Below are 114,087 nucleotides of genomic sequence, written 5' to 3'. Positions count from 1 at the left end.
GTCGAGGTCGGTGGTGTAGTCGTCGATGCCGTGCTTCGCTGCGAGCTCGGCGAGCTTCTCGGCGTTGCGGCCGACGAGGATCGGCTTGACGGTCACCTTCTGGCCGTCGGCCAGCTCGATGCCTCCCTGGTCGCGGATCGCGAGGATCGAGCGCACCAGGTGCTGCCGGTAGCCCATGCGTCCGGAGACGCCGTTCATGATGATGCCGATCTCGCGCACGTTCGCCATTGGTGTTTCCGTTCTGCTTGAAGTCCGTCACGTCTGCCCGCGGCACGGGTAAACGCTTTCCCACAGTGAATCAGGTTACGTCACGGAGCGCAAGCACCCACATGGCGCCGGTTCGGAAGCACGCGGGCGATCAGGAGGTCCCGCATCGGGTCATTCCAGCAGGGTCGCGCCACCCGCCGAGGCATCGATCGCCACTTCTGCGGCACCGATCAGTGCGGCATCGTCGAGTTCGGCCGCCACGAGTTCCGGAACGAAAGGGATGCGGCCGTTCAGACGGCGTCCGATCGCAGGTAGCATCAGCTCGGCGGCGGCGCGGCCGGACTCGCCGCCGAGCACGACCAGTTCGGGGTTGAGCAGCGCACTCGCGTTGGCGATCGAAAGCGCGAGATCGTCGACCAGCCCGTCGAAGACGGCTCGAGCCACCGGATCGCCGCCGCGCACCCGAGCGAGCAAGGATTCGGCGTCCGGCTCCGTCACCGAGGTGTACCCGTGCCTGCGGAGCACTCCTGCGGCGCCGATCCGCGACTCGAGGTCGCCGAACCCGGGCCACGGGCTGTCCAGCGAGCTGCGGCTCATCATCGTGTACCCGAACTCGCCCGCTGCACCCACGGCACCCCGGTACAGGCGGCCGTCCAGGATCAGAGCCGCGCCCACGCCGGTGCCGAGCAGGACGGTCAGCACGTCGGACCTTCCTCGAGCAGCGCCATGCCGCAATTCGGCGACAGCCGCGAGGTTGACATCGTTCTCCACGCGAACCGCAACACCCAGACGCTCTTCCAGCAAGGGCACGAGCGGGAAGTCGAACCACTGCACGGCCGGCGCGAACTCGACGAGTCCGCGGCGATGGCGCACGACGCCGGGCACGCCCACGCAGACTGTTCGCACCTCGATCCGCTGCGTCGCCGCCTTCTCGATCAGCCCGGACGCGAGCACGGCGACGGCCTCGAAGACATCCCTGCCCGCTCCACGCACCTGCGAGTCGACCAGGCACGCGTCCCGTAGCAGCACCTGCGCGTCGAGGTCGGTGACCGCCGCCGAGATCCGGTGACCGCCGAGCTCGACGGCCAGCACCGCGTGGGCGGACGCATTGAAGCGGACGAGCCTGGCGGGGCGACCTCCCGTCGACGAGGTCTGGCCGATCTCCTCCACCTCGCGATCCTGGATCATCCTGTCAATCAGACGATTCACCGTCGCGATGCTCAGCCCGGTGACTTGGGCGAGCGCAGCACGGGACAATGCCCCTCCTCCCCGCAGCGCATCCAGAAGGAGGGTGCTGTTCACTCGAGACGCGGTGCGGTTCGACGCCTTCATCGGCAACGGCTTCCGGTTCCGCGCTGGCTGAGCCATGAATGTGCACCTGCTTCAACGTGGTATGAACAGAACCGGCGATGCGATGGTCATCCGATTCAGCAACGGATTCCGATTCAGCATCCCACACCTCTCCAGCGCTGCGTATGTCTATTGGGTCAACTTTTGATTGAGTTGATATAAAGGAGCTATGGCGGATCGGACGGCACTGCAGAATGCTCGCATCGTCGGGGTTGACGTGGGTGGCACCAAGGTGCGCGCGCTCGTCGCCGATGCCGCCGGCCGCATCATCGACGACCTCCGTGAGCCGACCGAGCCCGATGTCGTCGCGCAGATCGCACGCATCGTGCGCACCCAGACCGGTCCCCCCATCGTCGGCCTCGGCGTCGGCGTACCCGGCGCCGTCGATCCGCAGACAGGATGCGTGTCCCGCATTCCGAATGCTCCTCTGCTGGACGGCGTTCCTCTCGCCGCACTGCTGTCGACGACCCTGCACATCCCCGTCGCGGTGGAGAACGATCTGGCGGCGGCCGCACTCGCCGAGGCCCGCTCTGCCACAAGCGCGTCTGTCCTCGCCGTCATCGCAGCCGGCACCGGAATCGGTCTCGGCATCGTGCACGACGGCGTGCTCTTGCAAGGCGCAACCGGCGCAGCCGGGGAGATCGGCGACATCCCGCTTCCCACCGGGGGCACTCTCGAGGACACCGTGTCCATCGAGGGGATCCGCCGTGCGCACGTCGCGAACGGCGGGGTGGACGCCGAGCTGTCCACGATCCTTGCTCTCGCGGCGAACGACGATGCCGCCGCCCTCGCCGCCATCGATCACTACGCGGAGGGCCTCGCGTTCGCCGTGCAGGTCGCGCGCGCGGTGCTCGACCCCGATCGGCTTGTGCTGACCGGTGGCCTGGCGGGGTCGGATGTCGTGCTCGATGCGCTCCGACGGCAACTCGGCGACGCGATGTCGGGTCTGACTGTCAGCGAACACGGAACGGATGCCCCTGCGCACGGAGCGCTGCTGCTCGGCACGCAGGCGGCTGCCCGCTCATGCGGCGCTGACTCTTCGTCCGCCTAGCGTGCGGGCAGGTCGAGACCGGGGAGGTCGTCCACGTGGCGCGATCGCTGCGGCGCCCGCGGAATGGGCTCCGTCTCGACAGGGTCGCCGATGGCGACGAGGCGGTCGTGCAGCACTCCCGCCAGCTTGTTCCGCACGTCGGCGTAGGCGTCCTGTCCGGCCACGTCGTGGAGCTCGTGCGGATCGGCCCGACGGTCGTAGAGCTCCTCCCGCGGCCGGGGTGCGAGATGCCGGTCACCGAGTCCTCGGCGTGTGCGGCTCGCTTCGAGATCAGCGGGGAGTTCGAGACTCGGACCCTCGGCGTAGTTGCGGATGTAGACGTAGTCGGAGGTGCGAACGGCCCGCTTGGGGTCATAGGAGTCGTGATAGGTCTTGCTGGTGAAGACCATCCGCTCCGGCGCCGGCTCTTCCTCCGGCGTGTTCCGGATCAGCGGCAGGATGCTCCGGCCCTCGAGCTCGGCGTCGTGCGGGCCTGCATCGCCGGCGATCTCGAGCAGCGTCGGCAGCAGATCCTGATGGATGACGAGCTCCGACACCCGATGCGGGGCGACCTGCCAACCGGTCGGAGGGCGCACCATGAGCGCGACTCCGGTGCCCGCCTCGTAGAGGGTGCTCTTCGCGCGGGGGAAGGCGGCGCCATGATCCGTGGTGAAGACGATCATGGTGTTCTCATCGCCGATGGTCGACGAGATCACGTCCAGGAGGGTTGCGAAGCCGGCATCGAGCTGCGCGATCGCCCCGTAGAAGTCCGCGATGTCGGCTCGAGTGTCGTCGTTGTCGGGGAGGAAACCGGGGACGTCCACCTCCGCAGGGTCGGCGGAGACGTAGTCGGACCTCGGCCAAGGCCTGTGCACCTCCCACACGCCGACCGTGAGGAAGATCGGCTTCCGCTCCTCCCGGGGCGCCAGGCCCGACAGCCAGGCGGACGTGGCATCGACGACCTGATGCGTGCGCGGAAGGAACCCCTGTCCAGGGCACTCCGCGAAGCCCAGCACGGTGGGATCCACGTTCTCGTGCTGAAGCCCGATCAGCGCCGTGTGATATCCGAGCGACTCAAGACGCTCAGGAAGAGTGGAGACACCGGCACGATAGCGCCAGCCATCGTGCGCCAGGCCTTGGATGCCGTTGCGGTACGGAGGCATCCCCGTGAACAGGGCTCCGCGGGAGGGGGAGCACAGCGGCGCCGCGGCGTGGGCGTCGTCGAAGACGACGGAACGATCGGCGAATGCCGCGATCTGCGGTGCCGGCACCGACGGCATCCCGTAGGTCGGCAGCCACCGTCCCAGGTCGTGGCAGTGGAAGAGGATGATGTCCGGTGTCATGTCACGAGTCCTTAACTACTGATCAGTGGGAGCGCCATGCCAGCTGCGGCGCCATCGTGCCCGGGTCCTGCGGCACGGCTTCACCGCGGGACCCGAGCACGGCGACTACTTCTGGGGCAGATCCAGCTTGGCGACCATGGCTTCCAGCGCGGCCTGCATCTGCTTCATGCCCTCCTCGGGCGAGACGGTTCCCGCGGCGATGCTCTCCAGGCCCGGCTCCGTGATGTTGAGCATGTCCGTGGCGAACGGATACCAGATCGAGGTCGATGCCCCGGGCAGCTTGGCGGCGGTCTCGCTGTACGCCTCGAGCGCCTGCTTCTGCGACGCCGACATCCCGTCGGTGTCATAGTCATCGCGGATCGGGATGCCGCCGTTCTGTGCGAACAGCGTCTGCGCCTTCTTCGACGTCATCCACGTGATGTACTCCAGCGCGGCCTTCGCGCGCTCCTTGGGGAGGCCGGCGGGGACGCCGAGGAACCAGATGCCCGTACCGGGCGCAGCGCTGCCATCGGGGGCGAGAGGCAGCGGAGCGTAACCGAATTTCCCTGCCTCGTTGGAGTTCGCTTCGTTCTCCAGCTGTGCGGCGGCTGCCGCCACGAGGAAGCTCTGCGCGCCGTTGCCGTTCTGCAGCTCGGCGATCACCTGTGCTTGGCCGATGGTGGAAACCGCCTCAGGGCCGAACTTCGCCAGATCACGCATCCACGTCGCGGCCTGGATGCCCTCAGGCGTGTCGGCCATGGGCGTCCAGTCGGTGCCGGGGCTGGCGTACCATCCACCGCCCGCCGCGCCGAGGATCGCCTGGAAATCGAAGGTGTTCGCGGATGCCCCCGGGATGCCCTGGGTGCGGAAGACCATCGGGTACTTCGCGGCCTTGGCCTCCGCGATCTTCTCGCTGTTCGCGATCACCTCCGGCCACGTCGTGGGAACCTTCAGCCCGAGCTCCTCGTAGATGTCCTTGCGGTAAACGAAGATGTCCAGATTGCCGGAGAACGGCAGATCGACGAGCTCACCCGACTCAGAGAAGCTCTTGGTCGCCGAGTCCCAGAGCGAGAGGTTTCCGAAGCTGTAGATGTGCGAGTCGACTTCGTAGGACGGGTCGATCTCGTTGAGCGGCTGCAGCAGTCCCCCCTCATTGAACTGACCGAGGTCCGAACCGTTGACCTGGAACACGTCGAACGTGTGCTTCTGACTCTGGATGTCGTTGAGCTGCTGCGTCTTGACGTCAGGGTTGGGGAACGGCCGCAGTTCGACCTTGTTGCCGGTCTCCTTCTGGTATTCCTGCACGAGCTTGGCGTAGGCCGGGTTCCAGGGCGCCTGGCTGGTGGGAACGACGAGCGTCACCGGCCCCGACCCTGCGTCGGACCCGCCGCCGCCCAGCGAACCCTTGTTGCCTGCGCTGCACCCGGCCATCCCCAGCACCAGAGCGCTCACGGCCACGGTTGCGGTGAGCGGACGCAGTCCGCGTGTAATCCACCGACGATTCATTCCAGTCATATTCTCTTCCTTGTGAATACCGGCTGAGCGGGTGCTCAGCCCTTGACGGCGCCGGCGGTGAGGCCGGCGATGATCTGTTTGTTCGCGAAGACCGCCAGGACGATCAGCGGCACGGCGGCGACGGCGCCGGCCGCAGCAAGTTCACCCCAGGTCACGGCGAACTCCTGCACGAAGCCGGCGATGCCGACGGTGAGCGGAGCCGTCGGCCCGCCTGACGTGAGCGTCAGCCCCATCAGGAACTCGTTCCAGGCCATGATTCCGACGAAGATGCTCGTGGCCGCGAGGCCCGGGCGCACCAGCGGAAGCATGATCCGCACGAACACTCCTGCCTCGGTCGCGCCGTCGACGAGTGCTGCCTCTCGCAGCTGCATCGGCACGCCCGAGAAGTACGACATCATCAGCAGCGTCGCGAACGGGAGGTTGAACAGGCTGTTCACGAGGATCAGACCGCTCACCGATCCGAGCAGCCCGATGTCGTTCAGTAGCTCGTACAGGCCGGGGACCAGGGTCGCCGGCGGAACCAGCGGAACGATCGCGGCCAGCGCCAAGGTAGGAATGGTGGCCCATTTCGGCGGCGAGAGCCGAGCGAGCGCGTATCCGCTGATGCTGCCGATGACGATGCACACGGCGACCGTGCCCAGCACGATCCCGACGCTGTTGAGCATCTGGACAGCGAACGTTCCGTCGTCGAAGATCGCCCGGAAGTTGCCCAGCCAGAACGGGAAGATCCAGTCGCGGCTGACGATCGCCCGGTTGGGAAGGAAGGACAGCAGCACCAGCCATACGATCGGCAGCACGACGATGATCACGACGATCAGCAGCGCGATCTCGACGACGAGTGAAGACCGCCGTTTCGCACGAATACGCCCGGTCATCTTCTCGCTCCTCGCAGAATCAGCGCCACCGTGAACACGAGGATCACGGCCAGAATGATGAGAAGGCCGAAGGCCGCGGCCTCTCCGTAGCTGAGGTCGCGGAAGAACCAGAGCTGGATGCGCTGGGACACCAGCGTGGTCGCTCCCTGAGGTCCTCCGGCGGTCAGCACGTACATCTCGTCGAAGACCTTGACGCTCATCACCATGCGAATCAGTGCGACGGCCGCGATCGCGGGCATCACGAGCGGCAGGACGATGCGAAGCACGATCGAAGACTCGGACGCGCCGTCCATCCGGGCGGCCTCGAGGATCTCCGGGTCGACCGCCTTGAGAGCCGCGTAGACGAACAGGAAGACTATAGGCGTCCAGTGCCACACGTCGACCACGACGACGCTGGCCATCGCCGCAGGACCCGAGTTGAGCCACGTCTGCGCGGGCAGACCGAATGTCTCGAGCAGCTTGTTGAGTCCGCCTGCCGTCGGGCTCAGGATGAGCAGCCAGATCACGCTCACCACCACCGGCGTGACGATCGCGGGCCAGATGATGACGTTCCGGGCAAGCGGGAGAAGCGCAACGGCGCGATCCACGAGCACGGCCACGACAATGCCGCAGACGAGGCTCCCCGCCACGGCGAAGATCGTGAACACCACGGTGTTGATCACGGCCTGAGCCGCCGCCTGGTCTGCGAAGACGGCGAGCAGGTTCCGGAAGCCGGTCCACTCGAACTGGAAGCCCACCGCAGTGACGGTGACCTCCGAGAACGCCATCCGCACGACGTGAGCGAAGGGGAAGGCGGCCATCGCCAGGCAGAACAGCACGAACGGCGCAAGAGCGAACGCGGGGACCAGGGAGCGTCGGCCACGCCGACGACGCGGTCTGACCGCGTCAGCGCGGATCAGGTGTGGGCTGGACGTCATTGTTCCTCCGTGAGTCACTTCTTCGACAACCACGAGTGGCGGGGTGGCTGCTGTACCGATGGTAGATCGATATAGCACCGGACATCAGTATCAGTCATGGGCATCCCGAATGCAAGCGCAGGGCGTTCCCCGGATGCAAGCGCGGGGCGCTCCGCCGTCGCAGACCGCGAGAGACGGCGCCTACGCAGTGCCCGGAATCGGGCGTCCGTCCGGTGCCGTGCACCCGCATGACTCGCGGACGTCCAGGAACGGAGTGAGCGGGAGCGGCGGATCGGTCGTAGCGTCGTCGACAGCGCGGATCAGCCACTCGGCCGCCAGTCTCCCCAGATCAGCGGTGCCGACCGAGACCGACGTGATGCTCGGGATGAACACCTCCGATGCGGCAAGGCTGTCGAATCCGATCACTCCGATGCGGCCGAGGCCGAGTCCCGCATCGTGCAGCGCACGCAGAACTCCGTAGGCGATCACATCGCTGTGGCAGATAACCGCGTCGAACTCCGACCCCGACTGCAGCAGCTCTTCGGCGAGTCTCGCACCCCCGTCGATGCTCGTCTGGCCGTGCACGACCGCGGCGAGCGCGGCATCCGGGTATCGCGCCAGAACCGCGCGCACACCGGCGATGCGCTCCCGCGTGGGAAGTGCGGGCGCCGCGCCGCCGAGGTAGGCGATCCGACGAAATCCATGCACTCCCGCGAGATGCTCCGCCGCCATGGCACCTGCCGCGTGCGCATCGCTGCTGAGCGCCGGCCTCTCTCCGGCCGCCGGCCGCGTCAGTGCCAGCGTCGGGATCGGCAGGTCCACGGATGCCGCGCCCAGCGCGGGCACGTAGGCGAGTCCGGCGACGGGCGACTCCAGCATCGTCGTGACCAGAGCGTCCTGGTGTTCCGGCTCGTCGAACGTGTTCGAGATGAGGGTCATATATCCGGCCGACGACGCCGCCTTCTCGAATGCGAGTGCGATCGCAGAGAAGTACGGGTTGGAGAAGTCCGTGACGATGAATCCGAGAGTCCAGCTCCGGTTGCTGCGCAGGGAGGCTGCGTTGCGGTTGTAGATGTAGCCCAGCTTCTCCATCGACTGACGGACCCGTTCCCGGGTCTGATCACTGAGGCGTCCGGTGCCGCGGACGACCATCGAGGCAGCAGCTCGCGAGACTCCGGCGTCAGCGGCGACGTCCTGCAGTGTCACGCGGCGCATGGGCCGAGTATATCCGGCGATGCTCACCGTGATGTGGTGTGCTAGATCGATCTATCGTATAGTGACCCATCGAGGCCTCCCGGGGCCGCTCAGGCGAAGGAGCCCCCAGACATGTCCTTGTTCCGACCCAGCACCGATCTCGACGGCTATTCCGGTCTGACCGCTTACGCCGGAGACCTGCACAATCACTGCGGGATCAGCTACGGCCACGGCTCGATCGAGACCGCCTTCGCCAATGCGAAGCAGCAGCTCGACTTCGCGAGCGTCACAGGACACGCGGCCTGGCACGACATTCCCGCGGAGCCACGCGAAGTGCACGATTACCACATCGAGGGCTTCGCCCGGCTGGCAGCGCAGTGGGACCGAGTGCAGTCCGTCACCGCCGCCGCCCATGAGGACGACGCTTTCGTGAGCTTCCTCTCCCTGGAATGGCACAGCCTCACCTACGGCGATCACTGCGTGTACTTCCGATCCGACCACGGTCCTCTCGAGATCGCGCAGTCGCAGTCCCTCGAGGAGCTGAGGGGGCGCCTTCGCGCCATCGCCGCCGGCGGTGTGCCCACGATGGTGCTCCCGCACCACATCGGCTACAGGTCCGGCCACCGCGGCATCAACTGGTCGACGTACACGGAGGAGCTCTCCCCGGTGGTCGAGCTGGTGTCCATGCACGGCTCGGGTGAGGTCGAGCCCGGCCTGCGCCAGTATCTGCACACGATGGGCCCTCGTGACGGTGCGAGCACCGCCCAGCACGGTCTGGCACTGGGGCACCGCTTCGGCTTCATCGGCTCCACGGATCACCACAGTGCTCACCCGGGCAGCTACGGCTACGGCAAGGCGATGGTCTGGGCCGACTCCCTGACGCGTGACGGCATCTGGGACGCCATCCAGGCCCGCCGCACGTACGCGGTGACCGGAGATCGGATCATGCTGGCCACAGCAGTGAACGGCATGCCCATGGGCTCGGAACTGGTCGCGGCCGGTCCGCGGCGCGTTGAGGTCGACGTCCTCGGCGGCGACAGCGTCGACTTCGTCGAGGTTCTGCGGAACAACCAGGTCATCGCCGTTGGCCGCCCGGAAGCCGCCTCGTCCTCCTCCGATTTCGACGGTGTGCTCGGGGTCAGCGTCGGCTGGGGCGAGTACGGCGCCGAGGTGGACTGGGACGTCTCGATCCGCGTGCGAGGCGGGCGGATCCTCGCCGTTGACCCGAGGCTGCACGGTGAGGACATCGTCGATCCGCTGCGCAAGGGATCGGACTCCGAAAGCCCCACGACGCGCTGGACGCAGGAGGACGAGCGCACGGTCACCATGGTCACGAAGACGCGCGGGAACCCCACGGTGCTCACCGACGCCACCCAGCAGCTGGGCCTGCAGGTCATCGGCGACGGCGACACGGTGGTCGAGGTGACCGCCAACGGCCGCGAGGTGCGGGCGAGCGTCGCCGAGCTACGACAGGGCTCGCGCTCGGCGTACACCGGCGGGTTCGTGAGCCCGGCGATCCTGCTGCATCGCGCGGTGGATCGATCGGCTCGCTCCGTGCGGATGGACTTCGAGGACGCCGGCACGGGTATGGGTGCCGACTGGTATTACACCCGGGTCCGCCAGGCGAACGACCAGTACGCGTGGAGTTCCCCGACCTGGGTCGGCACAGGCGCCTGAATCCGAACGCTGAGACACCCGGGAGCACGCCGATGACGAAGCCGAACATCATCTTCATCCTTGCGGATGACCACGCCCCGCACGCGATCTCCGCCTACGGGAGCCGCGTGAACCGGACTCCGCACATCGACCGGATCGCTCACGAGGGGGCGCTCCTGAAGTCGCTGTTCTGCACGAACTCGATATGCACCCCGTCTCGTGCGTCGATCCTCACCGGCACCTACACGCACGTGAACGGGACGCCGGGCATCTTCGCGGAATTCGACTACCGGGTGCCCACCTTCGTCGCAGGGCTCCGCGAGCACGGCTACACCACCGCGCTCTACGGCAAGTGGCACCTCGGCGAATCGGCTTCGGCGCGGCCCCGGGACTTCGACGACTGGCTGGTCTTCCCCGGACAGGGCGCGTACGTCGATCCCGACATGATCGGGCCTGATGGCAAGCGTGCGATGCGCGGCTACGCCACGGACATCGTCACGGACCTGGCTCTGGACTGGATGGCGCAGCGCGACACCGCGCAGCCGTTCGCCCTGTTCATCCACCACAAGGCGCCCCACGCGCCCTGGATCCCCGATGACAGGCACCTCGATCTCTATCCGGTGGGGAGCATCCCCGAGCCCGAGACTCTGCACGACGACCACCGCACGCTCGGCTCGTGGTCCGATCGCACCACGATGAGCATCGCCGACGATCTGCACGAGCGTCACGTGAAGGAGCCGCTGCCACCTGAGCTCGAAGGCCCCGACCGCCGTGAGGAGCGCGCGAGCTGGAAGTACCAGCGATACATGAGCGATTACCTGCAGGTCATCCAGGCGATCGACGACAACGTCGGTCGCGTCCTGGACAGGCTGGACACCACGGGAGATGCGCAGAACACCATCGTCGTGTACATGTCGGACCAGGGATTCTTCCTCGGAGACCACGGCTGGTACGACAAGCGGCTGATGTTCGAGCAGTCGCTGCAGATGCCCGCGCTGATCCGCTGGCCCGCGGAAATCGCCCCCGGAGGTGTCGTGTCCGACATTCTCACGAACGTGGACATCGCCGGGACGCTGCTCGAGCTGTGCGGCATCGACGTGGCGTCGAGCCTGCCCGTGTCACAGGGGCGCAGCTTCGCCGCCCAGCTGCGCGGTGAAACCGTGCCGGACTGGCCGGATGCGATGTACTACCGGTATTGGGAGCACGACGACCCGAATCATCATGTGCCGGCGCACTACGGCATCCGCACGAGGACCCACAAGCTGATCTGCTACTACAACGATCCGCTCGGCGTTCCCGGCTCCTCCGATCGACGGTTCCCCGTTGAATGGGAGCTCTACGATCTGGAGGAGGACCCGCAGGAGCTGCGCAACGTGATCAGCGATCCGAACCGGGCCGATATTGTCGCGCACCTGCGTCACCGGCTGGCGCGACTACAGGAGCATTATGGGGACACGCCGTACAGCGGCCCGGATACGACGCATCCCGACTGGGGAGCCGGAATCCAGGAGTTCAGCCAGTCCCCCCGCTGAGCGAAGCCCGACGCAAGACGGCGCGTCAGCGGCCGAGGGAGTCCAGCAGCTCGGCGAAGTGCGTCAGATCGTCGGCCGACCAGGCGCGCAGCCGTTCGCCGAGGCGGCCGTGGTATGCAGCGCGTGCGGTGGCGACGCGCTGCTGGGCGAGCTCGGTGGCCACCAGCACGCGCGCACGGCGGTCGGCGGGATCGGGGATGCTGGTCACCAGACCCAGCTCCTCCAGCTGTCGCACCTGGCGGCTCACGGTGGACTTGTCGGTCTGCAGCCGCTCGATGATCGCTCCGGCCGAGGTGGCCTTGCCGCTCTCGATCGCGACCAGCACCTGGTAGCCGAATGCGGGGAGGTCGGGATGCACCGTCGCGGCCGCCTCACGCCAGCCGACCCGGATGCGGGCGAACAGCCGCCCGAGCCCCTGCTCCACCTGGATGACCGCGTCATCCAGTGAGGGGTCGGACGGATGCTCGCTCATGCTCGTCAGCTTACGACGACGCTGCGCCGGGCTCAGACCTCGGACAGCAGGCGGAACACCTTGGATGCCGCCTGCACCTCGTCCGAGGTGAGCTCGGCCAGCACCGACCGCATCCGCTCCGCCGTCTCGGAGCGCAGCTGCGCGAGCGCCTGCGCGGCTTCGGGCCGCGCGGTCAGCACGCGCTGGCGCCCGTCGCGCTCATCGGGCCGGGATTCGATCAGGCCGAAGTCCTCCAGCATGCGGAGCTGCCTGCTGACCACCGACTTGTCCATCTCGAACAGCTCGGCGAGCCGGTGGGCGCTGGCGTCTCCGGTGCGGGCGATGTACGCCAGCAGCTTGTATCCGGCCGGCTGAAGATCGGGATGGATCCGCGCGGCGGACTCCTTCCACAGCGTCCGGGCCCTCGCGAAGATCAGGTTCAGATGAGCCTGGAAATCCGCGAGGGTCTCGTCGGCGGCCTGAGCGATCATCTCAGCGTCCCGGCTCGTCTTCCTCGCGCTCCAGCACCATCACCGAGCCGGTGGTCGCGGCCGACGTGCCCTCGACCACGCGGATGCTGCCGGTGGCCGCACCCACCTCGGCTCCGGCGACCTCGATCGCGGACTCCTCGGCGTTCTCGCGCAGCTGCTCGGCGGAGTTCTTCGTCGACAGCGACTTGTTGCGGATGAAGGCGATCGCCACGATGCCGATCACGGCCAGCGGGATGGCGATGAAGAAGGCGTCCGCGATGCCGTGGCCGTAGGCCGACTCGACGATGTTGCGGATCGATTCGGGCAGATCCGACACCTTCGGGACGTTGCCGGAGTCCAGCGCCTTCAGCGCCTCGAGGTCGGAGGGCGAGCTGGGGGTGAAGCCCTTGAAGCCGTCGACGATGTACTCCTTGACGTTCGTCGCCAGGATCGAGCCCATGATCGTGACACCGATCGTGCCGGCGATCGTGCGGAAGAAGTTCACGCCCGACGAGGCCGCGCCCAGCTGCTGCGGCGGCGTGTCGTTCTGCACGATCAGCGTGAGGTTCTGCATGACCATGCCCAGGCCCGCGCCGAGCACGAACATGAAGATCGCCACGAAGATGAACGGGGTGTCGTAGCGGAGCGTGGCCATCAGGCTGACGCCGACCAGCGCGAGGCTGGAGCCCAGCAGCATCCAGCCCTTCCACTTGCCGAAGCGGCTGACCAGCTGGCCGATGATGATCGACGCACCCATCTGGCCGATGATCATCGGGATGGTCATCAGACCCGACTCGGTCGGCGTGGCGCCACGGGCGAGCTGGAAGTACTGCGCCAGGAACACCGAGGTGGCGAACATCGACACGCCGATCGCGATCGAGGCGAGCACCGACAGCGTGAACGTGCGGTTGCGGAACAGCGACAGCGGGATCAGCGGCTCCTTGACGAACAGCTCGACCAGCACGAAGCCGACCAGGACCACGCCGGAGCCGATCGCGAGGGTGTAGCTGGTGGCCGAGTCCCAGTCGAACTGGTTGCCGCCCATGGACACCCAGATCAGCAGAGCCGAGACGCCCACTGCGAGCAGCACGATGCCGAAGTAGTCCACGGACACCTTCGCGTTCTGCGGCTTGGGCAGATGCAGGGTCACCTGCAGCAGGATGATCGCGATGACGGCGAACGGGACGCCGACGAAGAAGTTGGCACGCCAGCCCAGCACGTCGGTGATGAAGCCGCCCAGGAGCGGTCCGCCGATGGTGGCCAGCGCCATGATGCCGCCGACGACGCCCATGTACTTGCCGCGCTCGCGCGGCGAGATGATCAGCGCCACGGCGACCATGACCAGCGACATCAGACCGCCGACACCCAGACCCTGCAGCACCCGCATGGCGATGAGCATGTTGATGTCCTGCGAGAAGCCGGCTGCGACCGTGCCCGCGGTGAAGAGCACCAGCGACAGCTGCACGAGGATCTTGCGGTCCAGCAGGTCGGCCAGCTTGCCCCAGATCGGGGTGGTCACGGCGGTGGCCAGCAGGCTGGCGGTGATGACCCAGGTGTACTGGGCCTGCGTGCCGCCGAGGTCGGCGACGATGACGGGAAGGGAGGTCGAGACGACCGTGCCCGAGAGCACGGCGACGAACATGCCGACGATGAGGCCGGAGATCGCGGTGAAGACCTCGCGCGCCGAGCGCACGGTCTCGGCCGATTGGTGTGTGGTGGAGTTCAAAAGGGGCTTCTCCTGCAGAATTGGTTGATCTTCGTCAACGATACCTCATTAGTTGAGAATCATCAACCATTGCCCTGGGTCAACCATTCCCGGACCGCCCCTCACACCGAGACGGTCGACTCCCGCGCGTGCAGCGTCGGCACGACCTGCACCCGCTCTACCGGACGGTCCGCCCCCTCGGTGAGGCGTGCGAGCATCACCTCGACCGCACGCCGCCCGACGTGCTGCTTGGGCGGGCGCAGCGCGGTGATCGGCGGCGCTCCGTTCTCGGCCACCTCGTCGTCGTACGCGATGATCGACAGGTCCTGCGGCAGCTCCCAGCCGCGATCGAGGGCGTTCTGCTGCACCAGCAGCGCCTGCGGGTCGGAGTGGATGAGCATCGCCGAGGTGCCGGTCTCCCGGATGCGATCCAGCAGAGAGCCCACGAAGTCGGCGCGCTCGGCGCCCTCCAGTGAGTCCAGCGATGCGTTCAGATCGACGGTCGGCTCCAGCCCCAGCCCGTCGACCGCCTGCGCCCAGCCGCGACGCAGCTGTCCGGAGGTGGGCGACTGCGCCGAGGTGAGGATGCCGACCCGCCGATGCCCGAGCGAGGCGAGATGCGCGGCCGCCAGGTGCCCGCCGAAGACGTGGTCTGTGGTCACCCACTCCAGCTTCGTCACGGCGAGGGACGACGAGACCCGCCGCTCGACCAGCACGACGGGAATCGGCAGCTGCTCCAGCCAGCTCAGCAGCGCGTGACCGTCCGGGCCCTGGTTCTCGGGTGCCACGATCAGGCCGTGGAAGCCGCCCGACTCCACGAGCGAGCTGATCTGCCGCCGCTGGTCGGCGGGGTCGTAGCTGGCGCCGCGCAGCACCAGCTGCACGCCGAGCTCGGTGGCCGCCGCTCGCGCCCCGATCACGACCTGCGGCCAGTAGTAGCTCAGCGAGGGCACCACCATGCCCACCCGGTACCGCGGACCGCCCGCCGACGCGCGCGGCGCCACCGTGGTGTCCAGCCGGCTGCGCAGGGTCGCCCCGCCGTGCACTCGCGTCACGAGGCCGCGGTCGGCGAGCTCGCCGATGTCGCGGCGGATGGTCAGCTCGGACACCCCGAACTCGCGCGCCAGGTCCGCCACGCGCACGGCCCCCGCCGTGCGCAGCTGGTCCATGATCCGCTCGCGTCGGGCGATCCCGAACACCGGGGGCGTCTCCGCATCGGTCATCGCACCACTCCTCTCAGCTCCCAGCACGACGCGGGCTGCGGCGCGAACAGCATCCGCGTCACCCGGTCGCCCCACGATCGTCGCAGATACCGGTCGTCCACCACGACGGTCTCGAACTCGACCTCGGCCGGGTCGAAGCTCAGCCGCAGGCCGCGGGAGCCGTGCCGGCCGGCGATCAGCACGTCGTCGCCGTCGCGCTCGGGCACGCCGGTGCACAGCACCGCGATCCGGGTCGCGGGGTCGGCCAGCGCCGCACTCTCGTCGCGCACGACGAGCCCGGCATCCGTCACGCGCACGATGCGCGTCCAACGCTCCCCCGCCGGATACGCGTTGGTCAGATCGAGCGCCCAGCCCTCGTCCACGGCATCCATCCGCGCCCGCCACTGCTCCTCTGGCAGTTGCACGGCGCCACGCGGAAGGGGCGCGGAGTGCCAGTCGCTGCGGATGTTCCACAGCTCGTACCGCTGATCCGAGAACGTCTCGGAGCGGTACTCCGCCCGCCCGAGATCCGGCAGCAGCGGCACCCCGTCCACGGCGACCGCGATCGACCCGAGGTCGTTGTGGTTGTGGTTCTCGCCGTTGTGCCCGCCCTTGACGACAACGGTCAGCCCCGCGCGCTCGCGGATCCCCACACCGATCGAGGACAGCAGCACGTCGGGTCGGGGCTCGTCCGGTCGGGTCTCGGCGGCGTCGCGACCCGGGGCGGATGCCGGATGCCGCGCGGCATCCAGCGCACCGGAGCGCAGGTCGGCGAGCTCGGCCAGCATCCGCCCGAGCCCGGCGTGCACGCCGTCGTCGAGACCGCACAGCGGCCGGTCGCCGCGCTCCCGCAGCGCGAACGCGGCCGTCTCCGGCTCTCGGCAGAGCGTCGCGGCGCGGAACAGCACATGCCAGGGCGTGCCGTCGTCCGCCCTGGCCTCGGCGTCGGCGAAGCTCGCGAACCAGCCCGGCCCCACCTGCATCCGCTGCGGGAACCGGGCGAGTTCGCCCAGGCCCGCCAGCGCACCGTCGACGAGCCGCGCGGCGATCGCGCCGCCGGTCAGCGCGTCCAGCAGCCGCAGCGCGTCGAAGGCGCGCCCGGCTCCCTGCCACCAGTACGCGAAGCCCTCGTCGATCGCGCCGTCGGCCGGCAGCTGCGCCAGGTAGCGGTCCAGGCCGTCCACGCAGCGATCGAGCACGCGTTTCCGCAGCTCCGCGTCGGCGAACGCGACCGCGGCGACCAGCAGGTTGCCGTGGATCCAGGGCGCCCAGTTGTGCACGTCTTCCTCGGTGCCCTCCCAGTGCCATTCCCGCGCGAGGAACGGCTCGAGCACTCGCGCACGCGCCTCGGAGCCGAGCCGCGCCACCAGGCCGGGCACGTGCTGCTCCAGGCCGTCGCGCAGCAGCAGCGCGGCCCAGGCGACCAGCGCCGCGTCCTCCCCCGCGCCGAGATCCACGAAGGGCCGCGCCGGGTCGGGCACCCGCAGGCCGCGGCTGACCACGTCGTCATGCGCGGGCCAGCACCACGTGGCCTGCTCGATCTTGTGCCACAGGCCGTCGGCCGCCTCGAGCACACGCTGCTCGGTGGGCTCCAGCGCCGCGGCGAGCACGGCCAGACGCGTGCGCCGGTTGCGCAGGAAGAGCGCGCGCTCGTACGCCGAGCGGTCTCCGGTGCGCGCGTAGGCCGACCACTCCGACAGCTGCGGCTGCGGCCACGGCTCGTCGCGCAGGCGATCGGCCTCGCGGAGGATCGCCTCGCGGATGCGCGGGTCGACCCCGTCCCAGAAGTCGCGATCGGATGCCGCGGGCACCGGCAGTGCACCCTGCGCGTCGGCATGCGCGGACCAGATCTCGCGCAGCGCGCCCCTTCGGATCAGCATCGTGCTCCCCTTCTTCGATGAACGTCTGTGTTCGAGTTCGCTTTTTTCGCTTCGAGTTAGTTGCATTTGTTTGGGTGATCAGTCTTCACTGGATACGCCGCGTCACGCAAGCAGTCCGGCCCTGACTCTGATGGAGACACAGATGCCCTCATCCCGGCCCCGCGCGCACGCGGCGATGTCGACCGAGGCGTTCGAGCTGCTGTTCGACGACAGCCGGCGGCGGCGGTTCGCCGAGCTGGCCGACGTGCGCACGCCGATGCACCTCCCCGACCTCACCGCGCCGGGCCTGGACGAGCTGCTCGCCGACGTCGAGGTGCTGATCACCTCGTGGGGAGCGCCTCGCTTCGATGCTGCGCTGCTGGACCGGATGCCGCGGCTGCGCGCCGTGCTCCACGCGGCCGGCAGCATCCGCCACCACGTCTCGGAGGAGTTCTGGGAGCGCGGCATCCGCATCACGACGGCGGCGGACGCCAACGCCGTGCCGGTCGCCGAGTTCACCCTCGCGATGATCCTGCTGGCGGGCAAGCGCGTGCTGCCGCACGTGCGCGCACCCCGGATCGGCGCCGCCGACTGGAACGACAACCTGCTCGAGCTGAGCATCGGCAACCTCGATCGCACGGTCGGCCTGGTGGGGTTCTCCCGCATCGGCCGCCGCGTCGCCGAGCTGCTGCGCCCGTTCGCCGGCCTGCGGGTGCTCGTGGCCGACCCGTTCGCCGACCCGGGCGAGGTGGCGGCGCTGGGCGCGGAGCTCGTTCCGCTGGAGCGGATGCTTCCGCAGGCGAACGTGCTCTCGCTGCACGCGCCCGCGCTGCCGTCGACGCACCGCATGATCTCGGTGCGCGAGCTCGCCGCGCTGCCCGACGCGGCGACGGTGATCAACACCGCGCGCGGCTCGCTGCTCGACCACGACGCCCTCGCCGACGAGTGCCGCACGGGCCGCATCGACGCCGTGCTCGACGTCACCGATCCCGAGCCGCTGCCGGCGGACTCGCCGCTGTTCCGCCTGCCGAACGTGACCATCACGCCGCACCGGGCGGGGTCGCTGGGCACCGAGACGCGGCGCCTGGCAGACTCCGCGCTCGACGAGCTGGCCGCGTACGCCTCCGGCGCTCCGCTGCTGCACCCGATGGACGCGGTGTCACTGGTGCGCAGCGCCTGAGCGACAGCATCCGTCACCGGCTACCCCGCAGGGGCGTCGGCGACGGCGAGCACGGGGCGCAGCACGAAGCGCGCGTTGGCCCACGCCACGTACAGCGCGGGCGCGGCCGTCAGGCCGATCGCCACGGCGGGCATGGTGGTGAACACCGCCGCCTGCACGCCGAGCACCGCGAACGAGAGCAGCTGCACGTACCAGCGCCGCGCCCCCAGGTACAGGCTCGAGCGCAGGTTGTCCCGCAGTCGGGCCGCCGGCGCCTCGGCGAGCGCGACTGCCGCCAGCAGCGCCGTGGAGGCGGTCAGCGCGATCAGGAGCAGCAGCACCGGCACCACCAGCACCGAGGCGGCCGTGTCGGCCAGCATCCGTACGTCGACCAGCAGCACGACGGCCGTTCCCGCCGCCAGCCCGCCCAGCGCGAGAGCCTTGCGCCAGGTCGCGCGCAGCGCGCGCAGGAAGGCGCGCACCACCTGGTTCTCGCCCTGCTCGTGCGCACGATAGGTGCCGAACGCTGCGGCGAGCGCGGGGAGGGCGAGCGCCGCGGCGAGCGCCAGCAGCGGCCAGGAGCGCAGCGGATCGGTCGTGATCAGCAGCACCACCAGCGGGGATGCCGTCACCAGCACCAGCAGGTTGACCATCAGCCCCAGGTGCAGCACCCCCAGGATCGAGGCCCAGGTGTCGTGCGAGACGCGCTTCACCGATCAGCCCTTCATCCCGCTGGTGGCGATGCCCTCGACGAAGTACTTCTGCCCCGCCATGAAGATGATCGCGATCGGCACCACCGAGATGCACAGCCCCGCGAACAGCAGCGCGTAGTTCGTGTCGTAGAGGTTGGAGACGAAGCTCTTCAGCCCGAGCTGGATGGTCCACAGGTCGGGATTGCGCAGGTAGATGAGCGGGCCCAGGTAGTCGTTCCAGGTGTTCACGAAGGTGAGCAGCGTGAGGCTGGCGATGGCCGGCACCGACAGCGGCACCATGATGCGGCGCCAGATGCCGTACTCGCTCAGCCCGTCCAGCCGCGCTGCTTCGCTGAGCTCCTCGGGGACGGTCTCGTAGTACTGCTTCATCAGGAACACGCCGAACGCGCCGAACGCCTGGATGAGGATGATCGCCCACAGGGTGTTGGACACCTTCAGGTTCGACAGCAGGATGAACTGCGGGATCATGTAGGACTGCCAGGGCACCGCGATCGTGCCGATGTAGGCCAGGAACAGCACGTCGCGCCCGGGGAAGCGGATGCGGGAGAAGCCGTACGCGGCGAACGAGCCGGTCAGCACCTGCAGGAAGGTGACGACCACCGCCAGCAGCAGGGTGTTGCGGATCCAGGTCAGCATGTTCGCCTTGGCCCAGATGTCGATGTAGTTCTGCCAGACGAAGATGTCGGGCCACCACACCACCGGCACCGAGAACACCTCGTTGGCGGACTTCACCGAGCTCAGCAGCATCCACGCGAAGGGGGCGAGCAGGCCGATCGCGAACAGCACCAGCGCGCCGTAGCCGAGGATGCGGCCCAGCCGGCGCCCCGCGCCGGACTCGCCCACGCGTCGCTCGGGTGCGGAGAGGCGGCGCAGGGTGGCGTCGCCGGTGACCATCAGCTGCGTGTCGGTCATCATGCGCTCCGCTTCTTGTTCCAGAGGAACTGGCCGATTGTCACGAGGATGCAGATGAAGAACAGCGCCACCGACGCCGCCGACGCGTGTGGATGTCAGGGTTCGGAGATGCGTCCGAGGGTGCTGGTGGTGCGCACGCCGTCTGGCCAGGCGATGGTGGCGTCATCTCCGGCGAGTTCGAGGGAGGGAGCGGATGCCGCCGGGTCGGCACCACGGGCGAGCAGCACCGCCACGGCCACCGGCGCTCCCGGTTCGGTGTCGCCCGTCACGGTCGGCACGGCGGCGTCGGGGCCCAGCGGGCTGGCATCCGTCCTGCGCTCGATACCGGGCGTGAGCCCGGCGGTCAGCGGCACGACGACGCTGTGCAGGTCGCCGAATCTCACGACGGATGCCGCAGCGGATGCCGTGGCGTCGACTTCGCCGATCGGCCCGGCCAGTGCCCAGCCGCCGATGCGCAGGTGCGCCCGGGTGCCGGGATCCGTCAGCTCGTCAAGACGGACGATCCGCACCTCCCAGGCGCCTCGGACGACCGACCAGGTGGTGATCCGCCCGGCCACATCCACCTCGCCGGTGATGCCTGCGCCGTGACGCACCTGCACCGGCGCGGGGTCGATCCAGTGCATGCGGCTGGCGGATCCCGCCACGCCCGTGCCGCCGTCGGCGCGCACGTCGAGCAAGGTCAGGCCGGCGCGGTGCGTGGCGCGGCCGGCGTCGTCGACGAGCGCGACGGACTGCTCCAGCGGCTCGGCCCAGGCGTCGCCGTTCAGCAGCGGGGAGGCGGCCGTGGAGTAGCCCATCCGCGCGTACAGCGGCGAGTCGCCGACCTGGTCGCCCGGAAGCGCGTGGTCGGTGCCGTGGTTGACGACCCGCACGATGCCGTCGGACGCCGTGCCGGAGACGATCCAGCCGGCGGCGTGCACGGCGCGCAGGTCGTCGACGGCGGGTGCGGGATCGGGTGAGGCCCACACCGGATGCTCGGCGGGCAGCGCCACGCCGAGCAGGCCCTTGGCCGCCCAGTAGGGCGAGGACGGGCCGGAGTAGCCCTGCGCCAGGCGCCGCCATTCGCGGTGCCAGCCCATGGTCAGCAGATCCCGCTCGTCGGGTGCCCCGTGCTCGTCGAAGTGCGACAGGATGCCCATTGCGGCGTGCCGCAGCGTGCCGAGCTCCGTCGAGGGCACTCCGGCGAGGGCGCCGACCCAGAACGGCGCGGCGGCGGCGAACCGGTAGATCAGGCTGCGTCCCTCGATGAGCGGTGCGCCGTCGCCGCCGACCAGGTGCACGGCGTCCGTCAGATAGTCGTCCAGCGCCGCGACGTCGGCGGCGAAGCGCTCAGGCGCGATCTCGTCCGCGCCGCGCATGCGCGACCAGAGCACGGGGTACAGGTGCAGCGCCCAGCCGACGTAGTGGTCGTAGTTGCGGTCGTCGCCGTCGGAGAACCAGCCGGCCCCGCGGGCGAAGGAGTCGTGGCGGGCCAGGTCGGAGGCGATGTCGGATGCCGACCACGGGCCGCCGACCGAGCGCAGGAAGGTCTGCACGACGATGCGGAACCACACCCAGTTGTTCGGCGGGTAGGTGTCATCGCCGACGGCGGGCGACAGGTAATCGATCACGCGCTGCTGCGTACGGGCGTCGAGACGGTCCCAGATCCACGGCCGGGTGAGGTCGAGGATGAGCGCGATCGAGGCGGCCTCGACCTTGGCCTGCGGATGCTCGTCCAGCCGCACCCAGCGCTCATCGGAATCGGGGTCGACGCCGGCGGCGATGCCGCGGGAGTAGTCGTGAATGAGCTGATCGACACCCTCGCCGCGCGCGCCCGCGATGCGGAAGCCGGCGAGCAGGAAGGTGCGGGCGAAGCCCTCCAGCCCGTCGACCGCGGTGCCGTACCCTCCCGGCGCGCCTGGCGGGGTGATCCGCGCGAAGCCCGGGGACGCCCAGGCGGCCGCGCCGGAGAGCAGACGGTCCGCGAACGCGACCAGTGCGTCCCGCGATCCGTCGCGCATCGGGCTGCGCGGCGCGTGGCGCGATGTCGAGGTCACGGGTTCTCCTTTGAGCAGTGATCGGCACCCTCGAAACGGGTGACTGTTTCAGGAGATTAGCAACGCAATGTGATCGTCTCAAGAAGGTTTGCGTTCTACTGTGATCGTCTGTGTTCGTTTATCGAACCGTTGTCCTCACGGGCCGGTAAACGCTTCCCGGACTGGCGTCCCCGGACGCGGCGATAGACTCTACTGAGGCGCTGCGAGGACGCCGGGGAAGGGCGGATGCCGTGGCCGAGGAGTGCTCCTGCGGATGCGGAACACCGTCGCGCGCGGCGTTCGGCACGGTGCCGATCCGATTCGGCGCACCGGCGACCGGCGGCGGATCCCTGCACGCGATCGAGCAGGCGCTGATCCCGGCCGGCACGTTCGTGATGGGCGACGCCTCAGGCGATCGCAACCCCGCCGACGGTGAGGTGCCGCAGCATCCGGTGACGCTTGCAGCGTTCTCGATCGACGCGACGAGCGTGACGAACGACGACTTCGCCCGCTTCGTCGACGCGACCGGCTATCGCACCGAGGCCGAGGCATACGGCTACTCGGCCGTGTTCCACCTCGCGCTGGCCGCCGACGACGACGACGTGATCGGCCGACCGCCCGGCACCCCGTGGTGGCTCGGCGTGCGCGGCGCCGACTGGCGGCATCCGGGCGGAGCGCACTCCGACCTGACCGGTCTCGGCGACCATCCGGTCGTGCACGTGAGCTGGAACGACGCCCAGGCGTACTGCACCTGGGCCGGGCGCCGCCTGCCCACCGAGGCCGAGTGGGAGTACGCCGCCCGCGGGGGCCTGGACCAGAGGAAGTACCCGTGGGGCGACGAGGAGGTGGATGCCGGCGGCTGGCGCACCAACATCTGGCAGGGCGATTTCCCCCGCCGGAACACCCTCGACGACGGCTGGCTGACCACCGCACCCGTGCGCTCGTTCCGGCCGAACGGCTACGGACTGTGGCAGATGGTCGGGAACGTGTGGGAATGGGCATCCGACTGGTTCTCGCCGCACTACTACCGGCACTCCCCCGCAGCAGACCCGGCCGGCCCCGAGAGCGGGCAGGCGCGCGTGCTGCGCGGCGGGAGCTACCTGTGCCACATCTCGTACTGCAACCGCTACCGCAACTCGGCGCGCTCGCAGAACACCCCCGACTCGTCGATGGGCAACGCCGGGTTCAGGACCGTCGCGCTCTGAGCGGTGCGCCTGCCGGACGCGGTGCCGCTCAGGAGAACTGCTGGTAGCCGTCGGCCCATTCCGGATGCGGCGTGCCCGGTCCCTCATAGGGGCGGTCGCCGTAGCGTTCCTGCAGCCGTGCCAGCTCCGTCTTGAGCTCGGCGATGATCGGCGCGTTGGCGGGGTCGTCGATCACGTTGCGCAGCTCGGCCGGATCGGCGACCAGATCGAACAGCTCCCACTCGACCGGGTACGTGTTCCCTGATGAACCGGGCACGCCCAGCCCGTCGTTGTAGTAGCAGATCAGCTTGTGGGTCTTCGTGCGCACTCCGTAGTGCGCAGGCACGTGGTGGTTCGGATCGTCGTGCTCCCAGTAGCGGTAGTACATCGACTCGGCCCACTCGTCGGGCTGCTCACCGCCCAGCAGCCCGGCGAAGCTGGTGCCCTGCGAGCTCGGCAGCGCCTGGTCGGGCAGGAAGCCGCACAGCTCCAGCAGGGTGGCGGCGAAGTCGACGTTGGTGACCATCTGCGGCACGCGCGTGCCGGGCCGGATGGCGGACGGGTACCGGAACAGCACCGGCATCTGCAGCGACTGCTCGAACATCAGCCGCTTGTCGAACCAGCCGTGATCGCCCAGGAAGAAGCCCTGGTCGGAGGCGTACACGACGATCGTGTCCTGCGCGCGGCCGGTCTCGTCCAGGCGGTCCAGGATGCGGGCGACGTTCTCGTCGATCGAGTGGATGCACTGCAGATAGTCGCGCATGTATCGCTGGTACTTCCAGCTGGCGCGCTGCTCGCGCCGGTCCTCGCCCTCCAGCTCCGCCGGCAGGGGCTCCTTGAGGTGATGCTCGGTGAGGTCGTCGGCGATCGACATCGTGGTGCGCGACGCCCACTCGCCCAGAGACTCGTGCTGGTCGTGCAGCGTGACCGGCTCGGGGATGCTGCCGGCCGGGTAGAGGTGCGCGTGCTTCGGATCGGGCACCCAGGGGCTGTGCGGCGCCTTGTGGTGCACGAACAGCGCGAACGGCTCCTCGGCGTCCTGCCGCTCCAGCCAGTCCAGCGAGAGGTCGGTGACGATGTCGGTCGCGTACCCCGGCACCGTCACCTCGCCCTCCGGTCCGATCATCACCGGATCCACGTACTCCCCCTGACCGGGGAAGACGAGCCACTCGTCGAAGCCGCGCGGGTGCGAACGCTGCGACTCGCCCAGATGCCACTTGCCGAACAGCGCCGTCGCGTACCCCGCGTCGTGCAGCACGTCCACGAAGGTCGGCACCCGGTAGTCCATCTCCGAGAAGATCGACGGCACGCCGTTCACGTGACTGTAGGTGCCGGTCAGGATCGACGCCCGCGAGGGCGTGCAGATCGAGTTGGTGCAGAACATCGCCTCCAGCAGCGCGCCCTCGTCGGCGATGCGATCGATGTGCGGGGTGGTGTTGACCACGCTCCCGTACGCCGAGATGGCGTGCGGGGCGTGGTCGTCCACCAGGATGAAAACGATGTTCGGCCTGGTCATGCGTGGCTTATGCCTTTCGGTACTGCTCGATGAGGATGTAGTCGGCGGGGTCGACCTCGTCGGCGACCTTGTCCATCTGGATGAACTGCTTGTTGAGGTTGGTGAACCACGCCTTCGCATCGCCCGAGTCCCACTTGGCGAGCAGGTCGTCGGGGGCGAGCAGGTCGACGTACTCGAACTCGCTGGCGACGCTGTCCTTCGGCGCCTTCAGGAAGTCGGCCAGCAGCGCCGGCAGCTCGTCCTTGTGCGCGGCGGCCCAGGTGTAGGCCTCCTTCGCCGCGGCCTGGTAGCGCTGCAGCATCTCGGCGTCGTCCGTGATGTCGGTGCCGGCGACCAGGGTGGCGGGGAAGGCGAGGTCGGGGAAGTCGGCGGACTTGACGACCTCGACCATGCCGGGCACGTTCTTGTGGATCTGATCCACGAAGGGGTACCAGATGGCCGCGGCATCCACCTGCTTCGACGTGAACGCCGAGATCACCGTGGGCGGATCCATGGCGACCTTCTCGACGTCGTCGATCGACATCCCGGCCTTCTCCAGCGCAAGGTTCAGCAGCATGTCGCCGCTGGTGCCCTCGGGGACGCCCACCGTCTTGCCCTTGAGGTCCTCGATCTTCTCGATGCCCTCCTGCGCGATGACGCGGTCGGCGGTGCCCAGGCCCTGCACGGCGACGATCTTGGCCTTGCCGCTCATCGGCAGCCACAGCGCACCGGGCCCGATGTAGCCGAAGTCGAGGTCGCCGGTGCCCAGCGCCTGGATCTGCAGCGGACCGTTCGTGAACGGCGTGGCATCCACTTCGAGTCCGTGCTTCTTCCAGATGCCCTGCTTCTGCGCGACCGCCTGGAGCAGCGCGCCGTTGCCGTCACTGGTGTAGCCGGCGGTGACGTGGATGGTCTTCTCGCCATCCACCTTGGTGTCGGTGGCGGGGCCGGAGCAGGCGGTGAGCGCGGCGAGCGCGACGGCGGCGACCGTGCCGCCGACGAGTGCCCGTCGGGTGATCGAGGTCATTGTGACGATCCCTTCGTTGTTGCTGGTTGCTGGTGGTAGACCGCGTTCCACACCTCGTTGCGCAGTTCGGCGAACCGCGTCGAGAGGCGCACGTCCTCGGTCCTCGGGTAGGGCAGGTCGATGTCGATGATGCGGTGGATGCGTCCGGGATGCGCGGCCATCACGATCACGCGGTTGGCGAGGTAGACGGCCTCGTCGACGTCGTGGGTGATGAACATGACGGTGCGCTTCTCCTGCGCCCAGGTGTCGAGCAGCTGCTCCTGCATGCGCACCCTGGTCAGCGCGTCCAGCGCGCCGAACGGCTCGTCCATGAGCAGGATCGACGGGTTCACCGCGTAGGCGCGGGCGATCGCGCAGCGCTGCTTCATGCCGCCGGAGAGGTTCTTCGGCAGGGCATCCGCGAATCCGGTGAGCCCCGCGAGCTCGATCATGCGGTCGCTGATCTCACGGCGCTCCGGCTTGCGCATGCGCTGCAGCTCGAGTCCGAACTCGATGTTCTCGCGCACGGTCAGCCAGGGGAACAGCGCGTACTGCTGGAAGATCACGCCTCGCTCCGGGCCCGGCCCGGTGACCGTCTCGCCGTCGACGTGCACGGCGCCGGAGGTGGGGGCGAGCAGGCCGGCCGCCGCGTTCATGGCGGTCGACTTTCCGCATCCGCTCGGGCCGACCACCGTCACGAACTCGTTCGCGCCGATCGTGAGATCGAAGTCGTCGAGGGCGACGAACGGCTCACCCTTCAGGTCGAAGACCGCGCGGACGTGGTCGAAGTGGATCTTCGGCTTCTGGTCGTCGTGCATGCTCATCGGCGCTCCTGCCAGCTCGTGAGGTGCTTGTCGGCCCAGAGCAGGATGCGGTCCATGATCAGGCCGATCACCCCGATCGAGACCAGGCCGACGAAGATCGTGGGCAGGTCGTAGTAGATCTGCGCCTGCTGCATCCGGTAGCCGATGCCCGCCTGCGCGGCGATCAGCTCGGCTGCCACCAGGGTCGCCCAGGCGGCGCCCAGGCCCTGCCGCATGCCCACCATGATGAACGGCAGGGATGCCGGTACCACGATGCGGCGGAAGATCGTCACGTCGCTGGCGCCCAGCACCCGCCCGGCGTTGATGAGGGTGCGGTCCACGTTCAGCACGCCCTGGAAGGTGGCGACGATCGAGACGAGGAACGCGGCGAGGGTGATGACGAACACCTTGGGCACCTCGCCGATGCCCATCAGCACGATGGCCAGCGGGATGATCGCCAGCGGCGGGATCATGCGGAAGAACTGCGTCCACGGCTCGAGCACGGCCCGCACCGGGCGGTACCAGCCCATCAGGAAGCCGAGCGGGATGGCCAGGCCTGTGCCGATCGCGAAGCCCATCAGCACCCGCGACAGGCTCGCGCCGAGATCGGGCAGCAGCGTGCCGACGGCGATGAGCTCGCCGAAGCGCACGAGCACCGCCAGGGGACTCGGCAGGGAGCCGGCGGGGTTGACGATCGAAAGCCCCCACCAGATGAGGATGCCCGCGACGATCGACAGGATCCCCAACAAGGTGTATCCGTTGACCGCCGCGGGCACCCGGGGCGCGGCGATGGCAGCCGTGCGGGTTCCGGCGTTCTCTGCGGCGGTGGCAGTGCCGGTCATGATGCGCTCCCCTCGACACGTGCGGCGTCGAGCAGCGAGTACTGCCCCGAGGCGATGATCGAGCTCAGCTCTGCGGCGAGCGTCTCCAGCCATCCGATGTACCACGACGTGGACTGCCAGCCGCGGCTGTGCGTGAAGAAGGTCACGCGCTCCAGCCAGCGGACATCGATCTCGGGGATCGGACTCACCATGCCCAGCCGATACGGGCCCGCCTCTTCCGCACGCTGCAGCAGTCGGTAATCGAGCTCGGTGCGCACCAGCGCCAGTGCCACATCCGGGCCGAGCTGACCGGCGAAGTTGAGCCGGACGATGAAGTCGGGATCCATCGGCCGCGGGGACGGCGTGTACGGGCTGCGCGCCCAGTCCTGCAGAGCGATGCGTCCTGCTGCGGTGAGGGCGTACACCTTGGCATCCGGCGCCGTCTCGCTCGCGACAGTGGTCGCCTGGACCCAGCCGCGATCGGCCAGATCGGCCAGCGCCCGGTAGATCGGGGTCATGCTCGGCTTGCGTCCGAGGAACTGGCCGTCGGTCTCGAGCCACTTCGCCAGGCCGTAGCCGCTCATCGGCTGCCGTGCCAGTACTCCCAGCAGCGGGTAGTCCGCCTTCATCTCGCCTCCTTGCGATCTATCACCAGTTAGTTATAACCAGATGGCAATAAGGATGTCAAGGCGCGGGCGCAGACAGCCGGTGTTTGCGCGCTCTATGCCGCGTGGGTGTTACCAGATGGTTATAGGGTCGCGAGAACGGCGGTGAGCCCCAGCGCGCCCGTCACCGCGACGCCGGCAGCGACCGCGGCCAGCGCGCCGGCGCCGTTCGCGCGGGGGTGCTCACCGCGCGCGACGTCGGCCATGAACGCATCGTGACGCCGTCGGGACACGGTCCACAGGGCGGCCGCGGCGACGAGGCCGCTCATGCCGGGCACCACCCAGACCGGCCCGCCCAGCCACAGCGGCAGCACGCGCAGCGACAGCAGCGAGCCGACCGCGAGCGACAGCGCCGTGCGTCGCCACGACAGCGAGGTGCGCTCCAGCTGCAGCCCCGCGTCGAACGGCCCGCCCCACGCGTCCCCGGGGCGCCTCATCGCTCCCGCTCCCGGGCGCTCGTCATCTCAGCACGGCCAGCAGCACGAGCACGCCGGCCGTGACGACGGCGACCGCGAGCACGACCCCGGTCGGCGGATGCGGCAGCGGATGCCCCTGGCGCATGCGCCGCTCGACACTCGCCCATTCGAACCAGGCGATCACCGGCAGCACGATGCCGGTGACGATCAGCACCAGCGAAGCCGCCAGGCGCAGCGGCGGGTACATGTCCAGCGCCAGGGCCTCCAGCGCCACACCTCCGGCGATCAGGGCCAGCGCGGTGCGCGTCCACGCCAGGAAGGTGCGCTCGTTCGCCAGCGAGAACCGCACATCCGGCTCCGCGCCGCGGCCGAACACCGAGCGGGGGAATCGGCGATCGCGCGAGGATGTCACCGGGCCAGCCTAACCGTGGATCAGGCGCTGCGCCGCCGCACCAATCGCGGCTCGATCAGCACGCCGCCGGCGGCCGGCGACGCCGAGGAGTCCCCGCCCTGCTCGATGCGCGCGATCAGCGCCGCCACGGCCCGCTCGCCCAGCGCGTCGAAGTCCTGCTGCAGCGTGGTCAGCGGCGGCTGGTACTGCGCGGCGTCGGCGACGTCGTCGAAGCCGACGACCGCGACGTCCTCCGGCACCCGGCGCCCCGAATCCGCCAGCGCTCGCAGCGCGCCGAGGGCCATCTGATCGTTGGCGGCGAAGATCGCCGTGGGTGAGACCGTGCGCAGCATCCGCTCCAGAGCCCGGTACCCGGATTCCGATCCCCAGTCACCGCGCGCCGGCTCGTCCGGCGCCACGCCCGCCGCGGCCAGCGCCTCGCGCCAGCCGCGCTCCCGCTCCGCCGCCGCGAACGAGTCCACCGGCCCGGCGAGGTGGTGCACGGTGCGGTGGCCGGCGGCCAGCAGGTGCACGGTGGCCGCGCGCGCCCCCGCGGCGTGGTCGGTGCCGATCACGGTGAACCGATCGTCGGGCGGGGAGTCGATCACCACCAGGCGGAGTCCGGCGGATGCCGCGTCGCGCGCGAGCGCGGTGGCCTCGTTCAGCACGATGGCGCCGTCCACGCCCTGGTCGCGCAGCCTGTCGAAGGCCTGGTCGATGGCCGCCTCGGCGCCCAGGGTGACGACCGTGAGCGCGTAGCCGCGAGATGCCGCCGACTCCGCCACGGACTGCAGCATGCGGGAGTTGCCGACGGTGGCGAGCGTCTGCGCCACCAGTCCGAGGGTCTGCGAGCGGCCGGTGCGCAGGGCGCGGGCGGCCCGGTTGGGGCGGTAGCCGAGTTCGGCCATCGCCTGCTCCACGCGGGCCCTGGTGGCCGGATCGACCTTCGGACTGTCGTTGGCGACGCGGGAGACGGTCTGGCCCGACACGCCCGCGCGCTCGGCGACCATCGCCATGGAGACGCGCCTCTGCGACATCCGCTCCCCTTCTCGTTCGGCCGGATCCGGCCGTCACAACTCCGGATTGTTGACGTTACCACGGCCGGCGCGCTACCGTGTTGACGTGAACATCCCAGAATCTCCGGAGTTGCGGATCACCGAGCTCGGCGCCGGCGTCGTCAAGCGCGCCACCGTGCTCGCCGACGGGCGCGAACTGTTCTACTACGACGATCCGGGCAGCGCGCTCGGGCCCGAGCGCGCCGTCGACGCCCGGCAGTTGGACGAGCGACCCGAGACCGCGACCATGCGCCAGGACATCCTCACCGGCGACTGGATCACGTTCGCCACCAAGCGGCAGAACCGCGTGATGATGCCGAGCGCCGACGCCGACCCGCTCGCGCCGCAGACCCCGACGAACCCCTCCGAGGTGCCCTCGCTCTACGACGTGGCGGTGTTCGAGAACCGCTCGCCGTCGTTCGGGCCTGCGCTGAACACGGCTGTCGGCGGTGCGCCCGCCGCGAGCGATCCCACGCGCGGGCTCGACGACCTGGCAGAGCTCGGGATCGGACGCACTCGCAGCAGCGTGGGCCGCTGCGAGGTGGTCTGCTTCAGTCCCGACACCGCCGGTTCGTTCGGCACCCAGTCGGTCACCCGCGCGCGCACGGTGATCGAGGCGTGGGCGGATCGCACCGCCGCCCTCTCGGAGCTGCCCGGCATCGAGCAGGTGTTCCCGTTCGAGAACCGCGGCGAGGCCATCGGCGTCACGCTGCCGCATCCGCACGGCCAGCTCTACGCGTACCCGTACGTCACGCCGCGCACGCAGCGGCTGCTGGACAGCATTCACCGTACCGCGCCCGATCTGATGACGCGTGTGCTCGAGTCGGAACGCGACTCGGAGCGGGTCGTGCTGCAGGGCGAGCACTGGACCGCGTTCGTGCCGTTCGCGGCGCGCTGGCCGCTGGAGGTGCAGCTGATGCCGCACCGGCACGTGCCCGACTTCGCCGCGCTGACCGATGCCGAGCGCGACGAGCTCGCTCCGCTCTACCTGCGCCTGCTGCGCGGAGTGGACGCCCTGTACCCCACGCCCACGCCCTACATCGCCGCGTGGCATCAGGCGCCCGTGCGCGTCGGCCGCGACACCGTGCGGATGCGGCTGGAGCTGACCAGCCCGCGGCGTGCCGCGGACAAGCTGAAGTTCCTGGCCGGCTCCGAGGCCGCGATGTCGGCCTGGACGGCCGAGATCCTCCCCGAGGACGCCGCCGCCCGCCTGCGCGACGCGATCGCGAGCGTTCCCGAGCTCCGAGGCTCTGCGACGAGAACCACGGGAGAGACCGCATGAGCGCCGCACCCGCAGCCCGTGAACTGTTCGCCTCGTCGTTCGGGCGCGAGCCCGACGGGATCTGGTCGGCGCCGGGGCGCGTGAACCTGATCGGCGAGCACACCGATTACAACGAGGGCTTCGTGCTGCCCTTCGCGATCCCGCACCGCACGTACGCCGCCGTGGCGCTGCGCACCGACAATCGGATCCGGGTGGCGTCGAGCTTCGCTCGGCTGACCGTCGAGTGCGCGCTGGAGGACCTGGCGCACCTGTTCCCGGTCGAGCATCAGGGTGCCGACCGCGACGTGCCGGAGTGGTCGGCGTACGTGCTCGGCGTCGCGTGGGCGCTGGGCGCTTCGACCGGCTCAGCGGGCGAGGCGGGCTCAGCGACCCGGTTCAGAGGCGTCGACATCGCGATCGCCTCCGACGTCCCGGTCGGCGCAGGGCTGTCGTCGTCCGCAGCGATCGAGGGAGCCGTGGCATCCGCCCTGAACGACCTGTGGGAGCTGGGGCTCGACCCGGTGACGCTCGCTCAGGTCGGCCGCAGGGCCGAGAACGAGGCCGTGGGCGCCCCGACCGGGATCATGGATCAGATGGCGTCGATGCTCGGCCAGGAGGATGCCGCCACCTTCATCGACTGCCGCAGCCTGGAGACCCGCTCGGTGCCGACCGGCTTCCGCGACGCGGGCCTCGAGGTGCTCGTGATCGACACGCAGGTCACGCACGCGCACTCCACCGGCGGTTACCGCGAGCGTCGGGAGTCGTGCGAGCGGGGGGCGCAGCTGCTCGGCATCCGCTCGCTGCGCGACGCGAGCGTCGCCGATCTGCCGCGCGCGGCCGAGATCATGGACGACGTGACGCTGCGCCGGGTGCGGCACATCGTGACCGAGAACCAGCGCGTGCTCGACACCGTCGCCGCGGTGACCGAGCAGGGTCCGCGGGCGATCGGCGAGCTGCTGGTCGCCTCGCACGCGTCGATGCGCGACGACTTCGAGATCTCGACGCCCGAGCTGGATGCGGCGGTCGAGACCGCGCTGGCGAACGGCGCGATCGGCGCGCGCATGACCGGCGGCGGCTTCGGCGGATCGGCGATCGCGCTGGTCGCGCACGCGTCGGTGGATGCCGTGACGGATGCCGTGCAGCAGGCTTTCGCGGCTGCCGGCTTCACCGCCCCGCACCTGTTCACCGTCTCGCCGTCGGACGGCCCGCGGCGCGATGTGTGACAGCGCCTGACACAATGAACACTGCGCACGAGCGCACCGGAAGGAGTTCCATGTCCTGGCTTGTCACCGGCGGCGCCGGCTACATCGGAGCGCACGTGGTGCGCGCACTGGCGGCGGCGGGTCTCACCCCTGTCGTGCTGGACGATCTCTCCAGCGGCCGCGCGTCGTTCGTGCCCGAGGATGTGGCGCTGGTCGAGGGCAGCATCCTGGACCGGGAACTGGTCGAGCGTGCGCTGCACGAGCACGACGTGGAGGGCGTGATCCACGTCGCCGGCTTCAAGTACGCCGGCGTCTCGGTGCAGCGCCCGCTGCACACCTACGCGCAGAACGTCGAGGGCACGCGCGTGATCCTCGAGGCGATGGATGCCGCGGGGGTCACCAACATCGTGTTCTCCTCCAGCGCGGCCGTCTTCGGCACCCCTGACGTGGAGCTGGTCACGGAGGACACCGCAAAGCGCCCGGCGAGCCCGTACGGCGAGTCCAAGCTCATCGGCGAGTGGCTGCTGCGCGATCAGGGCGTCGCGACCGCGGCATCCGCCACGCCCCTGCGGCACACCTCGCTGCGCTACTTCAACGTGGTCGGCTCCGCCGACCCGACCGTCTACGACGTCAGCCCGCACAACCTGTTCCCGATCGTGTTCGAGGCACTGCTGGCCGGCCGCACCCCCGCGATCTTCGGCGACGACTACGACACCCCCGACGGGACCAACGTGCGCGACTACGTGCATGTCGGCGACATCGCCGCAGCGCACGTCGTGGCCGCGCAGCGCCTGGCGAGCGGCCAGCCGATCGAGCCCGCGTACAACCTCGGCTCGGGCGACGGGCTGAGCGTGAAGCAGATCATGGATGCCATGGTGCGCGTGACGGGCATCGACTTCGAGCCGACGGTCGCAGCGCGCCGCCCCGGCGACCCCGACCGCATCGTCGCCGCCGGAGACCTCGCCGCGCGCGACCTGGACTGGACCATGCGCCACACGGTCGACGAGATGGTGCGCTCGGGCTGGGAGGCCCGGCGCAGCGCCGGCTGACCCGATGAGCCTGCTGCTGCGGCCGGCCGAGGTCGGCGACGCCGACGGCATCGCCGAGGTGCACGTGCGCTCGTGGCAGCAGGCCTATCGCGGGCTGATGCCGCAGCGGGTGCTCGACGGGCTGTCCGTGCCCGAGCGCGCGGCGAGCTGGGCGCGCATCCTGGACTCGACGCCGCGCGGCTCGCAGACACTGGTCGTGCTGGACGGCGAGCAGATCGTGGGGTGGGCGAGCTTCGGTGCGGCACGGGATGCGGATGCCGCGGGCGTCGCCGCGGGTTCCGGCGAGCTGTGGGGCATCTACGCGCACCCGGATGCCTGGTCCACCGGCGTCGGTCATCTGCTGCTCACCGCCGTGGAGCGGGCGCTGGCGGATGCCGGGCACGCGAGCGCCTACCTGTGGGTGCTGGAGGGCAACTCCCGGGCATCCGCCTTCTACGAGCGGCACGGCTGGCACGCAGACGGCGGCCGCAAGGTCGACGAGCGTCCCGGCATGGTGCTGCAGGAGCTGCGCCACGTGAAGCGCCTCGTCTGAGGGCGGGCCGGACCGCAGCGCGCGACTGCCAGATGGAAAGTGCTGGCCCCACCGCATCCCCACCGACGTTATCCATCCGGCTCAGAACTGCCGGATGGAAAGGGTCGCCCCCGGGGCGTCCCCACCGACGTTATCCATCCGGCCGGCAGCGCGGGGCCGGGGTCGACGGCTTGATGCTGCGGCCCTTTCCGGCCCGATTCACCTGAGATACGCGGCGATCTCGTCGCGTTTCTTGATGCTCGTCGACAGCCACGCGGAGTTCTTCGCTCCGTTCATCGCCTTGCTGAAGCCGCTGTCCCCCAGAGCGATGAGCGTGATCGCACGCTGGGCCCCCTCATCGGAGACGTAGATCTGCACCGCCCATTGCCCGGTCATGAAGGTCTGCCCTTCGGCAACGATCTGGATGTCCGCCCGCTCCTCATATGCGGCGAGCGCACCGATCCCGCCGGTGATCTCCTCGACGGACTGCGCCTTCACACGAGGGAGCACCTCCTGCAATGCGCGGCCGATGTCAGCCACCGAAGCGGAGGAGGTGAGGGAGATATCGGATGTCTTCAAACCCACGGCGGAGTCCCTTCGTCGAATGTCGCTCACACGCTAGCGACGGACGGACGGACGGACGTCCTGCTCAGAGGGCCGGTCTTTCCGTTCGGAATTCCCGGAACTCCCGGGTCCGAACCGCGCTCTGCGTCAGACGACGAAAGTTCCGGAAGACAGTGGTAGAAATTGGAGTACCCGCACAGCACAGGGGCTGACCCGGCCCCGGATACCCAACCGCAGGAACCCGCAATGACTGCTTCCTCCTCGCGCTCCGAAGACTCGACCGCCGCATTCGCCACTGACCTGCGCGCGCTGCGTCTGAGCGCATCGAACCCGACGCTCTTCCGATTGCAGCATGCGACCGGCATCTCGAAGACGGTCCTCTCAGACGCCTTCAGCGGCCGGCGGCTGCCCTCTGCGCGCACGGTCGACGGCATCGTGCGCGCGTGCGGCGGCGCCCCGGCGGAATGGCTTGCCCGGCGCGATGCCCTTGCGCGTGGTCGCGCAGCGGAGGCCGCTAAACCGGCGGATGCGCCGCGCGTCGCCTCCGTCGTCCCGACCGGCGTCCCGCGCCGGCGGTCGCGCAACGTGCTCCTGATCGCCATGGCATTCGTCCTCGGTGTGGCGGTGAGCGCCGCGGCGAGCTATTTCGTGACCACGGACGCCATCGCCCAAGCCCGCGCGGATGCCGCAGAGCAGACCCGACAGGAGATCCTCGCCGCACCGGCGAGCGAGCACGCACAGATCAATGTGCGCAATGGCGCCGACCCCGCGCTGACCGCCTGCGTGAACGATGCCAAGGTCGCCACGTCCCAGATGCGCCTGGAGCACTATCAGCTCGAGATCATCTGGTCGAACAAGTGCTATGCCGGCTGGGGTCGCGTGACCCGCTTCGATGAGAAGCTCTCTGGTAACACCGTGACGGTATCGATCTATCCCGAGACTGCGGCGACCGGCCCCGACCGGCAGACGGCGACGGAGCCCAATGTGCAGGGCGCCTACACGACGCTGGTCGTGCGCCCTACAGAGGGAACGCGGCTGTGCACGGTCGGGTCCGTCACCATAGATGGCGAGAACGTCGATCTGGGCGAGCCGCTGTGCATCTGAGCGCAGCAGACGGACCGGACTATCTCAGCGCTTCCGACGCAGGCCCGCGCTCAGCACCCAGGTGAGGCAGTAGCCCAGCAGAGCGAGCACGCCGCTCCAGGTGCGGACGCCGGCGAGATCACCGACCCCGGCCGCGATCCCGATCGATGCGATGCCCATCAGCAGACTGGACACGCCGAGGACGGCGTTCGGTGCCATCGCGCCGAAGAATCCTGCCGCTGTCGCGATCACGAGTGCGATCGGGACGTAGGGCAACGACTGCGCCAGCAGCGGCACGCCGAGCGGCTCGATGATGAACAGCAGCACGTCGAGGACGGCGAACACGAGCAGCAGGTCGGCCTTCGCCGCCCGGCCGACGAGCCGAGCGGCGAACGCGCCTACGAGCATCACGAACGCGACGCCGGCGATGAGCAGCAGACGCTCCACCGTGCGATGCCCGGTGAAGAACACCTGCACCACGAGAGACAGGATGCCGAAGCCGCCGGCCACCGTGGCCAGCAGAGCACCGAAGCGCTTGGTGAGCGAGAGACCGAAGGCGATCATCGCACCCAGAAGCAGGCCGGGTGCGGCATCCGCCATTCCGAAGACCGCGAGCCCCTGGGCGAGCGCGACGACGGTCACGAAACCTCCGAAGAAGCCGGGAAGGTCATCCGGCGCCTGGTAACGGGATGGATGCGGATGGCGGCCGCGCGGACGCATCCGGCCGATGAGAAGCAGACCCACCGCGCACATCGCGATCAGCACGACGGCTGCGGGGACAGCCCCGGCCAGCGCCTCGGCGACTCCGTTCACTCCGGCTCTCCGACCCGGCGGACCTGCACATCGATGACGATGACGGACACGTTGTCGGGCGGCCCCGCCGAGAGCGCGTCATCGATGACGCCCGCCGCGACTTGGGTGGGCATCCTGTCCTCGCCCGCTCGCGCCGCCAGCGCCTCACCGGCCGGGAGCACGCCGTCACTGACCAGCAGGAACCGGTGGAACCCTGGCGCCCAGGACTCCGCGTACCAGTGCGCGTCGACCGGGGGTTGCTCCCCTCCGCCGAGCGCCGAGGTGAGCATGGTGCGCCCTGGGACGCGGTGGTCCGGCACGGCGTCGTCGACTGAGAGCTGCCCCAGGTAGCCGTCGACCACGCGATGCACTCGGCAGTCTCCGACGTTCATGGCGGTGAAGCCGTCAGCGGAGAGCACCATGGCAGCAGCAGCCGCACCCATCTCGGGTGTGCCGAGCCCCTCACCGGCACGTCGGACCGTCGCGTGGGCCGTTCCCGCGAGTGCCCTGGCCGCTGCGCCGTCCGCGATCCTGGGCAAGCCGTCCGCGAGCACGCGTGCCACGAGCCAGGCGGCCATCGAACCGCCGCGGTGTCCGCCCATGCCATCGACCACGGCCACTGCAAGCGGGGTCGAGAGATCCACTGAGGATCGGCTCCAGTTCGCGATCGGGCCGGCGGAGGCGCATCCGTCGACGAGCACGACATCCTGGTTCTCGCCCCGCACCACCCCGATGTGCGTCGCGGCCGCGATCTCCGCTTCGATGTGCCAGTCCCTGCTCATCCTGCGATCGCACCGATGACGCCGACGACGACGAGCATGACGAGACCGGCACAGACCGTCACCACAGCGAAGACGGCGGCGAAGGCCACCTGCCACGGCGAGGTGATCACGATCAACCCCGAGAGCACGGCGGATATCGCGAGCACTGCCCGCCGGGAACGCGGAATCCTCTGCTCGAGATCACGCGACAGCCCCGGTGCGACCAGGCCCAGAGACGCTGCGGCGGTCGCGGCGAAGAGCCCGATCGCGCCATCCCCGATCGTGATGGGCAACCAGGATTCCATCCAGACCGCGTAGGCCTCCAGCGCTCCGCCGAACGGCGCCGTGCTGAGCGCGAGTGGGATGCTCCATCCGAACTGCGCGATGACGACCGAGGTGGCGTGGCCGAGCGCCGTCACCGCCACCAGACCGGTGGGCACCCACATCCACCTGCCCGCAGACCGGCCCCGTTTCACCTCGGCTGTCAGCGCGCGCGAGACCGGGGTCTGCAACCGGTCGAGCAGTACGGCGGCGACGTAGCCGACGGCGAGGACGAGCACCGGGATCCACCACACGTGCGCCGGCACGAGGCTGCTCGCGCCGATGCGCACGTGTGGAACCAGTGCCGCCGCCGCACAGACCAGAGAGGCGGATCGCAGGCCATTCCGAGCGAATGGTGTCGGCCGGCCTCTCTCCGATTCCCAGATCGCGATGACAAGGGAGAGGGCGAGCACGGGACCCGCGCACGCGATCGCACCGCGCAGACCCGTCTCCCAGTCGTCGATCGCTCCGCTCCCGCTGAGCATCGATGTGGCACCAGCGAGCAGGGCACATCCCACGACAGCCCAGATCCGGATGGCGAATCCACGCCATGCGATCGACCGGAGGCGCCTGCGGTCCGCCCGGCGGGCGGCCTTCAGCTGCTCGGCCGCCTCGCGTGCGCGCTCCTCATCGGCCTCGCGTGCGATCCGATCGCGCTCCTGCTGCGCCTGCTGCTCGGCATTGAGGCGGTCCCGCTCGATCCCCCTGATGACCGGGAAGAAGGTTCGGATCACGACCGCGGCAGGGACCGCGCTCTGCACGCTCCTCGCTTCGCGCAGACGCGATGCCAACGACGACGTCCAGATGGGGGTTCCGCCCTCGGCCACCTCCTCCGCCGCGCTTTCGACGAGCTTGCCGACGGCCGACGGATCCAACGACGCCAGCAGCAGCCGTCCCTCCCAGCTCGCCCGCATCTCGGCGGGTACCGTGTATGCCGTGCTGCGCCGCTGCAGCGAATCGGCTTCTGCGTCGAGCTCCTCCCACCATGCGTGCAGGATCTCCTCCGCGACGGCGTACTGGCCGTCGCCCTGATACAGCGTGAGCGCCTTCAGCACACCACCTTCACGCAGCTCGCGGATCCAGTCGCCATCGGCGATCGAGCCGCCGGATGCCCGCTGCGCGGCGGCACTCATCGTCGCGGAGTCCAGAGCGACGCCGCGGAAGGTCGGCGCGCGCTCCGGGGTGAACTCCCGTTGCATCGCGAGCAGGAGAAGGCCCGGCCGGGATGAGGACAGCAGACGGTCCACATCCGTCCTGGCGTATCCGAGCGAGGCGAGCAGATCGATCAGATCGCCGCGTCCGCGCCCCGACAACCGCCTGCCGGCCTCCTGCCAGTTCGCGGCCATCGCCTTGGTCAGCTCGACGGGGTCGGCGTAAGCGCGGTCTCCGAAGGCGAACGCCTGCACACCGAGCGCCGTCACCGGTCGGGTCGCCTCGTCCGCACTGCGGTGCACGGCCGGCTCGCCCCCGTCGAGCCACTCGCCGACCTGTGCCGCGCCCCATCGATGCTCCGCGTCCCTCGTCAGCAGACCCTCGAACAGCAGATGCCAGTGCCGGTCCCCGACTCCGGACAGATCGAACACCCCCCGCCCGATCGCATCACGAAGCACGAGATCGTTGGGCAGTACGCCGCTCCCGGCATCCGCGAGAAGATGACGGCCGGTCAGCAACTCGAACGCGATCAGCCCGAGGGCGAACCAATCCCCCTTGGGCGAGACGCGGCCGTACGAGGCTTCAGGCGCCGCGTAGCCCCACGTCCCCCGAACGGTGAGCAGTGCGCTCCCGTCGGTGCGGGCCGAGATGCCGAAGTCGCCCAGGACGATGTCGACGGGATTCAGCGCTCGCACGAGGATGTTCGCCGGTTTCAGATCGCGATGCACGATTCCTTGACCGTGAAGGAACGAGATGGCGGCGGCCGCGTCAGCGACGAACGCATGCACGAACTCCGCGGGGAAGGGATCACGCTGCTGCCGCATGACCTCCTGCAGGGAGCGGAGCGGGAAGTACTCCATGATCTCCCACTGCTGATCATCGGCTGAACCGAACGAGCTCGGTGCGATGTGGCGCGGGTCCGCGTCGGCAAGGGCCTCGATCGCCGACGGATCGACGGTGCCGGCAGTGGCGAAGTACACCTTGATGGCGACCTGCTCATTCGTCGCCCGACGCCGGCAGAGCAGCACGGAGGCCTGCGAGCCGCTACTGAGGTCGGCCTCATGCTCATACTCGGCTTCGAGTGCGGGCGGCAGGCGAAACTGCCGGGGCCTCGGCGCAGCAGTCCCTTCGCGCATCGTGGCGCGATCCGCTGCTCCGTTCTCCCGCACTGTGAGTCGTGCGATGTCGCTCTCGCGCACCGTCGCCCGCACGGTGTCCTCGCGCACCGTGGGCATCCCCTCCGGCGTCGTCGCTGAGTTCATCCCGCGGCTCCGTTCACGATGGTGATCTCGATCCGTGCACCCAGGCGCAGTGTGGTCCGTCCCGGCGGCACCCTCCGCTCGCCTTCGACGGGCGTATCCTCCAGCCACGTGCCATTGGTGGACCCGAGGTCGCGGACGAACAGGCCGTCGCCCTCATCGGAGAGCAGAGCGTGCCGGCGCGAGACGCCGTCGAAGTCCAGCGCCGAGGCGACCACGGCCGAGGCGGACATGCGGCCGATCACGAGCGCACTGCCCACGGCCACCTCTCGGCCGTCGGGAAGCACCACCCGCGCGCCGGCATCAACAACCGTCACTGCGGCCGTGCCGCCGCAGAACACACAGACATCAGCGGCGTTCGCCAGCGGTCGACCGCAGCCGGCGCAGTCGGCTGTTGTCACGGCCGGCGTCGGAGAAGTGGACGATGGCGCTGCCGTGACCGCCGTCGCAGCGGCGACGATCTCCAGGCCGCAGCCGAAGCAGATCAGCGCTCCGGCAGCGATCTCCGCCCCGCACTCGTGCACGCTCATCCCGCCTCCCAGCTCACGGCGTCGAAACTGATCCCGCGTTCCCGCAGCCGTTCCCGAAGGCGATCGAGATCCCCCGGCTCGGGCATTCCGATCACGTGAAGGGCGCCGTCCTGCTCGACGAACTGCAGGTGGGCGGGGGCGATCCCGTGCCGCTCTATGCTCTTCGCGCCCGCCTCCGTCCGCACATGCAGTACCTGGTTCCCGCTGCCCAGCAGCGGATGCCCGCTCGGGCGGTCCGCGCGGTAGGGACCGGCGACCAGGACGTCGGCGCTGTCCCAGAGCTCCGGTGAGATGCGGCGCGCCGCCCCCGCTGCGTAACCCGTGAAGACGAGCACGTCCGGACGCTCTCCAGGCCATTCCTCGCGAAGCCCTGCGATCAGCGACACGAGCGCCGGCGCCTGCTGGAACGGCTCTCCCCCGGTCACGGTGAACCCGCCGGCGCCGGTGGCCCCCGCATGGCCCAGGATCCGGGCGCGCAGTTCATCGAGATCCACTGCTCTGCCGCCGTCCGGATCCCAGGTGTCCACCGACGCGCATCCCGCGCATCCGATCGTGCAGCCCTGCACCCAGAGCGCGACCCTGCGACCCGGCCCCAGCGCCGTCACGGGGGCCGCAACCCTGCTCACCCGCACCACCGTCGGCATCGTCGGACTCACCCGTCCAGCCGGGCGCTGATCACGCCGTCGTCGCCCGTCTCCAAGGCGATCAGCGTGCGGGCCGAGCCCTCCGGCACCGCGAACAGCGCCCTGGCCAGCGGGTTCACCAGCGCCGTCTCGAGCGCGCTGCCGATGCCGCGCGCGCCCTTGCTCAGGTCGGCGAGCACGATCGTCCGCACGTGCTCCCTGGCCTCATCAGAGAGGTGGAGCCCGATGCCGGACGTTCGTGCGATGCGCCGCTCCACATTGTCCATGTAGCCCTCCGTGATCTCCGCGGCGATGTCGTCCGTCAGGTAGTCGAACACGATCACGTTGTCTCCGATCCGGCCCAGCAGCTCCGGTCGATTCAGCTCTTCACCGAGCACACGGTGGACTTCTTCCGTCACACGCCGTTCATAGCCGAGCGGCTCGCTCCTCGAGTCCTCAGCCCTGGTGCCGTCAGTCCCGACGCCGAGATTCGAGGTGAAGACGATCAGGCACTCGTGGAAGAACACCGTGTCACCTGAGCCGTCCGAGAGGCGCCCATCGCTGAGCAGCTGCAGGAACTTGTCGAGCACTCGCGGATGCGCTTTCTCGATCTCGTCGAACAGCAGCACCGAGAACGGCTGGTCGCGCACCGCGTTGGTGAGCTCGCCGCCGGCCTCGTGATTGGCGAACCCCGGCGGCGATCCGATCAGTCGCTGATCGGCGGCCTCCTGCGCGAACTCGCTCATGTCGAACCGGATGCAGGCGGACTCGTCTCCGAAGAGCAGACTGGCGATCGCCTTGGCCAGCTCGGTCTTGCCGACGCCGGTAGGACCGGCCATGAACATCACTCCGCGGGGGCCGGCCCCGTGCGTCCGATGGGCTGCGGACAGCCCGGTCACCGACCTGATCAGCACGTCCAGCGCGTGGCGCACGGCCCGCGGCTGTCCCTTCACCCTGCGCTGCAGCAGATCTTCTCCTTCGGCGATGCGCGCGGTGAGCTCGGGCGATCGCCACGGGTCGGCGACCGCGCCGACGCGATACAGTCGCGCAGCGTCGGCGATCGCCTGCGGTGGCAGACCGGCGTCGCGCTGAAGCTGCACGATCTCGATCAGGGCTCGCAGCGACATGTCATGTGTCGCGCCGACGAACTGCTGAGCCACCTCCTCCTGTGTCGACGGCTCGGCGCGGCCGACGCCGAACAGCTGCGGGAGAATGCTGCGCACCGCCCTCGTACGTGTGGCGAGGTCCGGCTTCGGGATCGGCACCTGACGGATGCCGTCACCGGAGAGCACCCACGCAGGCAGATCGCCCGGCCTGTCCACGAGCACGAAGACGCTGTTGCGTCGCATCGAGCGAGGTCCGGTGGGGGTCGCTGTCACGGCGCCTTCGTGAGCCACCCTCAGCATCGCCCGGTGCAGTTCGGCTGAGGTCTCGGCGGGATGACCGTCCGGGTGCACGGCCGTCTGCGACACGTAGTCGACCATGACGGCGCAGGGATGCTCGCGGGCGCAGTTCACCTGCAGCATGACGGCCGCCGCCTCGTCCGGAGTCAGTCGGCCGTCGCCGATGCGCGCCGCCCATGTCCCGAGGGCGGCGCGGGCGACCGTCTCGTCGCCGCCAGCGACGACCGAGAGTCCGTGGAGCATCGAGCAGTGCACGAGTGCCGGGATACCACTGCGCTCAAGCAGCGCGCGCAGTGCCGATGCCGTCCGATGAAGAGCGAACCCGCTCTCGTCGGGCACGAGATGCAGGTCTCGCAGATTCCCATGGACGACGAAGAGCGAGGTGACCGGCAGCACGGAGTCGACAAAACCGAGCCAGGACGGAAATCCTTCACAGCGTGCGGCGCCGGCGTCGGTCATCGGATCGTCCCCTCACTTCGGCTCCGACGACGCCGTTCGCTCTCTCGAGTCGTAGCCGGGCGCACTCGACGTTCCATTGCGACGACTCCTGGCGCGACCGCATGCGTGCGCACCAGTTCGATTCGCGACTCGCCGAGTCGTCGGCTCAGCTCACCCAGGGCCTCGCACTCGGACTCCTCGGCCTGTCTGTCCGCACCGGGATCCGCGCTCTCGGCGAGCGCGACGGTGTTCGTCAGCATCTGTCCGCGGTCTGTGAAGCGGAGTTGGAGGCCATAGCGAGGATCCGCGGTCCCTGCGATCACGAAATCACCCTCGAGGGCGTCGACGACGAAGCCCTCGTCGACGGTGTGCCCCAGCTCCGCGAGCACCGCCGCGGTCTGGGTGATGACGTGCTGCCGCGCGGCGTGACGCTCCCACGCAGCCCTGGCCCGCCGAGCGGCCGAGGCCCCTTCTGCCAGTCCGCTCTCGTCCACCGCTGAGTGCAGCATCCGCCTGGCCGCGTCGGCCTGCGGCGAGGCGATGTCAGCGATCCCCTCGATGACGCGCGCGCAGCGCTGCCGGAACGCCGCCACACGCCGTTGCTGCACGAGATGCCCGCGCACCTCCCTGCACAACCCGGCGAGGGCCGACGACCCGGTCGCCGCGAGCGCATTCCCCATCCAGCGCTCGCGCAGAGTCTCATCGTCGACCTGGCTGAGCAGTGGGACCACGTCGGCGAGTTCCATCGTCGTGTCCGCGGCGCTGCCGGCGGTGCGCTGCGAGGCGCCTGTCGTCTCGGCCTTCGCCGAAGTCCAGTCCAGCGCTATCGATCCCGCGACCGTCTCGGGAATGGACGAGATGAGCCGCGCGGCGACTGCCGCCCGCTCCCGATGGCCGAGATCGTCGCGCAGAGCGGCGACAGTCGCCTCAAAGGAGGCAAGAGCCTCTCCGGCGTCCGCTGAAGATGCGGATGCTGCGATGCTCGGTCGCTCCGGCGCCGTCCTGACGTCGCCCCAGGCGGCCAGCGCAGCGCAAACCGCCCTCGCCTCGTCGCGCAGCATCGCGATTCGCGCGCGGGCGTTCGATACCGCCGCCTGCCGTCGCAGTTCCTCCTGCGCCACCTCCCAGGCATAGCCCTTCGGTCCGCTCATCGCTGGATTCTCGTCCTCGGAGCCGTAGGAAGCCTCGCCAGATCGTCCTGCGGCAGCCTGTTCCAGATCAGTACACGTCCCCGCCGCAGTACGGGCACTTGTACGCATCGCCCGCGTGGAACTGGTCCTTGAAGACCGTGTGGCCCTTCGAGCATGACGCCTGGAGGTTCCAGTTCCCCTGCGAGGTCTTCGATGCTTCCGTCTTGAACATTCCCTGCTCCTCGTCTCCGCCGCGGTCCCCTCTTCGGCCGCCGTCGCGCAATCGGACAGTACGACGCGCGCTCGGCCGCAGGTGTCCGGATGGGAAGATCCGGAACTTCCGAAACCGAGATCACCCGACGGCTCCATCCGGCCGGCAGCCAGGGGCCGTTGGTCCGGCACCGGAGGTACGCTGGCAGGCATGACCGAGGGGCCCGTCGCACAGACCGCGGAGGGGCCGGTCCGCGGCATCCGGCGCGATGACGGGAGCACGGCGTTCCTCGGCATCCCGTACGCGGCGGCGCCCACCGGGAAGCGGCGCTTCCAGCCCCCGCAGCCGGTCACGCCCTGGACCGATCCGCTGGATGCGACGGCATACGGTCCCACCCCGCAGCGCCGCGAAGAGGACAACGCCATCATCCCCGAGCCGAGCGTGCCGGGCGCCGGCATCCTGAATCTCAACGTGTTCACGCCCGGGCTGGCTGAGCGGACCGGCGGTGCGCCCGTGCTGGTCTGGATCCACGGCGGCGGCTACTCGGCGGGGTCGGCGGCGAGTCCCTGGTACGACGGCGGCGCGTTCGCCCGCGACGGCATCGTGCTCGTGAGCATCTCGTACCGCCTGGGCTTCGACGGCTTCGGGATCATCCCAGGCGTGCCCGACAACCGCGGCGTGCGCGACTGGATCGCGGCCCTCGAGTGGGTGCAGCGCAACATCGCCTCCTTCGGCGGCGACCCCGGCCGGGTGACCATCGCGGGGCAGTCGGCCGGCGGCGGCGCGGTGCTCACGCTGTTCGGAATGCCGGGCGCGCAGCACCTGTTCCGCGCGGGGATCTCGATCAGCGGTGCCCTGGGTGATCTGCCGCGCTCGCTCGCGGCGGAGCGCAGCGAGCTGCTGGCGGAACTGGCCGGCTGCGAGCCGACGCTGGAGGGCTTCCGCAGCGTGAAGGAGCGACAGCTCACGCGGCGCCAGTACCGGGCATCCCTGCTCGGCAAGACGGGCCTGGCGGCGACCACCGCGACGCTCGTCGACGGACTCCCCTGGGGCCCGGTGATCGACGACCAGCTGATCCTGCGGCCCACCGCCGAGTCCTTCGCGGCCGGGGTGGGTGCCCACAAGCCGCTGATGCTGGGCGCCACCGACGACGAGTTCACGATGGTCTTCGACCGTGCGCCGTGGTTCCTGCGCTTCGTGCCCGTCTCCGTGGCGCTGCGCGTGCTCGAGAAGGCCGGTGCGCTGCGTCGCGGCTGGCGCCGGGCCAACCGTGCCCGCCGGGGTGCGGGATCGGCGATGGGACGCTTCGTCAGCGACCGCATCTTCCGGTCGCTCGTGGTGCGGCTGGCCGAGGCGCGGCGGGATGCCGGAACCTGGGTGTACCGGTTCGCCTGGCGCTCCCCCGTGAACGGATGGTCGCACCACTGCCTGGACGTGCCGTTCTGGTTCGACTGCCTGGGCTCCGACGGCGTGGCGGAGGTGGCGGGGCAGCATCCACCGCAGTCCCTCGCCGATGAGATGCACGCCGCGGCCGTCGCGTTCGTGCGCGACAACGACCCGGGGTGGCCCGCCTGGCGCACCGAGCCCGGCATGACCCGGGTCTTCGGCGACCAGCCGGCGCTCTCGCGCAGCGCCTACGACGACGCCCTGCCCCTGGTGTAGGCGAGGCGCGGGGCCTGGGGATTCGCGGGGTCACAGGTCGGGGATTCACGGGGCCCGAATCGCGGCATCCACGACACCCAGACCGCAGACCCGGACCCGCGAGGAGAGCCCGAACGACGTCCGGGCGTGTCGCGGGGCCCGAATGGCGGCGTCACTCGCGCCGAGACCGCAAAGCGGGACCCGCGAAGAGGACCCGCGCCCCGCGAAGTGCGTGGCTTCAGGGCATGGGCGCCCGAGCCGCGCGCTCAGCGCACGGGGTCGAGCAGCGGGATCTCGTAGCGGTGCGGTGTGCCGAAACGGTGCGCGGTCACCGACACGGCCTGCTCGCGCAGGAAGGTCAGCAGCTCCACGCGGCCGGCCGCGACGACCGGATTCGCGTAGATCGCCAGGCTGGGAGCCCCGTTCACCGCGGATGCCGTGGCCGCGGCATCCACGCCGATCAGACGCACCCGCGACCCGGCGTCGGCCAGTCGGCGCGCGTGCGCAGCCCACGCCGCAGCATCCTCGGTGACGGCGACGACGTCGTGCGCGCCCAGCCAGCCGACCACCGCACCAGGCAGAGCGGATGCCGCACTCACCGTCACCCGCGAGCGCGCCCGCAGACCCGCGGCGACCACGCGCACGAGCTCTGCCACGCGCGAGCCCTCGTACCGGATCGTCACCGGCAGCGCCTGGTACCGCAGCGCGTTCTGCTCGGTGACCAGGCCCGTGGCGTCGCGGACGATGCCGAACTCCGCTGCCCACGCGTCGATGTCGGTCGCCAGCGCACCGCGCAGCCACGCGGCGTCACCACCGTCGATCTCGTCCACGGCATCGCCCAGCTTCGCCGCCGACAGACCGAGCTCGTCCAGTGGACGGGTGGTCTGCACGGGAGCATCCGTCCACTCCGACAGGCCGACCAGGTAGTTCGGGCCGCCGGCCTTGGAGCCGGCGCCGACGGCGGCCTTCTTCCAGCCGCCGAACGGCTGGCGCTGCACGATCGCGCCGGTGGTGCCGCGGTTGACGTACACGTTGCCGGCCTGGATCGTGGCGAGCCACTGCTGGATCTCGTCGTCGTCGAGGGAGTGGATGCCGCTGGTGAGGCCGTAGTCGATGTCGTTCACGATGTCGATCGCCTCGGCCAGCGTCTCGGCGGTCATGATGCCGAGCACGGGACCGAAGTACTCGACGCGGTGGAACTCGCTGCCGCGTGCGACGCCGTCGCGGATGCCGGGGCGCCACAGCTGCCCGGCCTCATCGAGCTTCTCGGGCTTCAGCATCCACGACTGGCCGGGGTGCAGTTCGGTCAGGGCACTGAGAAGCTTGCCCTCGGCCGGTCCGATCAGCGGGCCGATGCGGTTGGAGCCGTCTTCGGGCATGCCGACCTCGTACGAGCGCACGGCATCGATCAACTGGCGGCGGAAGCGCTCCGACTTCGCGGCGGAGCCGACCAGCACCACCAGCGAGGCGGCCGAGCACTTCTGACCCGCATGGCCGAACGCCGAGTAGGCGACGTCCTTTGCGGCGAGATCGAGGTCGGCCGACGGGGTGACGATGATGGCGTTCTTGCCGCTGGTCTCGGCCAGCAGCGGCAGGTCCTGCCGGAAGCCGCGGAACAGCTCGGCGGTCTCGTAGCCGCCGGTGAGGATCACGCGGCCCACGGCCGGGTCGCTGACCAGCTTCGTACCCAGCTCGCGCCCGTCGAGCTGCACGTACTGCAGCACGTCGCGCGGCACGCCGGCCTCCCAGAGAGCCTCGATCATGACGGCGCCGGAGCGGCGGGCCTGACGGGCGGGCTTGATGATCACCGGGGAGCCGGTGGCCAGCGCCGACAGGGTGGAGCCGGCGGGGATGGCGACCGGGAAGTTCCACGGCGGGGTGACGACCGTGAGCCCGACCGCGTGCATCTGGGCGCCGTCGACGTCGGCGAGCGCCTTCGCGCTCTCGGCGTAGTAGTGCGCGAAGTCGATGGCCTCGGAGACCTCGGGGTCGCCCTGCTCGATGACCTTGCCGGCTTCGGAGCCCATCACCTCGAGCAGGTCGGCGCGACGCGCCTCGAGCACGTCGCCCGCGCGGTGCAGGATCTCGGCGCGGCCGTCGGCGCCCAGCGCGCGCCAGGCCTCGCCCGCCGCGACACCGGCAGCGATCCGGTCGTCCACCTCGGCAACGGTCGAGAGGGTGTTCGCGGCGACGGTGTCGTCGCCGAGGTCCGAGGCGGCCATGCGGGAGCGGATGCCGTCGGCCCAGGCGCGGTTGGCGGCCAGCGACGGGTCGGTGTCGGGAGTGTTCACGAAGCCGTCGCGCGGCGCCGGAGCTGCCGGGAGCTGCCGGTTCTGGGTGCGGTTCGACGCGGGCACCTCGGTGGGGATGGTGGCGATGGATGCCAGGAAGCGGTCCTTCTCGCGCTCGAACAGCGCCGGATCGGCATCCAGATCGAACACGGCCGACATGAAGTTCTCCTGGCTCGCGCCCTCTTCCAGCCGGCGGATCAGGTACGCGATCGCGACGTCGAACTCGTCGGGGTGCACGACCGGCGTGTAGAGCAGCAGCGAGCCGACGGTGCGCTTGACGACCTGGGCCTGAGCGGAGGCCATGCCCAGCAGCATCTCGAACTCGACGGGCTGGGTCCCTGATCCTGTCGAAGAGGTGACGCCGCGCTGCTGTGCGAGCAGCCAGGCCAGCGCGATGTCGAAGAGGTTGTGGCCGGCGACGCCGATGCGCACGTTCGCGGTGTGCTCGGGGCGCAGCGCGTAGTCGAGCACGGCCTTGTACGACGAGTCGGACTCCTGCTTGCTCGACCAGGTGGCCAGCGGCCAGCCGTGGGTCTCGGCGTCGACGTTCTCCATCGGCAGGTTGGCGCCCTTGACGACGCGCACCTTGATCGGGGCGCCGCCGTCGGCGACGCGCTTCGCCGCCCACTCCTGCAGGCGCATCATGGCGGAGAGCGCGTCGGGCAGGTAGGCCTGCAGCACGATGCCGGCCTCGAGACTCTTGAACTCGGGACGGTCGAGAATGCCGGTGAAGACCGCGATCGTCAGGTCGAGGTCCTTGTACTCCTCCATGTCGAGGTTGATGAACTTCTTCGCGCCACGGGCGGGCTTGGCCGCGATCTCGTACAGCGGGTGCAGCGCGGTGATGGCATCCGCCACCGCCTGGTCGAAAGCCCACGGGCTGTGCGGGGCGACCGTGGAGGACACCTTGATCGAGACGTAGTCGACGTCGTCGCGCAGCAGCAGGCGGCGGGTGCCCTCCAGGCGGCGGACGGCCTCGTCCTTGCCGAGGATGGCCTCGCCGAGCAGGTTGATGTTGAGCTTCACCCCCTGCGTCTCACGGATGTGCTTGATGGCCGCGCCGAGCTTCTCGTCCCGCGCGTCGACGATCAGGTGGCGCACCATCTGCCGCAGCACCGCGCGCGCCGACGGCACGACGATGCCGGGGAGCATCCCCGCGGTCGCGCCGCCCAGGCCGATCGCGCCGCGCATGATGCCGGGGAGGAACGCGGGGGTCAGCGGCACGAGCTCCTTCAGCTTGGCCGCGGCGACCTTCAGGTCCTCCGGACGTACCACGCCGTCGACGAAGCCGACGGTGAAGTCCAGCCCGTGCGGATCTCGCAGCACGCCGGCGAGACGGGTGCCTGCGGCATCCACCGGCACCTCGCGACTCTCGACGAGCCACTTCCTCACCAGCGCGACGGCGTCGTCGGCGAGTGCGGAAAGTTCGGAGACGGATGCTTCGTCAGCGGGCGCGGAGGTGCTCATGCTCTCAGGATGCCTCCGAAGACCCTCTGTGAAAAGCGATGTTTAATGCACGATAATGTTCGACATGTCCGAATGATCCGGGAGGCCGAATGTTCGAGCTCCGCCGCCTGCGGCTGCTGCACGAGTTGGCGCTGCGCGGAACGATCGCCGAGGTGGCGGCATCCCTCTCCTACTCCCCCTCGACCGTGTCGCAGCAGCTCAACCTGCTCGAGCGCGACGCCGGCGTCGCGCTGCTGGAGCCGGACGGCCGACGGGTGCGGCTCACCCCGCAGGGACGGATGCTGGCCGAGCACGCCGCGCGCGCCCTGGAGCTCGACGAGGCAGCACGAGCGGCACTGGCCGCGCACGCCGGCTGGGAGACGGTGCGGCTGGCGGCCATGCCCACCGCGGCCGAGACGATCGTGCCCGCCGCGCTCACCGCCCTGGCCGAACGCGCCCCGGGCCTGCGGGTCGAGCTGGCCGAGCTGCCGCCGGAGGAGAGCCTGTTCGAGCTGTGGGCCCGGCGCTTCGACCTGGTGATCGCCGAGCAGTACCCTGGCTACTCGCGCGAGCTGCGCGACGGCGTGGAGCACGACCTGCTCGGCGAGGACCCGATCCGCATCGTGCTGCCGCCGTGGCAGCATCCGCTCCCGCTGCATGAGCTGCGCGACCGCGCGTGGGTGATGGAGCCGCCGGGAACCGCGGCCAGGCAGTGGGCCGTGCAGCAGTGCCGGGCGGCGGGCTTCGAGCCCGATGTGCGCTTCGAGGCCGCCGACCTCACCGCGCACGTGCGACTGGTGGCATCCGGCCACGCCGTCGGCATGCTGCCCGACCTGATCTGGGGCGACGAGCCCAGTCCGCTGACGGTCGCGGAGCTGCCCGGCTCGCCGGTGCGCGAGGTGTTCACCGCCGTGCGCTCGTCCTCCCACGGCGACGAATCGGTCACCCTGGTGCGCGACGCGCTGCGCGAGGCCCTCACCGCGCACCGCCGCGTGGCGCCGTAGATCCCGTCTTATGGCTTGGGGGTCAGAGCGGGCGCACTCTCGCGTGCGGGATGCGCGCCTGCATCACCCGGATCGCCTCGGGGCTCGAGTCGACCAGCACGGCGTCGCGACCGAGGGCCGACGCCACGGCCCCGGTGGTCCCCGATCCGGCGAAGAGGTCCAGCACTCGGTCGCCGGGCCGGGATGACGCCTGCACGATGCGGCGCAGGATGCCCTCAGGCTTCTGCGTCGGATAGCCGGTCTTCTCGCGCCCGGTGGTCGGCACGATCGTGTGCCACCACACGTCGGTGGGCAGCTTTCCGCGCGCGGCCTTCTCGGGGGTCACCAGGCCCGGCGCCATGTAGGGCTCGCGATCCACGGCGTCCGAGTCGAAGAAGTGCCCGCCCGGGGTCTTGACGTACACCAGGATCGTGTCGTGCTTGGTGGGCCAGCGCCGCCGCGATTTGGCGCCGTAGTCGTACGCCCAGATCAGCTCGTTCAGGAACGCGTCGCGCCCGAACACGGCATCCAGCATCACCTTGGCGTAGTGCGCCTCGCGGTAGTCCAGGTGCAGGTACAGGGTGCCGTCGTCGGCGAGCAGCCGCCATGCCTCCTCCAGCCGGGGCATGAGGAACGCGCCGTAGTCGTCGAAGCGGTCGTCGTAGGCGCGCAGCATCCCGCGCACCCGCTCATACGCGTGCCCGTGGAAGCCGTGCCGCACCTCGCCCTCGGGATCGCCACCCGCCCGCCGGGCCGTGACGACCTGCCGCTCCTGGGTGCGGCCGGTGTTGAACGGCGGGTCCAGGTAGACGAGGGTGAAGGATCCGGATGCCAGGGTGCCGGCCGCCGCGAGGTTGTCGCCCGCGATGATCTCGACGGCGCCGGGTCCTTCGACAGGCTCAGGGACCCCAGAAGAAGAACGCTCCGAGCGACTCACGGGACGCGGTGCAGCCACGCATCGGTCGAGAACTTCGAGGTCACCAGCGCCTCGGCATCGGCGTACTCGTCCGGCGTGATCGCACCGTCCTCCGCGCCGGTCAGCGCGCGGAAGGTCTCCTTGAACCGCGAGATGATCTCGGCTCTCTCCATGCCGGTCTGCGTGCGCAGCGGGTCGACGCGCTTGGCCGCCGACACCGTGCCCTTGTCGCTGAGCTTCTCGCGGCCGATGCGCAGCACCTCGGTCATGGTCTGGCCGTCGATGTCGTACGAGATCGTGGCATGGTGCAGCACGCCGCCGTTGGCGAGGCGCTTCTGCGCGGCGCCGCCGATCTTGCCCGTGGGCGAGGCGATGTCGTTGAGCGGCTGGTAGGTCGCGTCGACGCCGACCGCGCGCAGAGCCTGCAGCACCCAGTCGTCCAGGAACGCGTAGGAGTCGGCGAAGGTCATGCCCTGCACGAGGGAGGCCGGCACGTACAGGGAGTAGGTGATGATCTGGCCCGCGGCCATCATCATCGCGCCACCGCCCGAGATGCGACGGACGACGTCGAACCCGTGACGAGCCGCCCCGTCGGGGTCGACCTCGTTGCGGTACGACTGGAACGACCCGATCACCACGGCCGACTCGTCCCACTCCCAGATGCGCAGTGTGGGCCGGCGGCGCCCCTCGCCCACGCGCGAGGTGAGCACCTCGTCGAGGGCAAGATTCATGCGCGGTGAGACGGCCTTCTCGTGCACGATCTCCCAGTCGAAGTCCGTCCACCCCGGCGCGGTCACGAGCGCGCGGCGCACCGCAGTGCCCACCGCCTCGGGTGAGAATCCCAGCAGCGCGGCGCCCTCGGGCAGCGCCGCACGCACGGCGGCAGCGATGGTGGAGGCATCTGCTTCGACCGGCATCCCCTCGACGGCGGCGTTGATCGCCTCGAGCGCCGTGTCGGGCTCGAGGAAGAAGTCGCCCGCCAGCCGGAAGTCCCGGATCAGGCCGTCCTGCACCTCGAGATCGACGACGACGAGCTTTCCACCGGGAACCTTGTACTCACCATGCACGGCTCCAGCTTAACCGCGCGCTCTCAGGCGCGGATCGTCGGGTCGGGCAGGTCGGTGTCGATGCGGGGCTTGCGTCCGCGCGAGGCCCGCATCCACACGAAGAATCCGACGATCGTGAACCCGCCGTAGAACAGGTACATGAAGGCGGTCGCGTAGTACCCGGCCGAGAACAGCAGCGGCACGCCCACGGCATCCACCGCGACCCAGATCAGCCAGAACTCCACCCAGCCCTTGGCCATCGCCCACGTCGCCAGCAGTGAGCCGACGAAGGTCCAGGCGTCGCTCCACACCGGCTCGTAGGAGCCGAGCATCCGGAAGATCGGCGTCAGCACCGCGGTGCCGAGCAGCAGCGCGCCGATCAGCAGCACCCGGGTGCGCCCCGAGGCCCACCGCGGCACCACTGCATGGCCCTCGCCGTCACGGGCCTGGCGCCACCGCACCCAGCCGTAGATCGACACCGCGATGAACATCACCTGGCGTCCGGCCTGACCGAACAGGTTGGCGGTGTGGTCGGTGCCGAAGACGCTGCCCAGGAACACCGTCAGCAGCAGGGCGTTGCCGACGATGCCGACCGGCCAGGCCCAGACCCGGCGGCGCATCGCACCGAGAGCGGATGCCAGCCCGAACACGTTCCCGATCACCTCGCGCACGAGCAGTGTGGACGAGCCGACCGGGATCTGCGCGTTGAAGGCTTCCAGTAGCCAGTGCAGGAACCCGCTCACCGCGCACTCGCCGCGGGAAAGCGACGGTCGAGCCACGCGAGCACGTCGGCGCGCACCTGCTCCTGCTGCAGCTCGTTGAAGATCTCGTGCCTGGCGTCCGGGTACACCAGCGTCGTCACGTCGCTGAGGCCCGAGCGGTTCTTGTAGGCGTCGGCGAGCTTGTGCACGCTGCGCGGACCGCCGACCGGGTCGTCGCCGCCGACCAGCAGCAGCACGGGCACGTCGCGGGATGAGGCGAGATCCTTCTTCGGCCGGCCGTACATGCGCGCGGCTTCAATGGGCCCGAACAGCTTCAGCAGCGGCGTCTCGACCGTGAGCGGGTCGTCGCGGAACTCCTGCCAGACGGCGGCGTCGCGCGAGAGCCACTCCAGGCCGTCGGCATCCGGTCCCGCCCACCTCGCGTTCAGCGGGAGCGCGTTCAGGTCGGCGGGGGTGCGGTAGGCCGAGCCGGAGAGGATGACGGCGTCGTACGCCTCCGGATGCTGATTCACCAGCATCTGCGCCAGGAACGAGCCCCACGAATGCCCCAGCAGCACCAGCGGCAGCCCGGGCCGCTCATCGCGGATGAGCTCGGTGAGCTGCCAGCAGGCGGCGACGGTCGCGCGCATGCCGCCGCGGCCGAGGCGCCCGAGCCCGGCGGGCCCGTTCCACTGCCGGATGCCGGTGCGTCCGTGCCCGCGGTGATCGTCGGCGTACACGTGGAACCCGGCGGCGGTGAGCGCCTCGATGAGAGCGGGGTAGCGCCCGGCGTGCTCGCCGACGCCGTGCAGCAGCTGCACGACGCCGCGTGCGGGCGCCGCCGCCTCGTGCACGTCGTAGACGATGGCCACCCCGTGGGCGTCGGTGAACTCAGGCATGCCCTGAGTCTACGGAGCCGTCCCGGTCCGCGGTGGCGGTCTCCTCGCGTCGTCGGACGCTCAGGCCGCGCCGGTGCGTGCGCCGTCGAGGGCTGCGATGATCGCGCGCGCCGTGTCGCGGTCGGTCACCTCGTGACCGCCGCCGCCGTCATCGGCGGAGCCCAGGCGCACGGCCTCCCCCGCGCGGTCGGCCGGCACGGTGCGCTTGGCGGAGAAGTGCACGGCGTCGACGCCGGTCGCCGCGACCCGCGCAACGGTCTGCGCATCGATTCCGCCGCCGGCCATGATCTCGATCCGTCCGTCGGCCTCGGCGACCAGTCGCCGCAGCACGTCGACGCCGTCCACCGCGCGCGAGGCTCCGCCCGATGTGAGCACCCGACGAAGTCCCAGGCGGCGCGCGGTGCGCAGCGCCGCGATCGGATCGGGCGTCACGTCGATGACGCGGTGCAGGGTGACGGATGCCGCACCTGCGGCGTCGACGATGCGCGCCAGCGCGTCATCGTCGAGAGCGCCGGTGGCATCCTGGCAGCCGACCACCACGCCGTGCGCGCCTGCGGAGACGGCATCCCGCACGTCGCGCAGCATGATCTCCGTCGCATCCGGCCCATAGCGGAAGCCGCCCGCTCGCGGGCGGATGAGCACGTGCACCTCGGGCCCGTCGTCGCCCGCGGCGGCCAGCACGCTCTCCAGCATCCCGCGCGACGGCGTCAGTCCGCCCAGCGCGAGCGCCTGCGCCAGCTCGACGCGTGCTGCGCCGACCTCGGCGGCGATGCGCATACCGGCGGGATTCTGAACGGCGATCTCGAAGGCGAGGGACACGAGAGCCATTTTCACACTCGGAGTCGCCCAGCGCGAGATTCTGAACATTTTTTTCACATTGACGATCGCCTGCGAACTTAGTTAGGCTATCTAAGTAATGACTGAGGACTTCGACGCCACCGCATCCGAGCTCCGATTCGCCCTCTTCCGCCTGACCCGCCGCCTGCGCCGCGTGCGGGCCGTCGACGCGATGAGCGACGCGCAGCTCGCCGCCCTCGGCGCCCTGCGGGCGCACGGCCGCCGCACGATCTCGGGGCTGGCCGAGCACGAGCGGGTGACCGCCCCCACGATGAGCGCCACCGTGAGCGGCCTGGAGGAGCTCGGCCTGGTCAGGCGGGTTCCCGACGAGGACGACCGGCGGCGCGTGCACGTCGAGCTCACCGAGCAGGGCGAGAAGCTGGTGATCGCCACCATCCGCCGCCGGGACGAGGCCCTGGCCGAGATGATCCGCGAACTCGACCTGGATGACGGCGAGCTGGCCACTCTGCGGGCTGCGGCGGCGGTGCTGCGGAAGGTGGCCGAATCATGACCGGCATGTTCCGCTCCTTCCGGTCGTTCAACTACCGCACGTGGTTCCTCGGGGCGATCGTGTCCAACATCGGTGGCTGGATGCAGGCCACCGCGCAGGACTGGGTCGTGCTCACCGAGCTGACCGACAACGACGCCACCGCGATGGGCGCCACCATGGCGCTGCAGTTCGGGCCTCCCCTGGTGCTGGTCGGCGTGACCGGATGGGTCGCCGACCGGTTCGACCGGCGCAGGATCCTGCTGACAACGCAGTCCACCCTGATGGTGCTGGCCGTCGGCGTGGCCGTGATGCTGCTGACCGGGGTGATGACCCTGCCGCTGATGCTCTGCTTCGCCGCGGCGTTCGGCGTCACCAACGCCTTCGACGCCCCCGCGCGCCAGGCGTTCGTCTCGGACATGGTCAGCATCGAGGACACCTCCAACGCGGTGGCGCTGAACTCGGCGTCGTTCAACATGGCCCGCCTGATCGGTCCGGCCGTCGGCGGCCTGGCCATCGTGGCCCTGGGATCGGGCTGGGTGTTCGTCGCGAACGCGGTGACGTTCCTGGCGATGCTGATCGCGCTGATGCTGATCCGTCGCAACGAGCTGATGCCGCGCGCCAAGAGCTCCCGCCGGAGCGGCGGGCTGGGCGCGGGTTTCCGGTACGTGCTCAGCCGTCCCGACCTGAAGGTCGTGTTCGTGATGGTGTTCCTGATCGGCGCGTTCGGCATGAACTTCCCGATCTTCGCCTCGACCATGGCGCTGGAGTTCCACCAGGGCGCCGACGGCTACGGCGTGCTCAGCTCTGTGCTGGCGATCGGCTCGCTCGCCGGCGCCCTGCTCGCGGCACGACGCGATCGGGCCCGGGTGCGGGTGATCGTGCTGTCGGCGGCCGGGTTCGGCGCGGCATCCATCGTCTCGGCCCTGATGCCGAGCTACTGGACGTACGGCGCCGTGCTGGTGTTCGTGGGCTTCTCGACGGTGACCATGCTCACCACCGCGAACGGGTACGTGCAGACCACGACCGACGCCGCGCTGCGCGGCCGCGTGCTGGCGCTGTACATGGCCGTCGTGATGGGCTCCACCCCGATCGGCGCGCCGATCGCGGGCTGGGTGGCCGACCAGTTCGGGCCGCGGATGGCCATCACCGTCGGCGGGGTCGCGGGACTGCTCGCCTGCGCGATCGGCGTCGCGTGGATGCTGTGGTCGGGCCGGCTGCACCGCACCGAGCGCACCCGGTTCCTGCTGACGCTGGACGAGACCAGGCCGCTGTCGGTGGTGAGGGCCATGTCGTCGACGTTCGACGAGAAGACCGCGGCGACCATGCCGATCAGGCTGCCCGACAAGGGAGCGGAGTGAGCCGCACGCGGCATCCGCGGCGGCTGATGGCGGCGCTGGGCGCCCTCACCGCCTTCGGCCCCATCTCGCTGGACGTGTACCTGCCGTCGCTGCCCGCGCTGGGCGCCGAGTTCACCGCTCCCGAGTCGCTGTCGCAGCTGACGATGAGCGCCTGCATGATCGGCCTCGCGATCGGCCAGCTGCTGTGGGGGCCGATCAGCGACCGGTTCGGCCGGCGGATGCCGCTGATCGTGGCCATCGCGGGCTTCGCGATCACCTCGGTGGCGTGCGCCTTCGCGCCGTCGATCGAGGTGCTGATCGGCATCCGGGTGGTGCAGGGGCTGTGCGGTGCGGCCGGGATGGTGATCGCCCGCGCGGTGGTGCACGACCTGTTCGCGGGGGCCGACGCCGTGGCGGCGTTCTCCACGCTCGCCGCGGTGATGGGCGTGGCGCCGGTGCTCGCGCCGCTGATCGGCGGCGCCGTGGCGGCCTTCTCCGGCTGGCGCGCGGTGTTCCTGGCCCTTGCGGTGATCGGACTGCTGCTGCTCGCGGTGGCGGCGTTCGCGGTGCCCGAGTCTCTGGCATCCGGCGAGCGCACCTCCGGCGGGGTCGGGAACGATCTGCGCGGTCTGGGATCGGCGCTGCGCAACGGTCCGTTCATGGTCGCGGCGGTCACACTCGGGATCGCCTCGATCGCGCTGTTCACGTACCTGCAGCTGTCGCCGTTCGTGCTGCAGACGCAGTACGGGCTGAGCGCTCAGGGCTTCGCGCTGGTCTTCGCGGTGAACGCGGTCGGGATCACGCTCGCCGCGAACCTCAACCGACGACTCGCACGCCTGATGCCGGGAAGCCGGATCGTGCGCTGGTCGCTGTCGATCGGCGTCGCCGGCGCGCTCGCGCTGACCCTGGCCGGGATGCTGCAGTCGCCGTTGCCCTGGCTGCTGGTGCCGCTGTTCGCGGCCATCTGCACGCAGGGCGTGAACAATCCGGCCCTCACGGCGATCGCGCTCGGGCACATCAGGCACCGCGCGGGGTCGGCGTCCGCCGTGCTCGGCACGCTCTCGATGCTGCTGGGCGCCTTCGCGCCGCCGCTGGTGTCACTGATCGGCGTCTCGGCGACGACGCTCGGTGCGACCATGCTGGCGGCGTTCGCGGCGGGCTTGGCGCTCGTGCTGATCGCATCGCGGACGCAGCCTGGGCGCGATTGACCTGTTCTCGCCTGAGTGCCCCTGTTCCCGCGCGACCGCGCTGGCTACCGTAAGGGGCATGAGCGGAAACAGGAATGAGCCGCAGGTGCTCCGATGGGTGTTCTGGCCCGCCGCGGCGATCGTCGTCGCGTTCGCGCTGTTCGCACTGCTGGCGCCGCATATCGCGGAAGCCATGTTCCAGGCGATCCAGAGCACGATCGTGAACGCGTTCAACTGGTACTACGTGCTGATCGCCGCCTTCTTCGTGGCGTTCTGCCTGTTCCTCGGCTTCAGCCGCTTCGGCGACATCAAGCTGGGCCGCGACGACGAGGAGCCGGAGTTCTCGCTGATGAGCTGGTTCTCGCTGCTGTTCGCCGCTGGCATGGGGATCGGCCTGGTCTTCTACGGCGTCAGCGAGCCGCTCTCGCACTTCACCGCGCCGCGGCCGGGCGTCACCGGCACACCGGAGCAGCTCGCCCAGGCGGCGCTCGGCCAGACCTACCTGCACTGGGGCGTGCACGCCTGGTCGATCTACGTCGTCATCGGCCTGGCCCTGGCCTACGCCATCCACCGACGCCGCCGGCCGGTCTCGATCCGCTGGACCCTCGAGCCGCTGCTGGGAAAGCGGGTCGAGGGCGGCTGGGGCCACGCTATCGACGTGATCGCCCTGGTGGGCACGCTGTTCGGCGTCGCCACCTCGCTGGGACTGGGCGTGATCCAGATGAGCTCGGGCCTGCACTCCGCCGGCATCGCCGACCCGAACGAGCCGACGCAGGTGGTGCTGATCCTGGTGATCTCGGTGTTCGTGCTGATGTCCGTGCTCTCCGGCGTGACCAAGGGCATGAAGTGGCTCTCGAATGCCAACCTCGTGCTGGCCGGGGTGCTCGTGGTCTACCTGCTGGCCGCCGGCCCCACGGAGTTCCTGCTGCGCGAGTTCGTGCAGTCGATCGGCTACTACATCCAGAACTTCGTGGGCCTCTCGTTCAACGTCAGCGCGTTCCAGGGCGCCACGGGTGAGCAGTGGCAGGCGTCGTGGACGTCGTTCTACTGGGGATGGTGGATCTCGTGGGCGCCGTTCGTGGGGATCTTCATCGCCAGGGTCTCCAAGGGCCGCAGCGTGCGCGAGTTCGTCATCGGCGTGATCCTGGTGCCCACGCTGCTGGGCGTGCTGTGGTTCTCGGTGCTGGGCGGCTCGGCGCTGGCGATGGAGCTCGCCGACCCGGGCTCGCTGACCGGCCCCGACGGCAGGGTCGACCTGCAGGGCGCCCTGTTCGCCCTGCTGCAGCACGTGCCGGGAGCGCTGGTGGTGAGCATCGGCGCCATCGTGCTGCTGGCGATCTTCTTCATCACGTCGGCGGATTCCGGCGCACTGGTGATGGGCATGATCGCGACCGGCGGCAAGCCCGAGCCCCGGCGCTGGATCCGCACCTTCTTCGTCGTGATCACCGCCCTGCTGGCGATCTCGCTGCTGCTCTCCGGCGGGCTGAACGCCCTGCAGACGGCGGCGATCACCATCGCGCTGCCGTTCAGCGTCGTCATGCTGCTGATCTGCTGGTCGACCGTGGTCGCATTCACCCGTGAGCGCCGCGCGTACGCCAAGGCCGAGCGCGCCCAGTTCATCGACCGGATCGGCGAGTACTACGGTCTCGAGGTCGAGTCCCACGACGAGCGGGGCGTGCTGGGCGCGCAGCCGCGCTGGATGCGCCGGCTGCAGCGCACGTTCGGCCTGCCCGTCGCGCCCACGGATCCGATCCGGATCACACCCGGTGCGCTGTCGCTGGAGAGCACCGTGGATGCCTCGCCGTCGACTCTCGATGTCGACGAGCTCGTCGGCGAGGACGAGCTGGCCGGGCTGGACGACCCCGACGTGCCGCAGCAGGATGCCGGGCCGTTCCTGAAGGACTGATCGCTGTCAACGCCCTGCCCGCGCGGCGGGTGATGGCGTACCGTCGTGGTCATGAACGATCGGCAGAGCAGTCAGCATCCGGATGCCGGGCAGTACCCCCACACGCCGGGGCAGGACCCGGCGGGCAGCGGCCGGCCGCGTCAGGCCGGAGCGCACGCGCACACCGGCGAGCCCGAGGACAACCCGCAGCACAACACGGCGCCCGACGGCGTGCCCGGAGATGACGACGCGCCACTCGGCGGGGACGAGACCACCGAGGACCAGCTCGACGCCGACACGCCCGTGGAGCGCGACGCGCTGAAGAGCCTCGACCCCGACGACGCACCCGCCTGAGCGCGGCACCGGACTGAGCCCGATGCCGGGGCGAGGCCGCGGCGTCAGGCGCCGCGCAGCTCCAGGGTGCAGCACTTGATGCCGCCGCCGCCGAGGAGCAGCTCGGACAGGTCGACCATGATCGGGTTGTAGCCGCGCTCGCGCAGCTGCTTCTCGAAGCCGGTCGCGCGCGGCGAGATGATCACGTTGCGGCCGTCGGATGCCGAGTTCAGGCCGAACACGGCGCCGTCCTCGTCGGCGACCAGGATCGCGTCGGGGAAGCGCTCCTGCAGGATCTGCTGCGACGCCTCGTCGAAGGCGTTCGGCAGGTACGCGATGCCCGCCGTCTGGCCCTCTTCGACCACCGGGTCGAGCACCGTCAGCGCGGTGTCGAGATGGTAGAAGCGCGGGTCGACGAGGGTGAGCGTCACGACCTCGCGGTCGAAGACCTCGCGCACTTCACGGTGGCTGTCGCCGACGGAGCGGAAGCCGGTGCCGGCCAGGATCACATCGCCGGCGAGCAGGAAGTCGCCCTCGCCCTCATTGATCTCCTTCGGCATCACCGTGTCGAAGCCGTTCGCGCGGAACCAGTCGGCGAACGCGGGCGACTCGCCCTGACGCTGCTCGTAGAAGAACTCGGGCACGTATGCCCGCCCGTCGATGGTGAATCCGCCGTTGGCCGTGTAGACCATGTCGGGGTAGCCGGGCAGCGGCTCGATCAGCTCGACCTCGTGGCCCAGCTCCAGGTACAGGTCGTGCAGCTTCTGCCACTGCGCGACGGCCTTGGCAGTGTCGGTCGGGGTGGTCGGCTCCATCCACGGGTTGATCTTGTAGTCGACCGTGAAGTGCGTCGGCTTGCACATCAGGTAGCGGCGGTGGTGGGCGACCCGCGCTTCGACAGGCTCAGCGACCGAGGTCGTGGCGGTCGCGGTTTCAGGCGTGGACATGAGTGCTCCTCGTGAAGGTGCGGCGGACGCTGTCCATGGGCCTGGCGGAAGTTCGACCCGACCGCCTCTGCGAGGCGCGGGGAAGATGCGACACAGGCACACCACTTGTATTTTTGCATCCCGCGGCGCCTGACGCCAAGCAGGCCGCCGGAAGTCGTGTCAGTCCGCGAGCGGATCGATGCGCGTCAGGCCCGGAATGCCGTCGAACGCGGCATCCGATGAGGCGATCGTCTCGATGCCGTACGCGAGCGCTGTCGCGGCGTGCACGGCATCCCGTCCACGCATGCCGGTCGTCTCGATGAGCTCGAGCGAGCGCTCGAGGATCTCGTGGTCGAAGCTCAGCACGATGAGCAGGGGCTCGACCCTGCGCGCCGCCTCCACCGCCCTCTCCCGGGTATCGCGACGCATCCGGTGGAACACGAGTTCCTGCAGCATTTCCGTACTCGCATACGCGCGTCCTTGCCCTGACCACAGGGTCTGCAGGAACGCACGACAGCGACTGCGCTGCGGCTCCGCGCTCCCCAGCGCGTGAAGCACGACGGTCGAGTCGATGAGCACAGCGTCGGCACTCATCGAGCTGCTGCGTTCCTCGACGACGCGAGCCATCACCGGATCTGCCCCAGCGATGGCCGGTTCAGCAGATCCTCCTTGTGAGCCTCCCAGTACTCCGGAGTGATTCCGGGCACCGGATTCTCGTCCGCCCAGGCGAACAGCTGTGTCAGCGCAGCCTGCGCATCCACGCGCTTACGATCCATCCAGCCGTCCACCGCTTCGCGGACGTACGCACCCACGCTCATCTGCTCGGCCCGCGCCTCCGCTTCCAGCCGTGCATACTGCTCGGCTGAGAACAGCACCTGCACCCGCTTCTCCAAGGTCGCCATGCATCGATGGTACGCTGACCTGCACATGCGCGCCCGCACCTGCACAGCTCACGTCGAGGGATACTCGAACACGTCCCCCAGTGGTACCTCGAACTCGCGCGCGATCTGGAACGCCAGCTCCAGCGTCGGCGAGTACCTCTCCCCCTCGATGGCGAGCAGCGTCTGCCGGGTGACCCCGATGCGGCGGGCCAGCTCGGCCTGAGTGATGCCCCGCTTCTCACGGTGAGCACGGATGCTGTTCGTCACGCGGGTCGGCTTGACCATCAGACCAGACCCCGTCGATAGGCGATCACCCGGGCGACACCGCCGACGATGGAGGCGACCACGAAGCCGGCGAACATCGTGTTCGCGACCCAGAACAGCTCGGCACCGATGGCGCACAGCACGATCACGCCGAGTCCGGCGATGACGAGGAGCGCCTGCTCCACCCGCCCGCCCATGCGTCCGATGTCGCGGTCGCGCAGGTCGGATGCCGTGGCACCCTCCCGATCGCGGATGCCGGCGAAGATCCCCCAGACGATGATGATCAGGATGCTGAGGGCGATGCCCGCGGCGACGGCCCACACCATCGGCCAGATCCAGCCATCCGCCCCTCGCAGCAGTCCGATGTACACGCCGACCGTGACGAACGACGCGATCAGTCCGGCCCAGGCGGCTCGCTCGTGATAGACCATGATCCCTCCTCAATGTAAAAGATTTTTTACAACATCTCGCACATGAAGAGTATCGGCGGAATCGCAACGGTGTCAAGAATCTTTTACACGCGCTCGACTGTCAGATCCGATCGAGCTCAGCGGCGCGGGATGCTCGTCTCGCGCACGATCAGCTCGCTGGGGATGGCGTCCTCGGAGGGCTGCTCCTCGCCCGCGATCGTGCGCAGCAGCGTCCGCGCGCTGCGCCGGCCCTGCTCGCCGGTCCGCCTGGCCAGCGACGTGATCGACGGCACCGAGAGCTCGCACAGCATGGAGTCGTCCCAGCTGACCAGCGCGACATCCGTCCGCGCCGCGGCGCGCAGCGCGCGGATCACCCCGAGCGCCATCACATCGTTCGAGCTGATCACGGCGGTCGCGGGCCCCCAGTCCGCCAGCCGGTGCGAGACCAGCCGCTCCGCGGCGTCGAGGGTGTAGTCGCCCTCCGCGACCGTGACCCGCATGCGGTGCACCGCGGCGCGGTCGGCGATGGCCCTGCGCCGCTCCACCTCGTGGGCGAGGGCGAGCGGACCGGTGAGATCGATGATGTCCGTGTGACCGAGGGCGGCGAGATGGTCGACGAGCACGTGCGCGTCGGTGACGAGATCCTCCACCACCTGCCGTCCGGTCTCCGGCTCCACGCGCAGCCCGTGCATGACGAACGGCATCCCGAGCGAGCGCAGCAGGTGCGGCCGCGGGTCGTCGATGAGGCGGTCCAGCACGATCACCCCGTCGACGCGGCGCTCGGCGCTCCACTGCCGGTACACGTCGAGGTCGCGCCCCGGCTGCGTGCCGACCATCCGCAGCATCAGCGACTGCCGCGCCTCGGAGAGCACCGACTCGACGCCGCTGAGCAGGCTCATGTAGTACGGCTCCTGCCCGAGCAGCTCGGGATCGCGGCGCAGCACCATCCCGATCGTGTCGGTGCGGGAGCGCGACAGGGCGCGCGCGGAGGAGCTCGGATGCCATCCCAGCTCCTCAGCCAGGGCGAGCACTCTCTCCCGGGTGGCGTCTCCCACGCCCGGCCGGCCGTTGAGCGCGTACGAGACCGAGGCCACCGAGACCCCGAGCCGGTCCGCCATCTCGCGGATCGTCACGCGCTGCGTGGCGCTCTTCTTCCCATTCATCGATGACACTCTGACACGGCCGGGCCGGGGACGCCGCATCCGTCAGCGGATCTCCCGCACCTGCGTCCCGTAAGGGCCCAGGTCGACGTCGGCGGCGGGGGCGCCGTCGAGAGCGTGCAGCGCGCCGGATGCCACGACCGGCGTCAAGGTGCGCGGCTCGGCGTGCTGGCTGGCGAGAACCGCGAACCGGCGTCCGTCGGCGTGCTCGAGCACGTCGGCGAACACCCGGGGATCGTCGAGCACGATCGGCCGTCGCACGCCGGCCTCGGCGGCCAGCGCGTCGTAGAGCCGCCAGGTGTCCTCCGGGTTCACCCGGCCGAGCCGGGATGCCAGGTACTCCAGCGGATACGTGCACAGCACGGCCAGACCCGACCCGTGACGCCGGGCGATCAGCGCCGGCCTGCCGTGCGCGTCGGTCGCGAGGACCTCACCCTCGGTGACCGTGACGGGCAGCATCGAGCGCGCGTCGTCGGTGCCGGCGGCACGCACCCGCAACCGGTCGCCCGGTCTCAGCCCGGCGGGGGCGCCCAGCGCTCCGGTCAGCTCCAGCGTCACCAGCTCGTCGTCGATGGGTTCCACCAGCCCGTACGCCGAGTCGATCCGCACGCCGAACAGCTCCTCGGTGAACGCCCACCACGGCCCCCGCTGCGCGTTCGTCTCCCCGGCGGAGTACGAGGCGTACACCACGGCCCCCTCGTCGGCCAGGGCGACGAGCTGCCGCCAGGTCGGCCCGCACAGCTGCTTGACCGAGGGCAGCAGATACAGGTCGTACCCGGCCGCGATCCCGCCGTCCGCGCTCTCGCGCACCACGTCGACGGGCAGGTGCGCCTCCCGCGCGGCGGCGTACGCCTGCTCGCCCACGGCGACGATGTGCTCGCGCTCGGTCTCCCGGCTGAACGGATATCCCTCGGCGAGGTGGGAGGGGAGCACGAGCGCCGTCCGAGCCGCCGGGCGTCGCAGCCCGGCGGCATCCATCTCGCGCAGATCACCCGCGAACCGCTCCAGCTCGAGCAGGGCGGGCTTGGGCGCGCCGGCGCTGTCGGTGATGCCGAAGTGCAGCTCGAACGGGTGGTGCGAGTAGGGCCGTTCGGCGACGAGGTCGTCGAAGTCGGTGTTGTTCCAGGCGATCCACCCGCTCACTCCGGCGGTGAGCGTGTTGTAGAGCTGCTGCCGGTAGTACGAGGCGGCGCCCTCGGCGGACACGAACGCGTCGGTCACGCCGAACTCCTCGAGCACGATCGGCAGCCCGGCGATCCGGCAGAGCTCGGCGACCCACGCCGCCTTCAGATGCTGACGCACCTGGTCGCTCTCCATCCGGTACACGTGCGGTCCGACGAACTGCGTCAGCGCCGCGAGCTCGCGCACCCGGAATCCGCTGTCGTGGCCGGTGGTCTCGATGCCCCACGCCCCGTCTCCCACCGAGACCGGCTGCGTCGCCCCCGCCGCGCGGATCGCGTCGATCAGCAGCTGCGCCCACGCCGTCACGTCGCCGTGCGGAGCCTCGCCGCCGTAGATCGGCACCTCGTTGCTGAGCAGCCAGCCGGACACCGCCGGATGCTCGTGGAACCGGGCGGTCAGCTCGCGCACGTACCAGGCCTGCCTGCCCACGAACCACACGTCCCGGTACAGGTCGCGCCCGCCGCGCCAGGCCGGGTCCCAGTTCTCCCCCGACATGTGGCCGACGATGAACGTCGGGATCGTCGTCATCCCGGCATCCCGGTGCGCGTCGAGGAAGTCCGCGAACCGCGCGATGCAGTCCTCGTCCAGCCGGTCCGGCTCGGGGTGGAAATCCGGCCAGAAGAAGAACGAGCGCGTCATGTTCAGCCCGTGCGAGGCCAGCACCGCCAGCTCCTCGCGGACCACGCCCGGATCGTACCGGTCGGTCCACATCCGCGGACCACCGGCCCTCGACCAGAAGTTGGCGCCGATCCAGACCGGCAGCCCGGCGGCATCCGTCACTTGACCGCCCCCGCCGTGAGTCCCGCGACGAAGCTGCGCTGCAGCAGCAGGAAGGCGATGACGACCGGCACGCTCACCACCAGCGAGGCCGCCATGATCTGATTCCAGTACACGTTCACCTGCGTGGAGTACTGCTGCAGGCCGATCGCGAGCGTCTGGGTGGACCCGTTCGTCAGCACCGATGCGAACAGCAGCTCGCCCCAGCTGGTCATGAAGCTGTAGATGCCCACCGCGACCAGTCCCGGCCTGGCGGCCGGAAGCAGCACGTGCCACAGCGCGCCCATCGCGCCGGTGCCGTCCACCTTGGCCGCCTCGTCCAGGCCGCGCGGGATCGCGTCGAAGTATCCGGCCAGCATCCAGATCGAGAACGGCAGCGAGAAGGTGAGGTAGGTGATCACCAGCCCCAGCCGGGTGCCGATCAGCGGGATGCCGGTGGCCTGGGTCACGTTGATGAAGATGAGGAACAGCGGCAGCAGGAACAGGATGCCGGGGAACATCTGCGTGGACAGCACCGTCGTGCTGAACACGCTGCGCCCGCGGAACTTCCAGCGCGACACCGCGTAGGCGGCGAACACCGCGATCACCAGGCTCACCGCGGTGGCCGCCGTGCACACGATCAGGCTGTTGAGGAAGTACTGCGCCAGCGGCACGGTCTTCCAGATGTCGATGTACGGCTGGAAGGTGATGTTCTGCGGCCACCAGGTGAAGCTGTCCAGCACCTCACCGAGCGGCTTGACCGATGAGGTGATCATCACCCAGATCGGCAGCACGGTGAACGCCGACAGCACGATGATGGTCACGACGCGGAACACCCGCGTACCCGTCGTCTCACGCACGCTGGGACCTCCGGTTCACGAACAGCAGGTAGCCGATCGTCACGATCAGCAGGAAGATCAGCAGCAGCACCGACATCGCCGAGCCGTAGCCGAAGTTGAACGTCAGGAACGACGCGTTGTAGATGTGGAACGAGATCAGGTCTCCGGCCGGCGGCTGCGCCGTCTTGCCGAACAGCACGAACGGCGTGTTGAAGTCGTTGAAGGTCCACAGGAACATCACCAGCAGCAGCACGACGTTCACCGGACGCAGCATCGGGACGGTGATCGAGCGCCACTGCCGGAACGGCTTGGCGCCGTCGACGGCGGATGCCTCGTACAGCTCCTCGGGCACCGACTGGAGCCCGGCCATCAGCATCAGGAACGCGAACGGCCACAGCCGCCACACCGCCACGACCACCAGCGACCAGAACGCGTTGTCGCCGATGAGCCAGAACGGCTTGTCGCCGGGCAGCCCGAGGTTGTCGAAGAGCAGGTGGTTGACGGCCCCGGTGTCCTTCTGCAGCATGAACTTCCAGGCGATGATGCCCGCGTACACCGGGATGGCGTAGGGGATCAGGAACAGCGTGCGGAACAGCCCGCGGCCCGGGAAGCGGCGCTGCAGCGCGACTGCGGCCGCCATGCCGGCCACCCAGGCGAGACCGACCACGAGCACCGTGAAGCCGCAGGTCAGCAGGAACGAGTGCAGCAGCGACTCCCCCACCGCGCCGCTGAAGTCCAGCGACACCCGGTAGTTGCCCAGGCCCAGGAAGGGCGCCTCGCTCCAGTTGCGCAGGTACTGCTGGGTCAGCTTGATGAAGCTGATCCAGACCCCGGTGATCATCGGGATCAGGTGCACGAGCAGCTCGAACACGATCGCAGGCAGCAGCAGCACGTACGGCAGCCACCAGCGCGGGCGCCGTCTCTGCCGCCGCGCCCGGGGCGGGTCGGTCGTCGCCGAGCGCACCGGGCGCTCCGACACGGTTGCGGACATGTCCGTCACTCCTTCGTGTGGCCTCCGCGGCCGAAGGCCGAGCAGCCCTCGGCCGCGGTTGCGGTGGGCGGGATCAGCCGGCGGCCTCGACCTGCTGCTGCGTGGTCTCGAGCATGTCGGAGATGTCCGAGTCGGACACCGTCTTGCCCGTGGCGATCTGCGCGAACAGGCCGCTGATGCCCTTGCCGACGGTGCTCTCGAAGTCGCCCTCGCTGGCCACCTGCGGCAGCGGCTTGGAGCGGTTCTGGTAGGCGTTCATGAACACCTTCGCCTCGTCGGCATCGGTGGTGAACTTCGCCTCTGCGCCGTTGAGCACCGGCAGCACCGAGTACGGCACGGCCAGCTCGGACTGCACGTCCTCGCTGGTCAGGTACTTGACCAGCTCGAGCGATTCGGACAGGTGCTGGGTGTAGTCGAACACCGAGATGTTGATGCCGGCCGGGAAGGTCGAGATCTGCTCGGCGGCGTCGCTCGGTGCGGGCAGCGGGACCACGCCCCAGTCGCCCTCCTTCATCCCGTCGGCCTTGAGGGTGGAGTCGGCGTTGTTCTGGCTGAGGAACATCGCCGCCTTGCCCGATGCCAGATCGGCGGCGGCCGAGGAGGCGTTGTCGTACTGCGCGTTGGCGGGGTTGGCGGCCTTCTCGGTCTGCATCAGGTCGAGGTAGCGCTTGATCCCGGCGACGTTCTCGGGGGTGTTGAAGGTCGGCTTGCCGCTGTCGTCGTAGAACTCGCCGCCGTTCTGCGCCGAGGTCAGGAACGCGAAGTGGATGTTCTCGGTGTAGCTGCCTGCGGCCAGCGTCAGCCCCCACTGGTCGTCGTGGGTGAGCTTCTTGGCGTCGTCGACCAGCTCCTCCCAGGTGGTCGGCGGCTGCAGGCCGGCGTCGGCGAACATCGCCTTGTTGTAGTACAGGCCGTACGCCAGGCCGTAGAGCGGCACCGAGGTGGGCGTCTCGCCCGGCGCACCGCCGGCATCGAGCGCGGTCTTCACGAACCGGTCCAGCCCGCCGATGGCCTCGGCGTTCTTGCTGTCGAACTCGGCGAACGCGCCGGTGGACTGGAACGCCGCGCCCCAGGTGTTCCCGATGTTGACGACATCCGGGCCCTGCCCGCTGGTGATGGCGGTCTGGATGCGGGTCTGCAGCTCGTTCCAGCCGACCACCTCCAGGTCGACCTTGATGCCGGTCTCCTCGGTGAACTTCTTCAGCACCGGGGTGAGCACCTCTTTGTCGTTGTCCAGGCTGGTGCCCTGGTTGCTGGCCCAGTACTTGATCGTGACATCGCCGCCGTCACCCGAACCACCGGTCGAACCGGCTCCCGAGCAGCCGGCCAGCACCAGGGACAGCACGCCCACGGCACCGGCCGCGGCGAACGCCTTCCTCTTCGCTTCCACGTCTGACTCCTTCGTCTCCTACGGCCCGGCTCCCGGCCCGTCGTCCCTCTCTTCGCGACACCCGGCGGGTCGACGCGTCCCTGAGGGGGATCCGAGCGCTAGCGTAACTTAACCGGTTAGGCTAGATTGATCACGATCACGTAACGGCCTCCGCGATCGCGGAGGCCACCCCCAGAGAGGCGACGCACCGAAATGACCACTCCAGCGCCGAAGGCACAGCCGACGACCCCTTTCCCGGACGGGTTCGTGTTCGGGACGGCGACAGCGGCCTACCAGATCGAGGGTGCCGCGCGCGAGGACGGCCGGGGCCCGTCGATCTGGGACACCTTCAGCCACACCCCCGGCCGGGTCGCCCACGGCGACACCGGTGACGTGGCCTGCGATCACTACCACCGGATGGATGCCGATCTGGATCTCATGGCGGAGCTGGGCGTGGACTCGTACCGCTTCTCGATCTCCTGGCCCCGCATCGTGCCGTCCGGCCGCGGCCGCACGGCCCAGGCCGGTCTGGACTTCTACCGGCGCCTCGCCGACGGCCTGCGCGAGCGCGGCATCCGTCCCCTCGCCACGCTGTACCACTGGGACCTGCCGCAGGCGCTGCAGGGTGCCGGCGGCTGGGACGCGCGCGCCACGGCGGCGGCGTTCGCCGACTACGCCGGCGTGGTCGGCGAGGCGCTCGGCGACCGCATCGACCGGTGGACCACGCTGAACGAGCCGTGGTGCTCGGCGTTCCTGGGCCATGGATCGGGCGTGCACGCGCCGGGCATCACCGACCCCGTGATCGCGCTGCGCGCCGCGCACCACCTGAACCTCGCCCACGGACTCGCGCTGCAGGCGCTGCGCGCGGTCGTGCCGAGCGGAGCGGAGTACTCCGTCTCGCTGAACCTGCAGGCCATCCGTCCCGACGATCCCGACTCGGCCGAGGACCGGGACGCCGCCCGGTGTCTGGACGCGCTGGCGAACCGCGTGTTCACCGGGCCGATGCTCGACGGCGCCTACCCGCAGGACCTGCTGGACGACACCGCGAGCGTGACCGACTGGTCGTTCGTGCAGGACGACGATGTCGCGGCGATCCACCAGCCGCTGGATGCCCTGGGCATCAACTTCTACTCCACCAGCAGGGTGCGCCGCTGGGACGGCACCGGCTCGAGCAACCACTCGGCCGGGCACAACCAGTCCGCGGCCTCGCCGTGGCCGGGTGCCGAGAGCGTGCAGATGCTCCCGCAGCCGGGTCCCTACACCGACATGGGCTGGAACATCGACCCGAGCGGGCTGCACGAGCTGATCATGCGGATGCACCGCGAGCACCCCGAGCTGGCGCTGATGGTCACCGAGAACGGGGCAGCGTACCCCGACGAGCTCTCGGTGGAGGGCGGCGAGCGCCGGGTGCACGACCCGGAGCGCATCGACTACCTGCGCCGGCACCTGGAGGTGGTGCTGCAGACGATCGCCGAGGGCGCCGACGTGCGGGGCTACTACGCGTGGTCGTTCATGGACAACTTCGAGTGGGCGTACGGCTACGACAAGCGCTTCGGCCTGGTGCACGTGGACTTCGACACGCTGGAGCGCACACCCAAGGACAGTGCGCGGTGGTACTCGCGCGTGGCCCGGTCGCGGATGCTGCCGGCCTGACCGGCCGCCGGGCGGCTGTCTCCTGCGCGCTCAGATGACCTCGGCGCTCCAGGGGTCGGGCGTGCCGAAGCGGTGCGCGGTGATCGAGATCGCCTGCTCGTGCACGAACGGCAGCAGCTCCAGCCGCCCGGCAGAGGTCACCTCGTTGTCGTAGACGGCGAGATCGGGATCGCCCTGCACGGCATCCGCCAGCGCGTGGTGCAGGCCGGCGACGGCATCCCGCCCGCCGACCAGCCGCACCCGCGCGACGCGGGCCGCGTCGGGTGCGGGATTCCGCATCCGCTCGATCCACTCCGCATCGCTCTCCACCGCCACCGGCACCTCGAGCGCCCCCAGCTCGGCGCGCACTCCCGCAGGCACGCCCTCGGGCACGGAGACGAAGAAGTCCGCACCGGAGCGGATGCCGGCCAGCACGACCCGCAGGATCGCGGCGAGCGCCGCATCCGAGGCCGCCCGCACGGAGACGGGCACCGGCCGGTAGCGGAACAGGTTGCGCTCCACGCCCAGCTGCGAGACGTCGCGCACCTGGCCGAACTCGCGATCCCAGGCCACGGCGTCCGACAGCGCCGCCTGCCGCAGCCATTCGAAGGAGTCGAAGTCCAGCGATGGCTGCGCCGATTCGATGAGACCGGAGATCCGTGCGTCCAGGCCCCGCAGGTGCAGTGTGCTGGACGACTTGCCGCGCGGCTGCGAGCGCCAGGAGCCGAGCCCGATCAGGTAGTTCGGTCCGCCGGCCTTCGCGCCGGGACCGACCGAGGAGCGCTTCCACCCGCCGAACGGCTGCCGCTGCACGATCGCGCCGGTGATCCCGCGATTCACGTACAGGTTGCCGGCCTGCACCTCGTCGAGCCAGAGCGCGAGATCGGCCGGGTCCTGGGTGTGCAGCCCGGCGGTCAGCCCGTAGGCGACGGCGTTCTGCAGCCGGATCGCCTCGGCGAGGGTCGTGGCGTGCATGATGCCGAGCATCGGGCCGAAGAACTCCTCCAGGTGGGTGCGGGATCCGGGCTGCACGCCCACGCGGATGCCGGGGCTCCACAGCCGGCCCGTCTCATCCAGGGACCGCGGCTCCACCAGCCACTGCTCCTCGCCCTCCAGCTGGGTGAGCGCCCAGGCGAGCTTGCCCTGCGGCCTCTCGATCACCGGTCCGACCTCGGCCTGCGGGTCATCCGGCCACGCCACGCGCAGCGACCGGGTGGCATCGACCAGTTGCCGCGCGAAGCGCTTGGACCGGCCGACCGGCCCCACCAGGATCGCCAGCGACGCGGCGGAGCACTTCTGCCCCGCGTGCCCGAAGGCGCTGTGCACGAGGTCGGCGACGGCGAGGTCGATGTCGGCGGTCGGGGCGATGATCAGGGCGTTCTTGCCGCTGGTCTCGGCCAGCAGCGGCAGCGCCGGCCGCCACGAACGGAACAGCGCGGCGGTGTCCCACGAGCCGGTGAGGATCACCCGGTCGATTGAGGGATGCGAGATCAGCTGCTGTCCGAGCTCGCCCTCCTCCACGTCGGCGAGCACCAGCACGTCGCGCGGGACGCCGGCCTGCCACAGCGCCTCGGCGATCACGGCCGCGCAGCGGCGCGCCTGCGGGGCGGGCTTGAACACCACGCCCGACCCGGCGGCGAGCGCGGCGAGCACTCCCCCGGCGGGGATCGAGATCGGGAAGTTCCACGGCGGGGTCACGACGGTCACCCGGGCGGGCTCGAAGCGTGCGCCGGCGACGCCGTCCAGCTCACGGCAGGTCGCAGCGTAGTAGTTCGCGAAGTCGATGGCTTCGCTGACCTCCACGTCGCCCTCGGCGAAGGTCTTGCCGGTCTCGACGCCGGCGATCTCGATCAGCTCCGCTCGCCGGCCGGCGAGTGCGGCGGCGGCGCGCAGCAGCACCTCGCTGCGGTCGGCGGCGGGGCGCGCCCCCCAGGCGGATGCCGCGTCGCGGACGCGCGTGAGGGTCTGCTGCAGCATCCGCTCGTCGTCGATGCGCGACGCCCGCAGCGTGGCGACGCCGAGACCCGCCTCGTGGGTCGTCGAACCCGTCGTGGGTGCGGCCATCCGGTCGAAGACGCCGCGCGCCCACTCGCGGTTGGCGGGCAGCGCAGGGTCGCTGTCGGGGACGTTCGCGAACCCGGGCGCGCCCGTGCCGGAGCCGGGGAGCTCCTGGCGGGAATAGACGGCGGTCTGCAGGAAGGGGTCGGAGTCGGCATCCATTCCCCCGTCATCGGACGAGCCGCGGGCGATGCCGAGCACGAGCCCGGTGAGATCCTCGGTCTGCGCCCGCGGCCGCGTGAGGGGGCGGACGGACTCGTGCATCGGCGCCAGACGGTTCTGCGTGCGGCGCGGCCCGGTGTGCAGGGACTGATCGCGCGCCCGGCTGACCGAGTCGACGAAGCGCAGCCGCTCGCGCTCGAACAGGGCGGGATCGCTCGCCAGGTCGAAGGCCGCGGAGAGGAAGTTGGACGACGACGCGTTCTCCTCCAGCCGTCGCACCAGATAGCTGATCGCCACGTCGAACTCGTCGGGGTGCACGACCGGCACGTACAGCAGCACCGGACCGACGGTGCGCGAGACGGCGGTGACCTGCGCCTGGGCCATGCCCAGCAGCATCTCGAACTCCACGGCCGCCCGCACGTCGCGCTCCCCGGCCAGCAGCCAAGCGTAGGCGATGTCGAACAGGTTGTGCCCGGCGACGCCGATGCGCACGGCGGCCGTGCTGCGCGGGTCGAGGGCGAAGTCCAGGCAGCGCAGGTAGTTGGCGTCGGTGTCGAGCTTGGAGCCGTACGGAGCCTGGGTCCAGCCGTGCAGCACGGCGTCGACCTTCTCCATAGCGAGGTTGGCGCCCTTCACCAGGCGCACCTTGATCGGCGCGCCGCCGTGCTCGACCCGGTCGCGCGCCCACGCGGTGAGCTCCTGCAGCGCGGGCAGGGCGTCGGGCAGGTAGGTCTGCAGCACGATGCCCGCCTCGAGGTGCGTCAGCCGCGGATCCTCGAGCAGGCGGGTGAACACCGCGACGGTCAGGTCGACGTCCTTGTACTCCTCCATGTCGAGATTGATGAACGTCCGGTTCGATGCGGCCGTGAGGTACAACGGGAGCAGTCGCTCGACGGCCTGCTCCACCACCTGGTCGAACGCCCACATCGAGATGCGGCTCATGATCGCCGAGACCTTCACCGACACGTAATCGACGTCGTCGCGCCGGATGAGGTCGTGGATGCCGTCCAGCCGGCGCTTCGCCTCGGCCTCGCCGAGCACGGCCTCGCCGAGCAGGTTGAGGTTCAGCCGGGAGGATGCCGCGGGCTGCGACGACGGGTCGGTCCGGCCCGACGGCATCCGGATCCTCGCCAGCGCGGCGCCGAGCTTCTCGGGCCTGGCGTCCACGATCAGGTGACCCACCATCTCGCGCAGCACCCGGCGCGCGATCGGCACCGTTGGCACCGGGAGCGCCGGGGCGATGCCGCCGCCGACGCGGACGATGCCGCGCAGGTACCAGGGCAGGAACTCCGGGGCGAGCGGCGCGACGCGATGCAGATTGGATGCCGCCGCCATCGCGCTCTCGGGACGCATGACCCCGTCCACGAAGCCGAGCGTGAACGGCAGGCCGTTCGGATCGCGCAGCACGCCGGCCAGGCGCTGCGCAGCCGGGTCGACCGGGATGGATGCCTCCTGCTGCACCCACTGGCGTGCGAGTTCGACGGCCGCGTCCTCCAGACGCGCCCCCGGTGCGTTGGACGACTGCTCAGACATGCCTACAGCGTAGGTCCCCCGCGCCGGTTCTATGCTGATCACGTGACCGTCGCGCCACCATCCGCCGATCAGCAGGAGCCCGCCGAGGGCCGCACGCTGGTCACCCGCGTGCGGCGCATGGCGAGCCTGATCCCCACGCCCTGGCTGATCACCGGCTGCGGGGCGGTGCTGCTGGCGGCCACGGCGGCGTTCGGCGGCCTGCAGACCGTGCCGCCCGAGCCGGTCCCCACCGTCTCGCTGGGCGAGGAGTACTCCGGATCCGACCTGCAGTTCACGGTGCAGGGGGTCGAGCTGCGCGCCGAGCGCGGGAACGCGGCATCCTTTCCCGACCAGGCGAAGCAGCAGAAGGTGCTGGCCGTGATCGTCGACGTGGTCAACACCTTCGGCACGCCCCGCCTCGCGGTGGGCGGCGCTCTGGTCTCGCCGATGGTCGACGGCATCCGCGTGGACGGGATCGACGTCAAGCCGGCGATCGCCTACGCCGACGACAGCGCGGGCGCCGTCTGGCTGCAGCCCGACGTGCCCGTGCGGCTGGTGGTGTCGTGGGTGGTCGGCGCGCACGACCTGAGCGACGGCGACGAGGTGAGGCTGTCGCTGCCGGATTCCACGCACCGGGTCGGGACGAACGTGCAGCGCAGCGTGGATCTCTGGGACGAGGTGGTCGTCGGCGCCACGCTGACCGCCCCGGTGCGGGAGATCCCGGCGAGCGAGAAGGATGCCGCATGAAGCGGGTGATGCCGTGGCTGCTGACCCTGGTGCTGCTGGCCGGCGCGTGGCTGCTGAACTCGATCGCGCTGCCGGAGGGCTCCTCCGAGGAGAGCTTCTTCACCCGCGCCACGGTGGGAGAGGCGGCCACGGCCCGCAATCTGGAGCTGACGGTGACGGATGTGCGCGCCGCGCGCGGCATCGCCGACCCACGGGGCTGGTCGGCGCAGGGCACCTGGCTGGTCGTCGAGCTGGATGCCCAGGCGCTGACCACGCAGTACGCCGCCTCGCTCGGCTTCGCCGAGCTGACGATCGCCGATCGCGTCTTCCGCGCGACGGAGCGCGGCGAGACGTTCTTCCGCGGGCGGCTCGTCCCCGGCGTGCCCCGCAGCGGTGCGATCGCGTTCGAGCTGCCCGGCGATGCGCTGCAGGGCACGGCGACGCTGCGGCTGGGCGTGCCGTCGGATGCCCGGTACGACGGCCTCGTCGAGCTGGCGTTCGACGCGGAGGACATCCCTGTCGAGGACGCGATCACTCTCCCGACGACGGATTGGACGCGGTCGTGAGCGGCCCGGAGACGCGGCCCGGGTGGTGGCGCACCAACCGGCTGGCGCTGATCGCACTGGTCGTGCTGATCCCCGCCGTCGCCGTCGGGGTGGGCTGGAACGAGTGGCACTTCTACTACGGCTACGGGTTCCGCAAGGTGACGGCCGTGCAGGTGCCCGACGAGAAGTCCGTGCACCTGGCGGGCGCGGAGTGGGGGCCGATCCGCAACGGCGAGATCACCAGAACCGAGGGGCTGAACCTGCCGGAGGGGACCCGGCTGCTCGCCGCGATCGTGCCCGTGGCGCCGGACGGCGAAGCCGTGTCGTGCGATCCGCCCATGCTCGTGCAGCAGAGCACGGGCCGGGAATGGACGCCGGTGCGCTCCGAGGTGGGACTCGCCTACGACTCGAACGAGCCCGACAAGTGCATCAGAAGCCTCGCCGATGAGGACGACCCGGCGTCGGCGCAGCCCTATTCGCTCACGGCGGGCTTCATCGTTCCCGACGACGTGGAGGGCCCGTTCTGGCTCGAGATCGCACCGTCCGGCGACGGGCGGTTCGTCAGGTTCTCGATCGATCCCTGACCGCCGGTGGTCTGCGGCTTCCGGCCGGCCTGCAGCACGGCATCCGGAAGCACTCCCGCGGCATCGGCGACCGCCCGCACGTCGGCTTCGTCCTGCATGACGATGCCGGCTTCCACGCGCTTCTGCTGCCGCGTGCGCAGCGTGCCGAGCGTGGCGTCGTATGCGCCGGCGATCACCGCGATCCGGGTGGGCTCGGTGAGCAGCAGCGGCACCAGCGACACCAGCGGCAGGGCGATGCCCCAGAACACCAGGTCGTGGGGGCCGATCGCGCGCACCGCCCCGTACTGCAGCCAGGTCTCCGCCGTCTTCACCGCGACGTGCAGCAGCGCATACGAGGCGACGAGCACGGGACCGGCGCGCCACATGAGAAGCAGCGCGCGCCCGATCGGCACGAACCGCGAGCCGAGCTCGTCGCCCAGGTCCTTCAGCCGCCGCAGGAGCGGGTTCGGGATCACGGCCGCGTGCTCGCGCAGGTTCGTGAGCAGTTCGTTCTGGATGCGCAGCTTCTCGGCGACGATCGCCTGGCCGTAGACGACGCCGCCGACGGTGAGCCACGCGAGCGGAGCCAGCAGCACAGGGCCGGCCTCCGAGAGCAGCCACCCGATCCCGTCCCACGCCCAGCGCAGGGGCGCGACAGCATCCAGCGCGCCGTCGCGCACCTGCTCCCACCAGGCGACCGCTGCCCTGGCATCCACCCAGGCCTTCACCCGATCGGTGATGTCGCCGATCACGATCACGGAGAAGAACACCCAGACGACCTCGAGGTAGACGGCCAGCGGCGAGACCCAGCCGGGGATGCGCTGCTGCCACTTCGTCCACGCCCAGCGCGCCGCGAACGCGACCACGATGATGCCGGCCGTCCAGATGTTCAACGGAAGGTTCAGCACCGAGTCGGTGCTGTCGAGCACGCCGCCGGTGGTATCCAGCGTGCCGCCCGGCGTCGGCGCCCCGTCGGGCGTCAGCGCGGTCTGGAAGATCATGTCCGTGCGCTCGCGCAGTGCGCGGGCGGAGTAGGCGACGACGTCGTCGCGGAGCAGGCCCTGCCCCCAGTAGACGGCGAAGAAGGGCAGGATGCCCGCCAGCAGCGCGGTGAGGAACGTCGTGCGGCGTTCAGCGGCCGACTCGGGCTGCGGCGCGATGGCGTTCAGCTCGCGCAGGCCGTCGCGCAGCACGAGGAACATCGCGACGTAGCTGATCAGCCGCGCGAGGATCGCGATGGGGAGGATGAGGAACCCCACGGTGGCCGAATGCGCGCCGACGACGCCGGCCAGCTGCACCACGGCGTAGTGCACGGCCACGCCGCCCAGATACCACGCCAGCATGGCCGGCCAGTGCCGGGCCAGCGTGCGCCCGGTCGTGACGAGGATCGCCTTCACGGCATCACGTTATCGCGAGTCGTGCGGTCTCATCGCCCGTCGTGCGGTCTCATCGCGAGTCGTGCGGTCTCATCGCGAGTCGTGCGGTCTAGTTCCAGGGCATCGCCAGGAACATGACCGAGGTGATGAACGCGCTCGTCAGGAACGCGAGTCCGGCCAGGACCACCGAGACGATGCCCAGCACCTTCCCCCGCCCGCTGCGGATGGCGAGGATGCCGAGCACGATGCCCACGATCGCGAGGACGAGGCCGATCACCGGGATCCAGCCGCCCAGGAAGGCCACGCCGGCGACGATGATCGCGGCGATCGCCATGCCGCCGACGCCCGGCGAGGACGGGGCGCCGTAGGCGCCGTAGGCGGCGGGGGCGCCGTAGCCGGGGTAGGTGGTCACCGGATATCCCTGCGGGGAGTACGTCGGCTGCTGCTGTGGGTAGTCGGCGTAGGGCGGCTGCGACGGAGGCTGATACGCCGGAGGCTCGGACTGCGCGGCCGGCTGGTACTGCGCGGACGGCTGGTACTGCGCGGACAGCTGGTACTGCGCGGACAGCTGGTACTGCTGGTCGGGCAGAGGCGGCTGGTACTGAGCCGACGGCTGGTACTGCTCCGGCGCCTGGAAGGCCGGCGGCGCCGGGGGCGGCTGCACCGGCGCGGGTGGTTGCACGGGCGCGGGTGGCTGCACCGCATCGGCGCCGGCGTTCGACGGGTCGTAGGACATGGATCTCCCCTTTGATGACGCTCCTCAGCTTAGAGTGCGGACGGTCATCGGGTGGGGCAGCCGGGTGCGGTGGGGTCTTCGTTGCAGGTGTGGGCGACGAGGGCGGTGTGGGCTTCGTAGATGCGGATGCTCTGTTCGGGGCCGGGGATGGTGAGGGTGCCGGGGACGGGGATCCAGCCGGTGCCGAGGTCGATCTCGGCGGTGTAGATGGTTTCGGCGGTGGCGGTGTAGGTGCCGCGTTCGGCGTAGACGTGGCTGGTGTCGGTCGGGGTGAACTGCGGCACGTGCAGGTTCTCCCAGGTGGTGCCGGGGGTGGTGGTCGTCGCTGTCGTGGTGTCGCCGTAGTCGAAGGTGAAGGATGCCGGGGTGAAGCGGGCGGTGATCGGGTAGCCGAACAGTTCCCCGTCTCGGGTGTGCACGTCGGCGTCGACGATGAAGTTGGTGGGCAGGCCCGCCACACCGAGGTTGTGGGGTTCCCCGGTCAGGGTGGCGGGCGCCGGGGCGAAGGAGGCCAGGTCGGTGATCGTGACCGCCGGGAATCCCGGATCGGCCGGATCCTCCTGCTCCGGGTCGTGGTCCGGGTCGTCGGTGTCGGGGCGGATGCAGTGATCGGGCAGACTCGTCCACTCCAGGCACAGCCGCTCCAACGGCACCTGCGACGCCCCCTCACCGGGCGACCACGCTGAATCCATCAGCGAATCAGCCCGACCCTGCCCAGCACCGGATCCGTCGACCACCGGGGTTGTGCGGACTTGACTTCTGGAGGGAGGTCCGCCCCGGTGACCCTCAGTTCCAGGTGCGGTCTTGCTTGCCGCTGTCTTCAGCACGTCGCTGTCGATGCTTGCCACGAAATCGGTGCCACCCAAGCCCCGTGTATCAGGCGGCGGCGGGTCGACCTGAGCGGGCAAACTGATGAGCATCGCACCAACGACTGCGATTACTGGCGTCAGTCCGCGCATTTCTTCTCCCGGTCATCGTCGGCATGGGAGATGAGCAATCCGTCGCCCTCCTGGACGAAAGTCACGACTGCGGTGTAAGTGTCAGGGCGATCATCCGGAACGATCGACGCGCCGGTCTCATCAGTGATATCGGTATCGCTCACATCGACGGTCACGCACCCGACCACCTGCGCAAAGGCCCCTGATGTGGTGAGCCCATGAAATCCACGTACGACTGTGTTGCCCGTCAGCGTGAATCCTTCCGCGTGCATTGTGCTGAGGTTCTTCTTATCGCGGCTTTGGAAATCGCCCGTCGTCTCTTCGAAAGCAGGCTCGAACGTCTTCGGGTCGCTGGTGTCGACGTTGTTCAGCGCATCTGTATAGGCCCGGTAGGTCCTCTCAGCCGCAGCGAACGCCTCCTCGTCGCTGGCGAACAGCTGCGTCTTCGTGGGTTTCGGCTTCGGCGCAGGCTCCGGCGTGCAGGCCGCGAGCATCCCGAGAGCGAGCATCCCGGCGGACAGCGCACCGAGCGCGCGGACGGTGGTCGTCGTGGCAGTCACCCGGACACGGTAACGCGAACAACCTGACGCGCGCAGAAGTTATCCACAGGCTCAGAACGGTGAGCCCGTATCGCCTGGCGGTCGTGACCGATCGTGTTCGATGGGGTCTGGGGGCCCGGAGGGCGTGAACATGACGCGGCGGGGTGGCCGGTCGAGGTGGGTGGTGCCGTCGGGAGCGGTCCATTGGAGGGTGCCGTCGGGGAGTTGCCGGGCGGCCCATCGGTGCGCGTCGGGCACGCTCGGGTGTTTGAGCGTGTGGTGGGCCGGGCACAGATGGGCGAGGTTGTCGAGGGAGGTGGGTCCGCCCAGCGCCCAGTCGCGGGTGTGATCGGTCTCGCATCGGTGCAGCGGCTGCCGGCAGCCGGGGAATCTGCAGTGCTGGTCACGTGCACGCAGGTAGCGGCGCATGCCGGCGGTGGGCTGGTACGTGTCGGTGTGAGTGACCATGCCGTCCGCGTCGAGGAACAGGCGCGTCCACGAGGTCGCTCTTCCTGCCAGGGTGCGAGCCGTGTCGGGGTGGAGTGTTCCGGTTCCGTCGAGTTGGGCAGGTTTGTCGTCGCGTCCGCTGAGGGTGCTCCCGTCGATGGTGACCTGGATGCGGGCGGTGATGTTCTCCATCCCATCGCCGAAGACCGTGGACGGGTCTGCGGCCAGGAGCAGGTCGCTGAGCAGTTCGGCGCGGATCTGTCCGATCGGGCGCGGGTCTTCCGGAATGATGATCGGGACCGGGCCGCGTTCGATGATGCGATCCATCATCTCCAGGTACGCGTCGATCGCTTCAGGAGTGCTGGCCGGGTCGCCCTCGTCAGGGCCGTGCCACACGAACGGGTCGATCGTGAATGTTCCCTCAGCGGTGATCACTTCCACAGCCCGATCGGCTTCGGCCAGGAACTGCTCATCGACCGGGAGGGCGGGATGCCGGTCCTCGCCGTGCTGCTTCTGGTGGCGGACCATCGTGTTCAACCGGTCCATGATCGCCTCGGCCCGGTGGGTGGGCAGCAGCGCTGTCAGCAGCGACAGCTCGTCATCGACCGGGCGGGACTTCACGTCCTGCTCCGTCAGGGCGTCCCGATGCCGGTCGGTGACCGTCTGCGGTGCGAGCACGGCCGCCAGCTCCCGGGCGTGAGCGCGTGTGCGGGCCGGGGACTCCGTCTCAGCGAACTCGATCGCCGCGGCCTGGAACAGCCCGAGTAGGTCGGGCGGGATGCGTTCCTCACGGATCGCGGCCTGCACCGCAGAGGCCGCGGTCAGGATCTCCCGCACATGCGCGACCGTGATCGCGCCATCCTCGAGCGCCTCACGGAGCGCACCGAACTCCTCACCCAGCATCCGCGCGTCAGCGAACGCATGCTCGATGGTTCCCTTCGCCGCACGCCCCGCCACCGTGAACTCCGCGATCATCGACCGTTCGATCACCCGCCGATGCATCGGTGCCTCAGCGACATCCTCGTCCAAGAGCTCCAGCCGCTGACCCAGCAGCGCCGCCGCACGCGCCTCGAGCGCATTGATCTGCCGCCGCACTCGCACCCACTCCTCACGCAGTGCGACCTGACGGTCGGTGCGCGTGACGGGCGAAGTCTTCATACCCACGAGTATAGAACAAAGATTCGAACAACGGAAGGGCCGGGAACTGCCGGACCGCATTCCGTCTCGCTGGCGCTCGCTCAATGACCGGGAAGGGAAGCTGGCGCTCGCTCAAATGACCGGGGGGGGCGGGAGCGCCGAGGACAGTCAGCTCCAGACGCTGGGGGCGGGCTTCCTCGTGGAGGGCAGAGCCGACGCGGACGCCCACTCGTGAATCCACTCATCAGCATCCGGGACGCCCGACGGCCTTCCCACGGCGGCGAAGAGCTCGTCGTGTCCCACCGTGCCGCCGCTGCGGCGCAGCATCCGCGCCCTCACGATAACGCGCGCGTACACCTCGCCGTCGACCACGGCCCGGTGCTCCAGGAACACGGCCCTGTCGTCGTGCCCGACGAAACGGGACTCCACATCGAAGCGCTGCCACAGCTGCAGCGACTTGCGGAAGGTGACCGTCTCGCTGGAGACGACCGCGTACCAGCCGCGCTGCTTCATCGCATCGAACAGTCCGGTTCTGATGAGCAGATCCCAGCGGCCCAGGTCGAACAGGGACAGGTACCGGCCGTTGTTCATGTGCCGCAGGATGTCGATGTCCGTGGGCAGCGTGGTGAGCCGGATGCGCCCGATCGCGGCGGACTCCAGACTGCGCCCACGGCGCACGGCGACCCGGGCGCGGAGGATGACGAGAAGCGTGCGCCAGATCACATTCACACCCGCCGATGGTAGTGATCCTCGACAGATCACCCAAGTCCGTTGGATGGATGCTACAGATACCGCTCCTGGTTACCGTCCGATTTCACCTGCCGCGCCCTCGCGCGTAGAGTCACGGCATGAGCGCCGAAGCCCAGCCCGAGATCATCGTCCGTCCGGTCCGCGATGTGGATGCGGAGGCCCTCGGTCGCGTGCACGCGCAGACGTGGCACGAGACCTACGACCACCTGATCAGCAAGGCCGCGCTGGAGCGGATCTCGCCCCGTCGCATGGCCGAGCTGTGGACCAACTGGGCCCGTCAGGGCGACGACTTCAAGATGAGCGCTGCGCTCGTCGACGGGGAGATCGTCGGCTTCGTGGGCTCGGGACCGGCCCGCGACAAGGACGCTCCGGCGATGAGGGAGCTCTACTTCATCTACCTGCTCGACGCCTACCACGGCACCGGTCTCGGCCAGCAGCTGTTCGATGCAGCGGTCGACGAGGGCGAGCCGCTGTACCTGTGGGTCGCCGAGGACAATCCCCGCGCGCATCGCTTCTACGTGCGCAACGGCTTCGCGCTCGACGGCGCCACCCACACCGAGCCCTTCCTGGGCGAGACTCTCACCGAGGTCCGCTTCGTGCGCTGATCCCTCCTTGGCGCGGCAGAGCCCGTCTATGTGGCGCATTCCGCCCCTATTCCTCCGGATTCAGGGCCATTCGCGCCACATAGACGGGCCTTTTGGAGTCACAGCGCGCGGATGATGTCCTCCACCCGTTCCTTGGCGTCGCCGAACAGCATCTGGGCGTTCTCGCGGAAGAACAGCGGGTTCTGCACGCCCGCGTAGCCCGCGGCCATCGAGCGCTTGAACACGATCACGTTCTCGGCCTCCCACACCTTCAGCACCGGCATCCCTGCGATCGGACTGCCCGGATCCTCGGCGGCGGCGGGGTTCACCGTGTCGTTCGCGCCGATCACCAGCACGACCGCGGTCGACGCGAAGTCGTCGTTGATCTCGTCCATGCCCAGCACGACGTCGTAGGGCACCTTCGCCTCGGCCAGCAGCACGTTCATGTGCCCGGGCAGGCGCCCGGCCACCGGATGGATGCCGAACCGCACCTCGACACCGCGCTCGCGCAGCCGAGCGACCAGGTCGGCGACCGGATACTGCGCCTGCGCCACAGCCATGCCGTAGCCGGGGGTGATGATCACGTTCGCGGCACGGGAGAGCAGCGAAGCCACAGCATCCGCCGTCGTCTCCCGGTACTCCCCCAGCTCTTCATCGCCTGACGCGGATGCCACGATGCCGAACCCGCCGGCGATCACCGACAGGAACGACCGGTTCATCGCCTTGCACATGATGTACGACAGGTACGCACCCGAAGACCCCACCAGCGCACCCGTGACGATCAGCAGGTCGTTGTTCAGCAGGAAGCCGGCCGCAGCGGCCGCCCAGCCGGAGTAGCTGTTGAGCATCGAGACGACCACGGGCATGTCACCGCCGCCGATCGACGCGACCAGGTGCCAGCCGAGCGCGAGGGACAGCAGCGTGACCGCGATCAGCAGCCAGAGCCGCTGATCCATCACGAACCAGACCGTGAGCGCCAGGAACAGCACCAGTGCACCGATGTTCAGCACGTTCCTGCCCGGCAGCATGAGCGGTCGGGAGGAGATCTTCGCGGACAGCTTCAGGTACGCGACGATCGAGCCGGTGAAGGTCACGCCGCCGATGAAGATGCCGACGAACACCTCGGCGTTGTGGATGCCGACGAGCTCGCTCGCGATGGGCGCGTGCGCCAGGTGGCCGTTCCAGCCCACCAGCACGGCGGCGAGCCCGACGAAGCTGTGCAGCATGGCGATCAGTTCGGGCATCTCGGTCATCTGCACGACCTTGGCGCGCCACAGGCCGATGGCCGCGCCGATCAGCACGCCGACGCCCATCAGCGTGAGGCCGAGAGCGGAGCCTGCTCCGCCCCAGGCATCCGCGACGGTCAGCGCCAGCGTCGACAGCAGCGCGATGATCATGCCGGCGATGCCGTAGATCACCCCCGCACGCGCGGAGTCGTGGCGACTGAGGCCTGCCAGGCTCAGGATGAACAGCAGAGCGGCGATGATGTACGCGGCCCCCGCGATGGCGTCGACGCTCACTTGGCCGATCCCTTCGGCGGCCCTCCGAGAGTGAACATCCTGAGCATCCGCCGGGTCACGGCGAAGCCGCCGAAGATGTTGATGCCGGCGACCAGCACGGCGACCGCGGCGATCACCTGCACGACGGGATTCGCGTCGGTGATCTGCAGCATGGCGCCCACGATGATCACGCCCGAGATGGCGTTGGTGACCGACATGAGCGGCGTGTGCAGGGCGTGTTGCACCTTGCCGATCACGTAGAAGCCGATCACCACCGAGAGCATCAGCACGGTGAAGTGCTCGGGCAGCGGCGTCGGCGCGAAGACGTTCACCAGGAACAGCGCGGCCACACCTGCCACGATCAGGGCGACCTTTCTGCCGACGGGCGTCTTCTTGGCTTCCGACGCCGCTCCCGGTGCTCTCCGGGTCTCCGAGCCTGTCGAAGGGTCCGGTGTCGCCGCCACCTGCACGGGCGGCGGCGGCCAGGTGACCTCGCCGTCGCGCACCGCTGTGACCGCGCGCTGCACGACGTCGTCGAAGTCGAGGGCGAGCGCACCGTCCTTGTTCGGGGTGAGCAGGGCGACCAGGTTGGCGGCGTTGGTGCCGTAGAGCTGGGATGCCTGTGCGGACAGTCGCGAGGCGAGATCGGTGTAGCCCAGGATGATCACGCCGTTGTCGGTGACGGTCCGCTCCCCCGCGACCGACCCCTCGACGTTGCCGCCCTGGCCTGCGGCCATGTCGACGATCACGCTGCCGGGCTTCATCAGGGCGACATCGGATGCCGTGATCAGTCGCGGTGCCGCGCGTCCCGGGATCAGCGCGGTGGTGATGATGATGTCCACGTCGGCGGCCTGCTCGGTGTAGATCTCGGCGGCCCGGCGGTCGTAGTCGGCGCTGGTGGCCTTCGCATAGCCGTCGGTGGACTTCTCGACATCGACGTCGACCGGCAGGTACTCGCCGCCGACCGAGGCGACCTGGTCGGCTACCTCCGCACGAGGGTCTGTGGCGCGCACGATGGCACCCAGCCTGGCCGCTGCACCGATCGCCGCCAGGCCGGCCACCCCCGCGCCGGCGATGAGCACCTTCGCGGGCGGCACGTTGCCGGCGGCCGTGGCCTGACCGGTGAAGAACCGGCCGAACTCGTGGGCGGCCTCCACCACCGCACGGTAGCCCGCGATGTTCGCCATCGAAGTGAGCACGTCCATGGACTGCGCACGAGAGATGCGCGGCACGGCATCCAGTGCCAGCGCGGTCACGCCGCGCGCGGCGAGCGCGTCGAGCAGTTCGGGGCGCAGCGCCGGAGCCAGCAGCCCCGCCAATGCCGCTCCCCTCTCGAGGAGACCGATCTCGGCATCCGTCGGCGGGTTCACCTTCAGCACGACGGCGCTGCCCCAGGCATCCGCCCGGCTGACGATCCGTGCGCCGGCCTTCCGGTACTCCTCGTCCGAGTACGACGAGCGGGCGCCGGCGCCCTGCTCGACGGCGACCTCGTAGCCGAGCCTCAGCAGAGTCTGCACCGTGGTCGGCGTCGCGGCGACCCGTGCCTCGTCCGGCCCCTCCTGCACGATTCCGATCTGCGTCATCGCGATCCTTCCGTCCGGCGTCCGTGCCGGTTCACGTTTCGCCCAGACTACTGACCGAGTCCGACGCCGCCCCAGCCGTCCTCACTGTGCGGCCGCTCAAGTTCTCCGCTTCTTTCGAGTGGGGAAAGACGGACGCTGTGCGCACGTCCGTCGAGACCCCCTCTGAATGTCGAAACCCCCTCTGGATCACGCGGATCAGAGGGGGTTTCGGCAACGCGAGGGGGTATCGACGGCGGGTCAGCGCCCGGACACCTGCCCGAACAGCTTCGCGATCGGGGCGAGGATCAGCGGGCGCGCGGCGAACCACGCTGCGACGATCACGGCGACGGCGAGCACGAACACCCCGAACCCGGTCCAGTTCGCGGCATACTCGGCGCCGTCGACAGAGCCCTGTGCGGCGAACATGTGGTTCAGGTTGCGCAGCGCACCGGTGAGGAAGACGAGCGCGACGTGCACGATGATGAACACCACGAAGTAGAGCATGATCGGGAAGTGCAGCGCGCGCGCCCACTCGACCGGGTAGGCCTTCGACAGCTTCTCGGCGTTCTTGGGCCACAGGCCCGACATCCGGAAGCCCGTGATCGCGGCCAGCGGCGCGGCGATGAACACCGTCGCGAAGTAGGCCAGCTGCTGGAGGCTGTTGTAGTTCACCCAGCCGTTGTCGGTGGGCCAGTCGAAGGAGAGGTACTGCAGTCCCGCGGAGAGCGCGTTGGGGAAGACCTCCCAACTGGTGGGCACGAGGCGCAGCCAATGCCCGGTGACGAACAGCAGAATCACGAAGACCACGCCGTTGATCATCCACAGGATGTCGAGCGACTGGTGGAACCACAGGGTCAGGCTGATCTTGCCCTTCGCGTTGCGGCGCGGCGTCCAGAACGCGGTGGGCCGCTTCTCGGTGCGCACCCGCAGTCCGGAGCGGATGATGAGCACCATCAGGAACATGTTGAAGAAGTGCTGCCAGCCCACCCACGGCGCGAAGCCGGGCGCGACATCAACGTGGTACTCCCCTGGGTACGTGGTCAGGAAGTCCTGCATGAACGGGATGCTGAGGAACGCGCGCACCAGGAACACGCCCGCGACAGCGACCAGACCCAGAGCCGCCAGACCCAGCAGCCCGCCGATGGCCTGCGGCCAGGTCGGCTTGCGCCGAGCGGGTTGGTCGTCGGATGCCGCGATGCGGCGCGGAGCTGTGCCCGCCCACACCGTGCGCGTGTACGGCAGCGGCGTCGACACGTCGGGCTGCGCGGATGCCACGGCGACGGCGCCCTGCACGGAAGCGGCAGCCCGGGTCGCTGAGCCCTCACCCCGGGTCGCTGAGCCCTCACCCTGGGTGGCTGAGCCCTCACCCTGGGTCACTGAGCCCGTCGAAGCGGCGCCCGCCTCGGCGATGCGCGCCACACCCGCAGGCGGCCACGGGTCGCCACCGGGCGCACGCGGCAGACCACGGCGCAGCGCAGTGCCGTCCGCGGTGACTGCGGCTGCGGCCGGCGGAGCATCGGACGCCGCAGACGGCGCGGCACCAGACGCGACGACGGGCGCGCTCTCCCCGGCCACTGCATCGGATGCTGCCGGCGGCACGGACTCCTCAGGCGAAGCCGTCGTGCTCTCGACGACGTTCCCCGCGCTCGACGCGGACGCGGGTGCTGCGGCGGATGCCGGCGGCCACGGCTCACCACCGGCCACACGCGGAAGTCCGCGACGCAGTGAGGCAGCGGGCGCGCTCGCGTTCAGCGTCGAAGGAGAGCCGGACGCCGGTTCTGCAGCAGCCTGGGCCGCGGCAGCCTCGGGGGCAGCATCCACAGCCACCGACGCGGCAGCCACCGACGCGGCAGGCGCCGACGCGGCGACGGCACCGGAACCCGCCGGCTGCACGGCCTCCTCGCTCAGGAGCCGGTCCTCGGCACCCGATGCGGCATCGACGGCTTCGACCGCACTCGCGGGAGGCCAGGCCTCGCCGCCCTTCACCCGCGGCAGGCCGCGGCGGATCCCGCCTCGCGGCGCTCGCTCACTCACCGTGCGGCCCTACTTCTTCCGCGCTTCGATCGCTTCGATCAGCTGCGGGACGATGGTGAACACGTCGCCGACGATGCCGAAGTCGGCCACGTCGAAGATCGGCGCCTCGCCGTCCTTGTTGATCGCGACGATCGTCTTCGCGGTCTGCATGCCGGCCCGGTGCTGGATGGCACCCGAGATGCCGAGGGCGATGTACAGCTGCGGCGAGACCGAGACGCCGGTCTGCCCCACCTGATGCGCGTACGGGATGTACCCGGCATCCACCGCGGCGCGCGATGCGCCGACGGCCGCGCCCAGAGCATCCGCCAGCTGCTCGACGAGCACGAACTGCTCCTTCGAGCCGAGACCGCGCCCCCCGGAGACGACCTTCGCGGCACCGCGCAGCTCGGGGCGGGAGGACGTCTTCTCCTCGGCGACGACATCGCCGGCGGTCGCGGCGACGGCACCGGATGCCGTGACCTCGAGCTCTTCGACCGTGGGCGTCGCCGCCTCGGCGCGCTCATCGACGGCACCCTGACGCACGGTGACGACCGGAGAGCCGAAGGTGGGAGCGGAGTCGGTGAGGAAGGAGCCGCCGTAGACGGAGTGATGCGCGAGCACCCCCTCCTCGTCACGGGAGACTCCGACGGCATCCACCGACAGCGCGAGCCTCTCCCGAACGGCCAGTCGTCCCGCGACGTCGCGACCGCTGATCGAGTTGGAGACGAGCACGGCATCCGGCCGCACCCGGCGGTACGCCGCCTGCAGCGCGTCGACAATAGGCACGGTCAGCGCGGTCGCATCGCCGGCCGCGGTGAGCACCACCTGCGCGCCGGCCGCGGCCGCGGCATCCGTCGCCTCCTGGCCGCCGCCGACGATCAGCGCGACGGGCGCACCGATCGTGGATGCGGCGCCGATCAGAGCCGCGGTGCTGCTCGCGGCACCGCCCGCGGCATCGACGTCGACGAGGACGAGGATCGACTTCTCGGGGTACGCCATGGTCACACCAGCCTGTTCTGCGCGAGGAACTCGACGAGCTGCGCGGCAGCATCGCCCTCGTCGACGATCTTGATGCCGGCAGCGCGCGGCGGCTTCTCCGAGACCGTCGTCATGATCGTGTGAGGCGCGTCGGCCGGATCGGCGGAGACGCCCAGATCGGCGAGCGAGAGCACCTCGAGCGGCTTCTTCTTCGCGGCCATGATGCCCTTGAAGTTGGGGAAACGAGCATCCGGCAGCGCCTCGGTGATCGAGATGACGGCCGGGAGCGCCGCCGTGACCGGCTGGGTGCCGTCGTCGCCGTTGCGCGTGCCGGTGATCTCGCTCTCGGCGATCTCGACGGCGCTCAGCGCGGTGGCCTGCGCGAAGCCGAGGTGCTCGGCGAGCATCGCGGGGATCACGCCGCCCGAGCCGTCGGTGGACAGGTTGCCGGTGATCACCAGGTCGGGCTCACCGCGACGGATCGCCGCAGCAAGGGTCTCGGCGGTGAGGGTCAGGTCGGCGCCCCGCAGCTGGTCGTCGACGACGTGGACGGCCGATGCCGCGCCGATCGCCAGCGCGCGGCGGACGGATGCCGTGGCCGACTCGGGCGACATCGACAGCGCGACGACCTCGGTGCCGGCGTTCTTGTCCGCGTAGGAGAGCGCGACCTCGAGGGCGCGCTCGGTGATCTCGTCCAGGACGACGTCGCCCGCAGCACGGTCCGCCAATCCCGTCTCGAGATCGAGCTTGCGGTCGCCGTAGGTGTCGGGCACTTCCTTCACCAGGACATAGATCTTCATCGAGCCTCCTCGCGCCTGTGTCGATTGTAGTCGGGCGGCTCTCGCCGCACAGGTGCCGTGCGTGAAATCGAATATCAGTATTCATGGTACTGAGTGCCGTTGCGGAATGCATCCCGGGCAGCGCCTGCGACTAACGTAGGGGCATGGCCCGCCCCCGCCCCCTGTCGATCGATCCGCTCGCCGAAGCCAAGAGGCAGTGGCTGGCACACGGCTGGGACGACGCCGCCGACGGCATGGCCGTGGTCACCTCGGTGATGCGGGCGCAGCAGCTGCTGCTGGCGCGCGTCGAGTCGACGCTCAAGCCGTTCGGCGTGACTTTCGCCCGCTATGAAGTGCTGCGCCTGCTGGCGTTCAGCCGCTCGGGCACGCTCCCGCTCTCGAGCGTCGTCGCACGGCTGCAGGTGCACGCCACCAGCGTCACCAGCACGGCCGAGCGGCTGGTGCGCGACGGCCTCGTGCGGCGCGAGCCGCATCCGCACGACGGCCGCGCCGCCCTTCTCACCCTCACCGACATCGGCCGGGACCTGGTCGAACGCGCGACGCGCGCGCTGAACACCGAGGTGTTCAGCAACCCCGGCATCGACGCCGACGACGCGAACGCGCTGGTCGGCATCGTCGCGCGGCTGCGCAAGAACGCCGGTGACTTCACCGACCCGCGCCCTGTTCCCGACCCGCTCTGATCGCGATTCGTCCCCGGAGCACGAACGGGAGGGCGTGCTGTTCTGCGGCCGGGACGTTAGGCTGGCGCGCATGGCAGAGCTGAGACTGCATACCGTCCTCCAGCCGATGGGGCCGGCGGGCGCGATCGTGCTCGACGACGATCAGGTCGCGCAACTGAGCACCGCGAAGGCCTTCCCGGTCGTCGTGACCATCGGTGAGCGCACCGCCCGACTGCGCCTGGCGCGCATGGGCGGCAAGAACCTGATCGGATTCAGCAAGGCGGTGCGCGCTGAGATGGCCGTGGAGCTGGGTGATGAGCTCGACGTCGTGATCACAGCCGACGTCGCCGAGCGCACGGTCGAGATCCCGGATGCCCTGGCTGCCGCCCTGTCATCCGACCCCGCCGCGAGGGCGACGTTCGATGCGCTCTCGTACTCCCGTCGCAAGGAGATCGCACGCTCGATCGCGGACGCGAAGCAGGATGCCACCCGCGAGCGCCGTCTCGCCAAGGCGCTCGACGAGCTGGGCGGCTAGCCACGAAACACCCGTCTATGTGGCGCGAACCGCCCGAAATTCGCGAAGATCAGGGCGCTTCGCGCCACATAGACGGGTTTGGGTCAGTCGCCGTCGTACACGTAGTGATCGAAGCGCGCGGGAACGTTCATCCGCTGCCAGGCGAGCTCCTCGTCGCGACGCGAGCGGTCACCGGGGAACGCCTTCGCCGTGTAGCGCGGCACCTGCCGGGCGTGACCGGCCATGTGCGCGACGGCAGCGGCCTGCCCGCACACCCGCGCGGCGGCGAGCGCCGAAGGATCATCCGCCTCACGCGCGGCCGCATGGCAGGCGAAGGCCTTCTCGCGCACCTCGTCGATGCTCAGCTCGCCGCGCAAGAAGGCGCGCGCGGCATCCAGGGCCTCCCGGGGCCGGGCGTCGTCGGGACGCTCCTGAAGGAACAGCGGCAGCATCCGCTCTGCGCAGGCGATGGTCCACTCCACGAGCTCTCGCCGATCCTGCACCGACAGGGTCAGATCGCCGTCGTCGGGCAGCACGTCAGCCACGGCGCTCATCGATGCTCGAAGTGAGGGGGGCGCTTCTCACGGAACGCGGCCATCCCCTCCTTCTGGTCGGCCGTGTCGAACAGCGCGGCGAACTGCGCCTTCTCGACGGCGAGACCCTCGGTGAGGGGCGTCTCCATGGCCGCATCCAGCGTCGCCTTCGCCGCGTACAGCGACGGCAGCGACTTCGCCGCGATGGTCTCGGCCAGCGCGGTCGCCGCATCGAGCAGCTCGGATGCCGGCACCACCCGCGAGACGAGGCCGATGCGCTCGGCCTCGTCTGCCTTCACAAGCCGCCCCGACAGCACGATCTCGGCCGCCTTGTAGTAGCCCACCGCGCGGATGAGGCGCTGTGTGCCGCCCATCCCGGGAATCACGCCCAGGTTCACCTCGGGCTGCCCGAAGGCCGCGGTGTCGGCGGCGAGGATGATGTCGCACATCATCGCCAGCTCGCATCCGCCGCCCAGGGCGTAGCCGGCCACGGCGGCGATGACGGGCGTGCGGACGTCGGCGAAGCGCGTCCACGCGCCGAAGTGGTCGGTCTCGAGCATCTCGGATGCCGTCTTCGACTCCATCTCCTTGATGTCGGCTCCCGCGGCGAACGCCTTCTCGGAGCCGGTCACGACGATCGCGCCGACGCCGTCGTCCGCGTCGAAGGCGGATGCCGCATCAGCGACCTCCTCGGACACCGTGCTGTTCAGGGCGTTGAGCGCCTGCGGTCTGTTGAGGGTGATCCAGCCCACCCGTCCTCGCTGTTCGACGAGGATCGTCTCGTACTCGGCCATGTCTCACTCCCTCCGCCGCGGCGCTGCGGCTTCTCCAAGTATTCCAGGTCGCGTCGCTCGGGTTCCTGCTCGCGGGTCCGGATTCGCTCCATCGCGCGCAGCGAGGCCCCACATCGGGCCCCGCGAAGCAAACGTGCTCAGACCGTACCGGCGCGGATGTCGGTGATGATGCCGGAGAAGTCGCGGCCCGCACCCTCGCCGTCGGCGAACGCGGCGTAGAGCTGCTGGGCGAGGCGGCCCATCCGGGCATCCGTCGACGTCTGCTCGATCGCCTGCAGCGCCAGCCCCAGATCCTTCGCCATCAGCGCGCCGGCGAAGCCGGGCTGGTAGTCGCGGTTCGCCGGGCTGGTGGACACCGGTCCGGGGACCGGGCAGTTGGTGGTCAGGGCCCAGCACTGACCGGATGCCTGCGACACGACGTCGTACATGGCCTGGTGCTCCAGCCCCAGTCGCTCGCCGAGCACGAAGGCCTCGGCGACGGCGATCTGCGAGATGCCCAGGATCATGTTGTTGCACACCTTCGCGGCCTGACCGAGCCCCGGCCCGCCGCAGTGCACGATGCGCTTGCCCATGATCTCCAGCAGCGGACGGGCGGCGGCGAAGTCGTCGTCCGAACCGCCGACCATGAACGCCAGCGTGCCGCCCTCGGCCCCCACCACGCCACCCGAGACCGGCGCGTCGACGTTGCGATGGCCGGCGTCGATCGCCAGCTGGTGCGCTGTCCGCGCCTCGTCGACGGCGATGGTCGACGACTCGATGAACAGCGTGCCGGGCTTGGCCGCGGCCAGCAGCTCATCCTGATAGGCGGCGATCACGTGCTTCCCAGCGGGGAACATGGTGATGACCGCGTCGGCTTCGGCCACGGCATCCGCTCCGCTGGAGGCGACCGGGATGCCGGCGGCCTTCGCCGCCTCGACGGCGGCCGGCACGAGGTCGTAGCCGTGCACCTCGTGACCGGCCTTCACCAGGTTCACCGCCATCGGCAGGCCCATGTGGCCCAGGCCCAGGAAGGCGATCACGCTCTTGGACGACGCGGCGGTCATGATGCGCTCCGCATCTGGTGGGAACCTGCGGGGCGCAGCATCTCGCGTCCGACGATGAGTCGCATGATCTCGTTCGTCCCTTCCAGGATCTGGTGCACGCGCAGATCGCGCACGACCTTCTCGATCCCGTAGTCCTGAAGGTACCCGTAGCCGCCGTGCAGCTGAAGGGCCCTGTTGGCGACGTCGAACCCGGCATCCGTGGCGAAGCGCTTGGCCATGGCGCAGCGCATGGTGGCATCCGGCGCCTTCTCGTCGACGGCGCGCGCGCCGTCCTGCACCATCAGCCGCGCGGCCTGCAGCTCGGTGCGCATGTCGGCGATCGTGAACAGGATCGACTGCTTCTCGGCCAGCGGCTCGCCGAACGCGACCCGCTCGTGCACGTACTGCACGGCCTTCTCCAGTGCCCAGGCGGCCCCGCCCAGGGAGCAGGCGGCGATGTTCAGTCGCCCGCCGTTGAGCGCCGACATCGCGATGCCGAAGCCCTTGCCCTCCTCGCCGAGCATGGCGGATGCCGGCACCCGCACCCCGTCGAAGATGACCTGCCGGGTGGGCTGGGCGTGCCAGCCCATCTTCTTCTCCGGCGCGCCGAAGCTGAGCCCGTCGGCATCGCCCGGCACGAGGAACGCGCTGATGCCGCGCGCGCCCGAGCCCGCGCCGCCGGTGCGCGCCATGACCACGTAGACGCCGGCCTCGCCCGCGCCCGAGATGAACTGCTTCACGCCGGTGAGCAGGTAGTCGTCGCCGTCGCGGACGGCGCTGGTGGCGATGTTCGCGGCATCCGACCCGGCTCCCGGCTCGGTCAGGCAGTAGCCGCCGAACTGCTCCATGGCCGTCAGCGCCGGAAGCCACTGGCCGCGCTGCGCGTCGGTGCCGTAGGTGTCGATCATCCACGCGACCATGTTGTGGATGGAGATGTATGACGCGACGGCCGGGTCGCCCTTGGCGAGCTCCTCGAAGATGGCGACGGTGTCGACGCGGGCCAGGCCGGTGCCGCCGAACTCCTCGCGCACGTAGATGCCGCCCAGGCCCAGCTCGCCGGCCCGGTTCAGAGACTCGCGCGGGAAGATGTGCTTCTCGTCCCACTCAGCCGCGTACGGCGCCAGCTCGGTCTCGGAGAAGTCGCGCACCGCACCGAGGATCGCCTCGCGCTCCTCGGCGGAGACGGTGGTGATCGCGGGGTCGATCATGGTCATCAGTGTCCCTCTCCGGTCGTCGCGGGCATCACGAAGCTCGCGCCCTCGCGGATGCCGGAGGGCCAGCGGCTGGTGACCGTCTTGGTCTTGGTGTAGAACCGGAACCCGTCGGCGCCGTGCTGGTTCAGGTCGCCGAAGCCCGAGGCCTTCCAGCCGCCGAAGGTGAAGGACGCGATCGGCACGGGGATGGGGATGTTCACGCCGACCATGCCCACGTTCACCCGGGCCGCGAAGTCGCGGGCCGTGTCGCCGTCGCGGGTGAAGATGCCGACGCCGTTGCCATAGGGGTTGTCGGATGCCAGGGCCAGCGCCTCTTCGTAGTCGGCGGCGCGCACCACCGAGAGCACCGGGCCGAAGATCTCCTCGCGGTAGATCGACATGTCGGTGGTGACGTGGTCGAACAGGGTGGGGCCGAGGTAGTAGCCGCCCTCGTGGCCCGCGACTACCAGTCCGCGTCCGTCGGCGACGAGGTCGGCTCCGGCATCCACTCCCTCCTGGATCAGTCCCTCCACGCGCGCCTTCGCCGCGGCCGAGACCAGGGGCCCGTAGTCCACGCCGTCCTGCATTCCCGGACCCACCCTCAGCTCGCCCAGGCGCTCGGTGAGCTTGGCGACCAGGGCATCCGCGGTCTCCGCCCCGACCGGAACCGCGACCGAGATCGCCATGCAGCGCTCGCCCGCCGAGCCGAAGCCGGCGCCGATCAGCGCGTCGGCGGCCTGATCGAGGTCGGCGTCCGGCATCACGATGAGGTGGTTCTTGGCGCCGCCGAAGCACTGCGCGCGCTTGCCGTTGGCCGCCGCGGTGGCGTAGATGTACTCGGCGATCGGCGTGGATCCGACGAAGCCGACGGCCTGGATGCGCGGGTCGGTGAGGATGGTGTCCACCGCCTCCTTGTCGCCGTGGACGACGTTGAGGATGCCGGCCGGCAGGCCCGCCTCGAGGAACAGCTCGGCGAGGCGCACGGGCACGGAGGGGTCGCGCTCGGAGGGCTTGAGCACGAAGGCGTTGCCGCTGGCGATCGCCGGCCCGGCCTTCCACAGCGGGATCATCGCGGGGAAGTTGAAGGGCGTGATGCCCGCGACCACGCCGAGGGGCTGACGCATCGAGTACACGTCGATGCCGGACCCGGCCTCGGTGGAGTACTCGCCCTTGAGGATGTGCGGGGCGCCGATGCAGAACTCGATCACGTCGAGCCCGCGCATGACGTCGCCCTTGGCATCGTCGAAGGTCTTGCCGTGCTCGCTGGAGAGCAGCCGCGCCAGCTCGTCCATGTTCTGGTGGACCAGGTCGACGAAGCGCATCAGCACGCGGGCGCGCTTCTGCGGACTGGTCGCCGCCCAGGCGGGCTGCGCGTCCGCGGCGTTCTCGATGACCGCGCGCACCTCATCGGCCGTCGCCAGCGGCACGCGGGCCTGCACCTGCCCCGTGCTCGGGTCGAACACGTCGGCGACGCGGCCGCCGGTGGGCTCGAGCTGCTTTCCGCCTACGAAATGGGGGATGTAACGGGTCATTGTGTGACACTCCTCTGGGCCGTCTTTGGCACAGTGACCATGGTAGTCGGCCTACAGGGTATTTACTAGGGGGCCCTAATATCGCTCGGCGAGTCAGAGATAGTCATCCGGGTGCAGCTGACGCACGCCGCGACCGTAGAGGGTGAACTGCGCGCGGAGCGGGATGCCGAGGTCTGCCGCCTGCTCGGCCATCGCCCGCGCCCAGGCCCGGTCGGCCTTGCGTACGGCGTCCCGGCCGGGATGCTCCCACACCAGCACGATCCCGGTGTTGCCGGTCATCTTCAGCAGTGAACCCATCCGGTGTATGAGCAGGTGCGACTCCGTGACCTCGCCGAGGTCATCGACGCGCACGGTCGCGAGGGGGTCGCTGGGGTAGTCGGCCATCGGCATCAGCGGATCCCCCAGGCATCCGCGCTCGTCGATGAACAGCAGCCACAGCTGCCGCTGATTCGCGCGCTGCAGCAGAAGCTGGATCAGATCGCGCAGCTGGTCGTCGGTGTGCAGGACCCGGTCCCGCAGAGATTCTTCGGTGTTCATGCCGACCACCATGGCGCGGATCGGCATGTCGCGGAGGCGGAATCCGCCGGTTGTGGATGGATTTCACCGAATCCCGAATTGTGGAGGAGGAATGAGAGCAGCATCCCCGCAGATCGTTCTCCGCCCGTTCACCGTCCGGTCACCTCAGCCGCGTAGAAATATCCCTGCGCGGCCTGGCGGCCTGACCGGATAAGGGTGCCGACCATTCCCGCGCCGCGGTGAGCAGCGCTCCCGCCGCGGTCGCAGACCGCGAGACCCCCGCCGAATCGGGTCGGCAGGGGTCTCTCCTTCTCCCCGGCCGTTCGAATCGCGAAAGTTGCTGCATCCGGACCGGGAATGCAGCAACTTGAGCTATTCGAAACGCGAGTAGCTTGTGGATAACGAGAACGCCACCGCCTCGCGACCTGTCAAGGTGAACGGATGGGACGACGGCAGATACTACCCGATCCGCTCGGCGACGGGTTCACCGTGGCGGAAGCCCGGCGATACGGTGTCAGCCATGCGCGGATGCGCGGATGCGCGGATGCGACCTCCTCACTCCATTCCACGGCATGCGCATCGTCGGGTCCACGGTCGACGAGCCCGACCCCGTCGATGACCCTTACCTGCGTCAGCGTCGCGCCCGCGTCACGCGGGCTCGGCTGTACGCCCCGCGCCTTCGCCTTCATCCGGGGCACTTCTTCAGTCACCACACCGCAGCATCGATCTGGGGAGCACCGCCGCCGCTCGAGTTCACCGCCGATCACGAGATCGCCGAACCGGAGATGCTGCTGCTGCATGTCAGCGCCTCCGGCCACCTACCGTTCCCGCGGGCTCGCGGGAACGTTGGACACCGCACCCTCTCGAGCCTGACGTCGATCTGCGAGCACGACGATCTGCGCGTGACCTCACCGGCCGCCACCTGGGTCTCACTCGGCCGTCTGCGGGTGCACGATCTCGTCGTGCTGGGCGACTACTTCTGCCGCCACTGGCGTGCAGGTGCCGGAGGAAGCACGTCGGGAGGGCGCCGCTGGCAACCCTCGACCAACTGACTGGGGCGCTGAACGCCGGACGGCGATTCGGCGCAGCGAGGCTCCGTGAAGCGCTGACCCTGATCCGCGAAGACAGCTGGTCACCACGCGAATCGCTCGTGCGCGTCATTCTCGTGACGGCCGGTCTGCCGGAGCCCGAGCTGAACATCGATGTCTTCGATGATCGGGGCCGCTTCCTCGGCTGCGCCGACATGGTGTATCCGGAGGCAAGGGTGATCGTCGAGTATCACGGGATGCCCCACGGCCCGCAGTGGGCCCAGGATGTGGAGCGCATCGGCGCATTCCGGGCGGCCGGATGGGACGTGATCGACGTGACATCGCCGCTGGTGAATCGCCCGGAGGAGCTGGTGAAGCGTGTCAGACGCGCGTTGCACAGTTAGCCCGGCAGTTCGAATCGCTCAGGTTGCTGCATCCGGACCGCGAATACAGCAACTTTCGCGATTCGAAACCGGGCAGGTCAGACCCGCTCCAGGATGAGCGCGTTGGCCATGCCGCCGCCCTCGCACATCGTCTGCAGTCCCAGGCGGCCGCCGGTGGCCTCGAGGTGGTCGAGCAGGGTGCCCAGCAGGCGCGTGCCGGAGGAGCCGAGGGCATGCCCGAGGGCGATCGCGCCGCCGCGGGGGTTCAGCCTGGCGGGGTCGGCGCCCAGCTCGGCGGCCCAGGCCAGCGGCACGGACGCGAAGGCCTCGTTCACCTCGTACGCGTCGAGGTCGTCGATGGTCAGCCCCGCGCGCTCGAGCACGCGGCGCGTGGCGGGGATGGGGCCGGTCAGCATCATCAGCGGGTCGTCTCCGATCACGTCGAACGCGCGGAATCGGGCGCGCGGTGTGAGCCCGAGCTGCTCTGCACGGTCAGCGCTCATCATCAGCGCCGCCGACGCGCCGTCGGTGAGCGGCGAGGAGTTGCCGGGCGTGATGCGCCAGTCGAGGTCCGGAAAGCGCGCGGCCATGGCATCCGTGCGGAAGGATGCCGGCAGCCCGGCCAGCCTCTCGGCCGTCGTCCCCTCGCGCACGGTCTCGTCCGTCACCGCCTCCGGCGCCTCGGGCACGGCCACCACCGTGCGGTCGAAGAAGCCCTCCTGCCAGGCGGCCGCCGCTCGGGCGTGGGACTCGGCGGCGAAGGCATCCAGCATCCCCCGGTGCAGCCCCCACCGCTGCGCGATCAGCTCGGCGCTCACGCCCTGGTTGACCAGTCCCTGCGGGTAGCGGGCGCTGAGCCGCGGAGACATCGGCGAACCGCCGGATGCCGAGGAGCCGAGCGGCACCCGGCTCATGGACTCCACTCCCCCGACGATCACGATGTCGTTCTCCCCGGCGGCGATGCCCGCGGCGGCGAAGTGGACGGCCTGCTGACTGGAGCCGCACTGCCGGTCGATCGTCGTGCCGGGGATGTGCTCGTCGAAGCCGGCCGCCAGCACCGCCTGCCGGGCGATGTTCATCGCCTGATCGCCGACCTGGCTCACGCAGCCCAGCATGACGTCGTCGATCTGCCCGGACTCCAGCCCGTTGCGCTCCAGGATGCCCTGCAGCATCCCCGCGGCGAGATCCACCGGGTGCACCCCCGACAGCGACCCTCCGGGCTTGCCGCGCCCCACCGGGGTGCGGACGACATCGACGATCACGGCTTCGCTGCTCATGAACCCATCATCACCCCTGGCGGGAAGAAGGATCGCCGACCTGCCAGGGCGGGCGGGTCGGCGATCCGGGGGTGAGGCCAGGGAATACCGGGGTGGGGACGGTGGCGCGTCAGCTGCGCGCCGCGATGTCGCGCGCGATGGACATCAGCGTCGGGTAGGACCCGCCGCCGGCGATCGCGACGTAGCCGCGGTGATCGTAGGAGTGCTCGGGCCGCTCCCGCTGCCCGACGGCCAGCGGAAGGTAGGTGCCGCCTGCCTGGGTGACGATCAGCTCGGCCGCGCTGATGTCCCACGGGTTCACGTTGAAACCCGCCGCGGCGTCCGCCCAGCCCGCCGCGACATGAGCCAGTGTCAGCGCCGCGCTGCCGGGGCGGCGCAAGGCGCGGAACGCCAGCACGAGCTCGGCGAAGTCCGTCAGTGCGACGCCGCCGTGGGCGGACAGCTGGCGCGCGTTCGGGTACCCCGTGATCAGCGTGGCCTCGGCCTCGGTCGGCGCCGCGACCGATCGCAGCACCTCACCGTTGAGCCAGGCACCGCCCAGATCCGCCGAGAACAGGTCGTCGGCCATCGGGTCGAGGATGGCCGCGGCGACCACCTCGCCCTCGACGGCGGCCGCGACCGACACGCACCAGAACGCGATTCCGTCGACGAAGTTGCTCGTGCCGTCGATCGGGTCGACGAACCAGGCGACGGAGCCGTCGCCGACGGCACCGCCCTCCTCGCCGAGCAGGCGTGAATCGGGCTCGTGCTCGAAGATGTAGGCGGAGATGGTCTTCTCGGCTTGCTTGTCGTGCACGGTGACGACGTCACGCGCGTCGCGCTTGTGATCCACGGACATCTCGCCGCGGAAGGCTGCACGCAGCTGCTTCTGCACCGACCGTGCTGCGCCCTCGGCGATGCCGCGCAGCCGCTGCGACTGCACCAGCGCCTCGGCGCCAACCGCGCGCCCGTCGATCGACGCGCTGGTCACGCCACCCGCTCCAGGGAGGAGACCAGCAGCTCGCGCAGGCCCCACGGATCGGCCACGATCGCGTCGGCGGTGACCGACAGCTCGTACGGCAGATCGTAGGTGCTGCGCGCCTCCATGAGGATGTTGCCGCCGACACCGGCGCGCACGCCGCAGAGCACGTCGCGGTCGAAGTTGTCGCCGACGTACCAGCAGGTCGCCGCCGTCTCGCCGATCGCGCGGGCGCCGAGGTGGATCATCTCGGGGTTGGGCTTGCGCACCCGGACCTCATCGCTGTAGATCTGCTCGGCGAAGCGCTCGGTCAGGCCGGTGCGCGTCAGGTAGTCGCGGTGCACCTGCCCCATCAGCGTGTTGCTCACGATCGCTACGGGGATGGACGCCTCGTCGGCGAGATCGAGGAACTCCACGAAGCCGTCGCGCGTGACGCGCTCCTGCTTCATCTCCCCCATCACGCGGCACAGCTCACGCGCGTTGTCGCGCACATGGTCGCGCGCGGCAGCGGGCCAATCGCCCGCCACGAATCCCTCCCAGAACTCCTCGTACTTCAGCTCGGCCGGGGCGAACGGACGCGACATGGCATCCTTCCAGCGCGAGTCGGCGCGCCCTCCGGCGCGGATGTCGTTCTCGATCACGGATTCGGTCAGCTCGGGGAACTCGAGCCCGGCCTCGGCCAGCTGCGCGTGCACGAACGCCGCCAGCCCGACCTGCCAGTCCTTGCGGTTGGCCGTCTCGACGATCACGCCGCCGAAATCCACCAGCAGACCGCGCGGCCTGATGAGTTTCGTCATTCTTCTTCTCCTCGGTGTGGGGTGGTAGTCAGGGTCGCGGGGGCGGGTCGCCCGCGTCGTAGCGCGCTGAGCAGCTCCGCATCACATCGGAGAGCGTCGGATAGTCTCCGCCAGCGCCGATCGCGTAGTAATCGGGCGAGGTGTGGAACGGCTCGCGATCCTCGCCGCGGCTGAGGCCCCGGATGGTGCCGCCGGCCTGCATCAGGATGAATCCGCCGGCGGAGATGTCCCAGGAGTTCGTGTAGAAGCCCATGGTGGCGTCGGCCCAGCCCGCAGCGACGTGCACGAGGTTCAGCGCCCCGCTGCCCAGGTTGCGCACGGCCTGGAACGACTCGACCAGTCTGGCCTGCGCCGCGTACGCGCTCTCGCCGAAGAGCCAGGTGTCCTTCGGGTTGGGAAAGCTCGAGATCAGGGTGGCGTCGATCTCCTCGGCCGCGGCACGGGAGGCCATCGGGGCATCGCCGAGCAGCGCGCCATCGGCATCCGCGCTGAACACATTGCCGGACACCGGGTCGTACACCACGCCCGCGACGACCCGTTCGTCGACGGCTGCGGCGATCGAGACGCACCAGTAGGCCAGGCCGCGCGCGAAGTTGGAGGTGCCGTCGATGGGGTCGATGTGCCACTGCAGCCGCCCCTCGCCGCTGACGCCGCCCTCCTCTCCGACGATCATCGAGTCGGGGTGCTCGTCCAGCAGCGTCGCCACGATGCTGCGCTCGGCTGCCTTGTCGTGCACGGTCACGATGTCGTGCGCATCGCGCTTGAAGTCGTGGTCCATCGGGGCGCGGAACGCCGCGCGCAGCTGGTCCCCGACACCGAGTGCGGCTCGCACGGCCGTTCGCCGCAGAGACCGGGAGTCCAGGGTGCTGCTGTCCGTCATCATCGTTCCGTTCGTCGTGAGGATGCCGGTGCGCGCAGCGTTGGATCCGCGCGCACCGGCCTGGGGATCAGGAGTGGTTGGCCGCTGTCCAGAAGTCGCTCCACTCGGGGAGCGAGGTGAAGTCCGAGTCGAGCATCTTGCGCTCGGCCACGTAGACCTCGTCCCAGTAGTCGAGGATGCCGGAGGGCTCGTCGGCGGCGGGGGGCACGTCGCTGTTGCCGGAGAACTTGCCGTCCGCCACCTGCGGGGCGATGCCCTCGGCGGTCATCGCGTAGTGCAGGAACAGCTTGGCCGCGTTCGGGCTCTTGGTGCCATTGGCGATGAGTCCGAGCTTGGTGTACCCGATGCCCGAGAACGGGGCGATGCCGGTGCACAGGCCCAGCTTGTAGCCGCTGTCCTCGTTGTCGCGGAACTTGGCCGTGCTCATCAGGCCCATGAAGCCCTCCTTCTGACCGGTGGCGCCGGCGGCCTCGGCCGCGTCGCTTCCGCTCTTGACGAGCAGCGGCTTGTTCTCGGCGAGGCGCTTGAGCCACTCGGCCGACGCGGTCTTCTCGTCGCTGGAGAACTTCTCGCCGTAGTAGTCCTCGTAGGCCTTCTTCATGTCGTCGTCGTGGTTGACCGACATCTCGTTGACCCAGTACAGGATCGCGGACTTGAGCGTCGGATCCTCCATGACCACGTGAGCGCTCCAGTCGTCATCGGTCAGGGCCCACAGGTTGTCGACCGGGCATCCGTCCGGGTAGAGCTCGGTGTTGTAGCCCCACACCAGCACGTCGGTGCTGACCACCAGCGGGTCCTGGAACTCGCTGTCGATCGAGTCGGCCAGATCGGGCGGGGTCCACGAGGTGGCGATGCCGCGATCGATCAGCTCGTGCTGGCCGGCAGGCGCGTCGGAGAGGATGAAGACGTCGGTCTGGATGTTGTTCGCCGACGCCTCACGGGTGGCGATCTCGGTCGCCTCCCCGGCCTTCTGCTTCACGCCGGTGGTCTTGATGCCGTACTTCTCCGTAAAGGCATCCGCCATGTCGGTGATCTTGCCCGTGCTGTCGGAGACGACCAGCGGCCCCTCCTTCTTCGCCGCGGCGATCAGCTTGTCCAGTGTGTAGCCGTCGTCGCTGATGCCCAGCTCGGCAGCATCCTTCTTCTCGTCGGTCTTCAGCCCGCCGGACGACGGCGCGCATGCCATGAGGCCCAGCGACAGCATCGACATCGTCGCCAGCGCGGCTGTGACGCGCAGCGACGGATTGTGAGTGAACTTCATCGTTCTCTTTCCTTCGTGTGGAGCCGGGCTGATCCCGGCGCTCGGGTACTTCGGATGAGCGCGCATGCGCGCAGTGGTCACGCCGCGATCAGGCGGCGTTCGGGCACCAGACGGGCGCCGTCCTGATCGAACAGGTTCAGGTGCTCGACGCTGACCCACAGGTACGCCTCGTCCCCCACCGTGAGCGCGGGCGAGAGGCTGGTGACGGAGAACATCTTCTCGCCGGCCACGTCCAGCTCGATGATCCAGCTGCCCCCGGTGGGGAGGATGCCGCTCACCTTTGCGCGCGCCTTGAAGGCGCCGTCGGGCACCTCCGCCGCGGCGGGCGCGATCTGGACGGATTCGGGGCGGATGCCCACGGAGCCGAGCGCGTGCATCTCGCCGAAGCGCTGACCGATGTACTGCATCGCCCACGTGGCCAGCCCACCGCTCTGCTCGCCGGCGAGCTCGATGATGTTGATCGGCGGGTTGCCGACGAACTCCGCGACGAACCGGTTGGCCGGCGTCTCGTAGATCTCGTCCGGGGTGCCGAGCTGCTGCAGCTCGCCCTCGCTCATCACCGCGATCTTGGTCGCCAGCGTCATGGCCTCCCACTGGTCGTGGGTGACGAAGACGATCGTGGTGTTGAACTCGGCGTGGATGCGCTTGAGCTCGGCGCGCATCTCGAGGCGCAGGCGCGCGTCGAGGTTGGACAGCGGCTCGTCCAGCAGCAGCACCTCGGGGTTGACGGCCAGCATGCGGGCCAGCGCGACGCGCTGCTGCTGTCCGCCGGAGAGCTCTGCGGGGTAGCGCTTGCGGTACTTCGAGATGCCGAGCTTATCCATCACCTCGGTCGTGCGCTTCTCGCGCTCGGCGCGCGGCACCTTGCGAAGGCGCAGGCCGAAGTCGACGTTGTTCTCGATCGACAGGTGCGGCCACAGCGCGTAGCTCTGGAACACCAGGCCGAGCTCGCGCTTCTCCGGCGGCACGTAGATGCTGTCGGGGACGGAGTCGACGACGCGCTCGCCGATGCGGATGCTGCCTCCGGTGGGGTGCTCCAGGCCGCTGATCATGCGCAGCGTGGTCGTCTTGCCGCAGCCCGAGGGACCGAGCAGGCACATGAACTCCCCGTCTCCGATCTCGAGATCGAGGTTCGCGACCGCGTTGGCCGAGCCCCCGCCGTAGTTCTTCTGAACGCCTTCCAGCGTGATGTTGGGCATTTCAGCCACCAAGCCCTTCTGCCAAGTTGCTCTTCGTGAGTTTCTGTCCGAGGAGTGTTCCGAAGAAGGCGATCGCCGCCACCATCAGAACCACTGCGTTCGCCGCCTGCTGATACCCGTAGTCGACCAGTTGCAGCGAGTAGGTCGTCAGCACGTTGGTGCCGGGGACGGCGAGGATCACCACCAGGCTCAGTCCCTTCACCCCCGAGATGAACGGGAGCAGCACGCCGGTCGCGAGCGACCCCTTCTGGATCGGGATGATGATGCTCGTCATCCGCTTCCACCAGCCCGCTCCGGAGACCTGCGCGGCCTCCTCGGGCTCCTTGCCCAGCTGCATCATCGCCGAGATGCCGGCCCGCGAGGCGTACGGCATCTGCTCGGCGATGAACGCGAGCACCAGGATCGCCGCGGTGCCATAGAGCGCCGGGATCGGGCCGCGCTGCACGGCGAACAGCGAGAGGTAGGAGACGGCGAAGGCGATGCCGGGGACGAGGTACGGGAAGAAGGTGATCTGCCGCAGCGCCCCGCCGACGAACTTCACAGGGGTCCGCACGACGATGTAGCCGACGAGCAGACCGAGGACGCCCGAGGTGATGGCCGCCAGTCCGACGATCCACAGCGTGTTCCACGCCGACGCCCAGAACTCGGGTGTGAGCAGGATGCCCTGTGACAGCGCCACCGTCTTCAGATCGTGGCCGATCCAGAAGTCCAGGGTGAAGTTGTCCCAGGTGAACACCCCCGGGAACCGCATCACGGTGGAGAGGAAGAGGGTCATCAGGGGCAGCACGACGCTGACCAGGAAGACCACGCCCGCGGCGATCGTCGCCGGCGTGCGCCAACGGCCGAGATCGGAGAGCCGGTTCATCGACCCCTTCGAGCCGACGGTCACGAATCGCTTTCCCTCGCGCACCAGCCGCGCGTCGACGAGCAGCGAGATCACTCCGATGAGGATGATCGCGCCGGCCAGCACGGCGGCGACCCCGGTCTGCCGCGAGGATATGTTGCGGTACAGCGAGGTGGAGAGCAGTTCGAACTGCACCGGCATGCCCAGCACGTAGGGGACGCCGAACTCACCCAGGCACTTCGCGAAGATGAGGATGATCGCCGAGATCAGCGACGGGCGCATCAGCGGCAGGATCACGCGCAGCGTGACGGTCGACCGCCGTGCACCGAGGATGCGGGCGGAGTCCTCCAGCTGGGAGTCGAAACGGCGCAGCGCGTTGCCGAACAGCAGGATCACGAACGGCGTGTAGTGCAGCGCCAGCACGATCATGATCGGCACGCGGCCGTAGGAGAGCCAGTCGGGCGGTTCGATGCCGATGGTCTCCAGCCACCCGGCCTGTCCGCCGATGCGGCGGTTCTTGAACAGGCTGGTCCACGCCAGCGCGAACGTCCACGCCGGCAGCATGTAAGGAACGATGAGGGCGGTGGCGAACCACTTGCGCCCCCACATGTTCGTCCGGCTCAGCAGCCACGCCATCGATCCGCCGATCAGCACCGCGACCACGATCGCGCCGAGGGCGATGGTGAGGGTGTTCGCGAGCGGCCGCCAGAAGATCGTGGCCGACAGCTGCGAGGCGAAGACGCGCTGGAAGTAGTAGGCGGTCAGCTCGCCGAAGTTCTGCCCGGCACGCGATTCGTCGCCGTACTGGACCATCACCGCGTCGCCCAGCATGCTGACGATCGGCACGACGATCAGGTAGGTGAACAGCGCCAGCGCGAGGACTCCGACGATGGTGGTGGGCTCGCGCAGCGCGACCTTCAGGCGGTAGAGGCCGCCTCCGGCGCGCCGGTCCTTGACAGGCGCGGGAGAAGAGCGATTCTCTCCGCCCTGCGCTCGTGGCCTTTCCAGAACTGTCCTGCTCATCTCGTCACAACCCGCCTTCGCGTGTGATTCGGTTCCATCGCACATCCTTATGCTCGGGAGACGGCTGACCCGCCGACTCTCCGACTGGCGCCTTGCAATTGTCAAGACAATAGCACAACTCTCCCGGATGGGGAACGTCGCCTCGCGGCGGCATCCGCTCAGAAGCAGTGGCCCCTTGAGTTCGCCGGCGCCCGGAGCTACTATGACACAATGTCTTTACATTCTCTCCTGGGCGAGATCCTCCCCCTCAGCGCTCCGAACGAGCTCGAGGTGGGGTTCCGCGTGCTCTTCAGTCTGCTGATGGGGGCGTGCGTGGGACTGGAGCGTCAGTGGCGTGCCGGACTGGCCGGCCTGCGCACCAACGCCCTCGTCTCCATCGGCGCCGCACTGTTCGTCGTGATGGGCGCGTACGGCTTCACGCCCGACGGCAGCGCCGACCCCACGCGCGTCGCCGCACAGGTCGTCTCCGGCATCGGCTTCCTGGGCGCGGGCGTGATGATCCGCGAGGGACTGAACATCCGCGGACTCAACACCGCGGCGACGCTGTGGTGCTCGGCGGCGATCGGATGCCTGGCCGGCACCGGCATGTATCTGATCGCCGCCCTCGGAACCGGCCTGATCGTGCTCGCGAACATCTTCCTGCGGCCACTGGGCCGGGTCGTGAACCGCCGGAGCGGCCGCACGATCCCGTCCGCGGCCAAGCCGCAGCTGGATCCGTCCCGGTTCGCCTTCGAGGTGATGACCAACGACAAGGCCGAGCCGCGCGTGCGGGCTCTGCTGCTGCAGACCCTCAGCCGCCCGGAGTACCACCTCACCTCGGTCACGACCTCGCACAACAAGCAGGGGCACGTCGCCCTGCTCGCCGAGCTGCAGTCCACCAAGCTGGATCCGGAACCGCTGGAACGCGCCGTCAGCAGGCTCACCCTCGACCCGAAGGTCACGTCGGCCCGCTGGTGGTCGAACGACGAGGACGAGCAGGACGACGAGGATGAGTTCTGACGCCGGATGCCGGTGCCTGCCCCCGCGTCTCCCGGGCGCCTCCCCAGCGCCACGGCGCCTCCCCGGCCCCTTTCCGAACCCCACACCAGGAGAACCATGCGCATTCGCACCCCTCACCCCGTCGCCGGAGGTGCTCTGATCGCGATCGGAGCAGCCCTGGTGCTCACCGGCTGCACCCCGTCGTCCGCTCCCCCGACGGCCGACGCGGACTCCCCCGCCCTCGGCATCCCCGATGACGACTACTCGCTCGACGCGCTCATCGACGCCGCGAAGAAGGAGGACCCGATCGTCGTCTACGACGTGACGGGCAAGGTGGTCGACACCGCCAAGGCCTTCACGGCGAAGTACGGGATCAAGGCCACCGGCGTGAAGGCGAAGGCCAACGAGCAGCAGGAGATCATGACGCGGGAGGCTCAGAGCGGAAACGTGCAGGGCGATGTCTACCTCATGACCGACGAGCCCGCCGTCAGCGGGGAGCTGATCCCCTCCGGCGCCGCCGTCAGCTGGTTCCCTCCGTCCGGCTTCGACGAGGTGCCCGAGCGGTATCGTTCGCCGCTGGCGGTCAGCACCGAGATCGACGCGTGGACGTACAACACCGAGGTCTACGGCGAGAGCTGCCCGGTCGACAACATGTGGGCCCTCACCACCGACGAGTGGAAAGGGAAGGTCGCCCTGTCCGATCCCCTGCTGCGCGCCGACTTCCTGTACTGGGTGAACCAGATGCAGACGCACGCGGACGACAAGGTGGCCGCCGCCTACCAGGACCAGTTCGGCACGGCGATCGACACCTCGAAGCAGAGCGCGTCCGCACAGTGGCTCGAGGCGCTCGCCGGCAACAAGCCGATCATCAAACAGTCCGGCGGAGACGTGGCCGAGGCGATCGGCGCATCCGGGCAGACCGCGCCGCCGGTCGGAATGGTGAGTACCGCCGAGTACCGCTCCAACGCGGACTCCGGTTACCACCTGGGACTGTGCACGGACCTCATGCCGTGGCTGGGCCGCTCCTACGCGAAGTCCGCAGTGATCGCCACCGGCACCGACAGCCCGAACGCCGCGAAGCTGTTCATCCAGTACATGCTGACCGAGGAGGGCATCGCCCCGCAGCTGATCGATGGCAAGTTCTCCACGAACGCCGCAATCGCCCCGTCGGATGCCGAGCCGTCCGGCATCGCCGATCTGCTCGACCAGGTCTTCGACCCGGATCCCGCCACGGCTGCGGACGACTACGACGCGCTCCCGGAGTGGCAGGACGCCTGGACCGTCTCCAGCCACTGACAGACGGCGCAGAGCCACGAAGCGGCGGCATCCTCCCGGATGCCGCCGCTTCTGTCGTGGGCGAAGGCGGTCAGGCCGCGGGCTCGACCTGCACGGTGCGCCGCTCGACGGCGGAGCGCTGGGCGGCATCCGCCAGCAGCAGCGCCGCACGCCCGTCCTCGAACGTCGGCGAGGAGGACTGCTCCCCCCGCACCAGTCGGACGAAGGCATGCAGCTCATCGACGTAGGCCTGGGCGTAGCGCTCCAGGAAGAAGTCCTGGTACGGCGGCTTCGCCTCGACGGCCTGCGCCGTGGACAGGCTGATCAGGCTCGTCGGGGCGTTCGCCACCGACAGCGACCCCAGCGGCCCGAACGCCTCCAGCCGCTGGTCGTAGCCGACCGCGCTGTGCCGGGAGTTGATGATGGTCGCGATCGCACCGGATGCCGCCCGCAGCGTCACCACGGCGGTGTCGAAGTCGCCGTGCTCGCGCGCCCCGTCGTCGAACACCGCGGACCCGGTCGCGGACACCTCGACGACGTCGTCGAGGAAGAAGCGCGCCATGTCGAAGTCGTGGATCGTCATGTCGCGGAAGATCCCGCCCGAGACCGCGATGTAGTCGGCCGGCGGCGCGGACGGGTCGCGGCTGATGATCGTCAGCTGCTCCAAGCCGCCGATCTCCCCGGCTGCCACCCTGGCGCGCACGCCCGCGAAGCCCGGATCGAAGCGGCGGTTGAAGCCGAGCGCCACCGGCACGCCGGAGGAGCGCACCGCATCGCGCAGCGCGTCGACGCGCGTGATGTCCAGATCGATCGGCTTCTCGCACAGGACAGGGAGGCCGAGCTCGATTGACCGGGCGATCAGCTCCACGTGCGTCGGAGTGGGCGAGGCCACCAGTACAGCGTCGATCCCGCCCGAGCCGAGCAGCTCCTCGGGATCGGCCGTGGCCGTGCCGCCGAATGTCTCGGCAACCCGGCGAGCGCCCTCGATGAAGGGGTCGGCGATCCAGGCCAGGCTCGCCTCCTCGCTGCGGGCGATGTTGGCCGCGTGCACCTGGCCGATGCGGCCGGTTCCGATCAGGCCGAAGCGAAGCGTCATGGGGTTCCTGCTCTCTCGTGAGGATCTCAAAGCCAGGGCCGCAGCGCGTCGCGGTTGACGCGCTGATCGGCGGTGCGCTCCCGCAGGAACGCGTCGATCGCCACATCGGGCCCGTTCAGCACGTCCTGCTCCACGACCACCCAGCCGTTGAAGCCGGCATCCGCCAGCGGGTCCATCACGGCGGCGAGGTCGACGTCGCCGCGGCCCAGCGCCACGAAGGCGCCGCCCGACCACACCTCGGCCATGCCGCCGCCGGCGGCGAGCACCTCGTCGACGCGGGCGCGATCGACATCCTTGAGGTGCAGATGGTTGATGCGCCCGCTCCAGCGGGCGACGGCGTCGACGGGGTCACCGCCGGCCAGCACGAGGTGGCCGACGTCGAAGGTCAGGTCCACGTCGCTGTGCGCGAGGAAGTCATCGATCTCGTCGGGCGACTCCACGAAGGTGCCCGCGTGGTGGTGGAAGGTGGGCTCGAAGCCGGCCTCGCGCACGATGGCCGCCGCCCGCTCCACGTTGCGGTGCAGCCGGGTGGCGACGTCCGCGCCGAGCGGGTCGGCGGTGGCACCGCGTCCCGGCGCCGCCGTCCGCGCCGCCGAGCCGCTGTCGGCGAGCGTGGGAAGCGGAAGCCGCGCCGGTGCCGCCTCGGCGGCATCCGTGAAGACGCGCAGGGCATCGTGCAGGACGGGAAGTGATGCCGTGAACGCGTCGTCGTCGCTGAACGGAAGCTGCACCCAGCCGCCGGCGAGGTCCAGCTCGAAGCGGGCCAGGCGCGCGCGCAGCCCGGCACCGCGCCCGAGGAACCCGACCGGACCGAGGTCGATCCCGCGGTATCCGGTCTGCTGCAGCGCCTCGCACATGGCATCCGGCGACACCGTCTCGGCGCCCTCGGGCGTGAGCTCGAACACGCCGAAGCTCACCGGGGCGCCGGCCACCGTGCCCTTCACGAGCGCGCTCCCTCATCCGTCGCCGCGGCCGGCGATCCCAGCAGCGGCCGCTGCGCGGCCCGCTGCGTCTCGTACTCGGCGCGCGAGCGCCGCGTGGACTCCAGCTGCGAGGTCTGCGCGACCGGCACGTCCCACCAGCCCTCGCCGTCCGGTGCATAGCGCAGCGGATCGCTGTTGATGTGGATGAACGTCGAGCGATCGGATGCCTTGGCCCGCGCGATCGCGCGACCCAGGTCGGCGATCGCGTCGGCGGTCGGTGCGACCTCGATCACGTCCAGTCCGTAGCTGCGCGCGTTCATCGCCAGGTCCACCGGGAGCACGTCGTCGCCCTGGAAGTCGTCGGTGCGGCCGTCGTACATCCGGTACTTCGTGCCGAACCTGCCGGATCCGACCGTCTCGGACAGGTGGCCGATGGAGGCGAAGCCGTGGTTCTGCACCAGGATGACGATGATCTTGATGCCCTCGGCGACAGCCGTGACCAGCTCGCTGCTGAGCATGAGGTACGACCCGTCGCCGACCATCACGATCACATCGCGCTCGTCTCCGTCGGCGAGCAGGCCGCGCTTGGCGCCCAGGCCGCCGGCGATCTCGTATCCCATGCACGAGAACGCGTACTCGACGTGGTAGCCGAGCGGATCGCGCACGCGCCACAGCTTGTGCAGGTCGCCGGGCAGGGATCCCGCGGCCTGCACGATGACATCCTCGGGGGCGGTGGCGGCCTGCACGGCGCCGATGATCTCGGCCTGCCCGGGCAGCGCGAGGCCCGACGGAGCGAACGCCTGGTCGACGGTCGCGTCCCACGCGGCCTTCTCGCGCGCGACGGTGCCGGCATGCTCGGCATCCACCTGCCAGCCGCCCAGCGCCGCGCGCAGCGCGGTCAGCGTCTCGCGCGCGTCGGCGATCACCGGCAGCTGCGTGCCGTGCTTGTACGCGTCGAAGGGCGCGATGTTGATGTTCACGAAGGCGACGTCCGGATGCTGGAAGGCCGTCCGCGACGCCGTGGTGAAGTCGCTGTAGCGGGTGCCGACGCCGATCACCGCGTCGGCCCGCGCGGCGAGCCGGTTCGCCGCCGTGCTGCCGGTCGCGCCGATCCCGCCCACGTACTGCGGGTGGTCCCAGTCGAGGGCGCCACCACCGGCCTGCGTCGTGGCGACGGGGATGCCGGTGGCCTCGGCCAGCTCACGCAGCCGCTGCTCGGCTCCGGAGTACAGCACGCCGCCGCCGGCGACGATCAGCGGGCGGCGCGCGGCACGCAGCGCGTCGACTGCGCGCGCGAGAGGCCCCGCCTCGGGCTGCGGGCGGCGCACATGCCACTCGCGATCCTGCAGGAACTCGACGGGCACGTCGAGCGCCTCGGCCTGCACATCCTCGGGCAGCGCGATGGTCACCGCACCGGTCTCGGCGGGGTCGGTGAGCACGCGCATCGCGGCGAGCGCGATGGAGAAGAGCTGCTCGGGCCGCTGCACCCGGTCGAAGAAGCGCGACACCGGCCGGAACGCGTCGGTCACCTGCAGCCCGGTGTCGTGCGGATGCTCCAGCTGCTGCAGCACCGGATCGGTGGTCCTGGTGGCGAACGTGTCGCTGGGAAGCAGCAGCGCGGGAAGGCGGTTGGAGGTGGCCAGCGCCGCGCCCGTGATCATGTTGGCGGCTCCGGGGCCGACGGATGCCGCGCACGCGTAGGTGCCCCGCCGACGGTGCATGCGCGCGTAGCCGACGGCCTGATGCACCATCGCCTGCTCGTTGCGCGCCTGACGGTACGGCATCAGGCCGGGTTCCTCGGAGTGCAGCTGAGCGAGCGCTTGCCCCACCCCCGCCACGTTGCCGTGGCCGAAGATGCCGAAGACGCCGGCGATCGTGCGCTCGCGGTGCATGCCGTCGACCGTCCACTGATGCGCCAGGAACTCGACCAGGGCCTGGCCCACCGTCATCCGTCTCGTCGCGGTCATCGCTGCACTTCTCCTTCATCCCGGTAGGGAAGCCGGGGGTCGATGATCTGATCGTCCCAGGCGGCGCGCACCCACGCGTGCGCGGGATCGTCGCTGATGAGCCAGGCCCGCTCGGGATCGGGGCCGGCCATGACATTGAGATAGTAGAGGTCGTAGCCCGGCGCGGCGACGGCCGGGCCGTGATACCCGAACGGCACCAGCGCGATGTCGCCGGTGCGCACCCTGGCGTCGATCTCGATCTCGCCGGCCGGCGAGGAGTACGTCGAGAACACGCCGAACGAGTCATCTCGCACGGGCGGTTCACCGCCGACGTGCGCATCGCGGCTGCGGGAGGATTCGAAGTAGTAGATCTCCTCGAGCTTGGACTCGTGTCCCGGCACGCTCTCGTCGTGCTTGTGAGGCGGGTACGACGACCAGTTGCCGCCGGGGGTGATGACCTCGCACACGATCAGCCGCACGGCATCCAGCGCCTCCGGCGTGCCGAAGTTGTGCACCTGCCGGCTGGAGCTGCCCGCGCCGCGGAGCTCGACGGGAACCGCCTCCGGCCGGAGGTGGCGCCACGGCCGCACCTCGCGGGTGGGCGCCTCGGCCACGGCGACGCGACCCGCGCCGCGCATGCGGGCCGTCGCACCGCTGGGCAGGTACAGCACGTCGGTCGGTCCGTGGAACACCGAGCGGCGTCCGCGCAGCACTGTTGTGGCGGCACCGGGATGGCCCTCGTGCACGACCGTGAACGACCCGCTCAGCGGAACGACGATCCGCTCCACGCCGGGATCGTCCAGGGTCAGCGCATCCCCATCCCCGATCTCGGCGATGCGGATGCCCGTGTGCTGCCATCCGGGCTGCCGGCCGTCGACGACGCTCTCCCAGCCGTCACGGGAGAGGTCGCCTCGGCGATGGAACCAGCGCTGACCGCTCATGTTCACCTGCTCACTGGTTCTGCGGGAATCCGAGGTTGATGCCGCCGTGCTCGGCGTCGCCGCGCCGGGCCGGGTCGGTCCAGCGCGAGGTCACCGCCTTCTCGCGGGTGAAGAACTCGAAGCCGTGCGGACCGTAGGCCTTCGCGTCGCCGAACAGGGACTGCTTCCACCCGCCGAAGGAGTGATAGGCCACCGGCACGGGGATCGGCACGTTGATGCCGATCATGCCCACCTGCACCTCGTGCTGGAACCGGCGCGCCGCGCCGCCGTCGTTGGTGAAGATCGAGGTGCCGTTGCCGAACCGCCCGGAGTTGATCAGCTCGACGCCCTCCTGGAAGCTGCGGATGCGAATCACCTGCAGCACGGGTCCGAAGATCTCCTCGGTGTACGCCTTGGAGTGCAGCGGCAGCTCGTCGATCAGCGTCGGGCCGAAGAAGAAGCCGCCTTCGCAGCCCTCCACCCGGTAATCGCGTCCGTCCACGACGATGCGTGCGCCGTCGGCCTCGGCCAGGTCGATGTACGAGGACACCTTGTCGCGGTGCGCGCCGGTGATCAGCGGGCCCATGTCCGGCTCGACGCCGTTCTCCCCGGCCCCGGCGCCGACCTTCAGCCGCCCGATGCGCTCGGAGATCTTCTCGATCAGCTCGTCGGCCACCGGCTCGACGGCCAGCACCACCGAGATGGCCATGCACCGCTCACCGGCGGCGCCGTAGCCGGCGTTGACGGCCTGGTCCGCGACGAGATCGAGGTCGGCGTCGGGCAGCACGAGCATGTGGTTCTTCGCGCCACCCAGAGCCTGCACGCGCTTGCCGCTGCGAGAGGCCTCTTCGTAGATGTACTGTGCGATGGGCGTGGATCCCACGAACGAGATCGCCTGCACCCGAGGGTCGGTGAGCAGGCCGTCGACGGCGAGCTTGTCGCCCTGGAGCACGGTGAACACGCCGTCCGGCAGGCCGGCCTCGGCCCACAGCCGTGCCATCCACAGCGCGGCGGAGGGGT

The 114,087-nt window shown here is 69.8% G+C and carries 106 protein-coding genes (2 of these 106 only partly in view); 28 read left to right on the top strand and 78 right to left on the bottom strand.

The window, feature by feature from the left end; all coding sequences use genetic code 11:
- Together Q9R19_RS11415 and Q9R19_RS11410 are read right to left on the bottom strand one after the other, a co-directional pair.
- Positions 1-228, bottom strand: partial view of a Gfo/Idh/MocA family oxidoreductase gene (locus Q9R19_RS11415; protein ID WP_311256508.1) — the start only. 927 nt of this gene lie to the left of the window's left edge; the window shows 228 of its 1,155 coding nt (coding positions 1-228); it begins with the start codon at positions 226-228; the stop codon falls past the left edge of the window.
- Positions 229-378: 150 nt separating this feature from the next.
- Positions 379-1,416 (bottom strand): ROK family protein, encoded by a 1,038-nt coding sequence (locus Q9R19_RS11410; protein WP_311256507.1) that lies wholly within the window; start codon positions 1,414-1,416, stop codon positions 379-381.
- Between the two features lie 310 nt (positions 1,417-1,726).
- On the opposite strand from Q9R19_RS11410, the gene Q9R19_RS11405 reads away from it, so the two are divergent.
- A complete protein-coding gene (locus Q9R19_RS11405) occupies positions 1,727-2,608 on the top strand; it encodes an ROK family protein (RefSeq protein WP_311256506.1) in 882 nt (293 codons plus the stop codon).
- Here the strand turns inward: Q9R19_RS11405 and Q9R19_RS11400 are convergent.
- From Q9R19_RS11400 to Q9R19_RS11380, 5 genes are all read right to left on the bottom strand, one after another.
- Entirely contained in the window at positions 2,605-3,930 is a 1,326-nt protein-coding gene (locus Q9R19_RS11400; protein ID WP_311256505.1) for a sulfatase, read from the bottom strand. The two genes, Q9R19_RS11405 and Q9R19_RS11400, sit on opposite strands and share 4 nt — an antisense overlap.
- A gap of 105 nt (positions 3,931-4,035) precedes the next feature.
- Positions 4,036-5,424 (bottom strand): extracellular solute-binding protein, encoded by a 1,389-nt coding sequence (locus tag Q9R19_RS11395; RefSeq protein ID WP_311256504.1) that lies wholly within the window; start codon positions 5,422-5,424, stop codon positions 4,036-4,038.
- A gap of 35 nt (positions 5,425-5,459) precedes the next feature.
- Entirely contained in the window at positions 5,460-6,299 is an 840-nt protein-coding gene (locus Q9R19_RS11390; RefSeq protein WP_311256503.1) for a carbohydrate ABC transporter permease, read from the bottom strand.
- Entirely contained in the window at positions 6,296-7,216 is a 921-nt protein-coding gene (locus tag Q9R19_RS11385) for a sugar ABC transporter permease (RefSeq protein ID WP_311256502.1), read from the bottom strand. The genes Q9R19_RS11390 and Q9R19_RS11385 overlap by 4 nt, the downstream gene beginning before the upstream one ends.
- A gap of 180 nt (positions 7,217-7,396) precedes the next feature.
- Positions 7,397-8,410 carry a LacI family DNA-binding transcriptional regulator gene (locus tag Q9R19_RS11380; protein WP_311256501.1) on the bottom strand — a complete coding sequence of 338 codons (1,014 nt, stop codon included), beginning with the start codon at positions 8,408-8,410 and terminating at the stop codon, positions 7,397-7,399.
- A 111-nt stretch (positions 8,411-8,521) separates the two neighbouring features.
- Here Q9R19_RS11380 and Q9R19_RS11375 point away from each other — a divergent pair, with 111 nt between their 5' ends.
- Entirely contained in the window at positions 8,522-10,066 is a 1,545-nt protein-coding gene (locus Q9R19_RS11375; RefSeq protein WP_311256500.1) for a DUF3604 domain-containing protein, read from the top strand.
- 32 nt (positions 10,067-10,098) lie between these two features.
- Positions 10,099-11,577, top strand: a complete 1,479-nt coding sequence (locus tag Q9R19_RS11370) for a sulfatase (RefSeq protein WP_311256499.1) — start codon at positions 10,099-10,101, stop codon at positions 11,575-11,577.
- A 25-nt stretch (positions 11,578-11,602) separates the two neighbouring features.
- On the opposite strand, the gene Q9R19_RS11365 is transcribed toward Q9R19_RS11370, so the two are convergent.
- From Q9R19_RS11365 to Q9R19_RS11345, 5 genes are all read right to left on the bottom strand, one after another.
- Entirely contained in the window at positions 11,603-12,049 is a 447-nt protein-coding gene (locus Q9R19_RS11365; protein ID WP_311256498.1) for a MarR family transcriptional regulator, read from the bottom strand.
- A gap of 32 nt (positions 12,050-12,081) precedes the next feature.
- Positions 12,082-12,519: a MarR family transcriptional regulator gene (locus Q9R19_RS11360; protein WP_311256497.1), complete on the bottom strand. Its 438-nt coding sequence runs from the start codon at positions 12,517-12,519 to the stop codon at positions 12,082-12,084.
- A 1-nt stretch (position 12,520) separates the two neighbouring features.
- Positions 12,521-14,224 (bottom strand): DHA2 family efflux MFS transporter permease subunit, encoded by a 1,704-nt coding sequence (locus Q9R19_RS11355; protein ID WP_311256496.1) that lies wholly within the window; start codon positions 14,222-14,224, stop codon positions 12,521-12,523.
- Between the two features lie 101 nt (positions 14,225-14,325).
- Positions 14,326-15,426, bottom strand: a complete 1,101-nt coding sequence (locus Q9R19_RS11350; RefSeq protein WP_311256495.1) for a substrate-binding domain-containing protein — start codon at positions 15,424-15,426, stop codon at positions 14,326-14,328.
- On the bottom strand, positions 15,423-17,285 hold the full coding sequence (locus Q9R19_RS11345; RefSeq protein WP_311256494.1) for a heparinase II/III family protein: 1,863 nt from the start codon (positions 17,283-17,285) through the stop codon (positions 15,423-15,425). Before Q9R19_RS11345 ends, Q9R19_RS11350 begins: the two co-directional genes overlap by 4 nt.
- 142 nt (positions 17,286-17,427) lie before the next feature.
- Here Q9R19_RS11345 and Q9R19_RS11340 point away from each other — a divergent pair, with 142 nt between their 5' ends.
- Positions 17,428-18,444 carry a hydroxyacid dehydrogenase gene (locus tag Q9R19_RS11340; protein WP_311256493.1) on the top strand — a complete coding sequence of 339 codons (1,017 nt, stop codon included), beginning with the start codon at positions 17,428-17,430 and terminating at the stop codon, positions 18,442-18,444.
- A gap of 20 nt (positions 18,445-18,464) precedes the next feature.
- Here Q9R19_RS11340 and Q9R19_RS11335 read toward each other — a convergent pair whose 3' ends face one another.
- From Q9R19_RS11335 to Q9R19_RS11325, 3 genes are all read right to left on the bottom strand, one after another.
- Positions 18,465-19,136, bottom strand: a complete 672-nt coding sequence (locus Q9R19_RS11335; protein ID WP_311256492.1) for a DUF624 domain-containing protein — start codon at positions 19,134-19,136, stop codon at positions 18,465-18,467.
- Positions 19,137-19,139: 3 nt separating this feature from the next.
- Positions 19,140-20,048, bottom strand: coding sequence for a carbohydrate ABC transporter permease (locus Q9R19_RS11330; protein ID WP_396653481.1), 909 nt, complete (start codon positions 20,046-20,048; stop codon positions 19,140-19,142).
- A gap of 95 nt (positions 20,049-20,143) precedes the next feature.
- Positions 20,144-22,084 carry a DUF2264 domain-containing protein gene (locus Q9R19_RS11325; protein ID WP_311256490.1) on the bottom strand — a complete coding sequence of 647 codons (1,941 nt, stop codon included), beginning with the start codon at positions 22,082-22,084 and terminating at the stop codon, positions 20,144-20,146.
- Positions 22,085-22,377: 293 nt separating this feature from the next.
- On the opposite strand from Q9R19_RS11325, the gene Q9R19_RS11320 reads away from it, so the two are divergent.
- Positions 22,378-23,268, top strand: coding sequence for a formylglycine-generating enzyme family protein (locus Q9R19_RS11320; RefSeq protein ID WP_311256543.1), 891 nt, complete (start codon positions 22,378-22,380; stop codon positions 23,266-23,268).
- Between the two features lie 28 nt (positions 23,269-23,296).
- Here Q9R19_RS11320 and Q9R19_RS11315 read toward each other — a convergent pair whose 3' ends face one another.
- The 8 genes from Q9R19_RS11315 to Q9R19_RS11280 form a co-directional block, all read right to left on the bottom strand.
- Positions 23,297-24,763, bottom strand: coding sequence for a sulfatase (locus Q9R19_RS11315; protein ID WP_311256489.1), 1,467 nt, complete (start codon positions 24,761-24,763; stop codon positions 23,297-23,299).
- 7 nt (positions 24,764-24,770) lie between these two features.
- Positions 24,771-25,769, bottom strand: a complete 999-nt coding sequence (locus Q9R19_RS11310) for an aliphatic sulfonate ABC transporter substrate-binding protein (RefSeq protein WP_311256488.1) — start codon at positions 25,767-25,769, stop codon at positions 24,771-24,773.
- On the bottom strand, positions 25,766-26,572 hold the full coding sequence (locus tag Q9R19_RS11305) for an ABC transporter ATP-binding protein (protein ID WP_311256487.1): 807 nt from the start codon (positions 26,570-26,572) through the stop codon (positions 25,766-25,768). The genes Q9R19_RS11310 and Q9R19_RS11305 overlap by 4 nt, the downstream gene beginning before the upstream one ends.
- Entirely contained in the window at positions 26,569-27,393 is an 825-nt protein-coding gene (locus tag Q9R19_RS11300) for an ABC transporter permease (protein ID WP_311256486.1), read from the bottom strand. The genes Q9R19_RS11305 and Q9R19_RS11300 overlap by 4 nt, the downstream gene beginning before the upstream one ends.
- Positions 27,390-28,001, bottom strand: a complete 612-nt coding sequence (locus Q9R19_RS11295) for a PadR family transcriptional regulator (RefSeq protein WP_311256485.1) — start codon at positions 27,999-28,001, stop codon at positions 27,390-27,392. Before Q9R19_RS11295 ends, Q9R19_RS11300 begins: the two co-directional genes overlap by 4 nt.
- Before the next feature lie 119 nt (positions 28,002-28,120).
- On the bottom strand, positions 28,121-28,474 hold the full coding sequence (locus tag Q9R19_RS11290) for a DUF202 domain-containing protein (RefSeq protein ID WP_311256484.1): 354 nt from the start codon (positions 28,472-28,474) through the stop codon (positions 28,121-28,123).
- A gap of 22 nt (positions 28,475-28,496) precedes the next feature.
- On the bottom strand, positions 28,497-28,865 hold the full coding sequence (locus Q9R19_RS11285) for a DUF202 domain-containing protein (protein WP_311256483.1): 369 nt from the start codon (positions 28,863-28,865) through the stop codon (positions 28,497-28,499).
- Between the two features lie 20 nt (positions 28,866-28,885).
- Positions 28,886-29,881, bottom strand: a complete 996-nt coding sequence (locus Q9R19_RS11280; RefSeq protein WP_311256482.1) for a LacI family DNA-binding transcriptional regulator — start codon at positions 29,879-29,881, stop codon at positions 28,886-28,888.
- A gap of 85 nt (positions 29,882-29,966) precedes the next feature.
- On the opposite strand from Q9R19_RS11280, the gene galT reads away from it, so the two are divergent.
- The 4 genes from galT to Q9R19_RS11260 are packed head-to-tail and all read left to right on the top strand — an operon-like array spanning position 29,967 to position 33,943.
- Positions 29,967-31,181, top strand: a complete 1,215-nt coding sequence (gene galT, locus Q9R19_RS11275; protein ID WP_311256481.1) for a galactose-1-phosphate uridylyltransferase — start codon at positions 29,967-29,969, stop codon at positions 31,179-31,181.
- The gene (gene galK / locus Q9R19_RS11270; protein ID WP_311256480.1) at positions 31,178-32,383 is read left to right on the top strand and encodes a galactokinase; all 1,206 of its coding nucleotides are present in this window, start codon (positions 31,178-31,180) and stop codon (positions 32,381-32,383) included. Before galT ends, galK begins: the two co-directional genes overlap by 4 nt.
- 50 nt (positions 32,384-32,433) lie before the next feature.
- Complete coding sequence (galE, locus tag Q9R19_RS11265; RefSeq protein ID WP_311256479.1) at positions 32,434-33,411, top strand: UDP-glucose 4-epimerase GalE; 978 nt, start codon at positions 32,434-32,436, stop codon at positions 33,409-33,411.
- Positions 33,412-33,415: 4 nt separating this feature from the next.
- Positions 33,416-33,943 carry a GNAT family N-acetyltransferase gene (locus tag Q9R19_RS11260; protein WP_311256478.1) on the top strand — a complete coding sequence of 176 codons (528 nt, stop codon included), beginning with the start codon at positions 33,416-33,418 and terminating at the stop codon, positions 33,941-33,943.
- Between the two features lie 198 nt (positions 33,944-34,141).
- Here the strand turns inward: Q9R19_RS11260 and Q9R19_RS11255 are convergent, their stop codons facing one another.
- The gene (locus Q9R19_RS11255; RefSeq protein WP_311256477.1) at positions 34,142-34,462 is read right to left on the bottom strand and encodes a hypothetical protein; all 321 of its coding nucleotides are present in this window, start codon (positions 34,460-34,462) and stop codon (positions 34,142-34,144) included.
- A gap of 207 nt (positions 34,463-34,669) precedes the next feature.
- Here Q9R19_RS11255 and Q9R19_RS11250 point away from each other — a divergent pair, with 207 nt between their 5' ends.
- Positions 34,670-35,590: a DUF2690 domain-containing protein gene (locus tag Q9R19_RS11250; protein ID WP_311256476.1), complete on the top strand. Its 921-nt coding sequence runs from the start codon at positions 34,670-34,672 to the stop codon at positions 35,588-35,590.
- A gap of 24 nt (positions 35,591-35,614) precedes the next feature.
- On the opposite strand, the gene Q9R19_RS11245 is transcribed toward Q9R19_RS11250, so the two are convergent.
- The 8 genes from Q9R19_RS11245 to Q9R19_RS11210 all read right to left on the bottom strand — a co-directional run bounded on the left by Q9R19_RS11245 (position 35,615) and on the right by Q9R19_RS11210 (position 44,210).
- Positions 35,615-36,382 carry a hypothetical protein gene (locus tag Q9R19_RS11245; protein ID WP_311256475.1) on the bottom strand — a complete coding sequence of 256 codons (768 nt, stop codon included), beginning with the start codon at positions 36,380-36,382 and terminating at the stop codon, positions 35,615-35,617.
- The gene (locus Q9R19_RS11240; protein WP_311256474.1) at positions 36,379-37,143 is read right to left on the bottom strand and encodes a protein phosphatase 2C domain-containing protein; all 765 of its coding nucleotides are present in this window, start codon (positions 37,141-37,143) and stop codon (positions 36,379-36,381) included. Before Q9R19_RS11240 ends, Q9R19_RS11245 begins: the two co-directional genes overlap by 4 nt.
- Positions 37,140-39,857: a protein kinase domain-containing protein gene (locus Q9R19_RS11235; RefSeq protein ID WP_311256473.1), complete on the bottom strand. Its 2,718-nt coding sequence runs from the start codon at positions 39,855-39,857 to the stop codon at positions 37,140-37,142. Before Q9R19_RS11235 ends, Q9R19_RS11240 begins: the two co-directional genes overlap by 4 nt.
- Positions 39,854-40,384, bottom strand: coding sequence for an FHA domain-containing protein (locus Q9R19_RS11230; RefSeq protein WP_311256472.1), 531 nt, complete (start codon positions 40,382-40,384; stop codon positions 39,854-39,856). Before Q9R19_RS11230 ends, Q9R19_RS11235 begins: the two co-directional genes overlap by 4 nt.
- Positions 40,381-41,010, bottom strand: a complete 630-nt coding sequence (locus Q9R19_RS11225) for a 4Fe-4S single cluster domain-containing protein (protein WP_311256471.1) — start codon at positions 41,008-41,010, stop codon at positions 40,381-40,383. Before Q9R19_RS11225 ends, Q9R19_RS11230 begins: the two co-directional genes overlap by 4 nt.
- A gap of 26 nt (positions 41,011-41,036) precedes the next feature.
- Entirely contained in the window at positions 41,037-42,869 is a 1,833-nt protein-coding gene (locus Q9R19_RS11220; protein ID WP_311256470.1) for an AAA family ATPase, read from the bottom strand.
- Positions 42,866-43,999, bottom strand: a complete 1,134-nt coding sequence (locus Q9R19_RS11215) for a hypothetical protein (protein WP_311256469.1) — start codon at positions 43,997-43,999, stop codon at positions 42,866-42,868. Before Q9R19_RS11215 ends, Q9R19_RS11220 begins: the two co-directional genes overlap by 4 nt.
- A gap of 67 nt (positions 44,000-44,066) precedes the next feature.
- Complete coding sequence (locus Q9R19_RS11210) at positions 44,067-44,210, bottom strand: hypothetical protein (protein ID WP_311256468.1); 144 nt, start codon at positions 44,208-44,210, stop codon at positions 44,067-44,069.
- A gap of 189 nt (positions 44,211-44,399) precedes the next feature.
- Here Q9R19_RS11210 and Q9R19_RS11205 point away from each other — a divergent pair, with 189 nt between their 5' ends.
- Complete coding sequence (locus Q9R19_RS11205) at positions 44,400-45,851, top strand: carboxylesterase family protein (RefSeq protein ID WP_311256467.1); 1,452 nt, start codon at positions 44,400-44,402, stop codon at positions 45,849-45,851.
- Positions 45,852-46,096: 245 nt separating this feature from the next.
- Here Q9R19_RS11205 and Q9R19_RS11200 read toward each other — a convergent pair whose 3' ends face one another.
- A complete protein-coding gene (locus Q9R19_RS11200) occupies positions 46,097-49,588 on the bottom strand; it encodes a bifunctional proline dehydrogenase/L-glutamate gamma-semialdehyde dehydrogenase (RefSeq protein WP_311256466.1) in 3,492 nt (1,163 codons plus the stop codon).
- Between the two features lie 89 nt (positions 49,589-49,677).
- Here Q9R19_RS11200 and Q9R19_RS11195 point away from each other — a divergent pair, with 89 nt between their 5' ends.
- Positions 49,678-50,571 (top strand): LysR family transcriptional regulator, encoded by an 894-nt coding sequence (locus tag Q9R19_RS11195; RefSeq protein WP_311256465.1) that lies wholly within the window; start codon positions 49,678-49,680, stop codon positions 50,569-50,571.
- Between the two features lie 22 nt (positions 50,572-50,593).
- Here Q9R19_RS11195 and Q9R19_RS11190 read toward each other — a convergent pair whose 3' ends face one another.
- Genes Q9R19_RS11190 through Q9R19_RS11170 form a run of 5 tightly spaced genes read right to left on the bottom strand, consistent with a single transcriptional unit; the run spans position 50,594 to position 54,940 of the window.
- Complete coding sequence (locus tag Q9R19_RS11190; RefSeq protein ID WP_311256464.1) at positions 50,594-51,487, bottom strand: site-specific DNA-methyltransferase; 894 nt, start codon at positions 51,485-51,487, stop codon at positions 50,594-50,596.
- Positions 51,484-52,533: a lipoyl protein ligase domain-containing protein gene (locus Q9R19_RS11185; protein ID WP_311256463.1), complete on the bottom strand. Its 1,050-nt coding sequence runs from the start codon at positions 52,531-52,533 to the stop codon at positions 51,484-51,486. Before Q9R19_RS11185 ends, Q9R19_RS11190 begins: the two co-directional genes overlap by 4 nt.
- 23 nt (positions 52,534-52,556) lie before the next feature.
- Complete coding sequence (gene pnuC / locus Q9R19_RS11180) at positions 52,557-53,255, bottom strand: nicotinamide riboside transporter PnuC (protein WP_311256462.1); 699 nt, start codon at positions 53,253-53,255, stop codon at positions 52,557-52,559.
- Positions 53,252-54,112 (bottom strand): alpha/beta hydrolase, encoded by an 861-nt coding sequence (locus tag Q9R19_RS11175; RefSeq protein WP_311256461.1) that lies wholly within the window; start codon positions 54,110-54,112, stop codon positions 53,252-53,254. The genes pnuC and Q9R19_RS11175 overlap by 4 nt, the downstream gene beginning before the upstream one ends.
- 60 nt (positions 54,113-54,172) lie before the next feature.
- Positions 54,173-54,940, bottom strand: coding sequence for a copper homeostasis protein CutC (locus tag Q9R19_RS11170; protein ID WP_311256460.1), 768 nt, complete (start codon positions 54,938-54,940; stop codon positions 54,173-54,175).
- 88 nt (positions 54,941-55,028) lie between these two features.
- Here Q9R19_RS11170 and Q9R19_RS11165 point away from each other — a divergent pair, with 88 nt between their 5' ends.
- From Q9R19_RS11165 to Q9R19_RS11145, 5 genes are read left to right on the top strand one after another with little or no spacing between them, the layout of a single operon-like run.
- On the top strand, positions 55,029-55,460 hold the full coding sequence (locus tag Q9R19_RS11165; protein ID WP_311256459.1) for a MarR family transcriptional regulator: 432 nt from the start codon (positions 55,029-55,031) through the stop codon (positions 55,458-55,460).
- A gap of 5 nt (positions 55,461-55,465) precedes the next feature.
- Positions 55,466-56,797, top strand: coding sequence for an MFS transporter (locus Q9R19_RS11160; RefSeq protein WP_311256542.1), 1,332 nt, complete (start codon positions 55,466-55,468; stop codon positions 56,795-56,797).
- On the top strand, positions 56,794-57,984 hold the full coding sequence (locus Q9R19_RS11155; protein WP_311256458.1) for a multidrug effflux MFS transporter: 1,191 nt from the start codon (positions 56,794-56,796) through the stop codon (positions 57,982-57,984). Before Q9R19_RS11160 ends, Q9R19_RS11155 begins: the two co-directional genes overlap by 4 nt.
- Before the next feature lie 58 nt (positions 57,985-58,042).
- Complete coding sequence (locus Q9R19_RS11150) at positions 58,043-59,869, top strand: BCCT family transporter (RefSeq protein WP_311256457.1); 1,827 nt, start codon at positions 58,043-58,045, stop codon at positions 59,867-59,869.
- Between the two features lie 51 nt (positions 59,870-59,920).
- Positions 59,921-60,202: a hypothetical protein gene (locus Q9R19_RS11145; RefSeq protein WP_311256456.1), complete on the top strand. Its 282-nt coding sequence runs from the start codon at positions 59,921-59,923 to the stop codon at positions 60,200-60,202.
- Between the two features lie 44 nt (positions 60,203-60,246).
- On the opposite strand, the gene ddaH is transcribed toward Q9R19_RS11145, so the two are convergent.
- The 10 genes from ddaH to Q9R19_RS11095 all read right to left on the bottom strand — a co-directional run bounded on the left by ddaH (position 60,247) and on the right by Q9R19_RS11095 (position 68,980).
- Positions 60,247-61,128, bottom strand: a complete 882-nt coding sequence (ddaH, locus tag Q9R19_RS11140; RefSeq protein ID WP_311256455.1) for a dimethylargininase — start codon at positions 61,126-61,128, stop codon at positions 60,247-60,249.
- 159 nt (positions 61,129-61,287) lie between these two features.
- Positions 61,288-61,701 carry a type II toxin-antitoxin system VapC family toxin gene (locus tag Q9R19_RS11135; RefSeq protein ID WP_311256454.1) on the bottom strand — a complete coding sequence of 138 codons (414 nt, stop codon included), beginning with the start codon at positions 61,699-61,701 and terminating at the stop codon, positions 61,288-61,290.
- A 32-nt stretch (positions 61,702-61,733) separates the two neighbouring features.
- On the bottom strand, positions 61,734-62,009 hold the full coding sequence (locus Q9R19_RS11130; protein ID WP_311256453.1) for a hypothetical protein: 276 nt from the start codon (positions 62,007-62,009) through the stop codon (positions 61,734-61,736).
- A gap of 48 nt (positions 62,010-62,057) precedes the next feature.
- Entirely contained in the window at positions 62,058-62,273 is a 216-nt protein-coding gene (locus Q9R19_RS11125; RefSeq protein WP_311256452.1) for a helix-turn-helix transcriptional regulator, read from the bottom strand.
- Positions 62,273-62,683: a hypothetical protein gene (locus Q9R19_RS11120; RefSeq protein ID WP_311256451.1), complete on the bottom strand. Its 411-nt coding sequence runs from the start codon at positions 62,681-62,683 to the stop codon at positions 62,273-62,275. The genes Q9R19_RS11125 and Q9R19_RS11120 overlap by 1 nt, the downstream gene beginning before the upstream one ends.
- A gap of 116 nt (positions 62,684-62,799) precedes the next feature.
- A complete protein-coding gene (locus Q9R19_RS11115) occupies positions 62,800-63,825 on the bottom strand; it encodes a LacI family DNA-binding transcriptional regulator (protein ID WP_311256450.1) in 1,026 nt (341 codons plus the stop codon).
- Positions 63,826-63,867: 42 nt separating this feature from the next.
- Positions 63,868-65,784, bottom strand: coding sequence for a cellulase family glycosylhydrolase (locus Q9R19_RS11110; RefSeq protein ID WP_311256449.1), 1,917 nt, complete (start codon positions 65,782-65,784; stop codon positions 63,868-63,870).
- The gene (locus Q9R19_RS11105) at positions 65,781-66,620 is read right to left on the bottom strand and encodes a carbohydrate ABC transporter permease (protein WP_311256448.1); all 840 of its coding nucleotides are present in this window, start codon (positions 66,618-66,620) and stop codon (positions 65,781-65,783) included. The genes Q9R19_RS11110 and Q9R19_RS11105 overlap by 4 nt, the downstream gene beginning before the upstream one ends.
- Positions 66,613-67,590, bottom strand: a complete 978-nt coding sequence (locus tag Q9R19_RS11100) for a sugar ABC transporter permease (RefSeq protein ID WP_311256447.1) — start codon at positions 67,588-67,590, stop codon at positions 66,613-66,615. The genes Q9R19_RS11105 and Q9R19_RS11100 overlap by 8 nt, the downstream gene beginning before the upstream one ends.
- Before the next feature lie 73 nt (positions 67,591-67,663).
- Positions 67,664-68,980, bottom strand: a complete 1,317-nt coding sequence (locus Q9R19_RS11095) for a sugar ABC transporter substrate-binding protein (protein ID WP_311256446.1) — start codon at positions 68,978-68,980, stop codon at positions 67,664-67,666.
- 192 nt (positions 68,981-69,172) lie between these two features.
- On the opposite strand from Q9R19_RS11095, the gene Q9R19_RS11090 reads away from it, so the two are divergent.
- Positions 69,173-70,612, top strand: a complete 1,440-nt coding sequence (locus tag Q9R19_RS11090; protein WP_311256445.1) for a GH1 family beta-glucosidase — start codon at positions 69,173-69,175, stop codon at positions 70,610-70,612.
- Between the two features lie 30 nt (positions 70,613-70,642).
- Here Q9R19_RS11090 and Q9R19_RS11085 read toward each other — a convergent pair whose 3' ends face one another.
- Positions 70,643-74,344 carry a bifunctional proline dehydrogenase/L-glutamate gamma-semialdehyde dehydrogenase gene (locus Q9R19_RS11085; protein ID WP_311256444.1) on the bottom strand — a complete coding sequence of 1,234 codons (3,702 nt, stop codon included), beginning with the start codon at positions 74,342-74,344 and terminating at the stop codon, positions 70,643-70,645.
- Between the two features lie 42 nt (positions 74,345-74,386).
- Between Q9R19_RS11085 and Q9R19_RS11080 the strand changes: the two genes are divergently transcribed.
- Genes Q9R19_RS11080 through Q9R19_RS11070 form a run of 3 tightly spaced genes read left to right on the top strand, consistent with a single transcriptional unit; the run spans position 74,387 to position 76,178 of the window.
- On the top strand, positions 74,387-75,070 hold the full coding sequence (locus Q9R19_RS11080; RefSeq protein ID WP_311256443.1) for a hypothetical protein: 684 nt from the start codon (positions 74,387-74,389) through the stop codon (positions 75,068-75,070).
- On the top strand, positions 75,067-75,615 hold the full coding sequence (locus Q9R19_RS11075; RefSeq protein WP_311256442.1) for a hypothetical protein: 549 nt from the start codon (positions 75,067-75,069) through the stop codon (positions 75,613-75,615). The genes Q9R19_RS11080 and Q9R19_RS11075 overlap by 4 nt, the downstream gene beginning before the upstream one ends.
- The gene (locus Q9R19_RS11070) at positions 75,612-76,178 is read left to right on the top strand and encodes a hypothetical protein (RefSeq protein WP_311256441.1); all 567 of its coding nucleotides are present in this window, start codon (positions 75,612-75,614) and stop codon (positions 76,176-76,178) included. The genes Q9R19_RS11075 and Q9R19_RS11070 overlap by 4 nt, the downstream gene beginning before the upstream one ends.
- On the opposite strand, the gene Q9R19_RS11065 is transcribed toward Q9R19_RS11070, so the two are convergent.
- From Q9R19_RS11065 to Q9R19_RS11040, 6 genes are all read right to left on the bottom strand, one after another.
- Positions 76,067-77,554 carry a hypothetical protein gene (locus Q9R19_RS11065; RefSeq protein ID WP_311256440.1) on the bottom strand — a complete coding sequence of 496 codons (1,488 nt, stop codon included), beginning with the start codon at positions 77,552-77,554 and terminating at the stop codon, positions 76,067-76,069. The two genes, Q9R19_RS11070 and Q9R19_RS11065, sit on opposite strands and share 112 nt — an antisense overlap.
- Before the next feature lie 88 nt (positions 77,555-77,642).
- Positions 77,643-78,269 carry a hypothetical protein gene (locus tag Q9R19_RS11060; RefSeq protein ID WP_311256439.1) on the bottom strand — a complete coding sequence of 209 codons (627 nt, stop codon included), beginning with the start codon at positions 78,267-78,269 and terminating at the stop codon, positions 77,643-77,645.
- A 44-nt stretch (positions 78,270-78,313) separates the two neighbouring features.
- Positions 78,314-78,961, bottom strand: a complete 648-nt coding sequence (locus tag Q9R19_RS11055; protein WP_311256438.1) for a hypothetical protein — start codon at positions 78,959-78,961, stop codon at positions 78,314-78,316.
- Between the two features lie 254 nt (positions 78,962-79,215).
- Complete coding sequence (locus Q9R19_RS11050) at positions 79,216-79,767, bottom strand: hypothetical protein (RefSeq protein ID WP_311256437.1); 552 nt, start codon at positions 79,765-79,767, stop codon at positions 79,216-79,218.
- A 51-nt stretch (positions 79,768-79,818) separates the two neighbouring features.
- Entirely contained in the window at positions 79,819-81,351 is a 1,533-nt protein-coding gene (locus tag Q9R19_RS11045; RefSeq protein WP_311256436.1) for an HNH endonuclease signature motif containing protein, read from the bottom strand.
- A 147-nt stretch (positions 81,352-81,498) separates the two neighbouring features.
- Entirely contained in the window at positions 81,499-82,059 is a 561-nt protein-coding gene (locus Q9R19_RS11040; protein WP_311256435.1) for an acyl-CoA thioesterase, read from the bottom strand.
- A 119-nt stretch (positions 82,060-82,178) separates the two neighbouring features.
- On the opposite strand from Q9R19_RS11040, the gene Q9R19_RS11035 reads away from it, so the two are divergent.
- Positions 82,179-82,685, top strand: a complete 507-nt coding sequence (locus Q9R19_RS11035) for a GNAT family N-acetyltransferase (protein WP_311256434.1) — start codon at positions 82,179-82,181, stop codon at positions 82,683-82,685.
- A 98-nt stretch (positions 82,686-82,783) separates the two neighbouring features.
- Here the strand turns inward: Q9R19_RS11035 and pntB are convergent, their stop codons facing one another.
- The 5 genes from pntB to Q9R19_RS11010 form a co-directional block, all read right to left on the bottom strand.
- Positions 82,784-84,184, bottom strand: a complete 1,401-nt coding sequence (pntB, locus tag Q9R19_RS11030; protein ID WP_311256433.1) for a Re/Si-specific NAD(P)(+) transhydrogenase subunit beta — start codon at positions 84,182-84,184, stop codon at positions 82,784-82,786.
- The gene (locus tag Q9R19_RS11025) at positions 84,181-85,746 is read right to left on the bottom strand and encodes a Re/Si-specific NAD(P)(+) transhydrogenase subunit alpha (RefSeq protein WP_311256432.1); all 1,566 of its coding nucleotides are present in this window, start codon (positions 85,744-85,746) and stop codon (positions 84,181-84,183) included. Before Q9R19_RS11025 ends, pntB begins: the two co-directional genes overlap by 4 nt.
- Positions 85,747-85,983: 237 nt before the next feature.
- The gene (locus Q9R19_RS11020; protein WP_311256431.1) at positions 85,984-87,759 is read right to left on the bottom strand and encodes a cytochrome b/b6 domain-containing protein; all 1,776 of its coding nucleotides are present in this window, start codon (positions 87,757-87,759) and stop codon (positions 85,984-85,986) included.
- A gap of 9 nt (positions 87,760-87,768) precedes the next feature.
- Positions 87,769-88,737 carry an electron transfer flavoprotein subunit alpha/FixB family protein gene (locus Q9R19_RS11015; RefSeq protein ID WP_311256430.1) on the bottom strand — a complete coding sequence of 323 codons (969 nt, stop codon included), beginning with the start codon at positions 88,735-88,737 and terminating at the stop codon, positions 87,769-87,771.
- A gap of 2 nt (positions 88,738-88,739) precedes the next feature.
- Positions 88,740-89,516 carry an electron transfer flavoprotein subunit beta/FixA family protein gene (locus Q9R19_RS11010; RefSeq protein WP_311256429.1) on the bottom strand — a complete coding sequence of 259 codons (777 nt, stop codon included), beginning with the start codon at positions 89,514-89,516 and terminating at the stop codon, positions 88,740-88,742.
- Positions 89,517-89,659: 143 nt separating this feature from the next.
- On the opposite strand from Q9R19_RS11010, the gene Q9R19_RS11005 reads away from it, so the two are divergent.
- Both Q9R19_RS11005 and Q9R19_RS11000 read left to right on the top strand, forming a co-directional pair.
- A complete protein-coding gene (locus tag Q9R19_RS11005) occupies positions 89,660-90,196 on the top strand; it encodes a MarR family transcriptional regulator (protein ID WP_311256428.1) in 537 nt (178 codons plus the stop codon).
- A gap of 70 nt (positions 90,197-90,266) precedes the next feature.
- Complete coding sequence (locus tag Q9R19_RS11000) at positions 90,267-90,710, top strand: YdeI/OmpD-associated family protein (RefSeq protein ID WP_311256427.1); 444 nt, start codon at positions 90,267-90,269, stop codon at positions 90,708-90,710.
- Positions 90,711-90,793: 83 nt separating this feature from the next.
- Here the strand turns inward: Q9R19_RS11000 and Q9R19_RS10995 are convergent, their stop codons facing one another.
- The 6 genes from Q9R19_RS10995 to Q9R19_RS10970 form a co-directional block, all read right to left on the bottom strand.
- Positions 90,794-91,243 carry a putative immunity protein gene (locus Q9R19_RS10995; protein WP_311256426.1) on the bottom strand — a complete coding sequence of 150 codons (450 nt, stop codon included), beginning with the start codon at positions 91,241-91,243 and terminating at the stop codon, positions 90,794-90,796.
- Entirely contained in the window at positions 91,240-92,016 is a 777-nt protein-coding gene (locus Q9R19_RS10990; protein WP_311256425.1) for an enoyl-CoA hydratase-related protein, read from the bottom strand. The genes Q9R19_RS10995 and Q9R19_RS10990 overlap by 4 nt, the downstream gene beginning before the upstream one ends.
- 137 nt (positions 92,017-92,153) lie before the next feature.
- Positions 92,154-93,059 (bottom strand): 3-hydroxyisobutyrate dehydrogenase, encoded by a 906-nt coding sequence (gene mmsB, locus Q9R19_RS10985; RefSeq protein WP_311256424.1) that lies wholly within the window; start codon positions 93,057-93,059, stop codon positions 92,154-92,156.
- On the bottom strand, positions 93,056-94,252 hold the full coding sequence (locus Q9R19_RS10980) for an acyl-CoA dehydrogenase family protein (protein ID WP_396653479.1): 1,197 nt from the start codon (positions 94,250-94,252) through the stop codon (positions 93,056-93,058). Before Q9R19_RS10980 ends, mmsB begins: the two co-directional genes overlap by 4 nt.
- Positions 94,252-95,763 carry a CoA-acylating methylmalonate-semialdehyde dehydrogenase gene (locus Q9R19_RS10975; protein ID WP_311256423.1) on the bottom strand — a complete coding sequence of 504 codons (1,512 nt, stop codon included), beginning with the start codon at positions 95,761-95,763 and terminating at the stop codon, positions 94,252-94,254. The genes Q9R19_RS10980 and Q9R19_RS10975 overlap by 1 nt, the downstream gene beginning before the upstream one ends.
- 93 nt (positions 95,764-95,856) lie before the next feature.
- A complete protein-coding gene (locus tag Q9R19_RS10970; RefSeq protein ID WP_311256422.1) occupies positions 95,857-96,300 on the bottom strand; it encodes a hypothetical protein in 444 nt (147 codons plus the stop codon).
- Between the two features lie 551 nt (positions 96,301-96,851).
- On the opposite strand from Q9R19_RS10970, the gene Q9R19_RS10965 reads away from it, so the two are divergent.
- Complete coding sequence (locus Q9R19_RS10965; RefSeq protein WP_311256421.1) at positions 96,852-97,331, top strand: hypothetical protein; 480 nt, start codon at positions 96,852-96,854, stop codon at positions 97,329-97,331.
- 98 nt (positions 97,332-97,429) lie between these two features.
- Complete coding sequence (locus Q9R19_RS10960) at positions 97,430-97,711, top strand: hypothetical protein (protein WP_311256420.1); 282 nt, start codon at positions 97,430-97,432, stop codon at positions 97,709-97,711.
- 77 nt (positions 97,712-97,788) lie between these two features.
- Here Q9R19_RS10960 and Q9R19_RS10955 read toward each other — a convergent pair whose 3' ends face one another.
- The 7 genes from Q9R19_RS10955 to Q9R19_RS10925 form a co-directional block, all read right to left on the bottom strand.
- The gene (locus tag Q9R19_RS10955) at positions 97,789-98,967 is read right to left on the bottom strand and encodes a thiolase family protein (RefSeq protein ID WP_311256419.1); all 1,179 of its coding nucleotides are present in this window, start codon (positions 98,965-98,967) and stop codon (positions 97,789-97,791) included.
- Positions 98,968-99,076: 109 nt separating this feature from the next.
- Positions 99,077-99,937 carry an inositol monophosphatase family protein gene (locus tag Q9R19_RS10950; protein WP_311256418.1) on the bottom strand — a complete coding sequence of 287 codons (861 nt, stop codon included), beginning with the start codon at positions 99,935-99,937 and terminating at the stop codon, positions 99,077-99,079.
- Positions 99,934-100,722, bottom strand: coding sequence for an HAD family hydrolase (locus Q9R19_RS10945; RefSeq protein WP_311256417.1), 789 nt, complete (start codon positions 100,720-100,722; stop codon positions 99,934-99,936). Before Q9R19_RS10945 ends, Q9R19_RS10950 begins: the two co-directional genes overlap by 4 nt.
- Before the next feature lie 28 nt (positions 100,723-100,750).
- Complete coding sequence (locus tag Q9R19_RS10940; RefSeq protein WP_311256416.1) at positions 100,751-101,605, bottom strand: inositol monophosphatase; 855 nt, start codon at positions 101,603-101,605, stop codon at positions 100,751-100,753.
- Between the two features lie 64 nt (positions 101,606-101,669).
- Positions 101,670-102,863, bottom strand: coding sequence for an ABC transporter substrate-binding protein (locus tag Q9R19_RS10935; RefSeq protein WP_311256415.1), 1,194 nt, complete (start codon positions 102,861-102,863; stop codon positions 101,670-101,672).
- 77 nt (positions 102,864-102,940) lie between these two features.
- The gene (locus Q9R19_RS10930) at positions 102,941-104,062 is read right to left on the bottom strand and encodes an ABC transporter ATP-binding protein (RefSeq protein WP_311256540.1); all 1,122 of its coding nucleotides are present in this window, start codon (positions 104,060-104,062) and stop codon (positions 102,941-102,943) included.
- A 1-nt stretch (position 104,063) separates the two neighbouring features.
- Positions 104,064-105,929 (bottom strand): iron ABC transporter permease, encoded by a 1,866-nt coding sequence (locus Q9R19_RS10925; protein ID WP_311256414.1) that lies wholly within the window; start codon positions 105,927-105,929, stop codon positions 104,064-104,066.
- 210 nt (positions 105,930-106,139) lie between these two features.
- On the opposite strand from Q9R19_RS10925, the gene Q9R19_RS10920 reads away from it, so the two are divergent.
- The gene (locus Q9R19_RS10920; protein WP_311256413.1) at positions 106,140-106,928 is read left to right on the top strand and encodes an MgtC/SapB family protein; all 789 of its coding nucleotides are present in this window, start codon (positions 106,140-106,142) and stop codon (positions 106,926-106,928) included.
- 96 nt (positions 106,929-107,024) lie between these two features.
- Positions 107,025-108,203 carry an ABC transporter substrate-binding protein gene (locus Q9R19_RS10915; protein ID WP_311256412.1) on the top strand — a complete coding sequence of 393 codons (1,179 nt, stop codon included), beginning with the start codon at positions 107,025-107,027 and terminating at the stop codon, positions 108,201-108,203.
- A 70-nt stretch (positions 108,204-108,273) separates the two neighbouring features.
- Here the strand turns inward: Q9R19_RS10915 and iolG are convergent, their stop codons facing one another.
- The 5 genes in view from iolG to Q9R19_RS10890 are tightly spaced (at most 26 nt apart) and all read right to left on the bottom strand, a layout consistent with a single transcriptional unit that may run on beyond the window.
- The gene (gene iolG, locus Q9R19_RS10910) at positions 108,274-109,278 is read right to left on the bottom strand and encodes an inositol 2-dehydrogenase (RefSeq protein ID WP_311256411.1); all 1,005 of its coding nucleotides are present in this window, start codon (positions 109,276-109,278) and stop codon (positions 108,274-108,276) included.
- Between the two features lie 26 nt (positions 109,279-109,304).
- Entirely contained in the window at positions 109,305-110,222 is a 918-nt protein-coding gene (locus Q9R19_RS10905) for a sugar phosphate isomerase/epimerase (protein ID WP_311256410.1), read from the bottom strand.
- Positions 110,219-112,168 carry a 3D-(3,5/4)-trihydroxycyclohexane-1,2-dione acylhydrolase (decyclizing) gene (gene iolD / locus Q9R19_RS10900; protein WP_311256409.1) on the bottom strand — a complete coding sequence of 650 codons (1,950 nt, stop codon included), beginning with the start codon at positions 112,166-112,168 and terminating at the stop codon, positions 110,219-110,221. The genes Q9R19_RS10905 and iolD overlap by 4 nt, the downstream gene beginning before the upstream one ends.
- Positions 112,165-113,088 carry a 5-deoxy-glucuronate isomerase gene (gene iolB, locus Q9R19_RS10895; protein WP_311256408.1) on the bottom strand — a complete coding sequence of 308 codons (924 nt, stop codon included), beginning with the start codon at positions 113,086-113,088 and terminating at the stop codon, positions 112,165-112,167. Before iolB ends, iolD begins: the two co-directional genes overlap by 4 nt.
- A 10-nt stretch (positions 113,089-113,098) precedes the next feature.
- Positions 113,099-114,087, bottom strand: partial view of a CoA-acylating methylmalonate-semialdehyde dehydrogenase gene (locus Q9R19_RS10890; protein WP_311256407.1) — the 3' portion only. Its footprint extends 553 nt past the window's final position; only the last 989 of its 1,542 coding nucleotides appear in the window; its start codon lies beyond the right edge, outside the window; its stop codon occupies positions 113,099-113,101.

Source organism: Microbacterium sp. ARD32 (assembly GCF_031844385.1).
Taxonomy (GTDB): domain Bacteria; phylum Actinomycetota; class Actinomycetes; order Actinomycetales; family Microbacteriaceae; genus Microbacterium.
Note: the sequence above shows the minus strand (reverse complement) of the source record. Positions and strands in the feature narration are given on the sequence as shown.

Coding starts and splice junctions, on each gene's coding strand:
- Q9R19_RS11405 (WP_311256506.1), top strand. CDS start 1,727: ATGGCGGATCGGACGGCACTGCAGAATGCTCGCATCGTCGGGGTTGAC.
- Q9R19_RS11400 (WP_311256505.1), bottom strand. CDS start 3,930: ATGACACCGGACATCATCCTCTTCCACTGCCACGACCTGGGACGGTGG.
- Q9R19_RS11395 (WP_311256504.1), bottom strand. CDS start 5,424: ATGACTGGAATGAATCGTCGGTGGATTACACGCGGACTGCGTCCGCTC.
- Q9R19_RS11390 (WP_311256503.1), bottom strand. CDS start 6,299: ATGACCGGGCGTATTCGTGCGAAACGGCGGTCTTCACTCGTCGTCGAG.
- Q9R19_RS11385 (WP_311256502.1), bottom strand. CDS start 7,216: ATGACGTCCAGCCCACACCTGATCCGCGCTGACGCGGTCAGACCGCGT.
- Q9R19_RS11380 (WP_311256501.1), bottom strand. CDS start 8,410: ATGCGCCGCGTGACACTGCAGGACGTCGCCGCTGACGCCGGAGTCTCG.
- Q9R19_RS11375 (WP_311256500.1), top strand. CDS start 8,522: ATGTCCTTGTTCCGACCCAGCACCGATCTCGACGGCTATTCCGGTCTG.
- Q9R19_RS11370 (WP_311256499.1), top strand. CDS start 10,099: ATGACGAAGCCGAACATCATCTTCATCCTTGCGGATGACCACGCCCCG.
- Q9R19_RS11365 (WP_311256498.1), bottom strand. CDS start 12,049: ATGAGCGAGCATCCGTCCGACCCCTCACTGGATGACGCGGTCATCCAG.
- Q9R19_RS11360 (WP_311256497.1), bottom strand. CDS start 12,519: ATGATCGCTCAGGCCGCCGACGAGACCCTCGCGGATTTCCAGGCTCAT.
- Q9R19_RS11350 (WP_311256495.1), bottom strand. CDS start 15,426: ATGACCGATGCGGAGACGCCCCCGGTGTTCGGGATCGCCCGACGCGAG.
- Q9R19_RS11345 (WP_311256494.1), bottom strand. CDS start 17,285: ATGCTGATCCGAAGGGGCGCGCTGCGCGAGATCTGGTCCGCGCATGCC.
- Q9R19_RS11340 (WP_311256493.1), top strand. CDS start 17,428: ATGCCCTCATCCCGGCCCCGCGCGCACGCGGCGATGTCGACCGAGGCG.
- Q9R19_RS11330 (WP_396653481.1), bottom strand. CDS start 20,048: ATGACCGACACGCAGCTGATGGTCACCGGCGACGCCACCCTGCGCCGC.
- Q9R19_RS11315 (WP_311256489.1), bottom strand. CDS start 24,763: ATGACCAGGCCGAACATCGTTTTCATCCTGGTGGACGACCACGCCCCG.
- Q9R19_RS11310 (WP_311256488.1), bottom strand. CDS start 25,769: ATGACCTCGATCACCCGACGGGCACTCGTCGGCGGCACGGTCGCCGCC.
- Q9R19_RS11305 (WP_311256487.1), bottom strand. CDS start 26,572: ATGAGCATGCACGACGACCAGAAGCCGAAGATCCACTTCGACCACGTC.
- Q9R19_RS11300 (WP_311256486.1), bottom strand. CDS start 27,393: ATGACCGGCACTGCCACCGCCGCAGAGAACGCCGGAACCCGCACGGCT.
- Q9R19_RS11295 (WP_311256485.1), bottom strand. CDS start 28,001: ATGAAGGCGGACTACCCGCTGCTGGGAGTACTGGCACGGCAGCCGATG.
- Q9R19_RS11290 (WP_311256484.1), bottom strand. CDS start 28,474: ATGAGGCGCCCCGGGGACGCGTGGGGCGGGCCGTTCGACGCGGGGCTG.
- Q9R19_RS11280 (WP_311256482.1), bottom strand. CDS start 29,881: ATGTCGCAGAGGCGCGTCTCCATGGCGATGGTCGCCGAGCGCGCGGGC.
- galK (WP_311256480.1), top strand. CDS start 31,178: ATGAGCGCCGCACCCGCAGCCCGTGAACTGTTCGCCTCGTCGTTCGGG.
- galE (WP_311256479.1), top strand. CDS start 32,434: ATGTCCTGGCTTGTCACCGGCGGCGCCGGCTACATCGGAGCGCACGTG.
- Q9R19_RS11260 (WP_311256478.1), top strand. CDS start 33,416: ATGAGCCTGCTGCTGCGGCCGGCCGAGGTCGGCGACGCCGACGGCATC.
- Q9R19_RS11240 (WP_311256474.1), bottom strand. CDS start 37,143: ATGAGCAGGGACTGGCACATCGAAGCGGAGATCGCGGCCGCGACGCAC.
- Q9R19_RS11235 (WP_311256473.1), bottom strand. CDS start 39,857: ATGAACTCAGCGACGACGCCGGAGGGGATGCCCACGGTGCGCGAGGAC.
- Q9R19_RS11230 (WP_311256472.1), bottom strand. CDS start 40,384: ATGAGCGTGCACGAGTGCGGGGCGGAGATCGCTGCCGGAGCGCTGATC.
- Q9R19_RS11220 (WP_311256470.1), bottom strand. CDS start 42,869: ATGACCGACGCCGGCGCCGCACGCTGTGAAGGATTTCCGTCCTGGCTC.
- Q9R19_RS11215 (WP_311256469.1), bottom strand. CDS start 43,999: ATGAGCGGACCGAAGGGCTATGCCTGGGAGGTGGCGCAGGAGGAACTG.
- Q9R19_RS11210 (WP_311256468.1), bottom strand. CDS start 44,210: ATGTTCAAGACGGAAGCATCGAAGACCTCGCAGGGGAACTGGAACCTC.
- Q9R19_RS11205 (WP_311256467.1), top strand. CDS start 44,400: ATGACCGAGGGGCCCGTCGCACAGACCGCGGAGGGGCCGGTCCGCGGC.
- Q9R19_RS11200 (WP_311256466.1), bottom strand. CDS start 49,588: ATGAGCACCTCCGCGCCCGCTGACGAAGCATCCGTCTCCGAACTTTCC.
- Q9R19_RS11195 (WP_311256465.1), top strand. CDS start 49,678: ATGTTCGAGCTCCGCCGCCTGCGGCTGCTGCACGAGTTGGCGCTGCGC.
- Q9R19_RS11175 (WP_311256461.1), bottom strand. CDS start 54,112: ATGCCTGAGTTCACCGACGCCCACGGGGTGGCCATCGTCTACGACGTG.
- Q9R19_RS11170 (WP_311256460.1), bottom strand. CDS start 54,940: ATGGCTCTCGTGTCCCTCGCCTTCGAGATCGCCGTTCAGAATCCCGCC.
- Q9R19_RS11165 (WP_311256459.1), top strand. CDS start 55,029: ATGACTGAGGACTTCGACGCCACCGCATCCGAGCTCCGATTCGCCCTC.
- Q9R19_RS11160 (WP_311256542.1), top strand. CDS start 55,466: ATGTTCCGCTCCTTCCGGTCGTTCAACTACCGCACGTGGTTCCTCGGG.
- Q9R19_RS11150 (WP_311256457.1), top strand. CDS start 58,043: ATGAGCGGAAACAGGAATGAGCCGCAGGTGCTCCGATGGGTGTTCTGG.
- Q9R19_RS11145 (WP_311256456.1), top strand. CDS start 59,921: ATGAACGATCGGCAGAGCAGTCAGCATCCGGATGCCGGGCAGTACCCC.
- ddaH (WP_311256455.1), bottom strand. CDS start 61,128: ATGTCCACGCCTGAAACCGCGACCGCCACGACCTCGGTCGCTGAGCCT.
- Q9R19_RS11135 (WP_311256454.1), bottom strand. CDS start 61,701: ATGAGTGCCGACGCTGTGCTCATCGACTCGACCGTCGTGCTTCACGCG.
- Q9R19_RS11130 (WP_311256453.1), bottom strand. CDS start 62,009: ATGGCGACCTTGGAGAAGCGGGTGCAGGTGCTGTTCTCAGCCGAGCAG.
- Q9R19_RS11125 (WP_311256452.1), bottom strand. CDS start 62,273: ATGGTCAAGCCGACCCGCGTGACGAACAGCATCCGTGCTCACCGTGAG.
- Q9R19_RS11120 (WP_311256451.1), bottom strand. CDS start 62,683: ATGGTCTATCACGAGCGAGCCGCCTGGGCCGGACTGATCGCGTCGTTC.
- Q9R19_RS11115 (WP_311256450.1), bottom strand. CDS start 63,825: ATGAATGGGAAGAAGAGCGCCACGCAGCGCGTGACGATCCGCGAGATG.
- Q9R19_RS11100 (WP_311256447.1), bottom strand. CDS start 67,590: ATGTCCGCAACCGTGTCGGAGCGCCCGGTGCGCTCGGCGACGACCGAC.
- Q9R19_RS11090 (WP_311256445.1), top strand. CDS start 69,173: ATGACCACTCCAGCGCCGAAGGCACAGCCGACGACCCCTTTCCCGGAC.
- Q9R19_RS11085 (WP_311256444.1), bottom strand. CDS start 74,344: ATGTCTGAGCAGTCGTCCAACGCACCGGGGGCGCGTCTGGAGGACGCG.
- Q9R19_RS11075 (WP_311256442.1), top strand. CDS start 75,067: ATGAAGCGGGTGATGCCGTGGCTGCTGACCCTGGTGCTGCTGGCCGGC.
- Q9R19_RS11060 (WP_311256439.1), bottom strand. CDS start 78,269: ATGTCCTACGACCCGTCGAACGCCGGCGCCGATGCGGTGCAGCCACCC.
- Q9R19_RS11055 (WP_311256438.1), bottom strand. CDS start 78,961: ATGGATTCAGCGTGGTCGCCCGGTGAGGGGGCGTCGCAGGTGCCGTTG.
- Q9R19_RS11045 (WP_311256436.1), bottom strand. CDS start 81,351: ATGAAGACTTCGCCCGTCACGCGCACCGACCGTCAGGTCGCACTGCGT.
- Q9R19_RS11035 (WP_311256434.1), top strand. CDS start 82,179: ATGAGCGCCGAAGCCCAGCCCGAGATCATCGTCCGTCCGGTCCGCGAT.
- Q9R19_RS11025 (WP_311256432.1), bottom strand. CDS start 85,746: ATGACGCAGATCGGAATCGTGCAGGAGGGGCCGGACGAGGCACGGGTC.
- Q9R19_RS11015 (WP_311256430.1), bottom strand. CDS start 88,737: ATGGCGTACCCCGAGAAGTCGATCCTCGTCCTCGTCGACGTCGATGCC.
- Q9R19_RS11010 (WP_311256429.1), bottom strand. CDS start 89,516: ATGAAGATCTATGTCCTGGTGAAGGAAGTGCCCGACACCTACGGCGAC.
- Q9R19_RS11005 (WP_311256428.1), top strand. CDS start 89,660: ATGGCCCGCCCCCGCCCCCTGTCGATCGATCCGCTCGCCGAAGCCAAG.
- Q9R19_RS11000 (WP_311256427.1), top strand. CDS start 90,267: ATGGCAGAGCTGAGACTGCATACCGTCCTCCAGCCGATGGGGCCGGCG.
- Q9R19_RS10995 (WP_311256426.1), bottom strand. CDS start 91,243: ATGAGCGCCGTGGCTGACGTGCTGCCCGACGACGGCGATCTGACCCTG.
- Q9R19_RS10990 (WP_311256425.1), bottom strand. CDS start 92,016: ATGGCCGAGTACGAGACGATCCTCGTCGAACAGCGAGGACGGGTGGGC.
- mmsB (WP_311256424.1), bottom strand. CDS start 93,059: ATGACCGCCGCGTCGTCCAAGAGCGTGATCGCCTTCCTGGGCCTGGGC.
- Q9R19_RS10980 (WP_396653479.1), bottom strand. CDS start 94,252: ATGACCATGATCGACCCCGCGATCACCACCGTCTCCGCCGAGGAGCGC.
- Q9R19_RS10975 (WP_311256423.1), bottom strand. CDS start 95,763: ATGACCCGTTACATCCCCCATTTCGTAGGCGGAAAGCAGCTCGAGCCC.
- Q9R19_RS10970 (WP_311256422.1), bottom strand. CDS start 96,300: ATGAACACCGAAGAATCTCTGCGGGACCGGGTCCTGCACACCGACGAC.
- Q9R19_RS10965 (WP_311256421.1), top strand. CDS start 96,852: ATGCGCATCGTCGGGTCCACGGTCGACGAGCCCGACCCCGTCGATGAC.
- Q9R19_RS10955 (WP_311256419.1), bottom strand. CDS start 98,967: ATGAGCAGCGAAGCCGTGATCGTCGATGTCGTCCGCACCCCGGTGGGG.
- Q9R19_RS10945 (WP_311256417.1), bottom strand. CDS start 100,722: ATGACGAAACTCATCAGGCCGCGCGGTCTGCTGGTGGATTTCGGCGGC.
- Q9R19_RS10940 (WP_311256416.1), bottom strand. CDS start 101,605: ATGATGACGGACAGCAGCACCCTGGACTCCCGGTCTCTGCGGCGAACG.
- Q9R19_RS10935 (WP_311256415.1), bottom strand. CDS start 102,863: ATGAAGTTCACTCACAATCCGTCGCTGCGCGTCACAGCCGCGCTGGCG.
- Q9R19_RS10930 (WP_311256540.1), bottom strand. CDS start 104,062: ATGCCCAACATCACGCTGGAAGGCGTTCAGAAGAACTACGGCGGGGGC.
- Q9R19_RS10925 (WP_311256414.1), bottom strand. CDS start 105,929: ATGAGCAGGACAGTTCTGGAAAGGCCACGAGCGCAGGGCGGAGAGAAT.
- Q9R19_RS10920 (WP_311256413.1), top strand. CDS start 106,140: ATGTCTTTACATTCTCTCCTGGGCGAGATCCTCCCCCTCAGCGCTCCG.
- Q9R19_RS10915 (WP_311256412.1), top strand. CDS start 107,025: ATGCGCATTCGCACCCCTCACCCCGTCGCCGGAGGTGCTCTGATCGCG.
- iolG (WP_311256411.1), bottom strand. CDS start 109,278: ATGACGCTTCGCTTCGGCCTGATCGGAACCGGCCGCATCGGCCAGGTG.
- iolD (WP_311256409.1), bottom strand. CDS start 112,168: ATGACCGCGACGAGACGGATGACGGTGGGCCAGGCCCTGGTCGAGTTC.
- iolB (WP_311256408.1), bottom strand. CDS start 113,088: ATGAGCGGTCAGCGCTGGTTCCATCGCCGAGGCGACCTCTCCCGTGAC.